Source organism: Microbacterium sp. (assembly GCF_040394595.1).
GTDB lineage: Bacteria > Actinomycetota > Actinomycetes > Actinomycetales > Microbacteriaceae > Microbacterium.
Window position 1 is genome coordinate 1 of sequence record NZ_JBEBSA010000010.1, and the last position, 92,158, is coordinate 92,158.

Annotated in this window: 89 protein-coding genes, 3 tRNA genes and 1 pseudogene; 32 read left to right on the plus strand and 61 right to left on the minus strand. The window is 70.8% G+C overall.

Translation table 11 applies throughout. From position 1 onward, the window contains the following. Positions 1-167: 167 nt before the first annotated feature. From ABWO84_RS10835 to ABWO84_RS10845, 3 genes are all read left to right on the plus strand, one after another. Positions 168-572: a VOC family protein gene (locus tag ABWO84_RS10835; RefSeq protein ID WP_353114587.1), complete on the plus strand. Its 405-nt coding sequence runs from the start codon at positions 168-170 to the stop codon at positions 570-572. Positions 573-606: 34 nt separating this feature from the next. After that, the gene (locus ABWO84_RS10840; RefSeq protein WP_353114589.1) at positions 607-1,005 is read left to right on the plus strand and encodes a VOC family protein; all 399 of its coding nucleotides are present in this window, start codon (positions 607-609) and stop codon (positions 1,003-1,005) included. Between the two features lie 117 nt (positions 1,006-1,122). Next, positions 1,123-1,464, plus strand: a complete 342-nt coding sequence (locus ABWO84_RS10845; protein WP_353114590.1) for a hypothetical protein — start codon at positions 1,123-1,125, stop codon at positions 1,462-1,464. A 69-nt stretch (positions 1,465-1,533) separates the two neighbouring features. On the opposite strand, the gene ABWO84_RS10850 is transcribed toward ABWO84_RS10845, so the two are convergent. From ABWO84_RS10850 to ABWO84_RS10875, 6 genes are all read right to left on the minus strand, one after another. Continuing rightward, on the minus strand, positions 1,534-2,991 hold the full coding sequence (locus ABWO84_RS10850; RefSeq protein WP_353114591.1) for an MFS transporter: 1,458 nt from the start codon (positions 2,989-2,991) through the stop codon (positions 1,534-1,536). 73 nt (positions 2,992-3,064) lie between these two features. Further along, positions 3,065-4,405 (minus strand): M20/M25/M40 family metallo-hydrolase, encoded by a 1,341-nt coding sequence (locus tag ABWO84_RS10855; RefSeq protein WP_353114592.1) that lies wholly within the window; start codon positions 4,403-4,405, stop codon positions 3,065-3,067. A 38-nt stretch (positions 4,406-4,443) separates the two neighbouring features. Continuing rightward, the gene (locus ABWO84_RS10860; RefSeq protein WP_353114593.1) at positions 4,444-6,069 is read right to left on the minus strand and encodes an FAD-dependent oxidoreductase; all 1,626 of its coding nucleotides are present in this window, start codon (positions 6,067-6,069) and stop codon (positions 4,444-4,446) included. After that, entirely contained in the window at positions 6,066-7,109 is a 1,044-nt protein-coding gene (locus ABWO84_RS10865) for a LacI family DNA-binding transcriptional regulator (protein ID WP_353114594.1), read from the minus strand. Before ABWO84_RS10865 ends, ABWO84_RS10860 begins: the two co-directional genes overlap by 4 nt. A 164-nt stretch (positions 7,110-7,273) precedes the next feature. Then, entirely contained in the window at positions 7,274-8,674 is a 1,401-nt protein-coding gene (gene thrC, locus ABWO84_RS10870) for a threonine synthase (protein WP_353114595.1), read from the minus strand. Between the two features lie 80 nt (positions 8,675-8,754). Further along, positions 8,755-9,657, minus strand: coding sequence for a LysR family transcriptional regulator (locus ABWO84_RS10875; protein ID WP_353114596.1), 903 nt, complete (start codon positions 9,655-9,657; stop codon positions 8,755-8,757). Between the two features lie 149 nt (positions 9,658-9,806). Between ABWO84_RS10875 and ABWO84_RS10880 the strand changes: the two genes are divergently transcribed. The 3 genes from ABWO84_RS10880 to ABWO84_RS10890 all read left to right on the plus strand — a co-directional run bounded on the left by ABWO84_RS10880 (position 9,807) and on the right by ABWO84_RS10890 (position 12,116). Next, complete coding sequence (locus ABWO84_RS10880) at positions 9,807-10,622, plus strand: alpha/beta fold hydrolase (RefSeq protein WP_353114597.1); 816 nt, start codon at positions 9,807-9,809, stop codon at positions 10,620-10,622. A 103-nt stretch (positions 10,623-10,725) separates the two neighbouring features. Next, on the plus strand, positions 10,726-11,184 hold the full coding sequence (locus ABWO84_RS10885) for a carboxymuconolactone decarboxylase family protein (RefSeq protein WP_353114598.1): 459 nt from the start codon (positions 10,726-10,728) through the stop codon (positions 11,182-11,184). A 32-nt stretch (positions 11,185-11,216) separates the two neighbouring features. After that, positions 11,217-12,116, plus strand: coding sequence for a sigma-70 family RNA polymerase sigma factor (locus tag ABWO84_RS10890; protein ID WP_353114599.1), 900 nt, complete (start codon positions 11,217-11,219; stop codon positions 12,114-12,116). Between the two features lie 21 nt (positions 12,117-12,137). Here ABWO84_RS10890 and ABWO84_RS10895 read toward each other — a convergent pair whose 3' ends face one another. After that, on the minus strand, positions 12,138-12,854 hold the full coding sequence (locus ABWO84_RS10895) for a hypothetical protein (RefSeq protein ID WP_353114601.1): 717 nt from the start codon (positions 12,852-12,854) through the stop codon (positions 12,138-12,140). Between the two features lie 80 nt (positions 12,855-12,934). Here ABWO84_RS10895 and ABWO84_RS10900 point away from each other — a divergent pair, with 80 nt between their 5' ends. Next, the gene (locus ABWO84_RS10900) at positions 12,935-13,366 is read left to right on the plus strand and encodes a hypothetical protein (protein ID WP_353114602.1); all 432 of its coding nucleotides are present in this window, start codon (positions 12,935-12,937) and stop codon (positions 13,364-13,366) included. A gap of 77 nt (positions 13,367-13,443) precedes the next feature. On the opposite strand, the gene ABWO84_RS10905 is transcribed toward ABWO84_RS10900, so the two are convergent. From ABWO84_RS10905 to ABWO84_RS10925, 5 genes and pseudogenes are all read right to left on the minus strand, one after another. Then, the gene (locus ABWO84_RS10905) at positions 13,444-13,938 is read right to left on the minus strand and encodes a methylated-DNA--[protein]-cysteine S-methyltransferase (protein WP_353114603.1); all 495 of its coding nucleotides are present in this window, start codon (positions 13,936-13,938) and stop codon (positions 13,444-13,446) included. Positions 13,939-13,979: 41 nt separating this feature from the next. Next, complete coding sequence (locus tag ABWO84_RS10910; RefSeq protein ID WP_353114604.1) at positions 13,980-15,260, minus strand: MFS transporter; 1,281 nt, start codon at positions 15,258-15,260, stop codon at positions 13,980-13,982. After that, on the minus strand, positions 15,257-15,988 hold the full coding sequence (locus ABWO84_RS10915; protein ID WP_353114606.1) for a glycerophosphodiester phosphodiesterase family protein: 732 nt from the start codon (positions 15,986-15,988) through the stop codon (positions 15,257-15,259). The genes ABWO84_RS10910 and ABWO84_RS10915 overlap by 4 nt, the downstream gene beginning before the upstream one ends. Before the next feature lie 40 nt (positions 15,989-16,028). After that, the gene (locus ABWO84_RS10920; RefSeq protein ID WP_353114678.1) at positions 16,029-16,397 is read right to left on the minus strand and encodes an alpha/beta hydrolase; all 369 of its coding nucleotides are present in this window, start codon (positions 16,395-16,397) and stop codon (positions 16,029-16,031) included. Positions 16,398-16,417: 20 nt separating this feature from the next. Continuing rightward, a pseudogene (locus tag ABWO84_RS10925) lies at positions 16,418-16,831 on the minus strand (alpha/beta hydrolase); the annotation flags it as partial. 449 nt (positions 16,832-17,280) lie between these two features. On the opposite strand from ABWO84_RS10925, the gene ABWO84_RS10930 reads away from it, so the two are divergent. Then, the gene (locus tag ABWO84_RS10930) at positions 17,281-18,798 is read left to right on the plus strand and encodes a helix-turn-helix transcriptional regulator (RefSeq protein ID WP_353114607.1); all 1,518 of its coding nucleotides are present in this window, start codon (positions 17,281-17,283) and stop codon (positions 18,796-18,798) included. Here the strand turns inward: ABWO84_RS10930 and ABWO84_RS10935 are convergent. After that, positions 18,792-19,727 (minus strand): AraC family transcriptional regulator, encoded by a 936-nt coding sequence (locus ABWO84_RS10935; RefSeq protein ID WP_353114608.1) that lies wholly within the window; start codon positions 19,725-19,727, stop codon positions 18,792-18,794. The two genes, ABWO84_RS10930 and ABWO84_RS10935, sit on opposite strands and share 7 nt — an antisense overlap. 295 nt (positions 19,728-20,022) lie before the next feature. Between ABWO84_RS10935 and ABWO84_RS10940 the strand changes: the two genes are divergently transcribed. The 4 genes from ABWO84_RS10940 (at position 20,023) to ABWO84_RS10955 (ending at position 24,900) form a co-directional block, all read left to right on the plus strand. Further along, positions 20,023-21,477 carry a helix-turn-helix transcriptional regulator gene (locus ABWO84_RS10940; protein ID WP_353114609.1) on the plus strand — a complete coding sequence of 485 codons (1,455 nt, stop codon included), beginning with the start codon at positions 20,023-20,025 and terminating at the stop codon, positions 21,475-21,477. A gap of 154 nt (positions 21,478-21,631) precedes the next feature. Then, on the plus strand, positions 21,632-22,189 hold the full coding sequence (locus ABWO84_RS10945; RefSeq protein ID WP_353114610.1) for a hypothetical protein: 558 nt from the start codon (positions 21,632-21,634) through the stop codon (positions 22,187-22,189). A 191-nt stretch (positions 22,190-22,380) separates the two neighbouring features. Then, positions 22,381-23,559, plus strand: coding sequence for a hypothetical protein (locus ABWO84_RS10950; RefSeq protein ID WP_353114611.1), 1,179 nt, complete (start codon positions 22,381-22,383; stop codon positions 23,557-23,559). 207 nt (positions 23,560-23,766) lie between these two features. Then, positions 23,767-24,900, plus strand: a complete 1,134-nt coding sequence (locus tag ABWO84_RS10955; RefSeq protein WP_353114612.1) for a hypothetical protein — start codon at positions 23,767-23,769, stop codon at positions 24,898-24,900. A gap of 371 nt (positions 24,901-25,271) precedes the next feature. On the opposite strand, the gene ABWO84_RS10960 is transcribed toward ABWO84_RS10955, so the two are convergent. Together ABWO84_RS10960 and ABWO84_RS10965 are read right to left on the minus strand one after the other, a co-directional pair. Beyond that, on the minus strand, positions 25,272-25,955 hold the full coding sequence (locus ABWO84_RS10960; RefSeq protein WP_353114613.1) for a DUF998 domain-containing protein: 684 nt from the start codon (positions 25,953-25,955) through the stop codon (positions 25,272-25,274). A 41-nt stretch (positions 25,956-25,996) separates the two neighbouring features. Beyond that, positions 25,997-26,602 (minus strand): TetR/AcrR family transcriptional regulator, encoded by a 606-nt coding sequence (locus tag ABWO84_RS10965; RefSeq protein WP_353114614.1) that lies wholly within the window; start codon positions 26,600-26,602, stop codon positions 25,997-25,999. Positions 26,603-26,663: 61 nt separating this feature from the next. On the opposite strand from ABWO84_RS10965, the gene ABWO84_RS10970 reads away from it, so the two are divergent. The 4 genes from ABWO84_RS10970 (at position 26,664) to ABWO84_RS10985 (ending at position 31,438) form a co-directional block, all read left to right on the plus strand. Then, the gene (locus ABWO84_RS10970) at positions 26,664-27,542 is read left to right on the plus strand and encodes an SDR family oxidoreductase (RefSeq protein ID WP_353114615.1); all 879 of its coding nucleotides are present in this window, start codon (positions 26,664-26,666) and stop codon (positions 27,540-27,542) included. Positions 27,543-27,710: 168 nt separating this feature from the next. Next, positions 27,711-29,459 (plus strand): sigma-70 family RNA polymerase sigma factor, encoded by a 1,749-nt coding sequence (locus ABWO84_RS10975; protein WP_353114616.1) that lies wholly within the window; start codon positions 27,711-27,713, stop codon positions 29,457-29,459. 163 nt (positions 29,460-29,622) lie between these two features. Next, positions 29,623-30,891 (plus strand): ammonium transporter, encoded by a 1,269-nt coding sequence (locus ABWO84_RS10980; protein ID WP_353114617.1) that lies wholly within the window; start codon positions 29,623-29,625, stop codon positions 30,889-30,891. A 10-nt stretch (positions 30,892-30,901) separates the two neighbouring features. Next, positions 30,902-31,438 carry a hypothetical protein gene (locus ABWO84_RS10985; protein ID WP_353114618.1) on the plus strand — a complete coding sequence of 179 codons (537 nt, stop codon included), beginning with the start codon at positions 30,902-30,904 and terminating at the stop codon, positions 31,436-31,438. Positions 31,439-31,448: 10 nt separating this feature from the next. Here ABWO84_RS10985 and ABWO84_RS10990 read toward each other — a convergent pair whose 3' ends face one another. The 4 genes from ABWO84_RS10990 to ABWO84_RS11005 all read right to left on the minus strand — a co-directional run bounded on the left by ABWO84_RS10990 (position 31,449) and on the right by ABWO84_RS11005 (position 35,874). Further along, a complete protein-coding gene (locus ABWO84_RS10990) occupies positions 31,449-32,456 on the minus strand; it encodes a DUF389 domain-containing protein (RefSeq protein WP_353114619.1) in 1,008 nt (335 codons plus the stop codon). A 38-nt stretch (positions 32,457-32,494) separates the two neighbouring features. After that, positions 32,495-32,941 (minus strand): NUDIX hydrolase, encoded by a 447-nt coding sequence (locus ABWO84_RS10995; RefSeq protein ID WP_353114620.1) that lies wholly within the window; start codon positions 32,939-32,941, stop codon positions 32,495-32,497. 21 nt (positions 32,942-32,962) lie between these two features. Beyond that, a complete protein-coding gene (locus ABWO84_RS11000; RefSeq protein ID WP_353114621.1) occupies positions 32,963-33,376 on the minus strand; it encodes a hypothetical protein in 414 nt (137 codons plus the stop codon). 176 nt (positions 33,377-33,552) lie between these two features. Further along, complete coding sequence (locus tag ABWO84_RS11005) at positions 33,553-35,874, minus strand: Ig-like domain-containing protein (RefSeq protein ID WP_353114622.1); 2,322 nt, start codon at positions 35,872-35,874, stop codon at positions 33,553-33,555. Between the two features lie 319 nt (positions 35,875-36,193). Between ABWO84_RS11005 and ABWO84_RS11010 the strand changes: the two genes are divergently transcribed. Beyond that, a complete protein-coding gene (locus tag ABWO84_RS11010; protein WP_353114623.1) occupies positions 36,194-36,637 on the plus strand; it encodes a MarR family winged helix-turn-helix transcriptional regulator in 444 nt (147 codons plus the stop codon). Between the two features lie 130 nt (positions 36,638-36,767). Next, positions 36,768-38,405, plus strand: coding sequence for a flotillin domain-containing protein (locus ABWO84_RS11015; protein ID WP_353114624.1), 1,638 nt, complete (start codon positions 36,768-36,770; stop codon positions 38,403-38,405). A gap of 110 nt (positions 38,406-38,515) precedes the next feature. On the opposite strand, the gene ABWO84_RS11020 is transcribed toward ABWO84_RS11015, so the two are convergent. The 4 genes from ABWO84_RS11020 to ABWO84_RS11035 all read right to left on the minus strand — a co-directional run bounded on the left by ABWO84_RS11020 (position 38,516) and on the right by ABWO84_RS11035 (position 43,156). Continuing rightward, positions 38,516-39,250, minus strand: a complete 735-nt coding sequence (locus tag ABWO84_RS11020) for an ABC transporter permease (protein ID WP_353114625.1) — start codon at positions 39,248-39,250, stop codon at positions 38,516-38,518. Then, complete coding sequence (locus tag ABWO84_RS11025; protein WP_353114626.1) at positions 39,247-40,005, minus strand: ABC transporter ATP-binding protein; 759 nt, start codon at positions 40,003-40,005, stop codon at positions 39,247-39,249. Before ABWO84_RS11025 ends, ABWO84_RS11020 begins: the two co-directional genes overlap by 4 nt. A gap of 160 nt (positions 40,006-40,165) precedes the next feature. Continuing rightward, positions 40,166-40,753 (minus strand): TetR/AcrR family transcriptional regulator, encoded by a 588-nt coding sequence (locus ABWO84_RS11030; protein WP_353114627.1) that lies wholly within the window; start codon positions 40,751-40,753, stop codon positions 40,166-40,168. Positions 40,754-40,915: 162 nt separating this feature from the next. After that, positions 40,916-43,156: an ATP-binding cassette domain-containing protein gene (locus tag ABWO84_RS11035; protein WP_353114628.1), complete on the minus strand. Its 2,241-nt coding sequence runs from the start codon at positions 43,154-43,156 to the stop codon at positions 40,916-40,918. Between the two features lie 61 nt (positions 43,157-43,217). Between ABWO84_RS11035 and ABWO84_RS11040 the strand changes: the two genes are divergently transcribed. After that, positions 43,218-44,168: a helix-turn-helix transcriptional regulator gene (locus ABWO84_RS11040; protein WP_353114629.1), complete on the plus strand. Its 951-nt coding sequence runs from the start codon at positions 43,218-43,220 to the stop codon at positions 44,166-44,168. A 129-nt stretch (positions 44,169-44,297) separates the two neighbouring features. Here ABWO84_RS11040 and ABWO84_RS11045 read toward each other — a convergent pair whose 3' ends face one another. After that, the gene (locus ABWO84_RS11045; protein WP_353114630.1) at positions 44,298-45,821 is read right to left on the minus strand and encodes an L-serine ammonia-lyase, iron-sulfur-dependent, subunit alpha; all 1,524 of its coding nucleotides are present in this window, start codon (positions 45,819-45,821) and stop codon (positions 44,298-44,300) included. Between the two features lie 219 nt (positions 45,822-46,040). Next, on the minus strand, positions 46,041-46,979 hold the full coding sequence (locus tag ABWO84_RS11050; protein WP_353114631.1) for a nucleoside hydrolase: 939 nt from the start codon (positions 46,977-46,979) through the stop codon (positions 46,041-46,043). Positions 46,980-47,302: 323 nt separating this feature from the next. Here ABWO84_RS11050 and ABWO84_RS11055 point away from each other — a divergent pair, with 323 nt between their 5' ends. After that, positions 47,303-47,623, plus strand: a complete 321-nt coding sequence (locus tag ABWO84_RS11055; protein ID WP_353114632.1) for a thioredoxin family protein — start codon at positions 47,303-47,305, stop codon at positions 47,621-47,623. 79 nt (positions 47,624-47,702) lie between these two features. Here ABWO84_RS11055 and ABWO84_RS11060 read toward each other — a convergent pair whose 3' ends face one another. After that, on the minus strand, positions 47,703-48,647 hold the full coding sequence (locus tag ABWO84_RS11060) for an NAD(P)/FAD-dependent oxidoreductase (RefSeq protein ID WP_353114633.1): 945 nt from the start codon (positions 48,645-48,647) through the stop codon (positions 47,703-47,705). Positions 48,648-48,806: 159 nt separating this feature from the next. Between ABWO84_RS11060 and ABWO84_RS11065 the strand changes: the two genes are divergently transcribed. Next, on the plus strand, positions 48,807-49,436 hold the full coding sequence (locus ABWO84_RS11065) for a helix-turn-helix domain-containing protein (protein ID WP_353114634.1): 630 nt from the start codon (positions 48,807-48,809) through the stop codon (positions 49,434-49,436). A 126-nt stretch (positions 49,437-49,562) separates the two neighbouring features. On the opposite strand, the gene ABWO84_RS11070 is transcribed toward ABWO84_RS11065, so the two are convergent. From ABWO84_RS11070 to ABWO84_RS11130, 13 genes are all read right to left on the minus strand, one after another. Further along, positions 49,563-49,763 (minus strand): hypothetical protein, encoded by a 201-nt coding sequence (locus ABWO84_RS11070; protein WP_353114635.1) that lies wholly within the window; start codon positions 49,761-49,763, stop codon positions 49,563-49,565. 68 nt (positions 49,764-49,831) lie between these two features. Next, the gene (locus tag ABWO84_RS11075; RefSeq protein WP_353114636.1) at positions 49,832-50,029 is read right to left on the minus strand and encodes a hypothetical protein; all 198 of its coding nucleotides are present in this window, start codon (positions 50,027-50,029) and stop codon (positions 49,832-49,834) included. Between the two features lie 102 nt (positions 50,030-50,131). Further along, a tRNA-Arg gene (locus ABWO84_RS11080) sits at positions 50,132-50,204 on the minus strand. A 64-nt stretch (positions 50,205-50,268) separates the two neighbouring features. Beyond that, positions 50,269-50,904, minus strand: coding sequence for an asparagine synthase (locus ABWO84_RS11085; protein WP_353114637.1), 636 nt, complete (start codon positions 50,902-50,904; stop codon positions 50,269-50,271). A 52-nt stretch (positions 50,905-50,956) separates the two neighbouring features. Continuing rightward, positions 50,957-51,610, minus strand: a complete 654-nt coding sequence (locus ABWO84_RS11090; RefSeq protein ID WP_353114638.1) for a GntR family transcriptional regulator — start codon at positions 51,608-51,610, stop codon at positions 50,957-50,959. A 72-nt stretch (positions 51,611-51,682) separates the two neighbouring features. Further along, positions 51,683-52,567, minus strand: a complete 885-nt coding sequence (locus tag ABWO84_RS11095; protein ID WP_353114639.1) for an alpha/beta fold hydrolase — start codon at positions 52,565-52,567, stop codon at positions 51,683-51,685. Next, entirely contained in the window at positions 52,554-53,174 is a 621-nt protein-coding gene (locus tag ABWO84_RS11100) for a TetR/AcrR family transcriptional regulator (protein ID WP_353114640.1), read from the minus strand. The genes ABWO84_RS11095 and ABWO84_RS11100 overlap by 14 nt, the downstream gene beginning before the upstream one ends. A 64-nt stretch (positions 53,175-53,238) precedes the next feature. Further along, positions 53,239-54,396, minus strand: a complete 1,158-nt coding sequence (locus ABWO84_RS11105) for a serine hydrolase domain-containing protein (protein ID WP_353114641.1) — start codon at positions 54,394-54,396, stop codon at positions 53,239-53,241. Continuing rightward, a complete protein-coding gene (locus tag ABWO84_RS11110; protein ID WP_353114642.1) occupies positions 54,393-55,352 on the minus strand; it encodes an alpha/beta hydrolase in 960 nt (319 codons plus the stop codon). The genes ABWO84_RS11105 and ABWO84_RS11110 overlap by 4 nt, the downstream gene beginning before the upstream one ends. After that, a complete protein-coding gene (locus ABWO84_RS11115) occupies positions 55,349-57,931 on the minus strand; it encodes a family 78 glycoside hydrolase catalytic domain (RefSeq protein WP_353114643.1) in 2,583 nt (860 codons plus the stop codon). Before ABWO84_RS11115 ends, ABWO84_RS11110 begins: the two co-directional genes overlap by 4 nt. Continuing rightward, a complete protein-coding gene (locus tag ABWO84_RS11120; protein WP_353114644.1) occupies positions 57,928-58,767 on the minus strand; it encodes a carbohydrate ABC transporter permease in 840 nt (279 codons plus the stop codon). Before ABWO84_RS11120 ends, ABWO84_RS11115 begins: the two co-directional genes overlap by 4 nt. After that, positions 58,767-59,723, minus strand: coding sequence for a carbohydrate ABC transporter permease (locus ABWO84_RS11125; protein WP_353114645.1), 957 nt, complete (start codon positions 59,721-59,723; stop codon positions 58,767-58,769). Before ABWO84_RS11125 ends, ABWO84_RS11120 begins: the two co-directional genes overlap by 1 nt. Beyond that, entirely contained in the window at positions 59,717-61,009 is a 1,293-nt protein-coding gene (locus ABWO84_RS11130) for an ABC transporter substrate-binding protein (RefSeq protein ID WP_353114646.1), read from the minus strand. Before ABWO84_RS11130 ends, ABWO84_RS11125 begins: the two co-directional genes overlap by 7 nt. Positions 61,010-61,145: 136 nt before the next feature. Here ABWO84_RS11130 and ABWO84_RS11135 point away from each other — a divergent pair, with 136 nt between their 5' ends. Then, complete coding sequence (locus tag ABWO84_RS11135) at positions 61,146-62,180, plus strand: LacI family DNA-binding transcriptional regulator (RefSeq protein WP_353114647.1); 1,035 nt, start codon at positions 61,146-61,148, stop codon at positions 62,178-62,180. 71 nt (positions 62,181-62,251) lie between these two features. Beyond that, positions 62,252-62,866: an NADPH-dependent F420 reductase gene (locus ABWO84_RS11140; protein WP_353114648.1), complete on the plus strand. Its 615-nt coding sequence runs from the start codon at positions 62,252-62,254 to the stop codon at positions 62,864-62,866. A gap of 6 nt (positions 62,867-62,872) precedes the next feature. On the opposite strand, the gene ABWO84_RS11145 is transcribed toward ABWO84_RS11140, so the two are convergent. Then, a complete protein-coding gene (locus ABWO84_RS11145) occupies positions 62,873-63,229 on the minus strand; it encodes a VOC family protein (protein ID WP_353114649.1) in 357 nt (118 codons plus the stop codon). 179 nt (positions 63,230-63,408) lie between these two features. Between ABWO84_RS11145 and ABWO84_RS11150 the strand changes: the two genes are divergently transcribed. Continuing rightward, the gene (locus ABWO84_RS11150) at positions 63,409-63,825 is read left to right on the plus strand and encodes a VOC family protein (RefSeq protein WP_353114650.1); all 417 of its coding nucleotides are present in this window, start codon (positions 63,409-63,411) and stop codon (positions 63,823-63,825) included. 117 nt (positions 63,826-63,942) lie between these two features. On the opposite strand, the gene ABWO84_RS11155 is transcribed toward ABWO84_RS11150, so the two are convergent. Further along, positions 63,943-64,034 (minus strand) — tRNA-Ser (locus ABWO84_RS11155). A 106-nt stretch (positions 64,035-64,140) separates the two neighbouring features. Here ABWO84_RS11155 and ABWO84_RS11160 point away from each other — a divergent pair. Continuing rightward, positions 64,141-65,259 carry a Gfo/Idh/MocA family protein gene (locus ABWO84_RS11160; protein ID WP_353114651.1) on the plus strand — a complete coding sequence of 373 codons (1,119 nt, stop codon included), beginning with the start codon at positions 64,141-64,143 and terminating at the stop codon, positions 65,257-65,259. 6 nt (positions 65,260-65,265) lie between these two features. On the opposite strand, the gene ABWO84_RS11165 is transcribed toward ABWO84_RS11160, so the two are convergent. Further along, entirely contained in the window at positions 65,266-66,270 is a 1,005-nt protein-coding gene (locus ABWO84_RS11165) for a LacI family DNA-binding transcriptional regulator (RefSeq protein ID WP_353114652.1), read from the minus strand. 123 nt (positions 66,271-66,393) lie between these two features. Continuing rightward, on the minus strand, positions 66,394-67,302 hold the full coding sequence (locus ABWO84_RS11170) for a DUF6807 domain-containing protein (protein WP_353114653.1): 909 nt from the start codon (positions 67,300-67,302) through the stop codon (positions 66,394-66,396). Positions 67,303-67,448: 146 nt separating this feature from the next. Here ABWO84_RS11170 and ABWO84_RS11175 point away from each other — a divergent pair, with 146 nt between their 5' ends. The 5 genes from ABWO84_RS11175 to ABWO84_RS11195 are packed head-to-tail and all read left to right on the plus strand — an operon-like array spanning position 67,449 to position 73,267. Next, positions 67,449-67,808: an L-rhamnose mutarotase gene (locus ABWO84_RS11175; protein ID WP_353114654.1), complete on the plus strand. Its 360-nt coding sequence runs from the start codon at positions 67,449-67,451 to the stop codon at positions 67,806-67,808. Beyond that, positions 67,805-68,968, plus strand: a complete 1,164-nt coding sequence (rhaI, locus tag ABWO84_RS11180) for an L-rhamnose isomerase (RefSeq protein WP_353114655.1) — start codon at positions 67,805-67,807, stop codon at positions 68,966-68,968. Before ABWO84_RS11175 ends, rhaI begins: the two co-directional genes overlap by 4 nt. After that, entirely contained in the window at positions 68,965-69,819 is an 855-nt protein-coding gene (locus tag ABWO84_RS11185) for an alpha/beta hydrolase fold domain-containing protein (protein WP_353114656.1), read from the plus strand. Before rhaI ends, ABWO84_RS11185 begins: the two co-directional genes overlap by 4 nt. Beyond that, positions 69,816-71,852 (plus strand): bifunctional aldolase/short-chain dehydrogenase, encoded by a 2,037-nt coding sequence (locus ABWO84_RS11190; RefSeq protein WP_353114657.1) that lies wholly within the window; start codon positions 69,816-69,818, stop codon positions 71,850-71,852. The genes ABWO84_RS11185 and ABWO84_RS11190 overlap by 4 nt, the downstream gene beginning before the upstream one ends. After that, entirely contained in the window at positions 71,849-73,267 is a 1,419-nt protein-coding gene (locus ABWO84_RS11195) for a rhamnulokinase (protein WP_353114658.1), read from the plus strand. Before ABWO84_RS11190 ends, ABWO84_RS11195 begins: the two co-directional genes overlap by 4 nt. Before the next feature lie 10 nt (positions 73,268-73,277). Here the strand turns inward: ABWO84_RS11195 and ABWO84_RS11200 are convergent, their stop codons facing one another. From ABWO84_RS11200 to serS, 5 genes are all read right to left on the minus strand, one after another. Further along, a complete protein-coding gene (locus tag ABWO84_RS11200) occupies positions 73,278-74,510 on the minus strand; it encodes an LCP family protein (protein WP_353114659.1) in 1,233 nt (410 codons plus the stop codon). A 4-nt stretch (positions 74,511-74,514) separates the two neighbouring features. Beyond that, a complete protein-coding gene (locus tag ABWO84_RS11205) occupies positions 74,515-75,750 on the minus strand; it encodes an LCP family protein (protein WP_353114660.1) in 1,236 nt (411 codons plus the stop codon). 25 nt (positions 75,751-75,775) lie between these two features. Further along, positions 75,776-75,860: transfer RNA gene (locus ABWO84_RS11210), tRNA-Ser, on the minus strand. A gap of 88 nt (positions 75,861-75,948) precedes the next feature. After that, positions 75,949-76,764 carry an HAD family hydrolase gene (locus ABWO84_RS11215; RefSeq protein WP_353114661.1) on the minus strand — a complete coding sequence of 272 codons (816 nt, stop codon included), beginning with the start codon at positions 76,762-76,764 and terminating at the stop codon, positions 75,949-75,951. Beyond that, a complete protein-coding gene (gene serS / locus ABWO84_RS11220; protein ID WP_353114662.1) occupies positions 76,761-78,029 on the minus strand; it encodes a serine--tRNA ligase in 1,269 nt (422 codons plus the stop codon). The genes ABWO84_RS11215 and serS overlap by 4 nt, the downstream gene beginning before the upstream one ends. Positions 78,030-78,092: 63 nt before the next feature. On the opposite strand from serS, the gene ABWO84_RS11225 reads away from it, so the two are divergent. Then, positions 78,093-79,088 (plus strand): diacylglycerol/lipid kinase family protein, encoded by a 996-nt coding sequence (locus tag ABWO84_RS11225; protein ID WP_353114663.1) that lies wholly within the window; start codon positions 78,093-78,095, stop codon positions 79,086-79,088. A 12-nt stretch (positions 79,089-79,100) separates the two neighbouring features. Here the strand turns inward: ABWO84_RS11225 and ABWO84_RS11230 are convergent, their stop codons facing one another. From ABWO84_RS11230 to ABWO84_RS11240, 3 genes are all read right to left on the minus strand, one after another. After that, positions 79,101-79,841 (minus strand): hypothetical protein, encoded by a 741-nt coding sequence (locus ABWO84_RS11230; protein WP_353114664.1) that lies wholly within the window; start codon positions 79,839-79,841, stop codon positions 79,101-79,103. 19 nt (positions 79,842-79,860) lie between these two features. Next, on the minus strand, positions 79,861-81,321 hold the full coding sequence (gene cls / locus ABWO84_RS11235; RefSeq protein ID WP_353114675.1) for a cardiolipin synthase: 1,461 nt from the start codon (positions 81,319-81,321) through the stop codon (positions 79,861-79,863). Between the two features lie 81 nt (positions 81,322-81,402). Continuing rightward, on the minus strand, positions 81,403-81,579 hold the full coding sequence (locus ABWO84_RS11240) for a hypothetical protein (RefSeq protein WP_353114665.1): 177 nt from the start codon (positions 81,577-81,579) through the stop codon (positions 81,403-81,405). Positions 81,580-81,701: 122 nt separating this feature from the next. Between ABWO84_RS11240 and ABWO84_RS11245 the strand changes: the two genes are divergently transcribed. Further along, positions 81,702-82,832, plus strand: coding sequence for a DUF4192 family protein (locus ABWO84_RS11245; RefSeq protein ID WP_353114666.1), 1,131 nt, complete (start codon positions 81,702-81,704; stop codon positions 82,830-82,832). On the opposite strand, the gene lysS is transcribed toward ABWO84_RS11245, so the two are convergent. From lysS to ftsH, 10 genes are all read right to left on the minus strand, one after another. Then, positions 82,825-84,360, minus strand: a complete 1,536-nt coding sequence (gene lysS / locus ABWO84_RS11250) for a lysine--tRNA ligase (RefSeq protein WP_353114667.1) — start codon at positions 84,358-84,360, stop codon at positions 82,825-82,827. The genes ABWO84_RS11245 and lysS overlap by 8 nt on opposite strands. A gap of 106 nt (positions 84,361-84,466) precedes the next feature. Beyond that, on the minus strand, positions 84,467-85,147 hold the full coding sequence (locus ABWO84_RS11255; RefSeq protein WP_353114668.1) for a DUF2520 domain-containing protein: 681 nt from the start codon (positions 85,145-85,147) through the stop codon (positions 84,467-84,469). Positions 85,148-85,149: 2 nt separating this feature from the next. Beyond that, positions 85,150-87,264, minus strand: coding sequence for a PH domain-containing protein (locus ABWO84_RS11260; protein WP_353114669.1), 2,115 nt, complete (start codon positions 87,262-87,264; stop codon positions 85,150-85,152). Then, positions 87,261-87,872: a PH domain-containing protein gene (locus ABWO84_RS11265; RefSeq protein ID WP_502915413.1), complete on the minus strand. Its 612-nt coding sequence runs from the start codon at positions 87,870-87,872 to the stop codon at positions 87,261-87,263. Before ABWO84_RS11265 ends, ABWO84_RS11260 begins: the two co-directional genes overlap by 4 nt. Positions 87,873-87,918: 46 nt before the next feature. Further along, positions 87,919-88,380, minus strand: coding sequence for a DUF3180 domain-containing protein (locus ABWO84_RS11270; protein ID WP_353114670.1), 462 nt, complete (start codon positions 88,378-88,380; stop codon positions 87,919-87,921). After that, a complete protein-coding gene (folK, locus tag ABWO84_RS11275) occupies positions 88,377-88,943 on the minus strand; it encodes a 2-amino-4-hydroxy-6-hydroxymethyldihydropteridine diphosphokinase (RefSeq protein WP_502915412.1) in 567 nt (188 codons plus the stop codon). The genes ABWO84_RS11270 and folK overlap by 4 nt, the downstream gene beginning before the upstream one ends. Beyond that, positions 88,940-89,311, minus strand: coding sequence for a dihydroneopterin aldolase (gene folB / locus ABWO84_RS11280; protein WP_353114671.1), 372 nt, complete (start codon positions 89,309-89,311; stop codon positions 88,940-88,942). The genes folK and folB overlap by 4 nt, the downstream gene beginning before the upstream one ends. 121 nt (positions 89,312-89,432) lie before the next feature. Then, positions 89,433-90,230, minus strand: a complete 798-nt coding sequence (folP, locus tag ABWO84_RS11285) for a dihydropteroate synthase (protein ID WP_353114672.1) — start codon at positions 90,228-90,230, stop codon at positions 89,433-89,435. Further along, on the minus strand, positions 90,227-90,838 hold the full coding sequence (gene folE / locus ABWO84_RS11290) for a GTP cyclohydrolase I (RefSeq protein WP_353114673.1): 612 nt from the start codon (positions 90,836-90,838) through the stop codon (positions 90,227-90,229). Before folE ends, folP begins: the two co-directional genes overlap by 4 nt. Position 90,839: 1 nt before the next feature. After that, positions 90,840-92,158 (minus strand): ATP-dependent zinc metalloprotease FtsH (gene ftsH / locus ABWO84_RS11295; RefSeq protein WP_353114674.1); only part of this gene is annotated, 1,319 nt, incomplete at its 5' end.

Sequence of the window (92,158 nt, forward strand, 5' to 3'; positions counted from 1 at the left end):
CTCCCCGGGGGGCGGCGGGGGGCGGGGGGCCCCCCCCCCCCCCGCGCCCCCCCCCGGGGGGGGGGCGCCGGCGGCGGCCCCCCCCCCGCGCCCCCCCCCCCCCCCCCCCCCCCCCGACCCCCTGACCGCCGGTAGCCGGTGTCGGCGGTGTCCGGCAGACTGTCCGCATGGCGACCCTCGATCACCTCGGCATCACCGTCGACGACGTCCCGCACGCCTCGGCGCAGTTCGATCCGGTGCTCTCCGCGCTCGGCTACGTACGGGCCCACAATGCGCCAGAGCACGCGTACTGGCGGCAGGAGGGCGAGCCCGAGCTGCTGCTCTATCCCGCGCGTGAGGAGGGCGACGGCCCGCATCGGCACGGCCGCGTCGGGTGGCAGCACCTCGCCTTCTCGGTCGACTCGCGCGAGGAGGTCGACCGCCTGCATCGCGTGGCCCTCGACGCCGGATGGAGCGCGGTGCGCGAGCCGAAGGAGTATCCGCGCTTCACCGAGCGCTACTACGCCTCCTTCGTCGAGGACGACAACGGCATCCGCCTCGAGTTCATGCACAACCCGCAGGGCTGGGACTGACCGGGAGCCGTCGGCATCGGGCAGACTGTCCGTCATGCCCGTTCTCGACCATCTCGGCGTGACCGTCGTCGACATCGACCGCGGCATCGCGCAGTTCGGCGCGGTGCTCTCCGCCCTCGGGTTCGAGTACGAGGGGCGGATCAACGACTCCGCCGCCTGGTGCAAGGACGGTGAGACGGAGATCATCGTGTTCGGCCCGAGGGACGCGGACGACGCCGACCCGCACGTGCACGGACGTGTCGGCTGGCAGCATCTCGCCTTCGCCGTGGAGTCGCGCGGGGAGGTCGAGCGGATGCACCGGGTCGCGGTCGAGGCCGGATGGGCCGTCGTCCGGGATCCGAAGCTCTACCCCCGGTTCAATGAGCGCTACTTCGCGTCGTTCGTCGAGGACGAGAGCGGCATCCGCATCGAGTTCATGCACAACCCCGGCTGATCCTCCACAGCACCGCGTTCTTCTGAGTTCTCAACAACTTTCGTTGCGAGCACCATCGAGGCACCGGGAAGGCTGGCAGTCTCGTCGCAACGGTGCGACGATGACGAGGTGGGATTCATGAACGACGCGCAGATCTGGACGATGATCGGAGCCTTCACGGCGATCATGTTCGGGATGATGACGGTGGTCTCCACGCTGTTCGTGCGCGTCCTCCGTGGTGAGCTGAACGGCCTCCGTGGTCAGCTGAACGGCCTCCGTGGTGAGCTGAACGGCCAGATCCACGGTGTCCACGGCCAGATCGACGGCGTCCGCGCCGAGATCGGGGGCCTCCGTGCCGAGATGAACACGAAGTTCGACGGCGTGGACCGTCGCTTCGACTCGATGAACCAGCGCATCGACGGACTCGACCGTGATGTCCAGGCGCTCGTCAAGCACACCTTCGGGTTCGACCGCGACTGACGGCACGCTAGGCCGTCACCGGCCACGGGGATCACCCCTTCACGGGCTCCTTCTCATCGGCCACGGGGATCACCCCTTCACGGGCTCCTTCTCACCGGCCACGGTACGGTCGGTGAAGGCCTGCTTCGGCACGAAGCAGAGGATCACCGCCGCGGCGAGCGCCGTCGCTCCGCAGACCACCCACACTGTGACGTACCCGGCGAAGGATCCGGCCGTGCCTTCGGACGCCGCCCCCGCGACGCCGTGCAGCAGGGCGATGCCGAACACGCAGGAAGCGATCGCGCCGCCGACGGTCTTCACCGAGTTCGTCAGCCCCGTCGCGACGCCGGTCTGCGTCGCGGGCGCCGCCGATGCGGCCGCGGCGGGCAGCGCGGCGACCAGGGCGCCCGACCCGAAGCCGACGACCACCATGTTCGTGACCACCTGCACGTACGTGGCGTGCAGCGGAAGGAAGAGCAGGAATCCGACGCCGACCAGGAGGGAGGCGCCGATGAGGGTCACACGCGGCGTGACGAGGCGCGCGACGGTCGGGAACAGCAGAGCCCCGGTGATCATCGCGATCAGGTAGACGCCGATGAGCAGCGACGTCGCGAAGCCCGCCGTCCCGAGTCCGTAGCCGTACACCTCTGGATCGGTGCGGGCGAAGGTCGAGAGGGGCGCCTGCGCCCCCAGCACGCTCACGCCGAACAGGCCCGCGGTGAGGAACACCGGTCCGAGCGCCGGGGAGCGGAACATCCGCACATCGATGATCGGGTCGTCGTGCCGCAGCTCCCAGAGCACGAACGGCACGATGAGCACGATCCCGAGCACGACCACCGCCCACGACCAGGGGCTCACCAGCCCGCCTTCGAGCCTCAGCAGGCCGAGCCCGCCGGTGAAGGCGACCAGGGCGAGGGAGATGAGCACGAGACCCACCGTGTCGAACACCCCGCCCGTCGGCTCGGGCGACTCCTTCACCCCGAACAGGATCACGAAGAAGCAGAGCACCACCATCAGGGCCGGCACCAGCAGCACGACCATCAGCGGCAGTGCGTCCACCAGGGCACCTCCCACCAGGGCTCCGACGATCGCGCCGATCTCCAGCGCCGCGACGAGCAGCCCCGCCGCCCGGGCGGTCACCGCCGAGCGGCCGTCCATCCGCCGCGAGCGCGACCAGATCAGCGCGATCTCCAACGGCAGCCACACCGTGTAGAAGCCCATCAGCGCCCAGGCGACCAGGAAGACGACGAAGGAGTCGGTGAAAGGCAGCACGAGGGCGGCGGCCGCGGTGAGCGCGGTCGAGATCAGCAGCATCCTCTTGTGCCCGATCATGTCGCCGAGCTTCGCGAACGCGGGGACGACGAGGGCCGAGAGCATCAGCTGCGCACCCTCGAGCCAGTTCACGTCGGCGTCGTGGATGCCCAGGTGCCGGGCGATGTCCGAGAGCATCGGCGTGTAGTAGCCCTGGATCACACCGCTGGTGAACTCGACGAAGGCGAGGAATCCGACGACGGCGGCGAGTGTGCCCAGGGTGGCATTGCGCGTCATCGCGCCTCCTCGGAGATCAGGCGGAACGCTTCGGCGACGCGGCGTCAGCCGCCGGCCGAGGCATCGGGTGAGATCACTGTATCCGCTCGATGAGCGCGCGATGGAACTTCTCCCCGCGCTCCAGGGCCGCGATCTCCACGCGCTCGTCCACGCCGTGGATCGCCGCGCGCTGCGCGCTCGACATCTCCAGCGGCGCGAAGCGGAACACCGAGGGCGAGAAGCGGTGGAAGTGCCGCGAATCGGTCGCCGCCATCATCACGTACGGCACGGCGGGGACGCCCGGATGCGACACGGCGAGCGCCTCCTCCAGGAGTGCGAAGGCCGGGGTGTCGGTCCGCGACTCCGGCGACGGCTCACTCGCCTCGGTGAGCGTGACCGTGACGAGGTCGTCGCCGATGCGCCGGCGCACCCGGTCCGCCGCCCGCGCGGTGGTCTCACCGAGCGCGATGCGGAGGTTCAGCGTCGCAGAGGCCTGCGACGGGATCACGTTGGCCGCGGTGCCGCCGGACTGCATGGTGGCGGCCACGGTGGTGCGTACGAGGGCAGCCGGCTCTCCCCCGACGGCGGCGAAGACCCGCGCCGTGAGCCAGGGCATCGCGGCGAGGGTGCGCAGCAGCAGGCGCGCGGGGCCGCCCGCTCCCCCGGCGAGCTGGGCGAGCATCCGCGACACGGCCTTCGGCGTGCGCGCGCGGAACGTCGTCGGACCGAGCCGGTCGACCGCGCGGGACACCCGCCGCACGGCGGTGACCGCAGGAGGCGTCGATGCGTGCCCGCCGTCGCCGCGCGCGGACAGCTCGATCGTCGCGATGCCCTTCTCGCCGACGCCGATCATCGCCGCACTGCCCGGGACGAACGACAGCGGCGCGTCGACGACCGCTCCGCCCTCGTCGACCACGAGCCACGGGATGATCCCCCGCTCCCGGAACGCCGCGGCGATCTCCTCGGCGGCATGGCCGTAGGTCTCCTCGTTGCCCCCGAAGGAGAGGTACACGTCCCGCGCGGGGACGAACCCCTCAGCGAGGAGGTTCTCCACCGCCTCGATCACGACGATGAGCGGTCCCTTGTCGTCGAGCGCGCCCCGCCCGTACACGGAGCCGTCGGCGATGCGTCCCTCGAACGGCGGATAGGTCCACGGGTCGCTCTCGTCGACCGGGACCACGTCGTAGTGGGCCATCAGCACCACCGGACCGTCGGAGGCCCCGGCACGGCCCTTCCAGTGGAACAGCAGCCCGAGCTCCGTGTGCCGTTCGAGGGCGAGGCGCTCGTGGGCGAGCGGATACAGCTCCGCCAGCAGTGCGACGAAGGCGTCGAAGGGCTCCATCCCTCGCACGTCGAGCTCGGCCGACACCGTCGGCAGCTGGATCATCCGCGAGAGGCGCTCGGCGATGCCCGGGCGAACCGTGTCCTTGGCCATCCGGCCATGCTACTTCGCGGCGGCACGGCCTCCCGGACTCAGTAGGCGTGCACCCGCCCCACGGGCCAGTGCCGCTCGACCCCGGCCTCGTCGAGCTCGCGCTGGTAGGCGCTGAGCAGCTCCGGCGCGGCGTGCACGGCGTGCGGGGTGACGTCTTCCGCCAGGCAGTACGCGGCGAGATGGCCGGCGGCCTCCCCGATGTTCCACTCCACCGGATGCAGCCGGTAGCAGCCGTTTGTGATGTGGGTCGTGCCGATGTTCTTGTTCGCGGCGAGGAGGTTCGTCACGCGGCGCGGGATGAGGGCTCCGAGCGGGATCTCGAACGGACAGGCGGCCACGTCGATGTAGGTGTCGCCGCCGGTCGAGGGATGCAGGTCGATGCGGTACATGCCGACGCCGACCGAGTCCTCGTAGCGCCGCGCCCCCGCGTCACCGCGGACGGCGTGCGAGACGTCGTTCTCGGTGATGGTGGTGAGCGCCCGGATCCGCCGCGACTCCCGGTGATAGGGCGCCTGCGCCAGGCCGTCCTCCGAGCCGGTGACGTCGCCGCGCAGTCGCAGCCCCGGGTAGCCCCTTCCGCCGTCGGCCCGGGGCGCCTCGGTCTGCATCCAGTACAGCATCGAGAGGCTGAGCTGCCGGGCCCGGGCGTAGTGCGCACGCTCCTCCTCGCGGGACACGTCGAGCACCGGGGCGAGGAAGTAGTCGATGCTCGGCCAGTTCACGAGGCAGATGTCGCTGTCGTAGGCGCCCGGGGCGAACTGGTCGCGCGCGGCGATGCGACGGAAGGTCCACAGGTTCGTATCGCCGGCGTCGAGGGCCTGGTCGGCCACCACCTCCCCCGGGTCGTCCCCCGGGTTCGGCGCGAAGCGGCGCATGTCCATCGCGAGGGTGCGCGGGTTGGGAGCCTCCCAGGACAGCATCCGACGGCCCTGCCAGGCGGCGGGGGCGTACTCCCGCCAGAAGTCGTACTCGGCCGGGCGCTCGATGGTGTGATCGCCGTCGACGTGATCGATCGCGAAGCACACGCTGAGCGCCTGCACGTTGGCCGGCTGCGCCTCGGCGGGGGCGCTCGGCTCGCCGGTCTCGGCCCGCGACTCGAAGCCGGTCACGTACTCGACGCCGGCCAGCGGGAGCAGTTCTCCGGTCTCCGTCGCATCGAGCACATACGCGGCGACCACCGTCACCTCGTCGTCGCCGGTCTCGGATCCGAGCGTCACCCGCGTGATGCGGTCCCCGTCGACGTCGGCGCCGACCGCGCGCCGACGCTCGAGCAGCCGGATCCGGCCCGACGAGCGGTGCGGAGCGAGCATCTCCTCCAGCACGGCGAGCGCGATGCGCGGCTCGTGGCAGAGCTTGGACACCCAGCCCGCACCGGGGTTGAGGTCTCCCCGCGCCCGGGCCTCCGCGGTGAGGGGGTAGCGCCGACGGTAGAGGTCCCGGATGCCGTCGCGCAGCGTCCGGTAGCGGGCGGTGACGCCGAACTCCTCGACCCAGCGCGACTCGTCGGGCGGGACGGCCTGAGAGGTGAGCTGCCCGCCGATCCAGGGGTGTTCCTCGGTGAGGACCACCCGGGCTCCGCGATCGGCGGCGGCGAGCGCGGCGGCGATCCCGCCGAGGCCCGCTCCGACGATGAGCACGTCGGCGGTCAGTTCACTGGTGGTCACGTGAGGGGTCCTTCCTGGGGAGCGGCGGCGAGGGTGCCGCCGTCGATGTCGGGGCAGTCGATGAGCTGATGCCGGTCGTCGCGCGGGGCGCCGTCGGCGACGATCCGCGAGAGGAGCACGAGAGCGCGCGCTCCCATCTCCTCGCGGGGGACGGTGAAGCCCGACCAGGTCCTCCCCCCGCGCTGCGGGTGCAGCGGCTGCCCCAGGAGCAGCAGGGAGACGTCGTCCGGCACGCGGAGCCCGAGTGAGGCCAGCGCGTCGGCGAGGTCGTCGTGGGAGTGCTCGGGGGCGATGAGCACGGCGGTGATCCCTTGATCGCGGATCGCCCGGGCGGCTGTTGCCGGGTCGTCCGCGTCGAGCAGGTGCACGGCGACCCCATGCCGTGCCACGCCCGTGAGATACCCTTCCTCACGGTCCTTCGCCGGCTGGTCGGCACCCCGGGCGCGGAGGCAGCCGATGCGGGCGTGACCGAGGGCCGCGGCGCGGTCCACCTGCCGGGCTGTGGCGGCGACGTAGTCGGCGCCCACGTAGGGAAGGCGGCCGCCCTCGCTGCGGCGCCGGCCGATGAACACGAAGGGGTAGTGGGTGTCGAGCAGAGGCTGCAGCTCGCTCTGGTCCTCGAGCCGGCCGAGGAGCAGGCAGCCGTCGGCGACGCCGAGGCGCGGCCACCCGTCTCCGGTGAGCCGGCGCCGTCCATCGACGACGCGCGCCGAGGTGAACAGCAGCATGTCGACGCCCAGGCGCTCGGCGGCGTGCTCGATGCCGTTGAGGAAGCCGCCGTAGAAGTCCTGGCCCCCACGGGGGAACGTCTCCTCGTAGGTGAAGACGCCGAGGATCTGGGTGCGTCCGCCCGCGAGGCGCTGCGCCACCGGGTTCGCGGAGTAGCCGGTGATGCGGATGGCCTCGAGCACGCGGCTGCGGGTCTCCTCGGAGATGCGCACGCCCGACGGGGCGCTGCCGTTGAGGACGAAGCTCACGGTCGGCTGGCTGACTCCCGCGAGCGCGGCGACGTCCGCCTGCGTGACCCGATGTCGCACCATGCCCTCATCCTCCTTCCCGCGCCGCTCTCACGTCAACGAGATAATGCGCATTATTACCCCCTCCCGCCCCGCCCGGCCCCTCCCCGCCCCGCCCCGCCCCGGTGGGCGCGCGAAAACGCACCCGCCACGGCCCGTGGGGGTGCGTTTTCGATCCGCGGAGGCGGCTAGAGCGCGTGTCGGCTCAGGAAGGCGCGCAGCGCCTGGGCGTCATCGGGCATCTCGGTCACCCGCTGTGGTGCGGCGAGCATCTCGCGGAGCTCCGGCGAGAAGTCGAGGTCCACCCCGATCGCCTCGGTGATGGTCTCCGCGAACTTCTGCGGCTTCGCGGTCTCGAGCACCAGCATCGGCACGCCGTCCTCGACGTACGATCGGGCCACCTTCACGCCGTCCGCGGTGTGCGGATCGATGATCTCCCCGGTCGCCTCGTACACGGCGCGGATCGTCGCCAGCCGGTCGGCGTGCGTCGACGTCCCGCTGACGATGCCGAACTCCTCGGCGAAACGCGGCTGCTCGGACGAGAAGTCGAAGAGACCCTGCGCATCGAGGTCGGCCCAGGCGCCGACCACGCGCTTCGGGTCGCGGCCGACGAGCTCGAAGATGAAGCGCTCGAGGTTCGAGGCCTTCGAGATGTCCATCGACGGGCTGGAGGTGGCGAGCGTCTGCGCGGCGGCCCGCGGCCGGTAGACCCCCGTGCGGAAGAACTCGTCGAGCACGTTGTTCTCATTCGCGGCGAGCACGAGGCGTCGTACCGGCAGCCCCATCCCCTTCGCGAAGAACCCGGAGAGGATGTTGCCGAAGTTGCCGGAGGGCACGGTGAACGACACCTCGGTCGCACCCCCGGCATCCGTCGCGCGCAGCCAGGCCCAGAAGTAGTAGACGACCTGCGCGGTGATGCGCGCCAGGTTGATCGAGTTCACCGCGCCCAGGCTGTGGGCGCGCTTGAACTCGAGGTCGCCGGCGAGCTCTTTCACCAGGTTCTGGCAGTCGTCGAAGACTCCCTCGACCGCGATGTTGTGCACGTTCTCGTCCTGCAGCGAGTACATCTGCGCGCGCTGGAACGGGCTCATGCGACCCTGAGGGGAGAGCATGAACACCGAGATGCGCTCCTTGCCGCGCAAGGCGTGCTCGGCCGCGGAACCCGTGTCGCCCGACGTCGCCCCGAGCACGTTCAGCACCCGCCCGTCCTTCTCGAGCACGTACTCGAGGACCTGGCCGAGGAACTGCATCGCCATGTCCTTGAAGGCCAGGGTCGGCCCCTCGGAGAGCCCGACGAGCGTGAGGCCCCCGTCGATCGGGCGCAACGGCACGATGCCGTCGGGGAAGCCCGCATAGGCGTCGGCCGTCATCCGCGCCAGGTCCTCCCGCGGGATGTCGGTCGCGAACAGCCCGATCACGGTCGCGGCGAGCGCGGGGTAGGACAGGGGGCGCCACGCCTCGAGATCGTCGGCCGTCACACGGGGCAGCTCGACGGGCACCGCGAGCCCGCCGTCGGGGGCGAGCCCCTCGAGCAGCGTCTCACTGAACGGCTGCGGCTGCATGCCGCCGCGGGTGGAGATGAACTGCACGGTGCTGCTCCTCGGGGTCGGGGCTCGGAGATCCCATTCTCGCAGGATCGTCGTCGCCGCGAGGCCGCGTGACGTTCACCTCAGAGACGCGGCAGCCACGCGCCCTCGGGGATGCGCAGCCATCCGTTCTCCTCGGAGAGCGCCTTCGCGGCGGCGCGGAACATCCGCACCGCGTCGCGGTCGGCGTCCCTCCTCCAAGACAGATGCCACGGGAAGATCGGGATCGGATCGACCAGCGGTCGCAGGACGGCGCCTTCCACGGGCAGCTGCGAGCGGAGCACCAGCACCGGGGCGCTGCGCAGGTGCACGTGCCGCGCCAGCTCGGCGCCGCCGGGCACCGGGGGATGCCCGAGGGCCGGGTCGATCCCGAAGGGCTCGAGCAGCTGCCCGGCCACCTCGATCCATCCGGGGGTGACGTGCCCGCCGGCACGCGAGCAGACCCGCTCATCGCGGAGCCGCTCGAACGGCACGGCGTCGAGCGCGGCGAACGGATGCCCCTCGGGGATCAGCACCGCCAGCGGCTCATGACGCACCGCCTCGGAGCGCACGTCGACATCGTTCGGCGGCGGGCCGAACATGATGTCCGCGGACGGGACCGCCGTGGAGCCGCCGCCGAATCGCCCGAAGAACTCCCGCTCCGGCGACCTCCTCCTCACCTCCGCGAGGACGAGCGCCGGCGTGAGGTCGGGGTCGACGAGGTCGACGACGATCGGCGTCTCCTCCCGCAGCTCGCGGAGGGCGAGATCGTGCACGGCGAGGATCTCCTTCGCACGCGGAAGCAGCCGCCGACCCGCGTCCGTGAGCTCGACGTGCCGTGTGGTGCGCCGCAGGAGCGCGGCGCCGATGCGGTCCTCGAGACGCCGCACGTCGCGGCTCAGGGCTTGCTGGGCCACGAACAGGCGATCCGCCGCGCGCCCGAAGTGCAGCTCCTCGGCGACCGCGACGAAGTGCCGCAGCAGCCGCAGGTCAAGGTCTTCGGGCATCGTCTCTCGATTCACATCGGAAGTGATGTGAATCCTACGTGCGCAGGTGCTGGAGCTCCAGGGGCGCTCGGATCGAGGATGGGGACCGCAGGCGGCACCGCCCGCATCCGCATCCGCATCCGCATCCGCATCCACGAAGGAGCCACACGATGGACGTTCTCAGCGACACCCTGGCCGTACCGGACGGCCGCCTCTACTACGAGCTCCGCGGCGAGGGCCCGCTGATCGCGCTGATCGGGGCACCGATGGACGCCGACGCGTTCGCGCCGCTCGCCGACCTGCTGGCGCGGGACCACCAGGTGCTGACGGCGGATCCACGAGGCGTGAAGAGGAGCGTCCTGCACGACCCGGGGCGCGACTCCTCACCCGAGAGCCGCGCCGACGACCTCGCCGCCCTGATCGCCCACGTCGGCACGGGCCCGGCCGCCGCGCTCGGCTCGAGCGGAGGCGCGGTGACGGCGCTGGCGTTCGCGCAGCGGCATCCCTCGTCGGCGACGACGGTCGTCGCGCACGAGCCCCCGTTGACCGAGCTGCTCCCCGATCGGGAGGAGCAGCGTCGGCAGACGGCGGCGCTGGTCGCCGCGGCAGCGTCCGGGGATCGACTCGGAGCCTGGCGGCTCTTCTTCGCCCAGGCGAACATCGGCATGCCCGAGGAGCTGCTCGTGGAGTGGTTCGGCGGCGAGCCCGAGCCGCAGGCGGCCCGGGACGAGCGCTACTGGTTCGCGCACGAGCTTCCCGCGACCGTCGGGTGGACCCCGGACGCGGCCCGGCTGCGGGAGGGTGGGGCGCGGATCGTCCCGGGGATCGGCGCGGAGTCGACGGGTCAGCTCTGCGAGCGGACCGCCACTGCGCTCGGCGAGCTCCTCCGGGCCGAGCCGGTGCGGTTCCCCGGGGACCACACGGGCTTCGTCGACCATCCCGAGGAGTTCGCCGCCCGACTGAGGGACGTCCTGTCCCTCGGATGAGGTACGGGCTGTCACACTTCGCGTCCGGCATCCGACAACCCTGTTGAGAGCCGCGTGGAGATCGACGGGATCCGCCGAGACGACGGCTCCGGAAGGAACGGTCATGACCAGGATCGAGATCGGGCGCACGAACAAGCTGGGCTACGCCGCCGTGATCGGCATGGAGGCCTACTCGCGCAAGTCGGTCGAACCGCGGCTCTACGAGCTGATCAAGCTGCGCGCATCGATCGTGAACGGGTGCGGGTTCTGCGTCGACATGCACGCGACCGAGGGGGCGAAGCAGGGCATCCCCCAGCGCACCCTCCACGCGGTCGGAGCGTGGCAGCACGCGCGGGGCTTCTTCGAGGAGCGCGAGCTCGCGGTGCTGGCGCTGACCGATGCGGTCACGGCGCTCGGACCGGACACGGTCACCGACGAGATCTGGAACGCGGCGGCGGAGCACTTCGACGACAGTCAGCTCGGCGCGATCGTGATGGCGATCTGCACGATCAACGTCTGGAACCGCATCGCGATCGCGACCGAGATGGCGCCGCCGATCGACGCCAAGCACCCCGTCGTGTGACGGGGGCGGGCGCGCGCAGTAACGTGGGCGGCATGACCGTCGCCACGCCCGCTGCGCGCGCCTGGGAGTCGGAGCGCGGCAGGCTGATCGGCATCGCGTACCGGATGCTCGGCGACTTCGGCCATGCCGAGGACGTCGTCTCCGAGGTCGCGATCGAGGCGCTCCGCGAGGAACGGGCCGATGCCGGCGCCGTCCGCTCCTGGCCCGCCTGGCTGACCACCGTCTGCGTGCGGCGGGCCATCGACCGCGTGCGCTCCCTCGCCGCGTCCCGCGAGGAGTACTCCGGGCACTGGCTGCCGGAACCCGTCGCGACCTCCCGTCTGCCCGAGGACGCGGTGGCCGACCGCGAGATGCTCTCCCTCGCGCTGCTGCACCTCGCCGAACAGCTCGCCCCCGATGCGCGCGCGGCGGTCGTCCTGCACCGGGCCTACGGGATGTCAGCGGTCGAGATCGGCGAGATCCTCGAGAAGTCGCCGGCGGCCGTGCGTCAGCTGATCTCGCGGGGCGAGCGCCGTCTGCGCCTCGAACGGGACGCCGAAGCGCCGCGCCCGCTCGATCCGCGGGCGCTCGGGGCGCTGGTCGAGGCGGTCGAGGGCGGCGACGTCTCCGCGGTGCTCGCGCTGCTCTCGGATGACGCGATCCTGTGGAGCGACGGCGGAGGACGCGTGCGCGCGGCGATCAACCCCATCTTCGGCGCCGAGAAGGTGCGGAGGTTCCTCGTCGGGGTGCTCGGCAAGGCCTCGGCCGACGATGCCGGAGATCCGTTCGCGGTGGCGCCCCTGGACGTGAACGGGGAACCCGCGCTCGCCCTGACCCACTCCGGACGCACCGACGTGATGACCCTCGAGTTCGATGGGCGGGGCCTCATCGTCGGAATCCGCCAGGTCTGCAACCCCGACAAGCTCCTCTTCGCCTATCCGCTCGAGGAGTGAGGAACACCGCGCGACTCTGTGTCAGCCCCCGGTGAGCCCCTGCTCGAGGCGGTCGCGGTCGAAGACCCCCTCGGGGTCTTCGACGAAAGTGCCCCGCACGAGAGCGGCGAGCGCGTCGGCGTGTCCCCGGGTCGCGGCGACCTCGTCCCCACCCGCGAGGATGCGGGCGACCGCGCCCCGTGCGAGCTGCCTGGCCGCGTCGGCGAGCACGGCGACGCGGGCGTCCTCCTGCACGCGGAGGCCCCATGCACCGCCGACCACGCCGTAGAACGCGGTGAGACGCGCGGCGTCCTGGGCATCGGCGCGGGCCAGTGCGGCCCGAAGGGGCTCCTCCCCGGTCGCGGTCGCCACCGCCTGGAAGCCCACGAAGGCCCGCCACCTCGGCGAGCGCAACAGGACTGCGAGCTCATGCGCCGCCGCCGCCGCGACGAAGGCCGCCGCGGCGGTGAGCCGGTCCTGCCGCGCGGCGACGGCTTCGTCCGCGAGGCGCAGTGCCGTGGCGGCGTCGAGCGTCTCGATCACGTTGCCGGCCGCGGCCTCCGCCAGCGCGAACGCGGTGAAGGCGCCTCTCCCGGGCCAGATCCGGTAGGCCGACGCGCGCGACACGTCAGCGGAGACGAGGATCCGCTCCATCGGCAGATCGGGGACGACCCCGATGCCGTTGTCGGCGATGTAGGCGACCACGGCATCCGCGACCCGACGCCGAGTCTCCTCCTCGGTGAGGTGCACGCGCGGCATCCGTTCCTCCTCGCCTTGACGTGAGACACAGCATCTCATACCTTATTTGAGACATAATGTCTCAAACGTCAGGAGGATCCATGCGCATTCGACCCCGGACGGTCGCCATCTTGGGCGCCGTCATCAGCCTCATCACGATCGGCGCCGTCGCACTGAGCTCAGATGCGGTCCGTGCCGGCCTCGCCGCCGCCTACCGATACCCGGGAACCGGTGGGATCACCCTCGACGAGGCCTCTTCCTGGACTCTCAGCTACCTCTTCCTCCTCGGCAGCGCCGCACTGCTGGTCGCGCTCGTCTATCTGGCCGCGCATCGGTTCTCCGACAGCCGTGCGGGCTGGTGGACCGCCGCCGCGCTCACCCTCGTCGGGCTGGCGTTCGCCGCCTACAACGCGACGCAGCCGTTCCCGCTGCTCGTCCAGGTGGCGGGGTTCCTGCCGGTGGTGGCCGGTGCGGCCTGGCTCGCGCTCCCCGGCTCGGGCAGGCCGGCCCCTCAAACGGCCACGGGGCGATAGAGCACCCGTGTCCCCGTCCCGCTCCGGTCTCACGCTCGCGGAGCGGGACGGCAGGCCTCTCCGACGACCGGCTCCGGTCAGAACAGACTGCGCGGAAGGACGCCCTCGTGCTCGAGCAACCAGCGCTTGGTCGCCAATCCCTCCCCCGGCGCTCCGCCGGAATAGCCGCCCAGCCCGTCGCTCGCGACCACACGATGGCACGGCACGATGAGCGGGATCGGATTGGCGCCCATGATGGAGCCGATCGCTCGTGCCGGCACCTCGGTGCCGCTCCGCGCGGCGAGCTCGCCGTAGGTGACGCACTCGCCGTGCCGGACCGTGTCATAGAGCGCACCGAGCACCGCGCGCGTGACCTCTGACTGCTCCCCGAGGTCGAACGGCAGGTCGAAGGACGTCAGATCGCCGGAGAAGTACGCCCGCAGCTGATCGGCCGCCGCCGACAGCAACGGACCGGGGTCCGCTGCCAGCGCGGCGCGCGCGGGCGAAGGCCAGAACACCCGGGTGACCGCCCGCCCGTCGCTCTCCAGCCCGACGGCACCCACCGGGGAGTCGATCACTGCGAACGCGTCCATGTCGCGACTGTACCCGCAGGCGCCGACATGGGCTGCGCTCCTCACCCCTCGGACGGCGATGCCTCGCCATGACGCACGCGGGTCAGGAACAGCCCGGCCAAGAGGAACGCGCCGGCTGCCCACCAGAACATGCCGCCGTAGCTGCCTGTGGCGTCCCGGAGCACGCCGAAGCCGATCGGGCCGGCGATCGATCCGAACCCGGTCGCGAGGTAGTAGTACGCCGTCATCGTGCCGGTGTGCAGGCGCCCTCCCATCTCGAGCACCAGCGGAAGGGCGTTCACGACGATCGTGATCCAGAGCGCGCCGTAGAGCGGGAGGAGCGCCATCAGCACCCCGACCTCGTCGACGGAGACCAGGACGAGGAAGAGGACGATCGCCCCGGCGAGCGCGACGCCGATCGACGGACGCCGTCCGAACCTCTGCCCGAGCAGGCCGGCCGGGACCGCCCAGAGCAGTCCGGCGGCCAGATACGGCAGCAGAAGCGCGGTGACCTGGTCGGCGGCCACCCCGCGCTCGCGCGTCAGGTAGAGGGTCATGAACGTCTCCACCGCGTTGGCGCCGATCGTGTACACGAAGATGACGACGAGGATCAGCACGAGGCTCCGCCGCTGCGGCCCGGACAGCCCCAGCCGGCTGGGCGGCGTGAGCGCGCGGGCGAGCATCCCCCGTTCCCCGCGCCCGCCGCCGACGGGCGCCATCGAGAAGCGCCGGCTGCGGTACGACGCCGGCTCCCTGACGCAGAGCACCAGCACGAGCACCGCGACGGCCACCAGCACAGCGGCGACCGTGAACGGCCCCTGATAGCCGAAACCGCGGAGCAGCATCCCCCCTGTGGCGAAGATCAGCGCCGATCCGAGCGCCCCCATGACATTGATGATGCCGTTGGCGCGGGAGCGCCCCTTCGACTCCACCAGATCGGGCATGAGGGCGACGATCGGCGCGCGCCATCCGGCCATCGTGACCGTGTAGAGAACGACGAGGCCGACGAGCGCCCCGACACCCCATCCAGCGCCCCAAGGGAGGAGCAGGAGCGCAAGTGCGCTGACCGGCGCCATCACCATCGCGAACGGGATACGGCGCCCCCACGGTGAGCGGACGTGATCGGAGACCATGCCCGCGAGGGGCTGGACGGTCACGCCGAAGACGTTGTCGAGAGCCATCACCACGCCGATCGCCGCGGTCGTGAGCCCCGCTGCATCGAGCATCAGCGGCATGTAGGCGTTGAACACGGCCATGGCGGCCGAGACCGCGAAGAACCCGGAACCGACGAGCGTCACCGCCGTCCCGCCGAGCGTCGGCGCCGGGTCCCTGACCGTGCTCATCGCGGCACGCCGGACTCTGCGGCGATCTCTGCCCCGATCCGCCGCGCGATCGCGGGCTCGTCGGTGATGACGGCGTCCACGCCCGCCGAGATGAGCCGGCGCAGATCCTCTGGCTCGTTGACAGTCCACGCGCGCACGCTCACTCCGGCCTCCCGGAAGCCGTCGAGCACGCCCGGGGCCGCCAGCGTGGCGTGGAACGGATGCAGCGCGTCGGCGCCGAGGTGCTGCGCATACAGCCAGGGGTCGACGAGCGCCTCGGTGTAGAGCGGGGCGATGAGCGCCCCGGGCGAGAGCTCGCGCAGCCGGAGCAGCGTGTAGTGGTTGAACGAGGAGTAGACCACGGCCCTCTCCTCGCGCGCGGCCGCGACCGTCGCGAGCACCGCCTCCTCGATCCCGGGGTACAGCACAGGCCCGTTCTTCACCTCGACGTTCAGGGCGAGATCGGTCCCGGCGAGCAGCGAGAGCACCTGCGCGAGCTCGGGGATGCGGCGTCCCTCTCCGAGGTCGACCGCGCCGACCTCCTCTCCGCTGAGGTCCCGGATGAAGACACGGACGCCCGACGGAAGGTCGACGGTCTCGTCATGGCGGCAGACCACACGGCCGTCGCGCGTCATGTGCACATCGAGCTCGAGCCCGTCGGCCCCCTGTTCGATCGCGAGCTCGAACGCCTCGATCGTGTTCGAGGAGGAGAACGTGCCCGCACCCGCATGGGCCCAGATGAGCGTCATGATCGACCTTTCAGGAGGACGGCGGCGAAGGCGGCGAGCATCAGGAGCGACACCCGGCGGGCGCGATTCCGTGCTCCTCGGCCCAGCGGTGGATATGACCGAGCGTCTGCGGCATCACCGGACCCGCCGTCATCATGTGGTCCGAACCGGGGATCTCGACATAGGTGCCCCGGTCGCCGTACCGCCGGGCCGTGGCGCGATTCATCGCAGGCGTGCAGCACCTGTCCTTCTCTCCCGCGATGACGAGGACGGGTGCGTCGATCTTGGCGAAGTCGACCCTGGCGCGGCGACGGGGGTCGAGGAACCACAGGGCCATCTGGCGATAGACCTTGCCCGACTCCGCGCAGAGGTCTTCGTACCACGCGTCGGCGAGCGCCGGGGGACCGTGTTGCAGATGTACCTGTTCCATGCTTTCCGCGACACCGGCGGCATCGGCGCACCGGCGAGCCACCGGGGAAGATAGCGGAGCCAGAGCGCGACGGTGGTCGGATACTCGGCGAAGATCCCCGCCGCCGGAGCGCTGCCGATCAGGACCATGCCGGGCGTGTCCACCTCGACGGCGAGAAGCTGAGCATAGAGGCATCCCAGGGAGTGCCCGACGATGATCGGCGGAGTCTCCATCTGCTCGACGAGGCGGCGGAGGAACGCGACGTTCTCGGGAAGCCCGAGCTTGGCGACCTCGCGGGCACTGACCCGAACGTCCATCTCCGAGGCCTTGCCGTGATGCGGAAGGGTGGGAGCATGCACCGTGTACCCCTGAGCGGCCAGCTCTGCGCCGAAGTCCTCCCAATAGCCGCCGTTGGCCCAGGTGCCGTGGATCAGAAGGACGTCTCGTGTGCCCATCGGTCGTGCTCTCTCCTGCGTCTCTCCTGTGCGGGTCGACTCTGACCCGCACGAGTCCACCCTGCCGAGTGGCCGTCGCCGGGACAACCTCCGACCAAGGTGAATTCGAGGGTGAATCCGAGGATGAATTTCGGCGTGAAGAATCGCGGCATTCGCACCGCCTCGACGGTGGGGAGGTCGATGACGACCCGGTCCCCTTCGATGCGGTGAAGATCCCCCCGGATCTTCACCGCATCGCCATGGCCTTTCGGTGGGGACAGACCTCCGAAGCCGATGACAGGGGACATCACGTCCGTCGAAGGACGGATGAGACCCTTCGCACAAGCATGTCCGTTCCCGCGACGATCGCGGAACCACGAAAGCGATTTCGGCCCCATTCCCGCGTTGGGCGATTCCCCTTGGAACCGATCGCGGAAGCGGGTATCCCGGAGGGCTAATATTCAGGTCCTATGAAAGACAGCCCTGACGAGATCGTTCGCGAGATTCGACGCCTCGTGGACGCCCAGGACTGGGACGGACTCGTCCCGCTGACCGAGAAGTACGTGCAGCGCGTCGGTCTCGCCCGTCCCGACGTCTGGCCCGAGGTGTTCGCCGCCTTCCCCCGGGAGTGGCTGCTCGCGCATCCGCGCCAGCGCTATTTCGCAGCCGTCTACCAGGCGGTGACGGGTCGCTACTCCGTACCCGACGGCGAGGAGCTCGCGGAGTACGCGCGCTGGGTCGAATCGCAGGAGCATCCATTGCCACGCGACACCATCCTGCTGGAGGCGTCCCGGCTGCAGTACGTGAGGCTGCTCGGACTCTTCGACGAGGCTCCCGCCGTGCTCGAGCGGATCGAGCGGCTGACCGTCGAGGCCGATGACTACCGCGGGCTCGACGACATCATGCCGAGCGTCTACATCCCGATGGGCACGACACGCCTCTTCCTCGGCGACGTCCGCGGGGCGATCTCGGCCTTCGCCGAGGCTCGCCGATGGTCCAGCATCGGCCCTCCTCATCCGGCGTACGACCACGCGTCCAACTACCTCGCGCTCGCCCTGCATCTCTCCGGCGACCCGGTGCTCGCCGCCTCGGTGCAGGCCCCGTGGGCCGGAAGGCGCCGGCATCCGATGGGGTCGTATGCATACGTCTACGAGGGCGCATCGCTGATGCTGCCCGCCTTCGCCGCGCTCGCGAGGCTGGACGCGGAAGGCCTGGAGAGGGCGATCGGCGGATTCGATGCGGGCATCGACGACGATGAGCTCTGGTGGGTCGCCGCGCATCTCCGGGCGCGACACGCTCTGTACTGGGGCGACCCCGCGGTCGCCGCCGAGCGTCTGGAGCATCTGCTCGATGAGAAGGCGGTGATGGCGCCGCCGCGCACCCTCATCCGCACCGTGCTCCTCGCCGATCTCAGCGATCTGTACCAGGCGCAGGGCGACCTGCACCGCGCCGTCGACGCGCATCGCGAGCCGTCTGTGGAGCATCCCCTCGCCGTGCTCTCACGCGCCCGCCTGCAGATGCTGCTCGGCGATGCCCCTGCCGCTCGGGCGCTGCTCCCCGTCGATGCGCCCGACGGCCTTCCCCGCGCCACTGCCCCGGGCTCCTGGCTCGCGCTGCGCGCAGCCCTGGACCGGGTCTCCGACGACGACGACGCCGACCGCTTCGCCGTTGCGGCGGCCGCCGCCGTCCGCCGCCGAGGCGACCTCCAGGCGATCATGGAGGCGGACCCCCGCACCAGGGAGCTGATCATCGGCAGCGGCATCGTTGCGAAGGACCTGCCCGATCGCCCGTACGCCGCCGGCGGGTTCCGGCTGACCGATCGTGAGATCGAGGTGCTCTCCGCGCTTCGGGTCCACGAATCGGTGAAGGCCACCGCGGAAGCGCTGTTCCTCTCGGTCAACACCGTCAAGTCGCACTTGAGGACCGTCTACCGCAAACTCGGTGTTCGCACCCGCGAAGAAGCCCTACGCCGCGCCGGACTTCAGTGAGCGTCTTTTCGCGCGACGCCGAACGGCATCGCCTCCGCCGTCGCGGTGGCCCGCAATGCCTCTCGGAGGGTCCGGGACGAGCTGAAGCCGGCGAGAGCGGCGACCTGTTCGAGATCCGCCGCGTCGCCCTGGAGATCGATCAGCCGACGAGCCCTCGACGCCCGCGTCTCGCGCAGCACGGCACGGGGACTCGTCCCGCGCTGCGCGAACACCCGCGCCAGATAGCGTCGCGAGATGAGCAGACGTCTGGCGAGCTCCTCCACGGTGAACTCCGTGTCATGGGAGCCGTCTCGGATGGCGCCGAGCGCCTCCTCGTAGAGCTCGTCGCTGCGTAGCGGGCGGACCGCTCTGGCATTGGCATACGTCTCGGCGACCACGCTGAGCGCCGCCGACTCCAGGGAGGATCGGATGCTCGCGAACGGCGCGTCCGCCACATCGACCTCGGAGTTCAGCACCGCGTTCACCAGAGAGGTCGCGACATGCCAGGTCTGCAACGGCTCGTGCACGGCGTGGAGGGCGACAAGACCGGACGTCCCCGCCGCAGCCGGGATCGACAGGTCGATCTCGATGCGGGCGGTCGCCCGTGTGGACTGCACCCGCGAGGTGACCGACAACGGGAAGACGGCGGTGCCGTACTTGCGGAGCTCGGTCGTCCCACCACCGGAGGTGATCTGGACCTGATTGTTCACCTGGAACAGCAGGGAGTGCGTGAGTGCGGCCGTCCGCCCCGAGGACCGCGGCGTACGCCCGAGGCTGACCGGGCTGTGCCAGATGCGCCGCACCGCGACCGTGTTCGTGATCAGCTCGTCCGCGAACAGATGCAGCACGTTGCTGCTCGTGCTGAGTACGTCCCAGCCCCGTACCGCGAACCACTCCACCGCGTCTTCGCCCTTGAGCTCAAGACGACGATGGATCGCCGCTCTCCCCATGGCGATCACCCCATGCCCCGACTTCGTCTGGCGGGATGCCCGGATGCAGCCCGTCGGCGACGATCTTGCAGCCCGGACGGGAGGGTGACGGACATACTCACCCCACGTTCCTCCGCGTGCCACCCTGCACTCACCCCGGAACGAACAAACAGACGTGCCCGCGGGGTCTGGGAAGAAAAGGGAACCCGTCGACGCGAAGACGGGGCCACTTCGCGAAAGAGCCGTGATCGCCCTCGACTTTCGCCGTCTCGCAGGGTGACGGCGCGTCCTCGAGGGCCGTCGACGAGGAGGCCCCATGACGATGTCTGTTCTCGGCGAGGCGATGACGAGCCCCGGAGAACGGGTGCGAAGGACGTCCACGGAGCGGATGCACCAGGCCGCGACCGCGATGGTGGAGTCGGCGCTGCCCGGCGGGGTCGACCTCCGGGCGGAGGTGAGGGAGCGTCTACGCCTCAGCCGCGCCGAGGCACACGACCTTCTCGCTGCGGCGAAACTCATGGCGATGGTCCGGAGCGGCGAGGCGATCTCGGAGTCCATGGCGACATCGGTCCGCCGCACACCCGCCTCGACGATGCCGCTCGCCTTCGCCGCCGCCGCTGCGGAGGCGATGCTGTCCGTCGGCGACACGGCGCACGCCTCACGCTGCGCCCACCGCGCGCACGAACTGGCCGTCTCCGCCGGCGACGCGCCTTGGCTTTACCGTTCCCTGGGGCTGCTCGCGGCGAGCCATGCCGCGAACGGTCAATTCGCCGACGCGGAGGCGGTGCTCGTCCACGGTCGTGCGATCCACTCGTCGGAAGGATGGCCCGAAGAGTTCTGCGACCCTTTCGCGCTGCTCGCCCGCGCCGTCGAGGCCATCCGGAGACAGGACGCCGAGCGCCTCGGGAGGCTGATTCTCGCGACGGTCGAGGCCTCCACCCGTCGTCCCGTTCTGCGCGTCCTCGTGGAGGTGCTCGATGCGTCGCGGAGCTGGGCTTCCGGAGACGACAGCCGGGCGCTGGCGATCGCCTCGCGGATCGGCCAGGGCCTCGGGGTCGCAGCACCCCTGCCCTTCGTGCGCGACTTCGCCCTGCGCCTGCAAGCGACGATCCTGCTGCAGCGCGGCGAGCCGCTGCGCGCGAGGGGGCTGCTCCGCGATGAGCGTCCGGATGCCCATCACCTCTCCTGCCCCGCCGTGATCCGCGCGGCGACGCAACTGCACATCGGCGACCCGTCACAAGCGCTCTTCGAGACGCAGGACTGCATGCGGAGGAGGGTGGACCACAACCTCCTGACCTTCCCGATGGTGCTCCTCGTCCGGGCCGCGGCGCAGCTCCGTCTCGGTCAGAGCGAGGCGGCGACGAGGCTGATCCGCGACGCCGTCGCCTTCGGGGCATCCGCCCAGGATGCGCCGCTCCCCGGACTCACCGCCCTCCCCTCGTCCGATGCTCAGCGCCTGCTGGACATCATCGTGGAGCACGCGCTCGCGCCCGAGCATCTGCTGCCGAGGGTTCGCGGCCACCTCCAGGCGTTCGTCCCCGCCGCGGCTTCCCGGCCCGTGCCGCCGCCGATCGAGATGCTCTCTCGTCGTGAACGCGACGTCGCCGATGCCCTCGCGTCGCCGCTGGACTTCGCACAGATCGCCGAGCACCTCCATCTCTCGATGAATACCGTGAAGACGCACACCCGCGCGATCTACCGCAAGCTCTCGGTGTCATCCCGGCACGACGCCGTCATCCGCCTGACGACGGTCGGCTACTACGAGCGCTGACGTCGGACGTCAATGGGAACACGCCCGAGACGGATATGGGGCCGCACCTGCCCTGCCCGTGCGACACGGGGGCAGCCAGCCGATTCGATGAATCCTGCACACGTGTCAGGCCTTCGGCTCTGGGCACCGTAACACCATCGAATCTGGAGGATCAATGACCGAATCGCTGCACTCCCGGCGGACCATCGTCAAGGGGGCGGCCTGGTCGCTGCCGGTGATCGCCGCGGTCGCGGCGACGCCCGCCTATGCGGCGTCGCTGGCCTGCACGAGCCCCGGTGTCCTCACCTACACGGTCAGCGGCACGAACCTCGTCGTCACCAACACCGGCACCGACTGCACCTGGAGCGGCCCGCTCTACGTCAGCTACCAGGTGTACAACTACCCCTTCGACTCGTCGCCGTATCTCGTCGACGGCATCGCGGCGACAAAGGTCCTCGACCGCCAGCAGCGGGTCTACATCTCGCAGGTCGCTCTCGGCACGAGGACGCTGGGGCCCGGCGAATCCCTCGTGCTTCCGATCACCCCCAACCCGGTTCCTTCGAGCGTCATCCCGAACTTCAGCGGCGGCGCCTACAGCATGCACCAGACGTTCATCCTGACGGCGAACGGCACCTACCGGCTGGACGGCAGCAACACCGTCACCCAGGTCGGTGACTACGGCATCGACGTGTACGCCGACGTCTCTTTCGACAAGGAGAACATCCCCGGCTGAGGCGTCCGGGCCACGAGGTCGTCCTGACGGGATCATCCCGTCAGGACGACCTTCTTCGTTCCCCCGAAAAGGGAACGGCAATACACGAAAACGGGGCTTGAACGATGATCGCCGTGTCATGAGCCCCGCCCGCAGCGCTCTCTCCTACCGGACCCCGACCCCTCGGTGTCCGGAGACAGGGAGCAGTTGCAATGAACGATATGACCAAGACCGAGCCGACCGTCGTGCGCGAGCCGCACCGGCGCACCGTTCTGAAAGGGGCGGCGTGGTCGGTCCCCATCGTCGCCGCGGCGGTCGCCGTGCCGGCGCACGCCGCATCCCCCGGATGCGCCAAGAGCGGGACGCTGACGATCAGCGGGACCGGAACACATCACACGATGCAGTCCGTCACGCTGCCCGCCTGCGCGACGACGGTGACCTACACGGTGATCGGCGGCAACGGAGGCGGATCGGAGAGCGGCGCCGGGGCGGCGATCACCGGGACCTTCCTCGTGAGCGGCGGCGAGACGCTGACGCTCGTGGCCGGCGGCGGCGGCCAGGGCTCAGGCTACTACGACAGCAACCCTCAGTCGGTCGTCCGCGCGACCGGCTTCGGCAACGGCGGGGTCGGCGGCAACGTCGACGGCCGCATGCTGGGCGGAGGAGGAGGAGCGGGATCGGCGATCATGCTCGGAGCGGGCTGGAGCGGTGTGAACAATCCGCTCGTGCTCGCCGGCGGCGGCGGCGGCGCGGGCACCAACCTGGCCTTCAGCGGCGGCGGCGGCGTGAACTTCGCGACCTACAACCCCGACGGCGCCGGCCACATCGGCGGCGCGGCGGGAGTCGTGGCGCAGCAGGGGGGACGCGGAGGAGTGCAGGAGACCTCGCCCGGTCACGCCGTCCACGCGGCCGGAGGGGGTGGCGGCGCCACGAGCACCGCGCCCGGAGCCGGCGGCACCTGGAGCCAGGGACCGGGCGGAAGCGGCAACGTGACCGTCGGCGGGGCGAACGGCAAGCCCGGCGCCGGCTATGTGGGCGGAGACGGTGTGCCCTCGGCCTATCTCGACAAGGGAACGGGAACGAGCGCGTTCGGCTCCGGCGGTGGAGGCGGCGGCTGGGCGGGCGGCGGAAGCGGCGCCATCACCTGGGCGACGGCGACCGGCACCGTCAACGTCGCGGCCGGCGGAGCAGCCGGCGGTGCGGGGTCGAACTACTACGGCGGCGCGACCCCGGGCGCCTCGGCCGTGAACGGGACGGTCACCGTCCCGTATCCGACCAGCATCGCGCAGTCGCCGACCCCGCGCACCGTGGAGCGCCCGTTGGATCCGGCGCGTCCGCGGCTCTACACGCTGGACGGCAATCCGGGCTCCGTGACCATCACCTGGTCCTGACCGCTGCGGGCGTGCCTGCGCCCTGGCACGGGCACGCCCGCACCCGTCCATGACGACCTCCGCAAATGGGAACAAACACCACCTCAAATGGGGCCAGATTGACACCCTGCACGTCATGACGTGAGACCCGTCTGGTCTCCTGATTGCACGCGGATTCGAACACCCCCTCCGCGAAGACCGAAGACCAGGAGACCAGGAGACAACCTCATGGACGAGAACACATCTGCGCCGGAACCCGAGAAGGCGGCATCGCCACATCGGCGGACCGTGCTGAAGGGGGCCGCGTGGTCGGTGCCGATCGTGGCAGCGGCGGTGGCCGTGCCCGCACAGGCGGTGTCGTGCGCCCCGCTCCGCAACGTCACTCGGACGGTCTCGCCCTCCGGCGGAGCACGCGGCGACGAGTCGATCGTGATCCCCAACCGTGACCGCTTGAAAGAGGTCCAGTACGTCATCGTGGGAGGTGCCGGACGCGGCGGCGGGGCGAACGTGCAGTCCGGGCACGACCTCGGGCAGGGCGGCGCGGGACGGCGGATCATCGGGACGATCCCCGCGGCGCTCCTCCAGGGCAGCACCACGGTGCGGCTGGTTGCGGGCGAGATGGGGCAGAGCCTGCGCGGCGGCTACGGCTACACGAACGGTGGCGCCGCCGCGATGGGAGCGGCGAACGAGCGGTTCTCCAACGGCGGCAGCGGCGGCGGATCGTCAGGGCTCGGCATCATCGGCACCGGCCTCTGGATCATCGCCGGTGGCGGTGGCGGAGGCGGCGGCGGCCAGGTGTCGGGCAACCGCCCCTACGGCAACGGGGCGAAGTCGATCGTGGGCGACCCCGAGACGAACAACTACTGGGGCAACGGCGGTGCGGTCGGCTCCACCGGACAGTGGGGGACCTCTGGAGAGATCGCCTCATGGGGCAACACCTGGACCGGAGCGCGGTGGAGCGGCATCCGCGGCGGAGCCGGCGGCGGTATCGGCGGCGGTCAAGGGGCCGGCGGCATGAGCCCCGACGCCGCGCAGTTCGAGTTCTACGGAGCCGGCAACCCGGGGAACAACGGCAACGGCGGTCGCGGCGGATTCTTCGTCTACGACGGCCTGCGAAGCTACATGGGCGGAGGCGGTGGTGGCGGCTATGCCGGTGGCGGAGGCGGTCATGCCTATCAGCAGGCCGACACGTGGACCAATGGCGTCCCCAGCGGCAGCAGGATCTACGGCGGCTCGGGCGGAGGCGGCGGCTCGAGCTACATCCCTCCGGAGCTCGCGAGCACCCGAACCAGCCAGGATGCGCCTGCCGGATCGAACGGCTACGTCACGGTGACCTTCGTCTACGAGCCCTGCCCGGCCTGATCACCGGCTCGGATGTCCTGCCCGTCGAGCGCCCACGCCACCCCTGCGCGGAGGGTGGGTCCTCGGTGATCCCGTCACGCCCATGCGCATATGGGAACGCGGCAACGGGTATGGGGCCAAATCTCCGGTGCGCCTCGACGCTGCAGAGGGAACCTGAGAGATTGAGCGCAGATCCCGGAAAGCAGTGCCACGCACAGGGGTCCGTCGTCAGGGAATCCGCAACAGAGACGCCCCGCTCCGACCGAGAGACCCTGGCGACGAACGTCGTCATCGCCCGATGATGACAGAAAGAAGGGCCGGATCGTCTTCCCAGAGCGATCCGGCCCTTCTTCGCCTTCACACGGCCCGTCGTCCGCTCGCGCTGATCGACCTCATTCGCGGGGATCCGCGCCACGGCGCATCAGAGAGAACCCGAGCAGCAGCTGCCAGGTCAGGAAGGCGTAGACCGAACCACGCTCCCAGACTCCGTCGGGAAGCCCGGCGTGCAGGGCCAGGAGGACGCCGCTGAGGATGCCCAGGGCGCCGAAGACCGGTCCCCGGAGAAGCACGGAGCGTCGAAGGCCGGTCGGTCGCAGCGCCCAGCGCGAGACGATCGCCGCGAGGTTGCCACCGAGGATCGCGGCCACGGCACCCAGGGCGTGGATCACGATGAAGCCGAGCCGCTCGTTCGACGGCGACCCGGGAACCAGACCCACGAACACGATGCCCGCCGCGTGGACGGTGCCGAGCACCACGAACACCGCGCCCGACCATCCGCTCAGCCTCGGTGCAAGCAGGACCACTCCGAGCAGGAAGAGCACCCCGGTGCCGATGAATCCGGCATTCATCACCGCGGGGAGACCGGAGGCGAGGGCGCGTCCCTGGAACTCCGCCTGATCGGGGACGCCGAGGTCGCTGATGTAGAACGTCGCGTAGTCGTACCCTCGGAAGCCGGCGGCGGCCACCGCCTCGCACAGCAGATACCAGAGCGGGGCGAGCATCCACAGCAGTCCGACCGTGCGGGGGAACGGATCGTGCGAGGAGAGGGAGGGATACCGTCGATTCTGTACGCGCATACATCCATTGTCCACGCCCGTGCGACGTCATGCACCCGAAGTCAGCGTCTCGCCGCGTCCACGCGAAGCACCCCGTGGATGAGGGCGGCGGCCTGCGCGGCCGACTCCTCTGTGACGCCCTGCGCGAGCACCCACTGATCGGCGACGCGGACGACGGCGAGGAGCGAGAGGAACTGGAGCCGCAGCGGAAGGACTGCCGACACCTCGCCTCGACCTCGCCAGAGAAGGAGGGCACGGAGCATACGATGCATGAGGGACAGGGTGAAACCGGCAACCGCAGGGGTCCTGGGCACGTCGGGAACAGCGAGGATGCGCCCAAGCACGAGCGTCCGCGGATCCTTCTTCGCCGCAGCGACGAGACGTGCCGCAAGGGCGTCGATCGACACCTCCGGCCCCCGCGGCGCGAGCATAGGCACGTCCACCCCGATCTCTGCGTCGAACGCCGCGCCGTACTCGCGGACGAGTGCGTCGAAGAGCCCCGCCTTGTCGTCGAAGTAGTGATAGAACGAGCTCTTCGCCACTCCGCTGCGCTCGAGGATCGCATTCAGCGATGCGCCCTCGTAGCCGCGAGCCAGAACTTCGTCCGCCGTCTCGGCGAACAGGACCCGGGCCCGGTCCTCGCCGAACGGCCTACGCGGTCTCGCCATGGATCACCTTCCTCCCGGGTGTATTCTATTCCTGAACCACCTAGTACATGAATGGAGCACCATGACCTCCGGTGCGAAGACCGTCCTCATGCTCGGCGCGACCGGCTACATCGGAAGGCATCTCGCCGCCCAGTTGCATGCGCGCGGACACTGCATCCGCGCCGTCGTGCGGGACCGGCAAGGGGCGGAGCGACCCGGAGCCCACGACGCCCCGGCACTGGCCGGGCTCGTCGACGAATGGATCATCGCCCACGACCCCGCCGATGCCGATCGCGACGGAATGCTGATGGAGGGCGTCGATCATGTCGTCTCCACACTGGGCGTGACCCGGCAGAAGGCCGATCCGTGGGCGGTCGACTGGGGGATGAACCTCCGTTACCTCGAGCTCGCAGAGGCAGCGCGGCCGTCATCCTTCCTCTATGTCGGCGTCATGAATGCGAGCCTCGGGACGTCCGCCGTCGCCCGTGCGAAGCACGCCTTCATGGAGACGCTGCGTCGCAGTCGGATCACCCCGCTCATCGTCAACCCCTCGGGCTACTTCTCCGACCTCACCGAGATCCACGATCTCGCCCGCCGCGGCATGGGCATCGGTCTCGGCGACGGGTCCGTGCGGCTCTCCCCGATCCACGGTGCGGATCTCGCCGCGTACTGCGCCGACCGGCTCGACGGTCCTGCGGGCTCCTGGGACGTCGGTGGCCCTGAAGCCCTCACCTACCGGGAGATCGTCGACCTGGCATTCCGCACCATCGGCCGGAGACCCCGCTACACCGCGCTCCCCCGGAGTCTCGGATCGTCCGCGATCTGGATCGCGGACCGGATCGGACCGCGACCTTCTTCTCTGACCAGGTTCTTCCTCGAAGGGATGCAGTGCGATTCGGTGGGCGCTCCTACCGGTACACATCGCCTCGGCGACTATTTCCGCTCCCTCACCGACAGCTGAGCTCCTTCCGGCGCCTCCCACCTCATGCAGAATGCCAGAATATTTCTGCCTCCTGGCGTCACTCCCCCGGGGAACCCGACTCCTTAACGCGCGACGGATGATGCTCTCCCGCCCTGGGGAAGCGGATCCGATCGTGGAGGCGCGGGCACGCCTTTCTGGGAGGAAACCATGGTCGAGGGTCGTAGTGACGCGGAGTTGCTGGTCGCGGTGCGCGGAGGGGATCAGCGCGCCTATGAGGCGCTCTGGCGCCGCCACTTCGACGCCGCACTGAGGTACGCGCACCATCAGTCGCCGTCCCGTGCAGAGGATCTGGTCTCGGAGTCGTTCCTCGCGGTGTACGCGCAGCTCACGACGACGCCGAAGGGGCCCACGTTCGCGTTCCGTTCCTACCTGAAAGCCGTCATCCGCAACAACGCGATCAAGTGGGGCAAAGAGGCGAACCAAGTCATCACGCAGGACGAGCTGGAGCAGGTGGACCACCGCGACGGGTTGAGCGCGGCGGAGCGGGACGCGGACGCCGAGATCGTGCTCTCGGCGTTCCAGGCCCTTCCCGACCGGTGGCAGCGAGTGCTCTGGCTCTCCGAGGTCGCCGAGGTCGGACGGTCGGAAATCGCTCGCGAGCTCGGCATCAAGCCCAACGCCGTCTCCGCCCTGCAGATCCGCGCACGAGCGGGGATGAAGCTCCAGTGGCTCACCCGCCAGGTCCCCGAGGCACTCCGCACCGACCCGTCTCACGTCGCCCGCCTCCTCCCGCAGCACCTCACCACCCCAGGGAACGCGGCGATCGCCGCAGAGGTCGCCGCCCACGTCGCGGTGTGCCTGACCTGCGACCGTCTGCTCGCAGACCTCCGGCACGCCGGAGGTCGGATGCGCGGCGGCGCCCTGTCCGCGGCCCTCGTCGGCGCGCTCGGCGCAGGGGTCCCCGCCGGCCTCTCCCTATCGTCCGGCACGGCGGCCGCCGCCACCGGCACGGGCCTTCTCTCCTGGCTCATCGCGGGTGGCCTCAGCGCCGCCACCGCCGGAGGCCTGGTGGTGTCGCTCATGGTGCTCGCGCCGGTTGTCGAGCTCCCTCCGTCGTCGGCGGCGGCTCTCACGTCCCTGACCCCGGATGCCGAGGCAGGCGCCCAGGACCCCGGCGGCGAGCCGGTCCCGTCCGTGACGACGGTTCCCCCGGCCCCCGGCCCCGACAACGGTCGCGGGGTGAGGGACGACGGGATCGACGACATCGACTTCACGGACGAGTCGTCCGGGAACACCCCGCCCTTCCCGGTTCCGCCCAAGCCCGCCGATCCCACGACGCCCGATCCGGGCACGTCGGACGACGCTCTCTCGCCCGGCGTCACCACGCCGGGCGAGACCACGGGATACTTCTCGCCCGTGGTCGCCGGGCGCACGACCCCGGGCAGCAGCGTGGCGATCGAGGTCGGCACCGAACGCTACACCCCGCCGGTCGCCGCAGACGGAGGCTGGACCTTCGACATCCGTCCCCTCGAACTGCCGGAGGGCACCTACGAGTACCGCGTCTGGGCGTTCGACGCGACCACGCAGTCGATCGCGACCATCGGGTCGTTCACCGTGCGCCCTCTCATCGTGAAGGGCTTCGAAGACGTGAACCCTTCGTTGAGCATGGACTACGCCGAGGCGCGCACGACCGGTATCGTCATCGAGATCACCGGCCCGCCGAACGGCCGCATCTACGTCAGCACGCTCGGCAATGAGGCGTTCATCTCCCTCGATGCGAACGGGTACGCCAAGAAGCGTCTCCGTCTCACCTCCCGGGGCTGGTACTACTTCCTCTTCCATGCGCTGGAGGACGACTATCTGGGCCCGGGCTACGCGACCTATGTCACTGTCTTCGACCCGGACCATCCCGCCAACCCCCGCGGCGACCTGACCTTCGAGATCGACGACCTCTGACCCCTGTCCCCCGTTCCGACACGCTCGAAATCAGGAGTTCACACCGCGCGACAGGCACGAAACCCTCTCGAAACACGCCGCACACGGGAGCGAAACAGCGTGCTGCCAGGCTGAGCGCACAGGACGCCTCCGGCGCGTCCCACCCGAGAGGAGCGGTACGACGATGGATCAGGGAAACACGGCCTTCGTATTGATCTCAGCGGCGCTCGTGCTGCTGATGACACCCGGCCTGGCCTTCTTCTACGGCGGCCTGGTCAAGGCCAAGAGCGTGATCAGCATGATGATGCTGAGCTTCGGTGCGATCGGGCTGATCGGCGTGCTGTGGGTGGTGTTCGGCTACGCGATCGCCTTCCCCGGCGACCAGGGCACGGTCGCGCCCTGGTCGATCGACTGGGGCTCGCTGGGGCTCGCGAAGCTGCTGGAGACGCCCGAGGGCGCCGCCTATCCGCCGCTCGCCTTCGTCGCCTTCCAGGCGACCTTCGCGATCATCACGGTCGCCCTCATCTCCGGCGCCATCGCCGACCGGGCGAAGTTCGGCGCCTGGATGGTCTTCGCGGCCGTCTGGGCGACCGTCGTCTACTTCCCGGTGGCGAGCTGGGTGTTCAACTTCGGCCTCGCCGACGACGGCAGCTTCGCCTACGGCGGGTGGATCACGCACGGCCTGCAGGGCTGGTTGGGGGTCGGCGCGATCGACTTCGCCGGCGGCACGGCGGTGCACATCAACGCCGGAGCCGCGGCGCTCGCACTCGCCCTCGTGCTCGGCCGTCGCATCGGGTTCCAGAAGGGCGTGCACGTGCCGCACAACCCGCCGTTCGTCCTCCTCGGTGCCGGACTGCTGTGGTTCGGCTGGTTCGGGTTCAACGCGGGCTCCGAGCTCGCCGCCGACGGCACGGCAGCGGTCGCATTCGTGAACACGATCGCGGCCCCCGCGGCGGCCCTCCTCGCCTGGCTCGTGGTCGAGAAGATCCGCGACGGCAAGCCCACCTCGGTCGGTGCAGCCTCCGGCGCGGTCGCCGGCCTCGTCGCCATCACGCCCGCCTGCGCCTCGGTGACGCCGATCTGGGCCGTGGTGCTCGGCGCGATCGCCGGCGCTATCTGCCCTCTCGCCGTCGAGCTGAAGTACCGGTTCGGCTTCGACGACTCCCTCGACGTGGTCGGCATCCACCTCGTCGGAGGGCTCATCGGGACCCTCTACCTGGGCTTCTTCGCCAACGGGACCGGACTGATCTACAGCGGCAGCCTGGCACAGCTCGCCGCCCAGGCGATCGCGGCGGTCACCGTCCTCGTCTACTCCTTCGTCCTCGCCTTCGCGATCGGATGGCTGGTGGACAGATCCCTCGGCTTCCGGGTGAAGAGCGAGGACGAGATCGCCGGCATCGACACGGTCGTGCACGGCGAAGAGGGGTACGTCCTCGCCGGGGCCAAGAGCTGACGGGGCGACCATGATCCGGCTCTCGCGCTTGCGGGACCTGCCACGACGCCGGTTGCCGGCCGGGGCGGGGCACACGCGGGAAATCGTCGCGTCACAGGGCGAGGACCGAGGACGTTCCTGGATCCTGCAGCTCGTCGAGCTCCGCGGATCGGCCGGATCCCTGACCCTGCGAGGAGATGCGACCCACCTCCTCGCAGGGCTCGGCGGACCCCAGGTGAGTGTGGGGCCCCGGGCCCTCGCCCTCCGCCGGGAGGACGTCCTCACCTACGTCGGGTCGAGCGTCGAGCTCCATCGCCCTGAGCTGCCCGTCACGAAGCTCAGTCGGATCGTCGTGCTCTCGAGCGTGGGCGATGCTCCGACCCTCTCGTTCTCCGGTCTCCACGGCACCGCGGAACTGCCCGAGAGGACGCACGCCGTCATCGTCAGATCGGGGTGGGCGGGCGTCGCCGGCACCGTGGCGGGGAGCATGGACGCGCTCGTGCTCGACGAGGACCCCGCGAGGATCGTCACCGCCGCCGATGCCCGTCTCCTCGTGGTCTCGGGCTGAACCGGTGCGATCACCGCACCGGCCCGTCGTCGCCGATGCGGAGCATCCGCACCCGCGACGTGCTGCGGCGAGGGGTCCGGCGGCGCAGCCGCGCGGCTCGTAGCCCCAGCCAGCGTCCGGCATGGAGCTGCACGAAGAGGGTGGCGACCCCGGCGACGAGCAGTCCGGCGAGGTTGACGAGGAGCTGGATCGCGGAGCCGGTCGCCTCGCTCCAAGCGCCGACAGCGAGTGTGAGTCCGATCGTGCCGACGGCGGGGACCGTGGTGATGGAGATGAAGACGCCCACCAGGGCGGAGGACTTCGCCGTGGTCAACGAGAGCACACCCGCGATCCCCGCGAGCACGGCGATGACGAACGACCAGGCGTCCGGGGCGACGATGAAGTCCGTCGCCGGTCCCGTGGTCGCCTGCCGGAAGTCGATCGCCCCCGTCGCGTAGAGCACCGCCCACACGCCCCAGGCGATCGCCGCGCTCGCGGCGAAGCCGCCGAACAGCGTCCCGAGAGCCGGTCCGACGATCCCCGCTCGACGACGGACGATCGCATAGGACATCGCCGCGATCGGGGCGAACTCCGGCCCGACGACCATCGCGCCGATGATGAGGATCGGCTGGTCGAGGAGGCGTCCGACTCCGGCGATGAGGGTCGCCAGCAGCAGGAAGACGAAGAAGGTGACCGACGGGCGCGCATCCTCCGCCGCCTTCGCGGTCAGCTGGGCCCACAGCACGCCGTCGGCCGGGTGCCCGGGCGCGATCGCCTCGGCCTTCGCCGCAGCATCCGAGACGACCACCACGGGCTCGGAAACGACGATGCTCCCGTCCCGGGGAACGCCCAGATGCCGCAGGGCGCGCATGACGTTGTTCGCGTTCTCCCTCGTCATCTCGAAGAGCAGGAGGTCTCCCCGCCCGCCCATCGCCGCCCCCGTCAGAACAGCGAGGTCGCAGACGGTCGGGTCCTCGGCAAGTGTTTCCTGGACACGATCGGAGATCTCGCGGGGGACGGTGACCCGAACGGAGAGCATCGTCCTATTCTGCTCTCAGGACGGAGTACACGACAGGATCACCCCGCGCCGAGCAGCTCCATGACCCCCGCGGGGTAGAGGGGCAGCTCTTCGGCGTCGTCGTCGTCGAGCGGACGCCAGACCACCGGGACGATGCTTCCGTCGCTCTCGGTGAGCGTCGCACCCTCGGGCGCCGGCTCGGGGTCGAGACGCCCGGCATACACGAAGACGATCTCGTGGCCGACCTCGCCGTCGATCCGGAAGATGTTCTCGATCGTGCCGAGATGGCGCAGCTCGTGGATCTTCGCCGACAGCTCCTCGTCCACCTCGCGTGCGATCGCCGTCCGATGGGTCTCGCCGAGTTCCACGCTGCCGCCGATCAGACGGTGATAGCCGTCCGGATTCTCCTCCGTCGGCGCATTGAGGCTCACCGCGTGCGCGGTGGCGTCCCCGTTCACGGCGATGAGCATGGCCTTGACACGGATGCGACTGCGATCGATCGACATCCGATCAGGCTACCCGAGGCGTCAGCCCTTCTTGCCGAAGTCGTCCGTGTAGAGGATGAAGCCGCCGGTCGAGATCGAGGCGGTCTTGTCGCGCAGCAGCAGTTCCTTGATCTCGTCGACGGTCTTACCGTTCCGCTCAGCCACGATCTCGATCTTCTCGCCGAGGGCGTCGATCGCCTCCTGGCCGCCCAGCGGCTTGTCGAGCACGGTGAGTCCGGAGCTGGCCAGCGTGCCGTCGTTCCCTGCGGGCGTCTTGTTCACATCAGATCCTGTCGTGCCGGCGGATGACGTCGGGGCGGCCGCGCCCGGGGCGCCCGACTGCTGAGCCGCCCAGATGCCGATCACGATGGCCACGGCCGCCGCGGCTCCTGCGATCGCGATGACCCACCATCCGCGTGAGCGTTGCGTGTTCCCGTCCACAGCCGACCTCCCCATCGTGTCTTCTTCTCTTGGAGCGAAGCGTCTCCGGTGGCGCTCAGCCTACGACGCCTTCCTGAGTCTCTCCCGGACGATCGGCGTCCGCTCTCGCGACCGGGATACGGCGAAGGGGGCGGGATCGCTTTCGCGATCCCGCCCCCTTGTGCCTACGAGGCGTCAGAGCTCATCGCTCCTCAGCTCTCGACGGAGGCCTTCCGCCGACGGAGACCGAAGGCGAGCGTTCCGCCACCGGCCAGGACGAGCCCGCCGGCCAGGAACATGAAGACCGAGGCGTTGAAGTCGCTACCGGTCGTGGCGAGGTTGTCGCCGCCGTCACCGTTTCCATCGCCGTTTCCGTCGCCGTCGCCGCCGCCGGGGTTGCTCGACTTGACGACCGTGAAGACGTTCGCGTTCGAGGCAGCCGAGGTGGCGCCGTTGATGGTCTGGGTGGCGGTCGCGGAGTACTCACCGGGGACCAGCGTCAGCAGGTCGACGCTCCAGGTGCCGTTCGCGGCGACCTTGGCCGTCGCGGCGACCTTGGAGCCGTCCTTGGCCACGACGGTGACGGTGACCGTGGCGCCGGGGATGCCGGTGCCCGAGACCGTCGGGGTCGTGTCCTTGGTCTCCGAGCCGTCAGCCGGGCTGACGATCACAGGGGCGTCGACGACGGCCTTCACGGTGACCGTGGCGGTACCGGGGACCTGGATGTCGTCGAGGCGCTGAGCGGCCACGATGGCGGTGTCGCCGTACTTGTTGGCGGTGACGCTGCCGGTCCACTTGCCGTTCGCGTCAGCCGTCACGGTGTCGACGACCTTGCCGCCGACCGTGAGGGTGACCGTCGCGTTGGGCGTGGCGGTGCCGGTGACGGTGACCTTGGAGCCGCCGGTGACCACGTCGCCCTGGCTGGGGCTGGTGATCACGAGGGGCGAGGTCTTCAGCGGCGCGGCCGAGCCGGACAGCGTGTAGTTGCCCAGGCTGCCGTACTCGGTGTAGCCGTTCGCGTTGTCCGGGGTGGCCGAGGCGGGGTTGCCCGAGCCGACGCCGTCGACCGAGAGGTAGTAGGTACCTGCCGGGACGTTGGCGGTGACCGCCGCGTTGAGGCCGGAGGCCACGCTGTCGGACACGCGAGCCGAGGCCGGGTCGTTCTGCGCGATGACCTTGCCCGAAGCATCCGTCAGCGTCAGCTTCGCGTCGAGGTTCGGCGAGATGTCAGCAACCGCCACGTTGGCCGAGAAGGCGCCGCCCGCGGTGGTGACCGCGAACACGTCGACATCGTCGGTGCGCTCGATCACGCTGGCGTCCTTGAAGGTGCCGGACGCGTTGTCGAGGGCCTTGGCCGTCGCCGGCGTGTTGCCGACCTGATCGGCCGCGTAGCTCGCACGGTCGGTGTAGCTGAAGTTCAGCGTCAGGCGCGGTCCTGCGGGGTTGCAGCCTCCGTTCGGGCCCAGAGCGAACCAGACGTCGCCGGGCTTCGGGTTCTGCGGGTCACCCGACTGCACGCAGATGCCGTCCTTCGTGTACGGCGTACCGTCAGGCAGCGTGGGGTAGACGACCGTCCGCGACGAACCGCGGTCGGTGATGACCGCGAGGTCGTTCTCCTTGTTGGTCGCCCCGGCGTAGGCGCCGGCCGACCACTGGCTGAGCGGCACGTAGTACGCGGCGCCCATGATGGTGCCCCACACGCCCGACTTCGGCACGTAGTACCCACCCGTAGTGGAGCCCTGGATGTCGTCGTGAGCGAGGCCGAAGTTGTGACCCGACTCGTGCGAGGCGATCTCGGCGATGAGCTTCGGGGAGCCCTGCGTGTTCTTGGTGAACACCAGCGCACCCTCGAGGTACTGCGAGCCGGTGCCGCCGAGCCAGGCGATGCCGCCGCTGCCTGCCGCGGCGGGCAGGACGTCGTCGTACGAGTCGGTGATGATGACGTGCGAGCCGTACTCGTTGTCGGTCGGCGACGTCTTGTAGAGCTTCGCGTCGCTGGGGCGCGTCGTCGTGACGTTCACGTTGAAGGGCGCGTAGTCCTCGGCCACGGCCGCCCACACGCTGGCACGGTCGGTGACCGCGTTGGCCGGCGCGAAGTTGAGGGTGGGGATACCGGAATCGGTGTTCCAGTGCCTGTTCGTGAGGGTCTCGCCGTCGAAGTCGAGGTAGACCGTCACGGGGGCGCCTGGACGGGAGCCACCGGCGGGGTCACCGGCGATGGGAGCGCCCTCCGGCGCCTTGGGAAGACCGAGCTCGGACAGCTTGTGGGCGTCCGGAGCACCATCGTTGTAGTAGAAGAAGCCCTGGTCCGAGACGCTGATCAGGCCGGCCTTCTCGAGGCTCTTGATCTCCGACGCGCTGTCGCCGCTCTGCGCGGCAGCGAGCTCGTACTTGTCGACGGAAGTCTTGAGCTGGACCGCGCTGTCCGAGGAATCCGCGGCCGCCGCCGGAAGAGCTGCCCCTCCGAACGTCAGCACGCCCGCTCCGACGACCGCCAGAGCAGCGCTCAGCCGCTTGTGTTTGGTAGATGCCACTGGTTGTCCCCCTAAGGCCCAGGTGTCTTTTTACACGTAACGGACCAAACTTAGCAGGTGGCTGTGAGGTTCGCAGGCCGAATCTGTACGCCGGCCGAGAGCCGGCGACGCCGCCGATCCACGGGATCCGCACCATCACGGCAGATTTTCGTGATCAAACCGTTGCATTCGTTACCTGCCCGTTATAGAGTGATCGCACGGTGAATGTTTGCTGTGGCATACACCGCATGTGATTGCAGGACACTCTTGGTGCAAGGGACAAGGGCCGGTCGGTAGCCTCTCCGACCGGCCCTCACCATGTGCGCGATACGCTGAGTCCATGACCGACAGACAGCTCGCCCTGCAGGCATGGGAGAGCCTGTTCCGCGCGCAGCACGAGCTGTTCGGCGAGATGGTGACCGACTTCGACGGGGCCGACATCACACAGGCGGAATACGACGTCCTCCTCACCGTCGTGCGTTCGTGCGAGATGACCGCGCGGCTCCGAGACGTCACCGCGCAGATGCTCATCAGCCAGCCCAGCGTCTCGCGCCTGGTCGACCGGATGGTGGCGCGCGGCCTGCTCACGAAATGCGCGGATCCCGAGGACGGCCGCGGCTCCCTCGTCACGGCGACGGATGCCGGCGCACGCGCGTTCCGCGTGCTCGCCACCACGCACGGGCGTTCGATCGCCGAGCGCATGTCCCGCCTCGACGACGAAGAGCTGCGCACGCTGCACATCCTCACGGAGAAGCTGCGCTCCGCCGACTCCCCCTCCTCCTAGTCACCGTTCACAGCCCACACCTCCGACGACTTCTCCACGTCGGGGCGGATTCCGGCGCCGAGGCCGCGCGCCGCGCTCCTCACTTCTGGCAAGGTGGGGGGACACCCCAGGGGAATGAGGGAGGGCACCCATGGAGATCGCCGGAATCATCGGCATCCTGATCATCGTCGGCATCGTCATCGTCGGCGTCGTCATCGTCGGACTCATCCTGCTGCTGTTCGCACGCAGCTGGATCAAGGTCGCCCGCGCCGACGAGGCGCTGGTGATCTCCGGCCGCAAGCAGAAGGTGCAGCACACCGTGCTCGGGCCCGACGGCACTCCGCGCTCGGAGACCGCCGAGTCGCCCGTCACCGTCATCGTCAACGGCAAGTCGCTCGTCAATCCGATCACGCAGCGGCATGAGATCATCTCGCTGCGTTCGCGCCAGGTGCTCCTGAACGCCGAGGCGCAGTCCCTCGACAACGTGACGCTGAACGTCGACGGCGTCGCGATCGTGAAGATCGGGTCCGACCCGGTGTTCGTCCGGCGTGCCGCCGAGCGATTCGCGTCGCAGGACAAGGCGATCGAGCAGTTCACCACCGAACAGCTCGAAGGGGCGCTCCGCGGTATCGTCGCGACGCTGTCCGTCGTCGAGCTGATGCGGGAGCGCAAGAAGTTCTCCGACCAGATCGCGGCCGACGTGTCGCAGGAGCTCGCCGAGCAGGGCCTCATCCTCGACTCCTTCCAGATCAAGGGGATCACCGACAAGGTCGGCTACATCCAGTCGCTCGGCGCCCCGGAGATCCAGGCGAAACGTCAGGCCGCCGAGATCGCCCAGACCAACGCCGACCGCGCGATCAACCAGAAGAACATCGCCAACCAGGAGGCCAACCTGGTCGAGCAGACGGCGCTCGACACCAACACCGCGAACGCGGATGCCGGGGTCGGTCGGGCCCGCGCCGAGGCGGAGCAGGCGGAGCAGCTCGCCCGCGCGCAGGCGGAGCAGGCCGTCCTCCAGCAGCAGGCCGAGAACAAGCAGGCCCAGCTGGACGCCGACGTCAAGCGCGTCGCCGACGCCCAGCGGTATGAGGCGGAGACCCGCGCACAAGCCGATCTGTTCACCCGAGAGAAGGCCGCGGAGGCCGCCGCGATCGAGCAGGTCAAGCAGGCCGAGGCCCGCACTCGCATCGCCGAGCAGCAGGCCCAGGCCGACAAGGCCCGCGCCGCCGGTGAGGCCGCAGCCGCCGAGGCGAAGGCCACCGGTGAGGCGAACGCACTGCGCGCCCAGGCGGATGCCGAGGCGGAGGCCCGGCGTCTGCGCGCCTCCGCAGAGGCGGACGCGATCCGTGCCGAGGGTGAGGCCCGCGCCGATGCGGTCGAGGCCGAGGCGAAGGCCATCGCCTCCAACCAGGAGGCCTTCCTCTCCCAGCGCGTGCTCGAGGTCCTGCCTGCGATCATGGGCGAGTTCGCCAAGGGCTACGCGACGATCGGCAACGTGTCGATCATCGGCGGATCCGGCGAAGACGGCGCCTCCAGCGTGGTCGGTGGCGACAACGCCAAGGCGATGCGCGCGGTCTTCGACAGCGTCAACGCTGCGACCGGTCTCGACCTCGCCGCGATCATCCAGGGCCAGGCCGTCGGTCGCGGCTTCGGCGCCGGGCTCGCCGAGTCGGAGGACGCCTCTCGTACCGCTACCCGGGCCGGGACCCCGCCCCGCACGACGCGCCGGCAGCCCCCTCCCCCGCCAGCACCCGCTGTCACGGACGCGGGGCCGACCACGGACGCCTGAGTCGCATTCAGAGAGGGGACGCCCTTCCGCACCACGCGGGAGGGCGTCCCCTCTCTTCACCGCAGATCTGCGCCCCGGAGCCTCCTGCACCGGAGGACGGGGGCCGGGCTCTACGGTGTCCGGCGACGAAGGGTCAGCGGGGCCAGCACGAGGAACGCCCCCGCGAATGCGGCGACGATCAGCACCGGCCGCCAGAGGTCCCAGCCGTCGGTCCCCGCGGTGACCGCCTTGATCGCATCGATCGCGTGGCTGAGGGGCAGCCAATCCGAGATCGCCTGGAGCACGTCCGGCATCTGATCCCGAGGCATGAACAGCCCGCCCAGGATGATCTGCGGGAAGACCAGCACCGGCATGAACTGCACCGCCTGGAACTCCGTGCGCGCGAATGCGCTTGCCAGCAGACCGAGCGCAGTGCCCAGCAGCGCATCCACCACGGCGACGAGCCCCAGTTGCCAGATGGGCCCGTCCACGGTGAGCCCGCACACGAGCACCGCGAACGCGACCGTGATCACAGCCTGCAGGATCGCGATCAGCCCGAAGGCCAGCGCATATCCGAGGATGAAGTCCGCTTTGCCCAGCGGGGTCGTCATCAACCGCTCCAACGTTCCGCTGCGCCGCTCCCTCAGCGTCGTGATCGAGGTGAGCAGGAACATCAGGATGAACGGGAAGAGGGCGAGGATCGGACCCCCGAAGCGGTCGAAGACCCCGTCCTGATCCGCGAACAGCCACGAGAACAGGCCGACCAGCAGGCTCGGGGCGATCAGCATCAACGCGATCGAACGAGGGTCGTGACGCAACTGGCCGAGCACCCGCCCGGCGGTCGCGAACATGCGGCGGAGGTTCATCGCCCGCCCCTCCTCTCCCGACGGGCATGGGCATGCGCGGCCTCGTCGCGAGCGATCAGCGTGAGGAAAGCCGCCTCGGCGTCGCGCTCACCCGTCTCCTCGAGCAGTTCGTCGGGAGTGGTGTCGGCGACGACGCGGCCCGAGCGCATGAGCAGCAGCCGATCGCATCGCGCCGCCTCATCCATCACATGACTCGACACCACGAGCGTCGCCCCCTCGTCGGCGATGCGGCGAAACAGTCCCCACAGCTCCGCGCGCAGCACGGGATCGAGCCCGACGGTCGGCTCGTCGAGGACGATGAGCTCCGGGCTCCCGAGCAGCGCCGCCGCGAGCGAGACCCTACTGGCCTGCCCGCCGCTGAGCGATCCGATGACCTGTCGGCTCTGATCCTGCAGGCCCACCTCCGTGATCACCCGCTCGACCTCGCCTCGGCCCACCCCGAGCACCGACGCGAAGTACTGCAGGTTCTGCCGCACGGTGAGATCGGCGTACACCGCGGCGCCCTGGGTGCCATAGGCGACCCGGTGCCGCAGTCGTGACGAGCCCGCGGGTTCCCCCAGCACGCTCACGGTCCCGCCCCTGACCTTCTGCACCCCGACGATCGATCGCATCAGCGTCGTCTTGCCGCAGCCGGACGGACCCAGCAGTCCCGTGATGCGGCCTCGCGGGATCGAGACGTCGACCCCGTCGAACACACTGTGACGACCTCGCCGCACCCGCAACCCCTCGATCACCACCGCCGAGTTATTCATCATGTGATGAATTGTGCGCTTCGGCGGTCTCGATGTCAACGCCTCCCCCTGCGCGACTCCTCACCGCCGGACCCGCCCACACTCCCGTCTATTCGTCGCAAAGTCCCGCTATCCGCCTCGGATAACGGGACTTTGCGACGAATAGAGGAAGTATGAGCGCGGGTCAGGCGCAGAGGTAGCGCTGCAGGGTCGGTCCGATGCGGGAGACGAGCTCCTCGATCGGGGCGTCGGCGATCGCCGGCAGTTTGAGCACGTACCGGGTCATGAGCATCCCCACCATCTGCGACGCGACGAGATTCGCCCGAAGCGCCGCATCCGGGGCATCCGTCGCCGCGGCGATCCTCCCGATCAGCTCACGCGAGAGGAAGCCGACCAGCGGCTGCGACATCAGCTTCGAACCGACCGCCACGCGGATCATCATCACCCCGCGCCGACGTACCTCCGGGCGCTCGAATGCCTCGAGGATGTATCGCACCAGGTTCTCGCCGATCTGCTCCCGCGGACCGGCGAGGATCGTCGGCACGTCGACGTCGGGACGCAGCGGGATGCCGATCACCTCGGCGAACAGATCCGCCTTCGTGCCGAAGTAATGGTGCACCAGCGCGGAGTCCACGCCCGCCCGGGCCGCGATCGCGCGGATCGTCGCACCGTCGTAGCCGTGCTCGCCGAACTCGTCGACGGCGGCCGCGACGATCCGCTCGCGGGAGCCGGATGCTCCCCGCGGGCGCCCGGGCCGGCGCGTGGTGCTCATCCGGTCAGCCTAACCGCGCGACACGGCGCCTGCGCCGGCGTTCACTGCACTTTCACCCCCCTGTTCGTCGCAAAGTCCCGTTGTCGAACTCCGGGAACGGGACTTTGCGACGAATAGACGGGGAGACCGGCACGGACGGAGACGGGGACACGGAGCGGGGGCTCAGGGGGCGGAGGCGAGCGCCCGCGCCGTCGGCGTATCGCGCACGCCGGCGACCGGCCCGGCATACAGCAGGCGCCCGCCGTGTCGACCGGCTCCCGGTCCGAGATCGATCAGCCAGTCCGCTCGCCGGATCACCGCGAGACTGTGCTCGATCACCACCACCGTGTGCCCTCCGTCGCGGAGCGCGGTCAGCATGCCGAGCAGCGTCTCCACATCGGACAGATGCAGGCCTGTCGTCGGCTCGTCCAGCACGTAGAGGCTCGGCTCCGATGCATCGCGCAGCTCGGCGGCGATCTTCACCCGCTGGCTCTCCCCTCCCGACAGGGTGCTGAGCGGCTGGCCGAGCCGCAGGTACCCGAGACCGATCCCGTCGAGATGCCCGAGAGCGCTCCGGACACGGGCGGACGGGAGCCGGAGGATCGCCTCGGCGATGGTCAGCTCGTCGACGTCCGCGATGCTGAGGCCGTCGACGGTCATGGCCAATACCTCCGGCCGGAACCTCCGCCCGCCGCAGGCCTCGCAGAGGGTCTGCTGCCCCTCCATGAACGCCAGGTCGGTGTAGATCACGCCGAGCCCACCGCACACCGGGCATCCGCCGTCGGAGTTCGCGCTGAACATCCCCGGCGCGACGCCGTGCGCATCGGCGAACACCCGGCGCAGCGGCGCGGCGATGCCCGTGTAGGTGATCGGCGTCGAGCGGCGGTTGCCCGCGAGCGGACGCTGATCGATCACGATCGCGTCGTGCCCCGCGACCAGCTCGGCCGCGAGGCTCGACTTGCCGGAGCCCGCGACGCCGGTGAGCACGGTCAGCATCCCCCTCGGCACGTCGACCGACAGATCGCGCAGGTTGTTCCGGTGCGCATGCCGGATCTCGATGGCGCCGGCAGCCGGCGCGTGTGCCGGCACGGAGGCGAGCGGCAGCAACGGCTCCCGCAGGGCTCGTCCCGTCACGGTGTCCGCGCGTCTCAGCTCGGCGAAGCCTCCCTGGAAGACCAGCCGCCCTCCGCCCTCGCCTGCCGCGGGCCCGATCTCGATCACCTCGTCGGCCGCCGCCATCACCGTGGGGTCATGCTCGACCACGAGCACCGTGTTGCCTTTGTCGCGCAGCGCTCGGAGCAGGCCGATCATGGCGTCGACATCGGCCGGGTGCAGGCCGACCGTCGGCTCGTCGAACACGTAGAGCATCTGCGTGAGGCTCGATCCGAGATGTTTGACCGTCTTGATGCGCTGGGACTCCCCGCCCGAGAGCGAGGGCGTCGACCTCCCGAGATGCAGGTATCCGAGCCCGATCGCCACCAGCGCGTCGAGGCGCTGTACGAGCGCGTGCACGGCGGGCGCGACCTCGGGGGCACCGATCCCCTGAACGACCTCGACCAGCTCGGCGACCTCCAGCTGCGCCAGTTCGACGATCGTGCGCCCGCCCACGCGTGCCGAGCGGGCCTCCGCGTTCAGACGGTCTCCCCGGCAGTCGGGGCAGGGCGCCGCGCGGGTGAACTCCTTCACGACCGCCGCCTTCCGCTCGGAGACCTCGTCGCCGGTGTGGAGATGGATGCGTTCGAAGCGCGGAACGATGCCCTCATAGTCCTTGGGCGGCCGCCTCCGGAGCCGCGCCGCCGCATCGCCGCCGTAGAGGAGGGCCTGACGCTCGTCCTCCGACCAGTCCCGGAGCGGCACGGCGATGTCGAAGCTGCCGATGTCGGCGTACTGCCGGTAGAAGTAGCCCCCGTGCCCGAAGCCGGGGACCCTGATCGCGCCCTGCTCCAGCGACAGGTCCGGGTCGAGGAACTTCTCCACCGCGCTCGTCACCACCTCTCCGAGCCCGGCGCAGGTCGGGCACATCCCCTTCGGGTCGTTGAAGGAGAAGGCGGTCGAGTCGCCGACGTGCGGTTCGCTCAGACGAGAGAAGAGCAGGCGCAGGTACGTCCACGCGTCGGTGACGGTGCCGACGGTCGACCGCGCATTGCCCCCGATGCGCCTCTGGTCGATGACGACGACGGGAGACACCCCCGAGATCGAGTCCACCGGGGGACGGGACCACTTCGGCATCCGGTTGCGCACGAACGGAGGGAAGGTCTCGCCGAGCTGGTAGCCGGCTTCGGCGGCGATGGTCTCGAACACCAGGGAGGACTTGCCCGCCCCGGAGAGTCCGACGAAGGCCACCAGCCGCCCGCGCGGGATGTCGATGTCGAGCGCCTGAAGGTTGTTCGTCCGGGCTCCCCGGATGCGGATCACTTCGGTCATGCCGGCACGCTAGCGGCAGATCAGGACGGAATCTGTCCGCATCTCGGCCTACGCTCGAGACATGTCCGATGTCACCAGGCGGATGCTCGACCTGCTGTCGGCGCTGCAGACCGGCCGGGAGTATCCGGGCTCGGAGCTCGCCGCGCTGCTCGGCGCGAGCGAGCGCACGGTGCGCCGCGACGTCGAGCGTCTGCGCGGCTATGGTTACCCGGTGCGCACGCGGCCCGGTCCCGGCGGCGGCTACCGGCTCGTCGCGGGGCAGTCGATGCCGCCGCTGCTGCTGGAGGACGACGAGGCCATCGCAACGCAGATCGCGCTGACCGTGACCGGCGCCATGCCGCAGCGCTCTCCGGGCTCGCTCACCGACGCGGCCGCACGAGCCCTCGCGAAACTCGATCAGTTCCTCCCCGAACGCCTCCTCCCCCAGACCCTGTCCCTCCGCGAGGGCCTCGACATCGCCTGGCCCGAGGCCCCTCCGGTCGACCCCTCGGCGCTCGCGATGCTCGGCGGCGCGATCCGGCGCCGGAGGATCGTGCGCTTCGGCTACGCCGAGGGAACGACCCCCGGGGTCGAGCGAAGGGTCGAGCCCTACCGTCAGCTGCACCGGCATCTGCGGTGGTATCTGCTCGCCTGGGACCTCGACCGCGGCGACTGGCGCACCTTCCGTCTCGACCGCATGCGGGGCATCGCGGTGTCGACGTTCCCGTTCGCCGCCCGGGAGCTGCCCGCCGAGTCGTCGATCGCGCACCTCGATGCGGGGCTGCGCCGCGGGCGCACACGGGTCGTCCTGGACGTACAGGGGTCGATCGCCGACGTCCGCAATGCGCTCCCCTGGGAGGATCTGGAGCTCGAGCAGTCAGAGGAGGGCCGCACCCGCGTCGTGCTGCATCTGCCCGGATGGACCTGGCTCGCGCAGGCCCTCGCGGCGCTGCCGCCCGCGAGGATCGTCGAGCCGGCGGCCTATGCCTCCCGCATCCGGGACTTCGCCGAGCGTCTGCTCGCCACCCCCTGACGCCCCGCCCGACCGGCCCGCCCGCGTGTCCCGCCCCGCGTCTATTCGTCGCAAAGTCCCGCTATACCGCCCGGAATCCGGCACTTTGCGACGAATAGACGGGAGGAGGAGGGGAAACGGGGCGCGGGGTCAGCACTCGATGACGTTCACCGCGAGGCCGCCCTCGCTCGTCTCCTTGTACTTCGTGGACATGTCGAGCCCCGTCTGACGCATCGTCTCGACCACCGCATCGAGCGATACGTAGTGGCTCCCGTCGCCGCGGAGCGCGAGCCGCGCCGCGGTCACCGCCGTCGAGGCCGCGATCGCGTTCCTCTCGATGCACGGGATCTGCACGAGCCCGCCGATCGGATCGCAGGTCAGGCCGAGATGATGCTCCATCGCGATCTCCGCGGCGTTCTCGATCTGACGGTTCGTGCCGCCCATCACCGCCGTGAGACCCCCGGCCGCCATCGCGCACGCCGAGCCCACCTCGGCCTGGCAGCCTCCCTCGGCGCCGGAGATCGAGGCGTTCGCCTTGAACAGGGAGCCCAGCGCCGCCGCGGTCAGCAGGAACCGGCGGATGCCGCGCCGGCGGTTCGCCTCGGCGATGTCGTCATCCGGGGCGGCCTCGCCCTCGAGCTCCGCCTGCCGAACCGCCTCGACCTCGCCGGGCTGTTCTCCGGAGGAGAAGCCGAGCAGAGCGCTGCCGACGAGCTCCCCGTGCGGCGTCACCGCATTGCCCACGCCCAGACCGGAGTCGGCGAGGAAGCGCCACCAGTACATCGCCACGGCGGGAAGGATGCCGGCCGCGCCGTTCGTCGGCGCGGTGACGACGCGTCCGCCGGCCGCGTTCTCCTCGTTGACCGCGAGCGCGAACGCTCCGAGCCACTCGCCGGGGACCTCGCGGTGACCATCCGACTCCACCTCTTCGAGCTGCCCCCGGATCATCGCCGCCCGGCGCTTCACCCTCAGGATGCCCGGAAGCGTGCCGTCGGTGTGCAGCCCCGCCTCCACGCAGGAGGACATCGCTGCCCAGATCGCGTCGAGGCCCGCGGCGACCTCCTCCTCGGTGCGCCAGGCGGTCTCGTTCAGCCGTGCGAGTTCCGCGATGGTCAGGCCGTTCTCGTCGCACAGTTCCAACAGCGACTGCGCGTCGGCGTAGGGGTAGGGATGCGGGGCGGCGGCGACCGCAGCGTCCTCGCCGTCACGGCGGATGAACCCTCCGCCGATCGAGTAGTAGGTCTCCTCGGCGACGGCCTCCCCCTCTGCGTCGAACGCCCGCAGCGTCATCGCGTTCGGGTGCCCGGGAAGGCGGGTGCGCGGCTCGAAGGACACGTCGTCCTTCACGAAGACGATCTCATGGGTGCCGTCGAGCGGCAGCGGCGCTCCCTCCGGCCATGCCGTCCACGCCGACCGCACGTCGTCGGGATCGCAGGTCTCCGGGGCGAGGCCGCGGAGTCCGGCGACGACCGCGTCGGGCGTCCCGTGACCGAGCCCGGTCGCACCGAGCGAGCCGTAGAGCGCACACGTCACGCGGGTCACGCGGTCGAGCACGTCGTCGGCGCGCAGCCGCGCCGCGAAGTCCTGACCGGCCCGCATCGGCCCGACGGTATGGGAGCTCGAGGGCCCCACTCCGATGGAGAAGAGGTCGAAGGCCGAGACGTACGCTGTCACCCCTCCAGCGTAGTCGGCGCAGATCATCGTCGACCCGGTACCCGCCCGCCGAAACAGCCGGATCTCTGCGCACGCCGCATACCGGCCCGACGGGATCACACCGGACGGGCAGGATCACACCGGGTCGACGGGATCACACCGGGCGGGCAGGATCACACCGGGCGGACGGGATCACACCGGGTGGGCAGGATCACACCGGGCGGGAGGAGTCCGACGGCCTCAGACGGCCAGGGAGTGGATGCGGCGGCGGATGGCCTCTGCCGCCCCGGCATCAGCACCGACCACGACGTCGACCGCCGGCGACTCCACGCCGTCCGCGGCGGAGGGAACGGTGCGGCCCCGCTCCTCACCGTCGAGCACCACCTCGAGGACGACCTTGCGCACCTCGGTGCCGGCGACCTCGCGGGAGGCGATCGCCGCAGCGAGCGGATCGTGCAGCGGCGACTCCCGCGGCAGACCGACCTGCTCGTAGAAGTCGATGTAGCGGCGCAGCATCCGCCCGAGTGCGACGTGCAGTCCGGTGCCGCGCTGCTCGAGGCGGACCGCGTCGTCGTCGTCGAAGCGGTGCTGCAGCGTGACGTCGAGGGGGACGAGAGCGAGCGAGAAGCCCGCCCCCAGGACGATCCGCGCCGCCTCGGGATCGTTCGCGATGTTCGCCTCCGCGAAGGACGTGATGTTCCCCGGCGCCCAGACCGCCCCGCCCATGACCGTCAGGCGCGAGACGAGACGCGGGAGCTCGGGCTCCAGCTCAAGGGCCCGGGCGATGTTCGTCAGCGGGCCGATCGCGAGCACCGAGAGCTGTCCGCCGAGCTCCCGTGCCAGGCGCACCAGCATCTCGGGAGCGGTCTCGGCGACGGCGTCGGCTCCGGGCTCCAGCTCGACCTCCCCGATGCCGTTCGTCCCGTGCACGTGCGGCGCACCGCCGTCGTACTCCCCGTGGAGCGGGTCGTGCTCCCCGATCGCCACGGGGATGCCCGCCCGCCCGATCGCTCGCAACAGCGCGCTCGTATTGCGCGCCGCCTCGGCCGCCGAGACATTTCCCGACACCGTGCCGATGCCTGCGAGCTCGATTCCCTCGTGCCCGACGAGGTAGGCAAGGGCGATGGCGTCGTCGATGCCGGTGTCGCAGTCGAGGTAGAGCGGGAGGGGAGTGGCCATGCGGGCTCCGTTCTGCGCGGTACAGGGGTTCACGGAAACGACGAAGGCCCCGGGATCGCCGGGGCCTTCGCCTACTGTCTCAACACAGTGCGCATCGGGTGGGACTCGAACCCCCGGGCCATTCCGGCCGGTAGCCGTTTCCGACGCTGCGGGCCCCCGAGGGGAACCCGCGGATACAGCCTAGCCGACCGCCGACCGGTCGACGAACCGGAGTCCGCTCGCCCCTCGCGGCGAGCCGCGCGCATGCCGGAACGGCAAGCATTCTCGCCGCCGGGTGCTCCGGGAGGAGATCGTGGAGGCCCACCTCGAGGAAGCGAGAACCCATGTCAGTCCTTGAAGCCGATGCCGGCGCCCTGCGGACGGCGCTCGACGGAGGAAAGCCCGTCGTGATCCAGTTCTGGGCCGAATGGTGCGCCCCCTGTCGTGCGATGATCCCGGTGGTCGACCAGTTCGCCCGGACGCGCGACGACGTGACGGTCGTCCGCGTCGAGATCGATGCCCACCCCGACCTCGCCGCGGCGTACCGGGTCACGGCTGTGCCGAACTTCGTCGTCGCCCAGGGCGACACCGTGCGCGGCTCGTTCACCGGGGCGATGCCGGCGGCACCGTTCGCCGAGCGGGTCGCCCGGGCGCTCGGCGACTGACGCTGCGCGCCGCGGAGAGAACGCCCGCCCTGATCCGAGGATCGGGGCGGGCGTTCTCTCCGCGAAGGGCAGGCCGCCGCTAGCGCGAGTACCAGCCGTTGCGGTCTCCGGTGAGCGCCCGCCCGAGATCGCGCTCGAGGAGGAAGCCGGTCATGTCGATCGCCGCCGCCGACCCCTCCCCGGCGGCCGTGATCACCTGCGCGCGCGGGTTCGACACGTTCCCCGCCGCCCAGACGCCGTCCACGGAAGTCCGGCCGGTCGGGCCCGTCTCGATCCATCCGCCGGCGGCGCGCACGAGATCGAGCCCCTCGACCATCCCCGCGCGAGGCTCCATCACGGGAGCGACGAACACCGCGTCGCACGCGAGCGCACGCCCCTTCCCCTGCGACAGCACGATGCCGCCGGTGCGCGGATCCCGTGCGACGGCGGTGACCGGCACGGGATCGATCACCACCCCCACGGCCTCGAGCCGTGCCCGAGCGCCCGCCTCGAGGACGATCCCGTTCGTGCAGAACACGACGTCGTCGGAGTAGCGGCGTAGGAGCGCGGCCTGATGGACGGACATCATCGCGTTGTCGCCGCCGATGACGACGATCCGCCTCCCCGCGACCTCCCGTCCGTGGCAGTGCGGGCAGTGGTGCACGGAGTCGCCCCACAGCTCCCGGACTCCGGGGAGCTGTGGCAGTCCGTCGCTCAGCCCGGTCGCGACGAGGAGCGCGGGCGCGCGCAGTTCGCTCCCCTCGTCGAGGGTCACCTGGAACCCCCCTTCCGCCCGCTCCTCGGCACGCACCGCGCTCGCGGCGAGGATGCGTCCGCCGAACCCGATCATCTCCCGTCTTCCGCTCTGGAGGAGCTCGGCGGGATCCATGCCGTCGCGCGAGAGGAATCCGTGCATGTGCGCGGCCACCGCGTTGCGCGGGGTCCTGTCGTCGACGAGCACCGTCTTCACGCCCGTCCGTGCCAGCACGATACCGGCGCTGAGCCCGGCGGCTCCGCCGCCGAGGATGATCGCATCCCATTCCATGAGTGACACCTTCCGTCTGCCTGTGCCTCCGATGCTCGGGCCGATCCCGCCGACGGAGGAAATCCTCTTGCCGAAACGGCGAGATCGGCCCGCGCATCGAGGACTTGCCGGAACAGCACGCCCACTTGCCTCCATGCACGCCCGGCGGGACCATAGGGCATGCCCATCGAACACATCGTGGCCGCGACACTCGACCAGCTGCCATCCCGGCTCCGCAAGGCCCGCGAGAAGCGGAGCGTCACGCTCACCGACCTCGCCGGCCGCACCGGGATCTCCCTCAGCACGCTGTCGCGCCTGGAGTCGGGCCAGCGACGCGCGACGATCGAGCTGGTCCTGCTCATCGCGATGGCGCTCGAGATCCCCCTCGCCGACCTGGTCGCGGCACCGAGCGTGCAGGACCCGCGCGTGCAGCTTCCGCACATACGCGTGGAAGGGCGCACCGTCGTACCGCTGACGCGCCAGAACACCGAGCCTCGCGCCTTCAAGCTGGTGATCCCCGCGACGGAGGCGACCCCCGCGCTTCGTACGCACACCGGCTATGAGTGGCTCTACGTCCTGTCCGGCACGATGCGCCTGCGGCTCGGCCCCCACGACATCGAGCTCGGCCCGGGCGAGGTCGCCGAGTTCCCGACCGAACAGCCGCACTGGTTCGGCTCTACGGGGCGCGGCCCGGTGGAAGTGCTGAGCCTCTTCGGCTCGCAGGGCGAGATGATGCACGTCCGCGCGCACACTCGGAGGGCAGGCGATGCAAGCCGATCCGATGCGGGATCGGCGTCGGCGGACGGCTGACCGGATGCGCTCCGAACCGGTCCGGATCCAGGGCCCGACGAAAGGGGTGGTCGGCTAGCATCGTCCAGCTCCCCGATCGAGACGTGGTCCTCGAGCCGAATGACGTGTTCGTCGTGCCGAATTCGACTAGGGTTTCGGACGCTTCCGCATGGCGACCATGTCGACCAGGCCGCCGATGACGAGGCCCGCCGCAGCGCCGATGAGCATCCCGGTCCCCGCGTTCCCCAGGGGCATCCCGATGAGGGGGCCGAGCATGAGGCCGATGGCGAATCCTCCGCCCGAGGCGGCCCCCCGCGGATACGGACGCGACTGCTGGTCTCCGGCCATGCCCCCACCGTAGAGCACCGCGGTCGCCGTGACATCCCCCGCGCGACGGATGCCGGGGCGCCGCGGGGCTACTTCCTGCTCCGATTGAGATCGACGAGGCTTCCCGCCCCGAGCCCGACCGCAAGACCGATCGCAGCCCCCAGGGCGAGGTTGCCCATGGCGACGCCGAAGCCGGCCCCGACGGCGAGGCCGAGTGCGAGGCCGGTGCCCGCACCCATCCCGGTCGGGGTCTTCTTGTTCTCATCCGTGCCCTCGTCGTCGCTCATGCCACCCACGCTACGGACGCGCCCAGGCGAGGACATCCGCCGCGGAGCGGATCTTCGACGGACGAAGCCCCCGCCACGAGAGTGACGAGGGCTTCTGTTCTGCGCGCCTGGAGGGACTCGAACCCCCAACCTTCTGATCCGTAGTCAGATGCTCTATCCATTGAGCTACAGGCGCACGACCCGCTCAGCGGGCCGACGATCAGCCTACAACAGGATGCCGAGGAACACGAATCGACCCCTCAGCGCCCGACCCGGTCGCGCTTCTCCGAACGTGGGGTCTTCGGGGGCTTCTCCCCCTCCTTCGCGGTGGCCTTCTCGGCCTTCTCCGCCCGCTTCCGGCGACTGCGCTGCTCCGAGGAGAGCGCCTGCAGATCGACGAGCTTGAGCGCCTGCATCCGGGCCTCGCGCATCGACTCGTAGTCGGGATCCTGATCGGGCCGCATGCCCTCGACCCGCAGCCGGCGGTCGAGGTTTCCCCGCACGTCGGCCCAGGCCGCCTCGCGGGCGGTCTCGACGAGGGAACGGAGCTCGTCGGGATTCTCCGCCGTCTCGCGCAGTCGCTGGGCGACGCCGTAGGACTGCTTGGCGCGGCGGCGCAGATTGCGCACGTCCCGGTCGCGGTAGTCGTGCGTGCCGGACGGGTCTGAGTGCCGCCCGCGGGCCTTGCGGCGCAACTCGACGAGGTGATCGCCGACCTGCTCGGACTCGCGCGCCATGGCGAGCAGGGCATCCCGCGCGTCGGCCTGGTAGCGCTCGATGTCGAACGCGCCGCCCTGCGCGATGGTCCCCACGAGGATGTGGTTCTTCACGGCGAGGCGCGCCGCCGCCGTCGCGATCGCGACGCCTTCGGCGATGGCATCCGCTGTACGTCCCACCGCAACCTCCTGTGATGAGCGTACCGGCAGCCCGGGACACTCGGGAGGACGATCAGCCGGTTGCCAGGCGGCGGACCCTCTCCTCGGCGGAGGCGCGGCCCGCGAACAGGTGCGGGGTCACCAGCGATCGCACCCGCTCGACGTCGCCGGCCTCCATCGCGAGATAGATCTCCCGGTGCTCGTCGAGCATCCCTCCCGCGTCGGAGTGCTGGGCGAACAGCATCCGCAGCCGCGTCGAGAAGACGCGCATGGCCTCGACCAGCATCTCGTTGCCCGCCATCGTCACGGCGGCGGTGTGGAACGCGTCGGCGGCGAGATGGGCGGCCTCGAGGTCTCCGGCGGCCGCCGCGCGCTCCTCCTGCTCCAGTGCGGCACGCACGAGCGCGAGGCCCTCCGCGTCGGCCCGCACCGTCGCCAGCTCGAACATCAGCGACTCGATCGCCTCCCGCAGCTCGCCGAGCTGCTGCACGTCGTCCGTCGTGAACACGCGCACGGTCGCCCAGGTGCGCGGCCGCGAGACGACGACGCCCTCGGCGACCAACCGGCGGATCGCCTCGCGCACGGGCAGGCGCGAGACGTCCAGCTCGGCGGCGATGTCGCGCTCGATGAGCCGTGATCCCGGTGCGCGGCGTCCGGAAAGGATGTCATCGCGCAGCGTGCGCGTGACACGATCAGACTCAAGCTCCCCAGGCTTCTCCCCCGCCATGATGGCGATTCAAGCACCCCCGGACGGAATTCACCAAGACGAGAGATTCCGGCATTCCCCCTCGGGCGCGCGTCACCGCCCGAGGATCGCGTCGAGCACGGCGTCGGGGCGCGTCACGGCGAAGAGATGCCCCTGGCCCTCGAACTCGGTGAGCTCGGCGTCCGGCAGCTCCGCCGCGGCCCAGCGGGCGACGGCGATCGGGACGTTCCCGTCTTCGGTGCCGTGGAGCAGCCGCACCGGCCGGTGCACGTCGCGGGGCATGTCGAGCCGCCCGTAGCGTCCGAGGTCCTCGATCGCCGCCCCGGCGCCCTGCGCGATCCCGGCCTCGGCATCGGCGGCCAGGAGCGGCTTCAGCGCGGGGTCGATGACGATGAGCCGGTCCGCCTCGGGCATGCTGCCCGGCTTGGGCTCGCGCTCCGCCACGGGCCTCGCGTCCGGATCGCGCGGCTTCCGCTGCGCGCCGAACAGCGCGACCGCCAGCCGCGGAGCCCAGTGGGACAGACGGAACGCCGTGGAGACCATCGGCAGCCGGCCCTTCAGCGCGGCACGCGGAGGCCGCCCGTGCATGCCGCAGACGATCACCACCCGCTCGATCCGCTCCGGTTGCGCCTGCGCGAGCGTCAGCGCGTAGTCGGCGCCCCCCGAGAAGCCGAGCGCCACCGCGCGGTCGATCCCGAGGGCGTCCAGGAGGGCGACCGCATCGGCGAGCCCGGTCTCGAACCCGCGGTCCGCCTCGGGCGACGTCCCGCCGTACCCGGGACGGTCCGGGGCGATGAGACGGATGCCGGCCTCTGCGGCGCGTGCATCGAGCGGCAGCAGCTGGAAGCGGGACCCGGGCGAACCGTGCGCCACGATGACCGGCACCCCGTCCGGCGCTCCGAGCTCGCAGTAGGAGATCGTGCGCCCTCCGACCGCGATCGTCGACGTCTCCGGCACGCGGTGCTCAGCGGCGTCCATGCGCACTCCGTCCGGCGGTGACCGTGATCCCGTCCAGCAGCATGCCCAGTCCCATCTCGAAGCGACGCGACGCGTCATGGAATTCGGTGAACACGGAGCCCTCCGCCGACGCGGCCGAGGCCGGCACGAGCGGTTCCTCACGCCCGAGGCGGATCGCCACATGTCCGGTGACGAAGTCGTGCACGGCCGCATAGCCGTAGGCGGCTTCCTCGGCGCCCAGTCCTGCGGAGCGCAACTCGGCGACGATCCGATGCGCGACGTCGGCCGCCCCCGGCGTCTCGAGCGGGGCACGCCGATGCGCCTCCAGCACCAGCGGGTGCCTCAGAAGCAGATCACGCAGGCCGCGGGCGAAGACCTCCACGGCCGCGCGCCAGTCGCCCTCGGGCCAGTCGATCCGCGCGACGGCATCCTCGACCGTCTCCGAGACGAGTGCGTGCCGGAGCTCGTCGATTCCGCCGCTGACCCGGTGCACGGCCATCGCCGATACGCCGAGCTCGTCGCCGACGGCGCGCAGCGTGACGGCCTCCAGCCCCTGTCCGTCGGCGATGCGGGTCGCCGCGTCGAGCAGCGCCCCGCGACCCACGCTCGGCGGCCGTCCGGCCCTCATCGGCGCATCCGTCCCATCCCCGCACTATACCGTTATGCGTAACGAAATGTCGGAATGCCGGCGCTCAGAATCCGTCGACGACCGCGATCACCGCATCCGCGATCTCGAGCGCACGCTCCTCGTCGCGCACGACGTCTCGCAGGTAGTCGCTGGTCAGGAAGACGAACGAGAGGCCGCGCTCCGGATCGGCGAAGGCCAGCTGTCCGCCCGCGCCGCGGTGCCCGAAGGTCCCGTCCGAGACCCGCGTGCCGAACCAGCGCACCGGACGCGACATCCCGATGGCCGGAATCGACTGCTGCACGTCCTCCGCGCCGGCGACGACGAAGCCGCCGATCGCGCGGTTGGCCGGCGCTCCGGCGCGGGAGGGCTCGGGCAGGGCGTTGCGGATCTCCGACGTCGCGACGCGGAGCAGCTCCGGATGCCACAGGCCGGCCGGATCGTGCAGGAGCGCCTGGTAGAACAGCGCGAGCGAGGCGGCGTCGGTCACGACGCCCGCTCCCGGCGTTCCGAGTGCGATGACCTCGGCGTCTTCCGCGTGCGCGAGCGCGGCGTCCTCCGCGGCGATCACGTCCCCTTCGGAGAAGGCGGCGCCGAAGAGGGCCGAGAACTGCTCGGGTCGCGGCGCACCGATCCTCCGCACCGGTCGCGGGCGTCGCGGGTCCTCGGCGGCCACCCCCAGCCGCATCCGGTCGAGCCCCAGGGGATCGAGGATGCGCTCGCGCAGCGCGGCGCGGTGGTCCCGGCCGGTGACGCGCATCACGAGCTCGGCCATCACCCAGTGGGCGGAGACGCTGTGATACCCGGTGCCCTCGCCCGGCGTCCATTCCGGCACGAGGGCCTCCGCCTGGCGCGCGCGCTCCTCCCGCGAGAGCGCGCCCGGAGGAAGGGGGAACCACCCAGGGATCCCCGCGGTGTGCAGCAGGAGGTGCTCGACCGTGATCCCCTCCTTGCCGTGCGCGCCGAACTCCGGCCAGAGCTCGGCCACCCGGGTGCCGAGCGACAGCGCACCCTCCCCGATCAGCTGCAGGACCAGGGCGGCGAACACCGGCTTCGAGGCCGAGAACGCGCAGAACAGGGACGAGGCGTCGGCCGCCCCGGAGACGCCCCGGGCGATGACGTCGCCGTCGCGGGCCAGGGCGTATTGCGCGTCAGGCGCGCCGTACCGCGTGAGCACGGCGCCGATCTCGCGGTCGAGAGCCGCGGCGAGCGCTCCATCGCTCATGACCGGTCCGCCATCCACCGCGCCATCCGGTCGATGCTCGCAAGAGCCTCCGGCAGCCCCGGATCGTCGAGGTAGCCGTGCGCGACGTCCGCCTGCGTCTCGCTCACGACAGGGACGCCCGCCTCGCGGAGCTGCCGGGCGTAGCGGTCGCTCGACGCGCGGAGCAGGTCGCGCTGCGCGGCGATGATCAGCACCGGCGGCTGCCCGCCGAGGGACGGTGCGTCCCCGGGGAACAGGTACGGCTCGACGACGTCGTCCATCCCGAGCACGTTCGCCGTGTAGGCGCGGGCCGCGCGAGGGGAGATGACCTGCGCCGCGGGCAGTCCGCGCACGGAGTCGGCGACCTCCGCGCTGAGGGGCGGCAGTTCCCGGTGCACGAGCGGATACACCAGCAGCGCGGACGCCGGGGAGGGACCGTCCTCGTCCCTCATCCGCAGGGTCAGCCCCGCCGCCAGCGCCGAACCCGCGCTCGCGCCGCCGACGTGCACCGCCTCTGCCGCGATGCCGAGATCGCGGAGCGCCTCCCGGCCGGCGTGCCAGCCGCGCCGCACGTCGTCCTCCAGCTGCGCGGCCCGCACGCCGTGCAGCGCCTTGCGGTATCCGAGGGACACGACCGCGATGCCGCGCGCGGCGAGCTCCAGCGAGACCCAGTGCGCCTCCGGGCGGTCGATGTCCCCGCCCACCCAGCCGCCGCCGTGGATCCACACGAGCCCGACTCCGGGGTCGCGTCCGGTCGGGTGATAGACCCGGGCGGTGAGGTCGGCGTCGGGCGACGGCACGGCGAGGTCCGCCGTCGTCACCGCGCCCAGCCGCGGGTACCGGGCGGTCAGCGAGGCCGTGTCGATGTCGGTGCGGGGATCGCTCGGCGGGCCCTGTCGCTCGAGATCGGCGATGTGTGCGCGGATCTGCTCCTCGCCGTCGTCGCGGGCCGGGTCGTAGAGCGCCGGGGAGGTCATCCGCGCACCTCCGCGGCACGGGAACGGGAGCGGGTACGGAGCCGGTGCCGGCCCTCCCCGCGCTCGGCGACGGGGTGCCCGTCGCCGAGGTCGACCACGGCGACGGCGCCGGGCGGAACGGTGATGTCGACGATGAGATCCTCCTCGGTCAGCGTCCAGCCCACTTCGATCAGCCCGTGCGGAGACACGTGCGACGTCGACGCCCGGGTGAGGCCGCCGCCCGGACGAGGGGCGACGAGGAAACGATCGTAGCCCGGTTCCAGAGGGGACAGGCCCCCGATCACGCGGTGCATCCAGTCGGCGACCGATCCGAAGGCATAGTGGTTGAACGAGGTCATCTCGCCCGGGTTCACCGAACCGTCCGGACGCATGCTGTCCCAGCGCTCCCAGATCGTCGTGGCACCCATCGACACCGTGTAGAGCCACGACGGGCACTCCTCCTGCAGGAGCACCCGGTAGGCGTCGTCGATCGCACCCGCATCGCTCAGCGCATGCAGCAGCAGGGGCGTGCCGGCGAAGCCCGTGGCGAGGCGGTGCCCGGCAGCGCGGACCAGCTCGACGAGACGCGCGCCGGCCGCCTCCCGGTGCCCGGGAGCCAGCAGGTCGAGGCGCAGGGCGATGGCGTGCGCGGTCTGCGTGTCGACCGTCAGAGCGCCGGTGCGCGGATCGCAGAAGCGCCTCCGGAACGCCCGGCCCACAGCGTCCGCGAGCAGTCCGAAACGGTGCGCGTCCTCCACGAGGCCGAGCGCAGCGGCGGCGCGGGAGAGCAGTCGGGCGCCGTGCGCCCGGTACGCCGTCGCGACCAGGGCCGGGTCCGTCGCCCCGGCGGCGGGGTCGTCAGGGGGCGCGGTCGGATCGAGCCAGTCGCCGAACTGGAAGCCCCGGTCCCAGACGTGTTCCGGCCCGGCGAGGCGGGCGACGCCCTCCACCCAGGCGACCATGCTGCGGTACTGCGCGCGCAGGATCTCGACGTCGCCGGTGGACTCGTAGAGCGCCATCGGCACGAGCACCGCGGCGTCGCCCCAGAGCGCGACGTGGCTCAGCGCCAGCCCCGGCAGGTGCGAGACCTCCGGCGGGAACTCCAGTCCCGGCACGAAGAAGGGCACCAGGCCGTCGTCGTGCTGCTCGAGCGCGAGGTCGGCCAGCCAGGACGTCAGCATCCCCGCGCAGTCGAACAGGTAGGCGGCCGTCGGCGCGAAGACGGCGATGTCGCCCGTCCACCCCAGACGCTCATCGCGCTGCGGACAGTCGGTCGGGATGTCGACGAAGTTACCCCGCATTCCCCACACGACGTTCTCGTGCAGCCGGTCGAGCCGGGCGTCCGAGCTCTCGAAGCGCCCGATCCGCGGCATGTCGGTGTGGATCACGACGGCCTCGAGGTCGTCGGCGCGCAGCTCCCCCGGCCAGCCGTCGGCCTGCGCGTAGCGGAACCCGTGGAAGGTGAACCGCGGCTCCCAGACCTCGCCGGGCACGCCGCTGAGCGTGTAGCGGTCCTCGGCCTTCGCTGTGCGGAGGGGCGTGAGGGCGAGCTCCCCGCCGTCGAGCACCTCCGCGTGCCGCAGGGTGACGGTGCGTCCCGCCTCGCCGCGCGGACGGATCCGCAGCCATCCCACGAGGTTCTGCCCGAAGTCGACGAGCTGCGACCCGGAGGGCGATCGCCAGATGCGCTGGGGGCGCACGACCTGGGTGGCGCGCACCGGCGGGCCGCTCGGCGCCGCGAGCACGACATCCGGACGGCCGAGCAGAGCGACGGGGAGGGAGGAGGCATCGTCGAGGGAGGCGACGCGGCGGGCGTCGAACGCCTCTCCGTCATAGAGGTCGGCGGTGAGGACCGGACCTGCGCACCATCGCCACTCCGCATCGGTCGCGAAGACGTCCCGGCGGCCGTCGGCGTAGTCGATCTCGACCTGCAGGAGCACCCCGAGCCGCGTGCCGTAGACCTCGCGCCCGCCGATGAGCGGAAAGCCGAGCCTCCCCCGGTACCAGCCGTCGGCGAGCCAGGCGGCCACCGTCACCTCGCCCTGCGCCATCCGGTCGGTGACGTCGTAGGTGCGGTACCGCACGCGATGCCCGTAGCTCTGCCAGCCCGGCTCGAGGAGCGCGTCGTCGACGCGACGTCCGTCGATCTCCAGGGAGTAGAGCCCGCGGGCGGTGGCGTGGATGCGTGCCCGCACCACCTCCCCGTCGACGGGAAGGCGGCGGAAGACGATCGGGGCGGGGTCGTCCGCCGCCGTCGATCCGCTGCCCACGAACTCGCCCTCCCAGTCGGAGGCCAGGAGCAGGCCCGCCTCGACGGCGGAGCCCGCGCTCCACGGCGCCGTCGATCCGTCCGCGTGGACGGGCCGCACCCGCACCACCGCACCCTCCCGCGAGCGGAGCGGCCGGGTCGGCCAGGGGCGGAGGCTCGTCCCGCCGGCGTCCCGCCGCACGACGACGGCACCGTCGTCGAAGCGCACCTCGACGTCGTAGCCGAGCGCGCTGTCGGGGCCGGTCCAGGAGAGCCGGGGAGCCTCGAGCCCGATCCCCCGTGCATCCGCGCCGAGATGCTCGAACGAGACGCGGGAGACGGGCGCGCTCACCCCTTCACCCCGCCCTCGGTGAGCCCCGCGAGCACCCTCTTCTGCGCGATCAGGTAGACGATCACGAGCGGCAGGCTCGTCATCACGACATGCGCGAAGACGAGGTTCCAGTTCAACGAGGTCGTCGACGCCGAGGCGAAGCTGTACAGCGTGAGCGGGAGCGTCGCGTTGGCGCTGGTCTTGAGGAGCAGCAGCGCGAAGAAGAAGTCGTTCCACACGCCGATGACCAGCAGCACCCCGCCGACGAAGAGCGTGGGCCTCAGCAGCGGCAGCATGACCGACCGGAAGATCCTCAGCCGCGAGGCGCCGTCGATCGCGGCCGCCTCTTCCAGCTCCTCCGGGATGCCCCGCACGAACCCTGTGATGAGGAAGACGATGAGACCCATCCTCGTGCCGATCATCATCAGCGCGTATCCGGCGAGCGATCCGTCGAGATGCAGCGTGCCGAGCACGTAGATCGTCGGGATGATCGCCGGCGGGAGGAGCACCGACAGCGAAGTGAGGTAGAAGAAGAACTGGAAGGAACGCCGGCGGCTGCGGGCGTAGGCCCACGCCGCCATCGCCCCGAGCAGCAGTGTCGCGGCGATCGTGGGCACGGCCACCAGCAGGCTGTTGCGGAGCCCGGTGGGATAGCCGCCCCTCACGAACACGGCGGTGTAGTTCTCGACGATCGACCACTGGGTCGGCAGGTCGAGCGACAGGGCTCCGGCCTCGCCGGTGGTCTTGAACGAGTTGACGACCACCAGCCACACCGGGATCACCACCCAGGGCAGGGCGAACAGGGTGATCGCCGCGTACTTGAGCAGCGTGAGCGGACGGATCGCGGAGGCGCGCATCAGGCGACCTCCCTCTTCCGCAGCCAGGCCACGAGGGGCACGGCGATGATCACGACGAGCAGGGTGACCGTGAGGCTGAGGCTGCTGGCCGTGCCGAAGTACGACTGGCCGAACTGCTGCTGCACGGCGACGTTGAGCAGGCGGGTCGAGACGCCGGGGCCGCCGCCGGTGGTGGAGGCGACGATGTCGAAGGCGCTCAGCGCGCCGATGAGCGTGGTGACGACGTTGAACGTGAAGGCGGGGGCGAGCAGCGGGAAGCTCACCCGCCAGAACCGCTGCCAGGCGTTCGCGCCGTCGAGCTCGGCGGCCTCGAGGAGGGAGGCGGGGATGCCGTTCAGCCCGGCGATGTAGACCAGGGTCGCGATGCCCGACCATTTCCAGGCGTCGACGAACGCGACGGTGATGAGGGCCCAGACCGGGTCGCCGAGCCAGGCGAAGGCGAAGCCGGGCGCGAAGATCCCGATGAACCCGTTGAGCACGCCGTCGGGCTGCACGATCGCCCTCCAGATGTACCCGGCGGCGAGCGGCGAGATCAGCACGGGCAGGAAGAAGAGAGAGCGGTAGAAGGAGTTCACCCGTCCGGTGCGGCGGAGGGCGGTGGCGAGGCTCAGCGCGACCGTGTTCTGGATCACCATCGCGATCACCGCGTAGATCAGCGTGAGCACCGTGGCGGGGGCGAGCACGCCGGAGTTCCAGAGGAACACCCAGTTGTCGAAGCCCACGAAGGAGACGTCGTTCGAATATCCGCTCCAGGAGGAGAACGCGAAGGGGATGTTCAGGACGAAGGGGATGACGAAGAACACGACGACCAGGGCGATCGACGGGAGGGCGAACCACACCCAGCCGCCGCTCCCGCGTCGGCGGGACGCGCGGGGCGGCGCCCCCTCCCGGCGCACCGGGGTGCGCCGGGAGGGGGCCGAGGTCGCGGCGTCCTCGACGGGGCTGCCGATCACCATCCGGCGACGCCCGCCGCCTTCGACGCCTGCTCCACCTGCGCCACCATGCTGTCGGCGACCTGCGCTGGCGTGGCCTGGCCGGCGAGGAGCTTCGTCGTTTCGGCGGCGAAGCCGCCGAAACCCGCGATGTTCGAGTTGAAGGCGATGTTGGCCTTGCCGGTGTACGCGGCCTGGAAGTCGAGCTGCAGGCCGCTGAAGCCCTCCGGCGTCTTCGCCGTGCTGATCACCGGGAAGGCCTTCGCCTCGTCGATGAACTTCTGGTACCCCTTGCCGGTGGCGAAGGCGATGAAGTCGCGGGCCGCGGCCTCCTTCGCCTTGTCGCCCGTCTTCGGCGCGTAGTAGGTGCCCAGCGGGCCGCTCGCGTAGGCGGCGACTGCGGAGCGGGCGGACACCGGCACGAAGCCGACCTTCTCGGAGAGCGCCGCGCCGTCGCCCTCCGCGTAGCCGAGCAGGGCCGCGTACGTGTCGGAGTGCAGCGCGGTCATCGCGGCGGTGCCGTCGTACACGGCGCGCAGCCCGTCCTCGAAGGTCGCGGAGGTGGCGTTCGCGTTGAAGCAGCCGTCGGCGGCGAGACCCTTGTAGGCGTCGAGCCCTTCGACGAACGCGCCGCCCGACTCGTTGAGGGGTGTCTCGTTCGATGCGACCTTCCAGCCGTAGTCGCCGCCGTCGTTCGCCTCGGAGACGTAGAGCAGCGGGAGGATCTGCGTGGGCCAGGCGCTGCCGCCCGACTCCCAGATCGGCGCGACCTTCGCGGACTTCAGAGCGGTGCACATCGTGCGGAGGTCGTCGAAGCTCTTCGGCGGCTGCAAGCCGTTCTCGTCGAGCACCTTCTTGTTGTAGAAGACGCCGAAGACCGACGGGAAGCCGAGGATGGCGGCGTAGACCTTGTCCTTGTACGCGCCGCTGGACTTGTAGGTGTCGCCCGACGCCTTCACGAAGTCCATGCCGCTGAGGTCCTGCATGTTCTGCTCCGGGTTCAGCGTGAGCATCGCGGAGATGTTCGGGTGGTACTCGAGCAGATCGGGGCGGTCTCCTGTGGCGAACTTGGTGAGGGTCGTGGTCTCGAACGAGTCGGAGGGGATGTCGACGAGCTCGATCGCGATGCCGGACTCCTTCTCGAAGTCCTTGTAGAGCTGCAGCAGCGCGGGCGAGTCGGCCGAGTTGTGCCAGAGCGTGAGCGAGGCGACCTTCTCCGCGGGGGCGTCCCCGGGCGACGAGCAGCCGGCGAGCAGGCCGGCCGAGAGGGCGCCGACCGCGAGGGCGGCGAGAAGCGGGCGGGTTTTCATGTGGGCACTCCATCGGGTCCGGGTGAGGGGTAAGCTGCATCTAGAACGTTCTTCTAGACCGTTCTAGTCCGATACGGTATGGCGCACGGCGATGTCGTGTCAAGCACGACCGCGACGTACGGGAGGTCACGATCCGATGACGACGAAGGCGAGCGGCGGGCGCCGCATCACCATCCGCGACGTCGCCGCGCATGCGGGCGTCTCCACATCGAGCGCCTCGCTGGTGCTGCGCGGCGCCGCGGGGGTCAGCGCCGAGACCCGCCGGCGGGTCGAACAGGCCATGACCGACCTCGACTACCGCCCCCTCGCCGCCGCCCGCGGCATGCGCGGCAAGACCTTCACGATCGGCGTGCTGGTCTCCGACATCCGCAACCCCTTCTTCGGTCTGCTCCTCGACGGCGTCGCCGAACGCATCGCCGGAACCGGCTATGAACCCTTCATCGGGCCCGGCGGCGCGACGGCCGCCTCCCAGATGCGGATGATCCAGGCGATGCGCGACCGCCAGATGGACGGTCTCATCCTCATCGGCCCCCACGTCGCCGCCACGGAGCTCGAGGCGATCGCCGCCGAGGTGCCCATGGTGGTCGTCGGGCGACACGGCCCCGCCGAGAACTTCGACACGGTCGCCGGCGACGACGAACAGGGCTCGCAGCTGATCGTCGATCACCTCGTGGGGCTCGGGCATCGCCGGATCTCGTACGTCACCCACTGGGACCCGGAGAGCGCCGACGACCGGCGCCCGGAGAACCGTCGCGAGCAGGGCTACGTCGAGGCGATGCGGCGGCACGGCCTCGACGGGTTCGTCGACGTGGTGCGCGAGGAGTGGAGCCACGACGGCGGGCTGCGCGCCGCAGCCGCGTTCGCCGCCCGCGCGAAGCGCCCGACCGCGGTGCACGCCGGCGCCGACGTCTCGGCCTTCGGGCTGCTGACCGGCCTCGCGGAGGCGGGACTCTCGACCCCGGGCGCGATCTCCGTCGCCGGCTACGACAACACCGCCACCTCGGCGCTGCCCCGCGTCTCCCTGACCTCCGTGGACCAGTCCGGCCACGAGATGGGACGCCTCGCCGCCGACCTGCTGCTGGACCGCATCGACGGTCGCCGCCGGAGCGTGCACGAGCTCACCGCCCCCTGGCTCGCCGTGCGCTCCTCGACGGCGGCGCCGGAGGACTGACCGGCACCCGCGCGGATGCGCCGCCCTCGGGCATCGGGAATGCATCGCCGCGAAACCGGGTTGGCCAGGACATGCGCATCGCGATCATCGGCACGGGCAACGTCGGATCCCGGCTCGCAGAAGGGTGGACCGTCGCGGGACACGACGTCCGCGTGGGCTCGCGATCTCCCCGCGGGGGCGATCTCACCCCGCAGGATGCCGTGGCGGGCGCCGATGTCGTCGTGGTCGCGGTGCCGGGCTCGGCGGCCGTCGACGCCCTGCGACCGCTCGCCCCACTCCTCGGCGGCGTGATCGTCGTCGACGTGAGCAACGCGGTCGAGGTCCGCGACGGCGTCGTCGTGCTGTCCCACCCCGGGACGAGCGTCGCCGAGCTGCTGCAGCGGGCGCTTCCGGACGCGCACATCGTGAAGACCCTCAACCTCGTCAACGACGGTGCGATGGTCCCCCGCGCATCCCCCCGCGCCGCCGAACTCACCAACTTCATCGCGGGGGACGACGCCGGGGCGCGGGAGGTCGCGCGCCGGCTGCTCGTCGACCTCGGCTGGGCGGACGGCGCCCTCGTCGACCTCCCGGCGCTGGACTATGCCCGGGCCCTCGAGCAGGGCATCCTCCTGCTCACCGGTGCGCGCGCCGAAGTCTCCGGGCTCCCCCTCGGGCTGCGCCTGGTGACGGATGCCCCGGACTGACCGGGCTCACCCCGTTGGGGGTTCCCACAGTTCGATCGGCAGTCCCTCGGGGTCGTGGATCCGCGCGAACGTCCCATACTCGGTCCCATTCCACTCCTCGCGGCGTTCGACAGGGATCCCTGCGGCGTCGAGCGCCGCGGCGAGCTCGTTCAGCGCCGTCACGCGGAGATTGAGCATGAACGGCTGGTCCGCCGAGAAATAGTCCGAGTCGGCGGGGAAGGGCGCGAACACTGTCATCCCCGCATCCTGTTGCCAGATCCCATCATGACCGGCGGCGATCCCCAGGTGCGTGCGATACCAGGCCGTGCGCGCCTCCGGATCGCGACTGCGCAGGAACAGCCCGCCGATTCCCGTGATGCCCACTTACTCCCCCTCGTGTCGAACCCGGCATCGCCGGCCCAGGATCAGACTAGCCACGGCCACGGACATGGCGCGCCGCGCGTCGGCCGCTCTCCCTCCGGCAACACCCTTGCGGATGTCGGTGGCCCGGCGCAGACTCATCCTGCGCGACACCGGGTCGCGCATCCGATCGGAGGAGCACCATGCCCGCACTGAACCCCTACCTCTCCTTCCGCGACAATGCCCGCGCGGCGATGGAGTTCTACCATCAGGCCCTCGGCGGCGACCTCGAAGTCTCGACCTTTGAGTCGTTCCCCGACATGGTCCCCGACCCGTCCGAGCGGACGCTCGTGATGCACGCTCAGCTCACGACGCCTGACGGACTCGTGCTGATGGCGTCCGACACACCAAGTGTCATGTCGTACGCACCGCCTCAGGGCATCTCCGTCTCCCTCAGCGGCGACGACGCCGACGCCCTGCGCAGCGCGTGGGACGCGCTCACCGAGGGGGGAACGGTCGAGATGCCGTTCGAGCAGGCGCCGTGGGGCGGGCTGTTCGGCATGTTCACCGACCGCTTCGGCATCCACTGGATGATCAACGCCAGCCCCGCCGAAGGCTGAGACGCCGGGGCCGTCCGCTCCGGGCACCACCCGCCGCAACGGGGAGGATCCCGCGAAGGGCCACCCGTCTTCACCAAGAAATCGGGGCCCCGGGACTTCGTCCCGGGGCCCCGATCCTGGCGGAGACGGAGGGATTTGAACCCTCGGTCCCCGTGAGGGGACTCCACCTTAGCAGGGTGGTGCACTAGGCCTGACTATGCGACGTCTCCAGCGCCCGACCATCGATCGAGCACGTCCACCCATCATAACGGGTCGGCGGGGAGCATCCGAATCTTGACTGCGCGACCCTATGGGGAAGCGCTTTCCAATAGACTGATGAGATCCATCGAAGGGACTCCGCTGATGACCACTCCGACCGTCCTCCTCGTCGGCGCCCGCGGATTCGGGGCCGTGCACCTCGAGAACCTGGAGCGCCTCCGAGAGCGCGCCGACCTCATCGGGCTCGTCGACCCGGCCGGCCCCCCGGAGCAGGGCTATGGGGCGGAGGCCCCGCATTGGCCCTCTCTCGACGACGCTTTCGCCGCCGGCATCCGTCCCGACGTGGTGATCGTCGCGACCCCCACCGGCACGCACTTCTCGCTCGCGGCGAGCGCACTCGAGCACGGCGCCGACGTCTACCTCGAAAAGCCCCCGGTCGCGTCGATGGAACAGTTCGACGAGCTGCTCCGGATCCAGGAGCGCACCGGTCGCGCCGTGCAGATCGGGTTCCAGAGCCTGGGCTCCCATGCACTGGCCGAGATCGCCGGCCTCGGCGAGCCGACCGCGATCGCGACCTGGGGCGCCTGGACCCGCGATGCCGCCTACTGGAGCCGTTCGTCCTGGGCCGGTCGCCGCTCGCTCGACGGCGCACCCATCGTCGACGGAGTGCTGACCAACGCCCTCTCCCACGCGATCGCCACCGCGCTGCGGATCGCGGGCGCACGTCGCCGGGAGGACGTCGCGCGGGTCGAGCTCGAGCTGCTGCACGCCGCTGACATCGCCGCGGACGACACCTCCGCGGCGCGGATCACCCTGCGGGACGGCCTCCGAATCGGGGTCGCACTCACCCTCGCCTCGGCGACCTCCTCGCCCCCTCTCGTCCACGTGCGGACCACGGGCACCGAGATCGTCTTCTCCTACACCGAGGACCTGCTGACAGACGACAGCGGCGTCCGTCGCACCGGACGCACCGACCTCTTCGAGGAGCTCCTCGACCACCGCGAGCGGGGCACCGCCCTCACCTCGGCGCTCATCGACAACGGCGCCTACATGGAGGTACTCGAAGCCGTGCGCACCGCACCCGACCCCCGCCCGATCCCGGAGGCGCAGCTGGACGTCTCCGGCGAGGGGGCGAGCACGGTCCGCGCCGTGCGCGACGCCTCCGAGTGGGTCGAGCGCACGGCCCGCGCCGGTGCGCTGTTCAGCGAGGCGGGGGCGCCCTTCGCGCAGGGGTGACGACCCTCAGGATCCGGTCGACTCGCGCACGACGAGCTCAGGGCGGAAGCGCACCTGCCGGTCACGATCCGCGTCGCCGCCGATCTCCCTGAGCAGCAGGTCGGCCGCCGTCCAGCCGATCAGCCGCGCGGGCTGGCGCACCGAGCTCAGCGGCACGACAGTGGCCGTCGTGAAGTCGATGTCGTCGTAGCCGATCAGCGCGATGTCACCGGGCACCTCGACGCCCGATCCGAAGCTGAACGCCTGCAGCAGCCCGACCGCCAGCAGATCGTTCGCAGCGAATACCGCGTCGGGGCGGTCGGCCTCCGCGCGCCCCGCGATCTCCTCCCCCGCGGCCCGGCCGTGCAGCACGGTCAGCGCCGGCTTCTCGACGATCTCGAGCGACGCGCCGTCGACGCGTTCCACGGCCGCGCGTGCACCCTCCAGACGATCGGCGACCTGTCGCACCGAGCGCGGACCGCCCACGAACACGAGCCGGCGCCTCCCCGCCTGCAGCAGATGCTCGGCGGCGATCCGACCGCCCTCGACGTCATCGACCGCGACCGAGGCGAAGGCCTCACCGGGAGCCTCCCGATCGACCAGCACCACGGGGACGCCGCCGTCGGCGAGCCGGTGCAGCAGCGTGAGGTCTTCGGACGCCGGGGTCACGAGCACGCCGTTCACGCGCTGCTCGCGGAACAGCTCGAGATGCGCGTCCTGCCGGGCGACACCCTCGTCGCTGTTCCCGAGCAGCACGGTCATCCCCGCCTCGGCGGCGCGGTCCTCCGCCCCTCGGGCCACCTCCGCGAAGAACGGGTTGCCGATGTCGGAGACCACCAGCCCGATGCTGCGGCTGCGTCCGGCGCGGAGCTGCCGCGCGGCATCGTTGCGCACGAATCCGAGCTCATCGATGGCGGCCTGCACCCGCTGGACGGTCGCCTCGGAGACCCGCTCCGGGCGGTTCAGCACGTTCGACACCGTGCCCACCGAGACCCCCGCGGCGACGGCGACGTCCTTCACTCCGACAGCCATCCCGTCATCCTAACCGCGTGGTCAGTTTCGGCAGGTTTTGGCCCCGAAACCTGCCGAAACTGACCACCCTCCATGCCCCCACCCTCCATGCCCCCACCCTCCATGCCCCCCGAGGGGACGCCCTCACGCGGGTGGCGCGAGCAGGGCGCGCAGGCGGACGGCGAGGGCGGGCGCTTGCTCGGCCCCGGCGTCGGCGATCCCGACGGCGTACCGGAACCGCACGGACCCGCCCGCGGGAACCTTCAGCTCGTCGCTGAAGAAGGGCGCGGGGTTGAGGCCGGCGAACTCCTCCGAGCGGGCGAACCACTGCGGCGGATGCCGCGGATTGTCCTGCGCGTCGACCATGACGACCAGCGACACGGCGTCCACGACGTCGTGCCGCCCGGAGAACCCCATCCACTCGTGTCGCTGTCCGCGCAGCTGCGCGCCGGTACCGGTCCCCTGTGGCGTCACGAGCACCCCGTCGGTGAACGAGCGCGGTCCGCGCCAGAACAGCCCGCCGTACCCGGCGTTGTCCCTGCCCCGCGTCGTCGGGGATCCGATCGAGATCGCGGACGGGGTGATGTTCGTCATCGTCGTGTCGAACACGAGACCCCACGCGTCCCCGCCGAGGAGGCGCACGCCCAGGGAGCGAGTCTCATCGAAGAGGCGGCGGCCGTCCTCGGCGATCCACTCCAGGCGGTGCGCGAACCGCGCATCGTCGCCGGACACCCCCGATTCCCGGACCTCGGCATGTCGCTGAGCGCCGTCGTTCGGGAGCTGCACGTAGCCCTCCCCGCGGACGAAGGTCGGGCCGCCCCAGAAGTTCTCGTCGTCCACGACCGGCAGGGACCAGGCGATCCCCTTGTGCCAGACGTGGTCCCAGGGGCGGAACAGGCTCACCTCGTGCCCGCGACGGGTCCGGATCGGATGCAGGTAGGGTCGCGGCGCCTCGAGCTGCGGCGAGTCCGGGCGGTACACGTACCGCATCAGCTCGGCGTCGCCGTCGGCGAACGAGACCTGCGTTCCGTCGTCGATGAGCTGCAGCGTCATTCGCGGCCTCCTCCGGCATCGGGCACGATCGCGCGGAAAGCGCTTTCAAGCATCGTACCCTCGCCCGCCGCCGGCCATCCGATCTTGACACGACCCGCCCGCCGCTCTAGCTTTGAATCGATTCACTATTCAATCGGAGGCCGTGTATGACCCGCGTCTGCTTCGAGCTGCAGATTCGCCCGGACCTACTCGACGAGTACCTCGCCCGGCACACGCCGGTGCGACCGGAAATGCTCGCCGAGATCGCCGCATCGGGACGCCGCAACTATTCGCTGTTCCTCGCCGAGGGCGGCCGTCTCATCGGCTACTACGAGACCGATGACGACGACGCCTCCCAGGCGTACCTCGCCGCGTCCGAGACGGCAGGGCGCTGGGAGGCCGAGATGGCCCGCTTCTTCGTCGGCCTCGACGGTCGCCCCGACCAGGCCGCGACCCCGCTCACCGAGATCTTCCACCTCGCGGACCAGCTGTCCGCCTCCATCCCCGCCGAAAGCGAGACCCCATGACCACGCTGTCCCCCGCGATCCTCTCCGAACTGGAGAGGCAGTCGATCGAGCTCCCCTCCTGGGCCTTCGGCAACTCGGGCACCCGGTTCAAGGTCTTCGGCACGCCGGGCACGCCCCGCGATCCCTTCGAGAAGATCGCCGATGCCGCGCAGGTGCACGCCCACACCTCGCTCGCTCCCGTCGTGGCGCTGCACATCCCGTGGGACATGTGCGACTTCGGCGACCTGCGCGCTCACGCCGAGGACCACGGCGTCGCCCTCGGCACCATCAACTCCAACACCTTCCAGGACGACGACTACAAGTTCGGCGCGCTCACGCACGAGGACGACCGCATCCGCCGGAAGGCGATCGACCATCACCTCGCCTGCATCGACGTGATGGACGCCACCGGCAGCCGCGACCTCAAGATCTGGCTCGCCGAGGGATCCAACTACCCCGGGCAGGCCGACCTGCGCGCCCGCCAGGAGCGGCTGCACGAGTCGCTCTCCACTATCTACGCGCGCCTCGGCGAGGACCAGCGCCTGGTGCTCGAGTACAAGTTCTTCGAGCCCGCCTTTTACCACACCGACGTCCCCGACTGGGGGACCTCCTACGCGCAGGTGAGCGCGCTCGGCGACCGTGCGATGGTGTGCCTCGACACCGGACACCACGCCCCCGGCACGAACATCGAGTTCATCGTCATGCAGCTGCTCCGCCTCGGCAAGCTCGGCTCCTTCGACTTCAACTCCCGGTTCTACGCCGACGACGACCTCATCGTCGGGGCGGCCGACCCCTTCCAGCTCTTCCGCATCCTGTTCGAGGTCGTCCGCGGCGGAGGTCTCAACAACCCGGATGTCGCCTTCATGCTCGACCAGTGCCACAACGTGGAGGACAAGATCCCGGGCCAGATCCGCTCGGTGCTGAACGTGCAGGAGATGACCGCCCGCGCGCTGCTCGTCGACCGCGACGCCCTCGCCGCGGCGCAGCGGGCGAACGACGTGCTCGCCGCGAACGCCGTGTTCATGGACGCCTTCTACACGGACGTCCGCCCGGCCCTCGCGGAGTGGCGCGAGAGCCGGGGCCTGCCCGCCGATCCGATGGCGAGCTACGCGGCCTCCGGCTATCAGCAGCGGATCGCGGCAGAGCGCGTCGGCGGCACCCAGGCCGGCTGGGGCGCATGAGCGCGTCGCCCGCCCCGCGCGCAGAGCTCGACGGCCTGGTGCGGCTCTACCCCGCCGGGGACGGTCCGCTGCGCGGGCACGGCCTGGTCTGGGTGCACGGCGGCGCGTTCACCGGTGGCGACCTCGACATGCCCGAAGGCGATGCCGTCGCCCGGGCGTTCGCGATGCGCGGCGCGACCGTCGCCTCGGTCGACTACCGCCTCGTCGGAGCCGACGGCGAAGACCGGTTCCCGGCCGGCTCCGACGACGTGCTCCGCGCGTGGTCCTGGATGCGGTCCGAGGCGCCGCGCCTCGGCGTCGACACGGCAAGCCTCGTGCTCGGCGGCGCGAGCGCCGGCGGGAACCTCGTCGCGGGCGCCGTGCTGCGGATGCTCGGACATCCCCCCGCGGCGAGCGCCGCCCTTCCCGCGGGGGTCTTCCTCGCCTATCCGACGCTCCTCGCCGAGCAGCCGCCGCCCGCCGCTGACCTCCGCGCGGCCCTGGACGCCGAACCGACCGCCGATCTCTTCCCTCCCGCGGCGGTGCGCGAGATGTACGAGACCTACCTCGGCGGCCCTGTGGACGACGCGCCCCTCGCGGCGATCCCCGGCCTCGCGCGACCGGTCGACCTCATCGGCTTCCCGCCGACGATCATGGTCGACGACGACGTCGACGAGCTGCGCGTCTCCGGCGAGCTCTTCGCCGCGACGCTCTCCTCAGCCGGGGCCGACGTCGACGTCTCGACCGAACCGGGCACGACGCACGGGCACCTCAACCGCCCCGAGGCGGGCACCGCCTTCACCCACACGATCGACCGCGTCTCCGCCTGGATGACCCGCGGACCCTCCCACCGACCGACGGAGCACTCATGACCAATCCCGCCGCTGCCGACCTCATCGCCCGCTCGAACCGTCTGGGCGCCGATCCCCGCAACACGAATTACGCCGGAGGCAACACCTCGGCCAAGGGCGTCGACACCGACCCCGTGACCGGGGCGTCCGTGGAGCTCCTGTGGGTGAAGGGGTCGGGCGGTGACCTCGGCACGCTGACCGAACAGGGTCTGGCGGTACTGAGGCTCGACCGCCTGCGCGCGCTGACCGACGTCTACCCGGGGGTGGAGCGCGAGGACGAGATGGTCGCCGCCTTCGACTTCTGCCTGCACGGCAAGGGCGGCGCGGCGCCGTCGATCGACACCGCGATGCATGGTCTCGTCGACGCCGCCCACGTGGACCACCTGCATCCCGACTCGGGGATCGCGATCGCGACCGCCGCCGACGGCGAGCGGCTGACGCGCGAGGCCTTCGGCGAGCGCGTGGCGTGGGTGCCGTGGCGCCGTCCCGGCTTCCAGCTCGGGCTGGACATCGCACGGATCAAGGAGCAGAACCCCCGGGCGATCGGCTGCATCCTGGGCGGCCACGGCATCACCGCCTGGGGCGATGACTCCGACGAGGCGGAGGCGAACTCGCGGTGGATCATCGACACCGCTGCGGCCTTCATCGCCGAGCACGGGCGCCTCGAGCCCTTCGGCCCTGTCCGTCCGGGATTCGCGCCTCTCCCCGCATCCGAGCGCCGATCCCGCGCGGCGGCCCTGGCGCCGGCCATCCGCGGCCTCGCGTCTACCGACCGCCCGATGCTCGGCCACTTCACCGACAGCGATGCGGTGCTGGAGTTCCTCGCCGCCGAGAACGCGCCGCGGCTGGCCGCTCTGGGCACGAGCTGCCCCGACCATTTCCTGCGTACCAAGGTCAAGCCGATGATTCTCGATCTGCCCGCCACCGCGGGCGTCGAGGAGCAGATCGCGCGGCTGAAGGAACTGCACGCGGAGTACCGCGCCGACTATCAGGCCTACTACGACGCGCACGCGACGTCCGAGTCGCCCGCGATCCGCGGAGCAGACCCGCTGATCGTCCTCGTCCCCGGTGTCGGGATGTTCTCCTACGGCGCGAACAAGCAGACCGCTCGCGTCGCCGGTGAGTTCTACGTGAACGCCATCAATGTGATGCGCGGCGCGGAGTCCCTCTCGACCTATCAGCCGATCAGCGACGCGGAGAAGTTCCGCATCGAGTACTGGGCGCTCGAGGAGGCGAAGCTGCAGCGCATGCCGAAGCCTCGCACGCACCAGGGGCGGATCGCCTTCGTCACGGGCGCCGCCTCCGGCATCGGGAAGGCCACCGCGACGCGCCTCGCCGCTGAGGGGGCCTGCGTGGTGATCGCCGACCTCGATCTCGAGAAGGCGCGGGCGGCGGCGGAGGAGCTCGGCGGTGCGGACGTGGCGATCGGCGTCGCCGCGAACGTGGCCGATGCCGACGCGGTCCAGGCTGCGCTCGACGAGGCCGTCCTCGCGTTCGGCGGCGTCGACCTCATCGTCAACAACGCGGGACTGTCCCTCTCGAAGCCCCTCCTCGAGACCACCGAGAAGGACTGGGACCTGCAGCACGATGTGATGGCCAAGGGCTCCTTCCTCGTGTCGAAGGCTGCGGCGAGGATCCTCATCGCGCAGGGCATCGGCGGCGACATCGTCTACATCTCCTCGAAGAACAGCGTGTTCGCGGGGCCGAACAACATCGCCTACTCGGCGACGAAGGCCGACCAGGCCCACCAGGTCCGGCTGCTCGCCGTCGAGCTCGGCGCCCACGGCATCCGCGTCAACGGCATCAACCCTGACGGCGTGGTCCGCGGCTCCGGCATCTTCGCCTCCGGCTGGGGCGCCAACCGTGCTGCGACCTACGGGGTGAAGGAGGAGGATCTCGGCCAGTTCTACGCGAACCGGACGATCCTGGGGCGCGAGGTCGTCCCGGAGAACGTCGCCGACGCGGTCTACGTGCTGACCGGTCCGGATCTCACCCGCACCACCGGGCTGCATGTCCCCGTCGACTCCGGCGTCGCCGCGGCGTTCCTCCGATGAGCGGCCTCCGCGCGTTCGCCGCGGTCGACCTCGGCGCCACCAGCGGACGGGTGATGATCGGACGCGTGGGCGCCGAGGTCCTGGAGCTGGAGCAGGTCGCGCGCTTCCCGAACGGCCCCGTGCGCCGCGAGGACGGCCTGCACTGGGACCTCGGAGCGCTGCGGGCGCACGTCGTCGACGGCATCGCCGAGGCAGTGCGACGCGAGCCGCGGATCGAGAGCATCGGCATCGACTCCTGGGCCGTCGACTACGGGCTGTTGCGCGAGGACCTGCTGCAGGGCGAGCCGTTCCACTACCGCGACGACAGGACGGCGCGTGGCGTGGCGGACGTGCATGCGCGCGTGCCCTTCGCCGAGCTGTACCGCCGCAACGGCCTGCAGTTCCTGCCGTTCAACACGCTCTACCAGCTGCGGGCCGACGCGCGGATGCCGGCGGCCGACACCCTGCTGCTGATCCCCGACCTCATCGCGCACGAGCTCACCGGGGTGCGGGCGGCCGAGCGGACCAACGCCTCGACGACGGGCCTCCTGTCCGCGCACTCCGGGGAGTGGGACGTCGAGCTCGCGGCGCTCCTGGACATCCCCGCACGCCTCCTCCCCCCGCTCGTCGATCCGGGCAGGACGATCGGCACTGTGCGCCCGGAGATCGCCGAGCGGATCGGCGCCGAGCTGCCGCTGATCGCCGTCGGATCCCACGACACGGCGTCCGCCGTCGCCGCGGTGCCGCTGTCCACCCCCCGCTCGGCGTACATCTCCTGCGGCACCTGGGGGCTGGTCGGCCTGGAACTGGACGATCCGGTGATCACCGACGCGGCGCGCGAGGCGAACTTCACGCACGAGCGGGGCGTCGACGGTCGGTTCCGCTTCCTGCACAACGTCACCGGCCTCTGGCTGCTGAGCGAGACCGTGCGCGCGTGGGAGACAGCGGACGGCGCGCCCCTCGATCTGCCCGCACTGCTCGACGCGGCCTCGGCCACCGACCGAGGGATCTCCCTCTTCGATACCGACGACCCCTCGCTGAGCGCGCCGGACGACATGCCCGCGCGTATCGCCGCGCTGCTCCGCGCCTCCGGTGCGCCGGTCCCAGAGGATCGCCCCTCGTTCGTGCGCAGCATCGTCGAGTCGATCGCCGCCGCGTTCGCCGACGCCGTCGACGCTGCCTCCCGGCTCACCGGGCGCGAGGTCGACGCGATCCACCTCGTCGGCGGGGGCTCGCTCAACACGCTCCTCTGCCAGGCGACGGCCGATCGCTCCGGCATCGAGGTACTCGCCGGGCCCGTGGAGGCGACCGCACTCGGCAACGTGCTCGTGCAGGCGCGCGCGGTCGGGGTCTTCGGACCGGATGCTCCGCTGGAGGCCCTTCGCGATCTGGTCGCCCACACGCATCGGCCGGTGCGCTACCGGCCTCGCGCCTGAACGGACCTGTTCAGCGGGACTGCTTGCCGTTCGAGCAGGTCTTCGTGTTCGCGTCGTTGCCCTTGACATTGCCCGGCAGATCCACGGCGGTGGACCCGGGCGAGGGTTCGACGGTCGACGTCGGCGCCCCGGTGGGGCCCGGAGCCGGGGTCTCGGTCACGACGCCGTCGTTCTTGCTGTTCTCGTGCGTCACCTTCAGCGGGCGGTTCTCCTCGATGGCCTTCCAGAGCGCCTTCGCGGAGGCGCGATCGGGGATCACGCGGTTCGAGTCGGACGGGTCGTCGAAGACCGGGTACTGCACGAACACGATGTCGCTGAGCGGGACCTCCTTGATCGCCAGCCCGATCTGCACGATCCTCATCGGGTCGAGGGAGGTGCTCGTCTCCGAACGGCGCAGTCCCGTGTCGGCGAGCTTGAGCATGAGCGGCACGTTGCCGAGGGTCTCCGCGCTCATCAGCTTGTTGATGAGACGGGTCATGTACTGCTGCTGGTTCTGGATGCGGCTGAGATCGCTCTCGCCCACGAGTCCGTGCCGGGTGCGGAGAAACTGCAGGGCCCAATAGCCCTCCACCGTGTGCATGCCGGCCGACAGGTTGAGGCCGGTGTGCGGGTCCTTCATCGGGCTGGCGAGGCACACCTCGACACCGCCGACCGCATCGGTGATCTCCATCACGCCGCCGAAGGTGAGGGAGGCGGCGAACTCGATGTCCTGACCGGTGATCGACTCGACCGTCTTCGCGACGCAGCTGAGGCCCGCCGCCGCATACGACTCGTTCAGCTTCGCATAACCGCCGGAATGCACCTGCCCGTCCTTGTCCGTGCAGTCGGGGCGGTCGACCATCAGGTCACGGGGAAAGCTGATCGCCGTGACGCGACGCGGGTCGTTGGAGACGTGGATCAGCAGGTTGACGTCGTTGTTCTTGCCCTCGGAGTCCTTGCCCTTGCAGCGCTTGCCGAACATCTCGGCGTACTCCGGCTCGCACTCGTCGAGCCCGATCACCAGCATGTCGAAGCCCTTGTCGTAGGCGCCGATGTCCGGCGGCAGCTCCTTCTGGCCTTCGAGCTCGACGGAGTTGTCGGCGGCGGTGCGGGCGAGATCGGCGGCGACGAAGGCCGCGACGCCTCCCCCGCTCACCAGCAGCACCGCCATCACGATCCCCACCAGGGACAGCAGCTGGCCGACCGCGCGCGGCGTGCGCTGCGGCGCGTGGCGGGCGATCGGTCTACGTGGCCGGGGACTCATGCACTCAGCGTCGCACGTTTCCGTTGGAACACGTCTGCTGCGCGGCCGAGTTCCCCTTCACGTCCGACGGGAGCTGCACCACGTCGGTCGGCGTCGTCGACGGCGTCCCCGGGTTCGTCGTCGGCGCCGGCGTGGTCACGATCACTCCCTCGTTCTTGGAGTTCTCGTGCGTGATCTGCAGCTGCTTGTTCGCCTTGATCGCCGCCCACAGCTGCTCCGCCGCCTGCTTGTTCGGCACGACCTTGTTGGGGTTCTCCGGAGCGTCGACGGTGGGGTACTGCACGAAGACGATGTCGTCGAGCGGCACCTCCTTCATCGCCAGCGCGATCTGGACCATCCGGCTGGGATCGGCGAGTGAGGTGCTCATGGTGAGGTTGTCCGCCGCGGCGTTGGCGAGCTTCAGCAGCACCGGAACGTTGCCGAGGGTCTCGCCACTGACCATCTTGCGCGCGAGGCTGGACATGTACTGCTGCTGGTTGCCGATGCGGCCGAGATCCGAGCCGTCGCCGACGCCGTGTCGGGTGCGCAGGAACTGCAGCGCCTCCAGCCCCTGCACCGTGTGGTTGCCGGCAGACAGGTCGAGACCGGTGTACTTGTCCTTGATCGGGTTCGCGAGACACACGTCGACACCGCCGATCGCGTTGGTCATCTCGATCACCCCGCCGAAGGTGAAGGATGCGGCGAACTCGATGTCCTCGCCGGTGAGCTGCGAGACGGTCTGCACGGCGCAGTTGAGCCCGCCGTAGTCCCAGGCGGAGTTGAGCGGTTGGCGGCTCATCGCCGGATGCTCCTTGCCGGTCTTCTCGTCCTTGCAGGCCGGGATCGGCACGAGTATGTCGCGCGGGAAACTGACGACCGTGACGCGGCGGGGCGCCGCCGAGACGTGCACGAGCAGGTTGACGTCGTTCAGGGTGCCTTCGGAGTCCGCTCCGGTGCACCTCTTGCCGAACAGGTGAGCGTACTTCGGCTCGCAGGTGTCGACGCCGGCGACGAAGACGTCGAAGCCGCCCTCGTAAGCGGCGATGTCCGGAGGGAGCTCCTTCTGCCCCTGCAGCTCCACCGCATTCGCGGACACCGTGCTGGCGAGGCTGTAGAGCACGTAGCCTCCGACCGCGACACCGCTGAGCAGCACCACGCTGAGCGCGAGGCCGAGCAGCTTCAGCAGCTGCCTCCCGGCGCCGGGCGACCCCAGCTGGCCATGCCGGGCGAGGGGGCGCCTGTGCTTGGTCGACTCGCTCACTGGGGGGTGCCTTTCGAATCTTCTGCGGAGGGTGTGGGATTCGAACCCACGAGACATCTCTGCCCACTGGTTTTCAAGACCAGCTCCATCGGCCGCTCGGACAACCCTCCTCACACGAGCCGGGGCGCGTGCGATCAGGCGTCGAGTCTATCCGGTCTCCGGGGGAAGACGGACTCACCGACGCCCATTATTCCCAGGTCACCTGGGGAAGCGCTGGGGGACGAGGGAGTCCAGGGCGCGCGCGAGGCCCCCCTCTTCGACCACGTCCGTGATCTCTCCCGCCGCGGCCCTGACCTCGTCGGGCGCCTGCCCCATCGCGACCGCTCGCCCTCCGCCGGCGAGCGCCCAGGCGAACATCCCCAGGTCGTTGCGGCCGTCTCCGGCGACGAGCACACGGTCGCGGGGCTGATCGAGCTGCTGGCGGACGCGCTCCAGGGCCGTGCCCTTGTCGACCCCGAGCGGCGCGATGTCGAGCCAGGCGGTCCAGCCGATCGCGTAGGAGACCTCGTTGAGGCCCGCTTCGGCGACGAGCCGGTGGAAGTCGTCCTCGTCATGGCCCGGGGCGACGACGACGACGCGCGAGACGGGCTGCGCGGAGAGTTCGTCGAACGAGACCTGACGGCCTCCGTCGAGGGTCCAGTCGTCGAGTTCATCGGTGAACAGCCGCTGTCCCGACCCCAGCTCGACCATGTAGCGGGCATCGGGCAGCCGGGAGCCGAGCAGCCCCAGCACCTGCGCGGGATCGAAGGTCTCGACGTTCCACCGCTCCCAGCCGTCCGCGACGCGGCGCATCGTGACGGCGCCGTTCGAGCACACGGCGTACTCCGCATCGAGATCGAGCATCTCCACGTAGCGGCGGGTCGCCATCCAGCTGCGCCCGGTGGCGAGCATCACCTCGTTCCCGGCGTCCCTCGCGCGTGCGACGGCTTCGGGGACACCGGGGCTGAGCGTCTCGTCCTGCAGCAGGATGGTGCCGTCGATGTCGAGGCCGACCAGCCACCCGGCCGAGGTCATGCCAGGGGCTCCAGCACCTCGAGGCCGCCCAGATAGGGCTGCAGCACCTCCGGGACGGTCACCGATCCGTCGGCGCGCTGGTGCGTCTCGAGCAGGGCGACGATCCAGCGGGTCGTCGCGAGGGTGCCGTTCAGCGTCGCCACGTTCTCGGTCTTCGCGCCCTCCTCGGGGCGGAAGCGCACATCGAGGCGGCGCGCCTGGTAGGTGGTGCAGTTCGAGGTGGACGTCAGCTCGCGGAAGGCGTCCTGCGTCGGCACCCAGGCCTCGACGTCGAACTTACGGGCGGCGCTCGATCCCAGGTCGCCCGCGGCGGTGTCGATCACGCGGTACGCCAGCCCCAGCGAGGTGAGCATCTCCTCCTGCAGCGCCAGCAGGCGCAGGTGCTCCGCCTCCGCCTCCTCCGGAGCGGTGTAGACGAACATCTCGAGCTTGTTGAACTGATGCACGCGGATGATCCCGCGGGTGTCCTTGCCGTGGGACCCGGCCTCGCTGCGATAGCAGGTCGACCATCCGGCGTAACGCAGCGCGCCACGGGAGAGGTCGACGATCTCGTCCTTGTGGTAGCCGGCGAGCGGCACCTCACTGGTGCCCACGAGGTACATGTCCTGCGCCTCGAGGCGGTACACCTCGTCGGCGTGCTCGCCGAGGAAGCCGGTACCCTGCATGATCTCCGGGCGCACCATGGTCGGCACGATCATCGGGGTGAAGCCGTTGGCCAGTGCCTTGTCGAGGGCGAGGTTCATCAGCGCGATCTCCAGGCGTGCGCCGATGCCCTTCAGGAAGTAGAAGCGCGCACCGGAGACCTTCGCGCCGCGTTCCATGTCGATCGCGCCCAGGAGCTCGCCGAGCTCGAGGTGATCGCGGGGCGCGAAGTCGAAGGAGGGGACCTCCCCGACGCGACGCAGCTCGACGAAGTCGTCCTCGCCGCCTGCGGGGACACCGTCGATGATGACGTTCTCGATCTTCGCGAGGGCGGCGGATGCCGTGTCCGCGGCCTCGTTCGCGGCCTGCTGCGCCTGCTTCACGCGGTCGGCGAGGTCCTTGGCCTGGGCGACGAGCGCGGCCTTCTCGTCCTTGGGGGCCTTGGCCACCTGCTTGCCGAACGCGTTCTGCTCGGCCCGCAGCTCCTCGAACGTGCTCAGCGCGGTGCGGCGCGATCGGTCGGCCTCGATCGCCGCGTCGACGGTTTCGGGCGCGTTCCCGCGCGCGATCTGCGAACGTCGGACGAGCTCCGGCTCGTCTCGGAGGAGGGCGAGGTCGATCATTCATCAAGTCTAGGGCGTGGCGTCGGCACGGCTGACGGGGAGCCGTGGCCGTAGAGTTGCGGCATGATCGCACGCGCGCAGGGGGACTCGCATGCGGCACTCGTGTACAACCCGGTCAAGACCGACGGACGCCGGCTGCGAGCAGCCCTGATCCGGCAGTCGGAGCGTCACGGCTGGGCATCGCCCTCGTTCCACGAGACCACGGAACGGGATGCCGGGCAGGAGGCCGCCCACCGTGCGCTCGACGACGGCGCCGCGGCGGTGCTCGTCGCGGGCGGCGACGGCACGGTGCGCGCGGTGTCCGAGGTCATGGCGGGCACGACCGTGCCGCTGTCCCTCGTGCCGAGCGGGACGGGGAACCTCTTCGCGCGCAACCTCGGCCTTCCCCTGGCCGATCCCGAGACGATGATCGACGCGGTCTTCACCGGGATGACGCATCCCGTCGACATCGGCTGGGCGGAGCTGACCCGCTCGGACTCCTCCTCGTCCGAGCACGCCTTCGTCGTGCTGGCGGGCATGGGCCTCGACGCCGACATGATCGCCAACACGAGGGCGGAGCTGAAGAGGTCGGTCGGCTGGGTCGCCTACATCGACGGCGCGATGCGCTCCCTGCCCGGGGCCCGCCCGTTCCGCACGCTCTTCCAGGTGGAGGACGGCCGCGTGCACACGACGAAGGTGCAGAGCATCCTGTTCGCGAACTGCGGCGCGCTACCCGCCGGCATCGCTCTCGTGCCGGACGCCTCGGTCGACGACGGCACGCTCGACATCGCCCTCATCCAGCCCACCGGCGTGCTCGGCTGGCTGGGGGTGTGGCGGCGGGTCTGGTGGGACAATTCGGTGCTGCGCCGCACCCGGGCCGGGCGGAGGGTATTGGAGCGCCGCGGACGCGACACGTCGGTGCGCTATCTGCGCGGACGCACGGCGGAGGCCGCGATGGATCCGACCTCGATCGAGCTCGACGGCGACGAGTTCGGCGAGGCGGTGCGCATACGGTGCCGGATCGACCAGGGGGCGCTGACCATCGTGCTCCCCTCCGGGCACGACGTCAGCGGCTTCTGACCGCCGCGGCGCTCAGCCGATCACCTTGACGGAGCCGTCCAGGTGATCACCCGTGAGAGTGAGGGTGAAGTCCCCGGAGCCGCTCCGCGGCTGGTCGAGGGCGATGACCGTCACGCGGGGTCCGAGGTCCATCGTGCAGACGCGATCGATGGTCTTGAAAGCGACCGTCGCACCGCCGTCCTTCTGCTCCACCTTGTCGATCACCGGCTTGCAGCTGGACGACCCCCAGGTCAGCAGGGCGATGCCGTTGTCCGAGAACCATCCCGCGGAAGAGACCGGATTCGGCATGGCGTCCGGGGCCGAGGTCGGCGCCGCGGCAAGGCCGGTGAGGGCCGTCGCGCCGCTGACCGTCCCGTAGGCGATCTTGACCTCGACCTCCTTGGTGACGTCTACGCCGGCCGGGACCTGCGCGAAGCTCGCCCGCGGGACGAGGTCCTTGGTGCAGGCCTTCGCCTGCGGGTCCTCGAGGGTCACCGTGATCGTCTGGCCCGATGCCGTCGCGTCCTTGACGACGGGGATGCAGGTGGACGAGCCCTGGGTCACCACCGCGATGCTGCGCCCCTCGTCGAGCCAGGCGGCGGCGACATCGCCGTCGGAGGGCTGCTCCGACGCGGACGGGGCGCCGCTGCCGGTCGGCGCCGGCGCGGTCGGCGACTGCGCACAGCCTGCGGCGATGAGCGCCGTCGCGGCCAGGGACGCGGCGGCCAGCACCAGGCGGAGGCGGGCGGCGGGTCGAACGCTCAGAGGACTCATGCGGTCAGGGTACCGCGGGCTACTGAAGTGCCGATGTGAGTCTTGCGAGGTTGTCGAGCACCGTGGATCGCAGCGGCTGCTGCTCCCACTCCTCCAGGGTCAGCTCCCGGCTGAGGCGTCGGTACTCGTCCTCCACCGCACGCACCTCCTCGACGAACTCCTCGCCGCGGACGAGCATCGAGATCTCCTGGTTGAGACCGAAGGACCGCATGTCCATGTTGCTCGATCCGATCACGGCCACCTGCTCGTCGATCGTCAGCGACTTGGTGTGCAGGATGTACGGCTTGGGGTACATCCAGATGCGCACCCCCGCCTTCAGCAGCACCTCGTAGTAGCTCCGCTGGGCGTGGTAGACGATCGCCTGGTCGCCCTCCTCCGAGACGAAGAGCTCGACGTTGACCCCCCGGTCGCAGGCCGCGGTCACCGCGAGCAGCAGCGCCTCGTCGGGGACGAAGTACGGGCTGACGATCATGATCCTGTCCTTCGCGGCGTACAGCAGCGCGAGGAACAGGCGGAGGTTGTTCTCCACCTCGAACCCGGGACCCGAGGGGACGATCTGGCAGTCGAGGTCTCCGGTCCCGGTGCCGACGTAGGTGATGTCGACCCCGTCCGGCACCCGATCGGTCTCGGCGTAGTAGTCGGACAGGAAGACGGCGTTGATGCTCGCGACGATGGGGCCGTCGACGCGCACCATGAGGTCCACCCAGTGCAGTCCGCGCCGGATGTTCTTGCGCAGGTTGTACGACGAGTCGGTGACGTTCTGCGAGCCGAGGTAGGCGAGGTTGCCGTCGATCACGAGCAGCTTGCGGTGGTTGCGGAGGTCGGGACGCTGGATGCGGCCGCGCAGCGGCTGCACCGGCAGCATCTCGTGCCAGTCCGCGCCCATCGCGTTGAGCCGGTCGCGGGTCTGCTTGTACCTCGGCTTGCCGCGGTTCGCCCAGAAATCGAGCAGCACGCGCACCTGCACACCCCGCGCGGCGACCTCCTCCATCGCGCGGAAGAAGTTGTCGGTCGAGGCGTCCGCCTGCAGGATGTAGAACTCGACGTGCACGTAGCGCTCCGCCGCGCGGATCGCGTCGGCCATCTCGTCGAGCGACTGCTGGTAGTCGGAGATGAGATGTGCACCGTTGTCCCCGGCGATCGGCATGGCGCCGAGGTGCTGGTTCATCGCGACGAGGGGCGGGAACCAGTCCGGCGCGTTCGGCCGGAGCGTCCCGAACTGCAGCTGCTCCGAGATGTCGTCGATGTACTCGTTGATCTGCGCCTGCTTGCGGCGCCGTGCGCGCGGCAGGTGCGGGTTGCCGATCAGGAGGAAGAGCAGCGCCCCCGCGAAGGGGATGAAGAAGATCGCCAGCAGCCAGGCCATCGCCGCTGTGGGGCGGCGGTTGCGCGGGATCACGATGATCGACGCGACACGGATCGAGATGTCGATGACGAGCAGCGCGCCGACGACCCACCACGGCCAGTTGTCGGGGTTGATCACGCCGCGCCCTCCTTCAGGTGCGCCGGACGACGCTCGGATCAGCGTAGCCGCTGCCGACGACATCCGGGGCGAGGCGGATCAGGACGAGCGCGGAGGGAGCCCGCGGGCGGCGCGTTCCTCGGCCTCGATCTGCGCGTGGACCTTGCGCTCGGTGCGATCGAACCGCAGGATGCCGCGGAGGACGATCACGAACACGAAGCTCACGGCGATCGTCGGCACGATCGCCCACAGTGCCGCGAGCCAGATGTTGTCCATGCCCCCATCGTACGCGCTCGGCGACGGGCACCCGAAGTCCACAATGCCCGAACGCAATGATCTGTTCACCACGGACGGCTTCTGCGGCTTTCCACCCGACCACCGCCGGGCACACTCTCCGCATGACGACGATCCTCCGCGCCTCAGAGCCCGCCGAACTCCTCTCCCATGTCCCCGCCCTCGCCGGGTGCGTGCCGCGACGCAGCCTCGTGCTGCTGCCCTTCTCCGGGCGGCGCGCGTCCGGAGCGATGCGCGTGGACCTCCCCGCCGACGACACCGAGCTCGGCGCGTACGTCGACGGCGTGACGACCGTGCTGCTGCGCGTGCCGGAGCTCGACGCCGTCGCGGTGGTCGTCTACTGCGACGAGACGGCGACCGAGACGAGGGACGGCCTGGTGCTGCCTCTCGAGGTCATGGTCGATGAGCTGATCGGCACGATCTCCGACGCCGGTCTGCGGCTCGCCGACGCCCTGTGCGTGACGGGGGATGGGTGGGCCGACTACCTGGCCGACGAGCCGGTGCTGCGACCCCTCGGCGAGATCGCCCCGACGCCTCCTCCCGGGAGCACGATCGACGAGGACCAGCTGTCCGGCGCCGTGCTCCCGCCGAGCACGAAGGAGGACCGCGGGCGGGTGCGACGGGCGATGCGCGACCTCGACGCCGTGCTGGACGATCGGGCACCCGGGCCCTCCCGTCCCGTCGTCCCGAAGAATCCGCAGGCCCTGGCCGCCGCCGTGATGCTCGACGATGTGCCCCAGCTGGCGGAGGACGTCCTCATGCGTCCGGAGGCGCTGCCGCCGTTCGCCTGCGCCGCCCTGCTCCTCTGCCTCGAGAGACCGGCTCTGCGCGATGCGATCCTCGTGCAGTGGGCGAGCGGGCTGCAGCTCGGACGGGACGCGCTCGACGATCAGGGGAGACACCTGCGCACCGGCGGGATGCCGACCGCCGCCGTCGGCGACGTGTTCCTCGGGCGCGGCCCGCGACCCGATCCCGATCGGCTGCGGCGCGCCCTGCAGGCCGTCCGTCTCGCCGCCTCCCTCGCGCCGCGCCGCGGCCGGCCCGGCCCGCTCGTCGCCGCCGCATGGCTCTCCTGGGCCGCCGGACGCTCATCGCACGCCGGCGAATATCTCCGGATGGCGCAGGAGATCGAGCCGCAGCACCGCATGGCGGCGTTGCTGCAGAGCATGCTCGCGGCGCTCGTGCTCCCCGAGTGGACGCTCCGCCAGCCGTCCGCCGGGCAGGGTGCTACTTGACCAGCGGGAAGAGGATCGTCTCGCGGATGCCGAGTCCGGTGACCGCCATGAGCAGGCGATCGATACCCATCCCCATGCCCCCCGTGGGCGGCATGCCGTGCTCGAGCGCCCGGAGAAACTCCTCGTCGACGCGCATCGCCTCGACGTCGCCCCGGGCTGCGAGCTTCGCCTGCTCGACGAAGCGGTCTCGCTGGATCACCGGGTCGATCAGCTCCGAGTACCCTGTCGCCAGCTCGAAGCCGCGCACGTACAGGTCCCACTTCTCCACGACGCCCGGGATCGAGCGGTGCTCGCGCACGAGGGGAGAGGTGTCGAGCGGGAAGTCCATCACGAAGGTCGGACGGTCGAGGCCGCCCTTGACGAAGTGCTCCCAGAGCTCCTCGATCAGCTTTCCGTGGGTGGCCTGCGGAGGCACCTCCACCCCGTTCGCTTCAGCGAAGGCGATCAGCTCGTCCACGGGGTCACCGGGTGCGAAGTCCCGTCCCGCGGCCTCGGAGAGCGAGTCGTACATCGAGATGCGCGCCCACTCGCCGCCGAGGTCGTACTCGGTGCCGTCGGCCCAGGTCACCGTCGTCGAGCCCGACACCGCGACCGCCGCGTTCTGCACCAGCTCCTGGGTGAGATCGGCGATGCCGTTGTAGTCGCTGTAGGCCTGATACGCCTCGAGCATCGCGAACTCCGGGCTGTGCGTGGAGTCGGCGCCCTCGTTGCGGAAGTTGCGGTTGATCTCGAACACGCGCTCGATGCCGCCGACGACGGCGCGCTTCAGGTAGAGCTCCGGTGCGATGCGGAGGAACAGCTCCGTGTCGAAGGCGTTCGAGTGCGTGACGAACGGACGGGCGGATGCCCCGCCGTGCTGGACCTGCAGCATCGGCGTCTCGACCTCGAGGAACTCGTGCTGGGTGAAGGTCTGTCGCAGGCTCGCGTTCACCGCGGCACGGGCGCGCACGGTGGTGCGGGCCTGGTCACGGACGATGAGGTCGAGGAAGCGGCTGCGCACGCGGCTCTCCTCGCTGAGGTCGCCGTACACGTTCGGCAGCGGGAGGATCGCCTTCGAGGCGATCTGCCAGCCGTCGGCCATGACCGAGAGCTCACCGCGTCGGCTGGAGATGACCTCTCCGTGCACGAAGACGTGGTCTCCCAGGTCGACGAGCTCCTTCCAGGCGGCGAGCGACTCCTCGCCGACGTTCGCGAGGGAGATCATCGCCTGGATGCGAGAGCCGTCCCCGGACTGGAGGGTCGCGAAGCAGAGCTTGCCGGTGTTGCGGCTGAACACCACGCGGCCCGCGATGCCCACGACGTCACCGGTCTCGGCGCCGGCCTCGAGTTCGCCGTACTGCGCACGCAGCTGGGGGATCGTGCGGGTCACGGGCACTGCCACGGGGAAGGCGCCGCCGGAGGCGTCCGCCCGTTCGTTGTTGAGGCGCTCGCGCTTGGCCAGGCGCACGGCCCTCTGCTCGAACGTGTCCTCGGCGGAACCGTCGTCGGGGGTGTCGGCGGGCGCGTTCTGCCCAGGCGCTTCGGTCATGTGGGGGCTCCTCGGAAAGTCGCCGCCCAGTCTACCGGCGTGCCGCCGCACCCCCTCACGGCGCGGGATGCACGGGGCGAGGTCGATCTCGCTCGGGCGTCGCCCCTCAGAGCGTGTCGGAGGCGTCGCGGAGCGCGCGCTCGACGGTGGACGACACCAGCGCGGACAGGTACCCACCGGGGTTCTCGACGCCGATCCCCCGCAGCAGCGATGTCGCCTGGCCGATGATCGACCGGGAGAACTCGGATGCGGTCGCGATCGCCTCTGCGTATGCGGGTCGATCCGCCTCCTCGACGACGACGGGCTCGCAGCCGAGCTCCACGGCGAGCGCCTGTGCGATCGGCAGCACCGCGGGCGGGGCCGTGACCGCCGCGAAGGACGCTTGCAGCTGCCGGAGATCGACCGTGGTGCCGTTGAACGCGATCGCGGGGTGCACCGCGAGCGGGATCGCTCCGCGCTCGGCGGCCGGGCGCAGCACCTCGACTCCGTAGGCCGGATCGGTGTGCAGCACGAGCTGTCCCATCTGCCACCCGCCGAGGTCCGCGATCCCGCTGACCAGGCCGGGCAGCTGGTCGTGGGGCACCGCGATCACCACGAGCTCGCTGCGCCGCACCACCTCGAGCGCCTCGAGCACGGGGACACCGGGGAGGATCGCCGCGGCGCGCTCGTCATCCGAGCCGCTCGTGATCCCCACGACCGCATGACCCGCCCCCGCGAGGGCGGCACCGATCACCGGGCCGACCCGACCCGCGCCGATGATGCCGATGCCGAGCCGCCCCGGTGCCATGATCAGTCCTGCGCGTCCGGGCTCTGACGGCGCGTGCGATCCCGCCGCAGCTGTCCCTCCGAGGCGGGCGGTGCCGGAGGCACGGCCGATCCTGGAGCCGGCGGCACCGACCCGGCAGGCGGAGCGACCGGAGCTGCGGGCGGAGCGACCGGAGCTGCAGGCGGAGCGACCGGAGCTGCAGGCGGAGCGACCGGAGCTGCAGGCGGAGCGACCGGAGCTGCAGGCGAAGCGACCGGAGCTGCGGGCGGAGCGGGCGGAGCGACCGAACCCGGAGCGGGCGGCATGGCCGACCCCGGTGCCGGTGGCACCGTCCCCGCCGGCGGAGCGACCGGCGGCGCGCCGTAACCGTGCGGCGCCGCCCCCGGTGCCGGAGGGTACGCCGGCGCAGGTGCCGGAGGATACGCGGGCGATGCACCCGCCGACGGCGCCGGGTACGCCGGCGCGGCCGTCGGGGCCGAGGACGACTCGGCCCAGCGATGCGTGTGGTCGTTCGCCGCGGCGAGCACGGCCGCGCGGCTCACGTGGCGGAGCAGGTGCATGGCGTCGTCGCGCTCCAGGCCGGACAGGTGCCCCGATACGGGACCCGTCACCGAGTGCGCCTGGGCGCCGGCGACGCCCTGGGCCCGGGCGATCGGTCCCTGGTTCACGGAGAGGCCCTGCAGGCGGGCGAGCGGGAAGATCGCGAGCTTCCGCCAGATCACGCCGCGCCGCACCAGCAGCCCGAAGTCGGTCACCGCGTAGCCCTGTCGCTTCCACGACAACGGCCGCACCCACCAGGCGCGCTTCGCGGTCGTCCGGTACGGGTCGCCCGCGATCGGTCCGAGCACGCCGTGCTCCCAGATCAGCGGGATGTCCGCGGCCGGGACGTCCGGTAGCACCAGGCCGAGCACGCGCTCGACGTCGGCCCTCTTGCCGACCGGGAGCACGATGTTGAACTGCTGCGCCGTGCCGGACTGCTGCTGCGACGCGCTCTTGCCCGACATCCGGTTGATCCGCACCGACCACCAGCCGAACGGGCGCCACAGCAGCGACTGCGTGACTTCGACGGCGAAGATGCGGCCGGGCGGCAGCGTCTCGGTGATGGTCGTCAGCAGCCCGAAGGTCAGGCGGATGCCGTCCGGCGTCGGCGCGATCGAATACCGCAGCGACTTGGAGATCTGCGCCCAGGTGATGCCGATTGCGGCGACGATGAGCGGGATCCCCATTCCGAGGCTCACGCCGAGCACCGCGAGCCCCGCCGTCGGGCTCGGGTCGTTGAGCGACGAGATCAGCACCGAGCCGAGCGTCACCGCGAAGATGAGGCCGAAGAAGATCAGCCAGATCACGCCCGAGATCGCCTGCGAGCCGACGAGGCGACCGGTCGGGATCTTCACGACGCTCTCGGGGGCGACGTCCGCGAGATCGACGCCCGTGATGAGCCCTTCGACCCCGGTGTTCACCGCTCCGGCGAACTGCTGACGCGCGGTCGGAGCGGGAGTGCCGTCGGCGGGGACGGGGGCCGCAGCGGCCGCCGCGCGCGCCGTGCGGATGCCGGATGCGAGACGCAGGATGTCCGCACGCACCGATTCCGCCTTCGCGGTCGCGAGGTACTCGAGGTCGACGTTGGAGTCGGTCCCCGCCCCGACGACCTCGATCTTCGCGAGGCCGATGATGCGCGCGGGGAACGGCCGGGTGAGGTTGACGCCCTGCACACGGTCGAGGGGGGCACGACGGTGCGACCGGAAGACGATGCCCTTGCGCACCTCGACGTGCGATCCGGTGATCCGGAACTGCTGGAAGCGCCAGACGAACCAGAAGATCGCGACGAGCACGACCAGCAGCAGGAGCACGCCGCCGAGGGCGAGCAGGGCGAAGTTGTTGTTCAGCACCCAGTCGACCGGATCGCCGCCGTACTCGCCGTACCGCACATCCGGCACGAAGATGTTGACGAGCCAGCCGATGATCCGCTCGCGGAGGTTCGCGATGACGAATCCGGCGATCACGATGAGCACGAGGCCGCCCTTGAAGAGCGGCGTGAGCGGATGCATCCGGTGCCACTCGCCGTCGGCGAGGCTCGAGGAGCCGCCGTCAGGAAGCACCTGCTCCTGCTGTCCGGGGGCCGGCTGAGGCACGGTCACAGGCCGGTCCGTCGCGTCTCGGCGACCTCGATCAGCGTGTCGCGCAGGGCCTCGGCGGCCTCGGGCTTGAGCCCGGGGATCTGGACGCCCGTGGTCGCGGCCGCGGTCACCATCTTCAGCTCGGAGATCCCGAACGCCCGGGCCAGCGGGCCCTGCGTGATGTCGACCAGTTGCATGCGGCCGTAGGGGACCGCGACCATGCGCTGCCAGAGGATCCCGCGGCGGAAGACGATGTCGTCCTCGCGCAGCATGTATCCGATCGCGCGCGCCTGCCTCGGCAGGATGATCATGGTGATCACGATGATCACGAGGAGCACGCCCGCGGGGATCCACACCCACTGCTGGTGCAGCGTGTTGGAGAGCACGAAGGCGGCGACCGCGAGCACGATCGCCCAGAAGACGCTCTGCACGTACTCGGCGATCACGTAGCGCGGGGAGATCTGATGCCACGTGCCGTCCAGTGCCAGCGCGGACGCGCTGCGAGGCGTGCGGAGCGCCGAGTAGGAGTCCTCGTCGAGCACCGCCGGCGAGATCACCGGAGCGGATGCCGGCGCCGGGGCCGCCCCGGGGAGAGGCGCCGCGGGAGCGCTCGGCACGGGAGGGGCCATGGGGATCGACGCGGGGGGCGAGGGCGGGGTCGGCTGACCCGGGAAGTCACTCGGCGGGGTCGTCTGGCTCTCGGTCATCGGAATCCTTCGGCAGTGTGCAGAACTGTTCGGCCACGAGCGCCGCGGCGATCAGGATCAGCGCCCCGAGGATCAGCACGGCCGTGGCCGCTATCGACCCTACCGGGCGCACCGGGCGCGATACGAGGAAGAGCGCGAGTCCCACGCCGAATCCGCCGAGGATCGCGCCGAGGAGACTCGAGGCTCGGGCGAGCGTGGCGGCGCGGAGCGCGCGGAAGGGATCGATCCGGCTTCCGCCGCGCACGCTGCGACGCACCGGCCAGGCGAGGCCGAGGCAGACGGCGGCGAGGAGCACGAGCATCACCGGGAGGAAGACGGACGGCGTGAAGGTCGCCTGTCCGGAGACGGTGAGGAAGTGGTCGAAGGCGTAACCCCCCGCCGCGCCGAGCAGCGCGAGGAGGAGCAGCGCCCCGGCGGAGGTGCGCCTCATCGCGGCTCCCCGGAGTCGCCCTTCAGCGCGGCGACGAGATCGGCGACCCGGCCATGCCCCGGGAGCACGGCCTCCGGGTCGACGTCGAGCCACGGTTCGAGCACGAACAGACGCTCGAAGGCCCGCGGATGCGGCACCTGCAGATGCGGATCGTCGCTCTCGAAATCGCCATAGGAGATCAGGTCGAGGTCGAGGGTGCGATCCCCCCACCGCTCGCGGCGCACGCGGCCCTGCTCCTCCTCGATCGCATGCAGCAGTCCGAGCAGCACCTGCGGCGCGAGGCGTGTGGTCACCAGAGCGACGGCGTTGAGGAACGACGGCGCCTCCGGATCGGGCCCGTCCGGGCGCACGGCCACGGTCTCGAACAGCGACGACATGCGCACGTCCTCGACGAGCGGCAGTCGACGGATCCGGTCGGCTGCCTGGCGCAGAGCCTCCCCGCGGTCGCCGATGTTCGAGCCGAGGGCGACGACGGCGACGCCGGGCTCGCGCCCCGGACGCGGATCCGGAAGGGCGCCGACGTGGGTCAGCCGCCGGTCGGGACGAGGGGCCGGGCCGGTCACGATGTCCTCCCCCGGGTGACGGTGACGGCGACGTCGGCGAACTCGAGGGCGATCGGGGCGTGCGGCTTGTGCACCGTCACCCGGACGATCCTCACGCGCTGGTCGTCCAGCACCGCGTCGGCGATGCGGGACGCGAGGGTCTCGATGAGGTTGACCGGCTCCCCCGCGACGATCGCAGCCACCCTCTCGGCCAGCTCACCGTAGTGCACGGTGTCGGCGACGTCGTCGGACTCCGCGGCGGTGCGCAAAGGCAGGTGCAGTGCGAGATCGATCGTGAACTCCTGGCCGTCGCGCCGCTCATGGTCGAAGACGCCGTGGCGTCCGAAGACGGTGAGCCCCGTCAGCGTGATCTCGTCCATATGGTCCACTCCCCCAGCCTACGGCGGCGTCCCCGGTATGCTCCCGTCGACCCGGCGCGTTCCGGGCTCCCGCACCGCACCGGGAAGGCGGCATCGCACAGGGTTTGCGACTTCCCCGCCTCTCTGCGGGTCAGATCCCGTCCCAGGCGCCGAGCACGGCGAGAGCGTCCCGCGTCGCCGCGACGTCGTGCACCCGCACCGCCCACACGCCGTCGCGCGCGGCGAGCGCGCTGGTCACCGCGGTGGCGAGGTCGCGGCGCCCCTCGTCGGCGTCCTCTCCGGGCAGCGTCTCGGCGAGGAACCGTTTGCGCGAGGTGCCGACGAGCACCCGGGATCCGAGTGCGACGATCTCGTCGAGACCGCGCAGCACCTCCCAGTTCTGCGCACCCGACTTCGCGAACCCGATACCCGGGTCGACGATCAGACGCGCGGGGGCGATGCCCGCCGCCGCAGCCGCCGCCATCCGCTCCCGCAGTTCGCCGGCGACCTCCCTCGCCGCCCGGCCGTACTGTGCGCGGGCGTACATGTCCGAGGACGGCCCGCGCCAGTGCCCGAGGGCGATGTCCGCCCCCGTGGGGGCCACCGCGGCCAGCATCCGGTCGTCGGCGAGCCCGCCGGACACGTCGTTCACGATCCGCGCCCCCGCGTGGACGGCCGCGACCGCCGTGTCGGCGTTGAGGGTGTCGATCGACACCGGGATCCCGGACTCGGCGAGCGCGGCGATCACCGGCAGCACGCGGGCCTGCTCCTCGGCAGGCGCCACGCGCTCGGCGCCGGGTCTGGTCGACTCCCCGCCCACGTCGATCACGGTCGCCCCGTCGGCGCGCAGCCGTCGCGCATGCATCACTGCGGCCTCTGCGTCGAGATACCGCCCGCCGTCGCTGAACGAGTCGGGCGTGACGTTGAGGATGCCCCAGATGCCGGTCATCGGTCGCCCCACGACTCCGGAGCAGGGCCCGCGCCGATGAGCGTGATCAGCTCGGCGCGCGCGGCCGGATCGGCGTAGGCGCCGCGAGCCGCGATGGTGAGGGTCGACGCCTCGGGCTGACGACCACCCCGCATGGTGACGCATCCGTGCGTCGCATCCAGCACCACCAGCACGCCCCGGGCGTCGAGGTGCTCCGCGATCGTGTCGGCGATCTGCTCTCCGAGGCGCTCCTGCACCTGAGGGCGCGCAGCGAGGATCTCGACCACCTTCACCAGCGCGCCGAGCCCCACCACCTGTTCCCCGGGGAGGTACGCGAGGTGGGCGTGACCGGAGAACGGCAGCAGATGGTGCTCGCACACCGAGCGGAAGCGCACGCCGCGCATGAGAACCGCCCCCGAGGGAAGGGTCTCGGGAGCCGGGCCGCGCGCCACGCTGATCGTGTGCGCGAGCGGCGCCGCCGGATCCTCGTGCACACCGGCGAAGTACTCCGCGTAGAGCTCGGCCATCCGCGCCGGCGTCTGCCGCAACCCGGGACGGTCGGGGTCCTCGCCGATCGCCTCGAGCAGTTCGCGGGTGAGCCTCTCGACCCGCTCTCTGTCTACGGCCACCTCAGGCCGTCGCGGGTCGCGGGTGTCCGGGAGCGGGCTTCGATCCGCGCGGCGACTCGGCGGGCGCGGCAGTCTGCGCGGCCACACCGGCGGTCTCCACCCGGCGGGGCACGTCGACCGGGGGGAGCAGCGACACCGGGCGCTCGTCGCTCGAGAGCCACTGCGGACGCTCGGGCAGCTTGCGCACGTCGGTGAAGATCTCGGCGATCTGGTTGTGGTCGAGCGTCTCGTGCTCCAGCAGCGCCAGCGCCAGCCGATCGAGGACGTCGCGGTTGTCGCTGATCACCTGGTAGGCCTCGTTGTGGGCCTGCTCGATGAGGGCGCGCACCTCGGCGTCGACCGACTCGGCCATGCGGTCGGAGTAGTCGCGCCCGCGATTCATGTCACGCGGCACGAACATCTCGCCCGACTCGGATCCGAGCTTCACCGGGCCGATCTGGGTCGTCATGCCGTACTCGGTGACCATCTTGCGGGCGATGCTCGTCGCCTTCTCGATGTCGTTCGAGGCACCGGTGGTCGGGTCGTGGAACACGATCTCCTCGGCGACGCGGCCGCCCATCGCGTAGGTGAGCTGATCCTGCAGCTCGTTGCGGGTGACCGAGTACTTGTCGTCGAGCGGCATGACCATCGTGTAGCCGAGCGCCTTGCCACGGGGCAGGATCGTGATCTTCGTGACGGGGTCGGTGTGGTTCATCGCCGCGGCGGCGAGGGCGTGGCCGCCCTCGTGGTACGCGGTGATGAGCTTCTCCTTGTCCTTCATCACGCGGGTGCGGCGCTGCGGGCCGGCGATCACGCGGTCGATGGCCTCGTCGAGGGCGCGGTTGTCGATCAGCTGCGCGTTCGAGCGGGCGGTCAGCAGCGCGGCCTCGTTCAGCACGTTGGCCAGGTCGGCACCGGTGAAGCCCGGGGTCTTGCGCGCCACGACCTCGAGGTCGACGTTCTGCGAGAGCGGCTTGCCCTTCGAGTGCACCTCGAGGATCTTCTGCCGGCCCTTGAGGTCGGGGGCGTCCACGCCGATCTGGCGGTCGAAGCGACCGGGGCGCAGCAGCGCGGGGTCGAGGATGTCGGGGCGGTTGGTCGCCGCGATGACGATGACGTTCGCGTTGGGGTCGAATCCGTCCATCTCGACGAGCATCTGGTTCAGCGTCTGCTCGCGCTCGTCGTTGCCGCCGCCGAGACCGGCGCCGCGGTGACGTCCGACCGCGTCGATCTCGTCGATGAAGATGATCGCCGGGGCGTTCTCCTTCGCCTGCGTGAACAGGTCCCGCACGCGGGAGGCGCCGACGCCGACGAACATCTCGACGAAGTCGGAGCCGGAGA

Coding starts and splice junctions, on each gene's coding strand:
- ABWO84_RS10905 (WP_353114603.1), bottom strand. CDS start 13,938: ATGGACGCGTTCGCAGTGATCGACTCCCCGGTGGGTGCCGTCGGGCTG.
- ABWO84_RS10875 (WP_353114596.1), bottom strand. CDS start 9,657: ATGCCCGAAGACCTTGACCTGCGGCTGCTGCGGCACTTCGTCGCGGTC.
- ABWO84_RS11160 (WP_353114651.1), top strand. CDS start 64,141: ATGAGATCCATCGAAGGGACTCCGCTGATGACCACTCCGACCGTCCTC.
- ABWO84_RS11015 (WP_353114624.1), top strand. CDS start 36,768: ATGGAGATCGCCGGAATCATCGGCATCCTGATCATCGTCGGCATCGTC.
- ABWO84_RS11000 (WP_353114621.1), bottom strand. CDS start 33,376: ATGGGGAGGTCGGCTGTGGACGGGAACACGCAACGCTCACGCGGATGG.
- ABWO84_RS10855 (WP_353114592.1), bottom strand. CDS start 4,405: ATGGCCAAGGACACGGTTCGCCCGGGCATCGCCGAGCGCCTCTCGCGG.
- ABWO84_RS11030 (WP_353114627.1), bottom strand. CDS start 40,753: ATGAGCACCACGCGCCGGCCCGGGCGCCCGCGGGGAGCATCCGGCTCC.
- ABWO84_RS10930 (WP_353114607.1), top strand. CDS start 17,281: ATGAAAGACAGCCCTGACGAGATCGTTCGCGAGATTCGACGCCTCGTG.
- ABWO84_RS11095 (WP_353114639.1), bottom strand. CDS start 52,567: ATGGACGCCGCTGAGCACCGCGTGCCGGAGACGTCGACGATCGCGGTC.
- ABWO84_RS10890 (WP_353114599.1), top strand. CDS start 11,217: ATGACCGTCGCCACGCCCGCTGCGCGCGCCTGGGAGTCGGAGCGCGGC.
- ABWO84_RS11140 (WP_353114648.1), top strand. CDS start 62,252: ATGCGCATCGCGATCATCGGCACGGGCAACGTCGGATCCCGGCTCGCA.
- ABWO84_RS11060 (WP_353114633.1), bottom strand. CDS start 48,647: ATGGAATGGGATGCGATCATCCTCGGCGGCGGAGCCGCCGGGCTCAGC.
- ABWO84_RS11255 (WP_353114668.1), bottom strand. CDS start 85,147: ATGGCACCGGGGCGGCTCGGCATCGGCATCATCGGCGCGGGTCGGGTC.
- ABWO84_RS11075 (WP_353114636.1), bottom strand. CDS start 50,029: ATGAGCGACGACGAGGGCACGGATGAGAACAAGAAGACCCCGACCGGG.
- ABWO84_RS10985 (WP_353114618.1), top strand. CDS start 30,902: ATGATCCGGCTCTCGCGCTTGCGGGACCTGCCACGACGCCGGTTGCCG.
- ABWO84_RS11010 (WP_353114623.1), top strand. CDS start 36,194: ATGACCGACAGACAGCTCGCCCTGCAGGCATGGGAGAGCCTGTTCCGC.
- ABWO84_RS11175 (WP_353114654.1), top strand. CDS start 67,449: ATGACCCGCGTCTGCTTCGAGCTGCAGATTCGCCCGGACCTACTCGAC.
- ABWO84_RS10955 (WP_353114612.1), top strand. CDS start 23,767: ATGGACGAGAACACATCTGCGCCGGAACCCGAGAAGGCGGCATCGCCA.
- ABWO84_RS10935 (WP_353114608.1), bottom strand. CDS start 19,727: ATGGGGAGAGCGGCGATCCATCGTCGTCTTGAGCTCAAGGGCGAAGAC.
- ABWO84_RS11090 (WP_353114638.1), bottom strand. CDS start 51,610: ATGGCGGGGGAGAAGCCTGGGGAGCTTGAGTCTGATCGTGTCACGCGC.
- ABWO84_RS10945 (WP_353114610.1), top strand. CDS start 21,632: ATGACCGAATCGCTGCACTCCCGGCGGACCATCGTCAAGGGGGCGGCC.
- ABWO84_RS10990 (WP_353114619.1), bottom strand. CDS start 32,456: ATGCTCTCCGTTCGGGTCACCGTCCCCCGCGAGATCTCCGATCGTGTC.
- serS (WP_353114662.1), bottom strand. CDS start 78,029: ATGATCGACCTCGCCCTCCTCCGAGACGAGCCGGAGCTCGTCCGACGT.
- ABWO84_RS11240 (WP_353114665.1), bottom strand. CDS start 81,579: ATGGACAACATCTGGCTCGCGGCACTGTGGGCGATCGTGCCGACGATC.
- ABWO84_RS11110 (WP_353114642.1), bottom strand. CDS start 55,352: ATGACCTCCCCGGCGCTCTACGACCCGGCCCGCGACGACGGCGAGGAG.
- ABWO84_RS11100 (WP_353114640.1), bottom strand. CDS start 53,174: ATGAGGGCCGGACGGCCGCCGAGCGTGGGTCGCGGGGCGCTGCTCGAC.
- ABWO84_RS11055 (WP_353114632.1), top strand. CDS start 47,303: ATGTCAGTCCTTGAAGCCGATGCCGGCGCCCTGCGGACGGCGCTCGAC.
- ABWO84_RS11150 (WP_353114650.1), top strand. CDS start 63,409: ATGCCCGCACTGAACCCCTACCTCTCCTTCCGCGACAATGCCCGCGCG.
- ABWO84_RS11165 (WP_353114652.1), bottom strand. CDS start 66,270: ATGGCTGTCGGAGTGAAGGACGTCGCCGTCGCCGCGGGGGTCTCGGTG.
- ABWO84_RS11035 (WP_353114628.1), bottom strand. CDS start 43,156: ATGACCGAAGTGATCCGCATCCGGGGAGCCCGGACGAACAACCTTCAG.
- folP (WP_353114672.1), bottom strand. CDS start 90,230: ATGACCGGCATCTGGGGCATCCTCAACGTCACGCCCGACTCGTTCAGC.
- ABWO84_RS10980 (WP_353114617.1), top strand. CDS start 29,623: ATGGATCAGGGAAACACGGCCTTCGTATTGATCTCAGCGGCGCTCGTG.
- ABWO84_RS11195 (WP_353114658.1), top strand. CDS start 71,849: ATGAGCGGCCTCCGCGCGTTCGCCGCGGTCGACCTCGGCGCCACCAGC.
- ABWO84_RS10965 (WP_353114614.1), bottom strand. CDS start 26,602: ATGGCGAGACCGCGTAGGCCGTTCGGCGAGGACCGGGCCCGGGTCCTG.
- ABWO84_RS11135 (WP_353114647.1), top strand. CDS start 61,146: ATGACGACGAAGGCGAGCGGCGGGCGCCGCATCACCATCCGCGACGTC.
- ABWO84_RS10995 (WP_353114620.1), bottom strand. CDS start 32,941: ATGTCGATCGATCGCAGTCGCATCCGTGTCAAGGCCATGCTCATCGCC.
- ABWO84_RS10970 (WP_353114615.1), top strand. CDS start 26,664: ATGACCTCCGGTGCGAAGACCGTCCTCATGCTCGGCGCGACCGGCTAC.
- ABWO84_RS10885 (WP_353114598.1), top strand. CDS start 10,726: ATGACCAGGATCGAGATCGGGCGCACGAACAAGCTGGGCTACGCCGCC.
- ABWO84_RS11040 (WP_353114629.1), top strand. CDS start 43,218: ATGTCCGATGTCACCAGGCGGATGCTCGACCTGCTGTCGGCGCTGCAG.
- ABWO84_RS10840 (WP_353114589.1), top strand. CDS start 607: ATGCCCGTTCTCGACCATCTCGGCGTGACCGTCGTCGACATCGACCGC.
- ABWO84_RS11130 (WP_353114646.1), bottom strand. CDS start 61,009: ATGAAAACCCGCCCGCTTCTCGCCGCCCTCGCGGTCGGCGCCCTCTCG.
- ABWO84_RS11270 (WP_353114670.1), bottom strand. CDS start 88,380: ATGAGGCGCACCTCCGCCGGGGCGCTGCTCCTCCTCGCGCTGCTCGGC.
- ABWO84_RS11105 (WP_353114641.1), bottom strand. CDS start 54,396: ATGAGCGATGGAGCGCTCGCCGCGGCTCTCGACCGCGAGATCGGCGCC.
- rhaI (WP_353114655.1), top strand. CDS start 67,805: ATGACCACGCTGTCCCCCGCGATCCTCTCCGAACTGGAGAGGCAGTCG.
- ABWO84_RS11225 (WP_353114663.1), top strand. CDS start 78,093: ATGATCGCACGCGCGCAGGGGGACTCGCATGCGGCACTCGTGTACAAC.
- ABWO84_RS11185 (WP_353114656.1), top strand. CDS start 68,965: ATGAGCGCGTCGCCCGCCCCGCGCGCAGAGCTCGACGGCCTGGTGCGG.
- ABWO84_RS10910 (WP_353114604.1), bottom strand. CDS start 15,260: ATGAGCACGGTCAGGGACCCGGCGCCGACGCTCGGCGGGACGGCGGTG.
- ABWO84_RS11050 (WP_353114631.1), bottom strand. CDS start 46,979: ATGGCCACTCCCCTCCCGCTCTACCTCGACTGCGACACCGGCATCGAC.
- ABWO84_RS11190 (WP_353114657.1), top strand. CDS start 69,816: ATGACCAATCCCGCCGCTGCCGACCTCATCGCCCGCTCGAACCGTCTG.
- ABWO84_RS11230 (WP_353114664.1), bottom strand. CDS start 79,841: ATGAGTCCTCTGAGCGTTCGACCCGCCGCCCGCCTCCGCCTGGTGCTG.
- ABWO84_RS10900 (WP_353114602.1), top strand. CDS start 12,935: ATGCGCATTCGACCCCGGACGGTCGCCATCTTGGGCGCCGTCATCAGC.
- ABWO84_RS11070 (WP_353114635.1), bottom strand. CDS start 49,763: ATGGCCGGAGACCAGCAGTCGCGTCCGTATCCGCGGGGGGCCGCCTCG.
- ABWO84_RS11200 (WP_353114659.1), bottom strand. CDS start 74,510: ATGAGTCCCCGGCCACGTAGACCGATCGCCCGCCACGCGCCGCAGCGC.
- ABWO84_RS10915 (WP_353114606.1), bottom strand. CDS start 15,988: ATGACGCTCATCTGGGCCCATGCGGGTGCGGGCACGTTCTCCTCCTCG.
- ABWO84_RS11020 (WP_353114625.1), bottom strand. CDS start 39,250: ATGAACCTCCGCCGCATGTTCGCGACCGCCGGGCGGGTGCTCGGCCAG.
- lysS (WP_353114667.1), bottom strand. CDS start 84,360: ATGACCGAAGCGCCTGGGCAGAACGCGCCCGCCGACACCCCCGACGAC.
- ABWO84_RS10850 (WP_353114591.1), bottom strand. CDS start 2,991: ATGACGCGCAATGCCACCCTGGGCACACTCGCCGCCGTCGTCGGATTC.
- ABWO84_RS10845 (WP_353114590.1), top strand. CDS start 1,123: ATGAACGACGCGCAGATCTGGACGATGATCGGAGCCTTCACGGCGATC.
- ABWO84_RS11065 (WP_353114634.1), top strand. CDS start 48,807: ATGCCCATCGAACACATCGTGGCCGCGACACTCGACCAGCTGCCATCC.
- ABWO84_RS10920 (WP_353114678.1), bottom strand. CDS start 16,397: ATGGAACAGGTACATCTGCAACACGGTCCCCCGGCGCTCGCCGACGCG.
- ABWO84_RS11120 (WP_353114644.1), bottom strand. CDS start 58,767: ATGCGCGCCTCCGCGATCCGTCCGCTCACGCTGCTCAAGTACGCGGCG.
- ABWO84_RS11265 (WP_502915413.1), bottom strand. CDS start 87,872: ATGGCCCCTCCCGTGCCGAGCGCTCCCGCGGCGCCTCTCCCCGGGGCG.
- ABWO84_RS11170 (WP_353114653.1), bottom strand. CDS start 67,302: ATGACGCTGCAGCTCATCGACGACGGAACGCAGGTCTCGTTCGCCGAC.
- ABWO84_RS10835 (WP_353114587.1), top strand. CDS start 168: ATGGCGACCCTCGATCACCTCGGCATCACCGTCGACGACGTCCCGCAC.
- ABWO84_RS10960 (WP_353114613.1), bottom strand. CDS start 25,955: ATGCGCGTACAGAATCGACGGTATCCCTCCCTCTCCTCGCACGATCCG.
- ABWO84_RS11245 (WP_353114666.1), top strand. CDS start 81,702: ATGACGACGATCCTCCGCGCCTCAGAGCCCGCCGAACTCCTCTCCCAT.
- ABWO84_RS10950 (WP_353114611.1), top strand. CDS start 22,381: ATGAACGATATGACCAAGACCGAGCCGACCGTCGTGCGCGAGCCGCAC.
- ABWO84_RS10940 (WP_353114609.1), top strand. CDS start 20,023: ATGACGATGTCTGTTCTCGGCGAGGCGATGACGAGCCCCGGAGAACGG.
- ABWO84_RS10865 (WP_353114594.1), bottom strand. CDS start 7,109: ATGGTGCGACATCGGGTCACGCAGGCGGACGTCGCCGCGCTCGCGGGA.
- ABWO84_RS11125 (WP_353114645.1), bottom strand. CDS start 59,723: ATGGTGATCGGCAGCCCCGTCGAGGACGCCGCGACCTCGGCCCCCTCC.
- ABWO84_RS10975 (WP_353114616.1), top strand. CDS start 27,711: ATGGTCGAGGGTCGTAGTGACGCGGAGTTGCTGGTCGCGGTGCGCGGA.
- ABWO84_RS10895 (WP_353114601.1), bottom strand. CDS start 12,854: ATGCCGCGCGTGCACCTCACCGAGGAGGAGACTCGGCGTCGGGTCGCG.
- ABWO84_RS11025 (WP_353114626.1), bottom strand. CDS start 40,005: ATGATGAATAACTCGGCGGTGGTGATCGAGGGGTTGCGGGTGCGGCGA.
- ABWO84_RS10880 (WP_353114597.1), top strand. CDS start 9,807: ATGGACGTTCTCAGCGACACCCTGGCCGTACCGGACGGCCGCCTCTAC.
- ABWO84_RS11215 (WP_353114661.1), bottom strand. CDS start 76,764: ATGACCTCGGCCGGGTGGCTGGTCGGCCTCGACATCGACGGCACCATC.